General features: G+C 63.9%; 93 protein-coding genes and 1 tRNA gene. 48 read left to right on the plus strand and 46 right to left on the minus strand.

The genetic code is table 11. The features are described 5' to 3' along the window. The first annotated feature begins 171 nt into the window (after positions 1–171). A complete protein-coding gene (locus tag LB526_RS17155; protein WP_224628693.1) occupies positions 172–2,412 on the plus strand; it encodes an AGE family epimerase/isomerase in 2,241 nt (746 codons plus the stop codon). On the opposite strand, the gene betB is transcribed toward LB526_RS17155, so the two are convergent. From betB to betI, 5 genes are read right to left on the minus strand one after another with little or no spacing between them, the layout of a single operon-like run. Beyond that, positions 2,406–3,869 (minus strand): betaine-aldehyde dehydrogenase, encoded by a 1,464-nt coding sequence (gene betB, locus LB526_RS17160; RefSeq protein ID WP_224628696.1) that lies wholly within the window; start codon positions 3,867–3,869, stop codon positions 2,406–2,408. The two genes, LB526_RS17155 and betB, sit on opposite strands and share 7 nt — an antisense overlap. Before the next feature lie 49 nt (positions 3,870–3,918). Continuing rightward, positions 3,919–5,571, minus strand: coding sequence for a choline dehydrogenase (gene betA / locus LB526_RS17165; RefSeq protein WP_224529982.1), 1,653 nt, complete (start codon positions 5,569–5,571; stop codon positions 3,919–3,921). Further along, positions 5,564–6,565 carry a threonine/serine dehydratase gene (locus LB526_RS17170; RefSeq protein ID WP_224529978.1) on the minus strand — a complete coding sequence of 334 codons (1,002 nt, stop codon included), beginning with the start codon at positions 6,563–6,565 and terminating at the stop codon, positions 5,564–5,566. The genes betA and LB526_RS17170 overlap by 8 nt, the downstream gene beginning before the upstream one ends. Next, positions 6,565–8,094: a choline-sulfatase gene (gene betC, locus LB526_RS17175; RefSeq protein ID WP_224606482.1), complete on the minus strand. Its 1,530-nt coding sequence runs from the start codon at positions 8,092–8,094 to the stop codon at positions 6,565–6,567. Before betC ends, LB526_RS17170 begins: the two co-directional genes overlap by 1 nt. Then, a complete protein-coding gene (betI, locus tag LB526_RS17180; RefSeq protein WP_224628697.1) occupies positions 8,091–8,681 on the minus strand; it encodes a transcriptional regulator BetI in 591 nt (196 codons plus the stop codon). The genes betC and betI overlap by 4 nt, the downstream gene beginning before the upstream one ends. 187 nt (positions 8,682–8,868) lie before the next feature. Here betI and LB526_RS17185 point away from each other — a divergent pair, with 187 nt between their 5' ends. Together LB526_RS17185 and LB526_RS17190 are read left to right on the plus strand one after the other, a co-directional pair. Continuing rightward, complete coding sequence (locus LB526_RS17185; RefSeq protein ID WP_224628698.1) at positions 8,869–10,035, plus strand: acetyl-CoA acetyltransferase; 1,167 nt, start codon at positions 8,869–8,871, stop codon at positions 10,033–10,035. A 53-nt stretch (positions 10,036–10,088) separates the two neighbouring features. Beyond that, complete coding sequence (locus LB526_RS17190; RefSeq protein ID WP_224628700.1) at positions 10,089–11,090, plus strand: asparaginase; 1,002 nt, start codon at positions 10,089–10,091, stop codon at positions 11,088–11,090. Here LB526_RS17190 and LB526_RS17195 read toward each other — a convergent pair. After that, the gene (locus LB526_RS17195) at positions 11,083–11,562 is read right to left on the minus strand and encodes a GNAT family N-acetyltransferase (RefSeq protein ID WP_224545694.1); all 480 of its coding nucleotides are present in this window, start codon (positions 11,560–11,562) and stop codon (positions 11,083–11,085) included. The genes LB526_RS17190 and LB526_RS17195 overlap by 8 nt on opposite strands. Further along, positions 11,562–11,843 carry a DUF1778 domain-containing protein gene (locus tag LB526_RS17200; RefSeq protein WP_224545693.1) on the minus strand — a complete coding sequence of 94 codons (282 nt, stop codon included), beginning with the start codon at positions 11,841–11,843 and terminating at the stop codon, positions 11,562–11,564. Before LB526_RS17200 ends, LB526_RS17195 begins: the two co-directional genes overlap by 1 nt. Before the next feature lie 179 nt (positions 11,844–12,022). Here LB526_RS17200 and LB526_RS17205 point away from each other — a divergent pair, with 179 nt between their 5' ends. Next, positions 12,023–12,835 (plus strand): class I SAM-dependent methyltransferase, encoded by an 813-nt coding sequence (locus LB526_RS17205; RefSeq protein ID WP_224628703.1) that lies wholly within the window; start codon positions 12,023–12,025, stop codon positions 12,833–12,835. Here the strand turns inward: LB526_RS17205 and LB526_RS17210 are convergent. Further along, entirely contained in the window at positions 12,832–14,208 is a 1,377-nt protein-coding gene (locus tag LB526_RS17210; RefSeq protein ID WP_224628704.1) for a TIGR03808 family TAT-translocated repetitive protein, read from the minus strand. The genes LB526_RS17205 and LB526_RS17210 overlap by 4 nt on opposite strands. Positions 14,209–14,314: 106 nt before the next feature. Here LB526_RS17210 and greA point away from each other — a divergent pair, with 106 nt between their 5' ends. After that, entirely contained in the window at positions 14,315–14,797 is a 483-nt protein-coding gene (gene greA / locus LB526_RS17215; RefSeq protein ID WP_140845738.1) for a transcription elongation factor GreA, read from the plus strand. 304 nt (positions 14,798–15,101) lie between these two features. On the opposite strand, the gene scpA is transcribed toward greA, so the two are convergent. Beyond that, a complete protein-coding gene (gene scpA / locus LB526_RS17220; RefSeq protein WP_224628713.1) occupies positions 15,102–17,222 on the minus strand; it encodes a methylmalonyl-CoA mutase in 2,121 nt (706 codons plus the stop codon). Next, on the minus strand, positions 17,219–18,661 hold the full coding sequence (locus LB526_RS17225) for a methylmalonyl-CoA mutase subunit beta (protein WP_224628716.1): 1,443 nt from the start codon (positions 18,659–18,661) through the stop codon (positions 17,219–17,221). The genes scpA and LB526_RS17225 overlap by 4 nt, the downstream gene beginning before the upstream one ends. Before the next feature lie 248 nt (positions 18,662–18,909). Between LB526_RS17225 and LB526_RS17230 the strand changes: the two genes are divergently transcribed. The 7 genes from LB526_RS17230 to LB526_RS17260 all read left to right on the plus strand — a co-directional run bounded on the left by LB526_RS17230 (position 18,910) and on the right by LB526_RS17260 (position 28,272). After that, complete coding sequence (locus tag LB526_RS17230; protein WP_224529946.1) at positions 18,910–20,433, plus strand: helicase HerA-like C-terminal domain-containing protein; 1,524 nt, start codon at positions 18,910–18,912, stop codon at positions 20,431–20,433. 322 nt (positions 20,434–20,755) lie between these two features. After that, positions 20,756–21,256: a helix-turn-helix transcriptional regulator gene (locus tag LB526_RS17235; RefSeq protein ID WP_224529945.1), complete on the plus strand. Its 501-nt coding sequence runs from the start codon at positions 20,756–20,758 to the stop codon at positions 21,254–21,256. A gap of 181 nt (positions 21,257–21,437) precedes the next feature. Continuing rightward, complete coding sequence (locus tag LB526_RS17240) at positions 21,438–21,893, plus strand: hypothetical protein (RefSeq protein ID WP_224529943.1); 456 nt, start codon at positions 21,438–21,440, stop codon at positions 21,891–21,893. Continuing rightward, complete coding sequence (locus LB526_RS17245) at positions 21,890–26,368, plus strand: YadA-like family protein (protein WP_224628739.1); 4,479 nt, start codon at positions 21,890–21,892, stop codon at positions 26,366–26,368. Before LB526_RS17240 ends, LB526_RS17245 begins: the two co-directional genes overlap by 4 nt. Positions 26,369–26,468: 100 nt before the next feature. Further along, positions 26,469–27,008 (plus strand): invasion associated locus B family protein, encoded by a 540-nt coding sequence (locus tag LB526_RS17250; protein ID WP_224628741.1) that lies wholly within the window; start codon positions 26,469–26,471, stop codon positions 27,006–27,008. A 12-nt stretch (positions 27,009–27,020) separates the two neighbouring features. Further along, positions 27,021–27,746, plus strand: coding sequence for a hypothetical protein (locus tag LB526_RS17255; RefSeq protein WP_224628744.1), 726 nt, complete (start codon positions 27,021–27,023; stop codon positions 27,744–27,746). Between the two features lie 49 nt (positions 27,747–27,795). Continuing rightward, positions 27,796–28,272 carry a DUF4189 domain-containing protein gene (locus LB526_RS17260; RefSeq protein ID WP_095766862.1) on the plus strand — a complete coding sequence of 159 codons (477 nt, stop codon included), beginning with the start codon at positions 27,796–27,798 and terminating at the stop codon, positions 28,270–28,272. A 49-nt stretch (positions 28,273–28,321) separates the two neighbouring features. Here LB526_RS17260 and LB526_RS17265 read toward each other — a convergent pair whose 3' ends face one another. Further along, positions 28,322–28,945, minus strand: coding sequence for an FMN-binding negative transcriptional regulator (locus LB526_RS17265; protein WP_224628746.1), 624 nt, complete (start codon positions 28,943–28,945; stop codon positions 28,322–28,324). 76 nt (positions 28,946–29,021) lie between these two features. Between LB526_RS17265 and LB526_RS17270 the strand changes: the two genes are divergently transcribed. Beyond that, positions 29,022–30,449, plus strand: coding sequence for a PLP-dependent aminotransferase family protein (locus tag LB526_RS17270; protein WP_318013275.1), 1,428 nt, complete (start codon positions 29,022–29,024; stop codon positions 30,447–30,449). Between the two features lie 12 nt (positions 30,450–30,461). On the opposite strand, the gene LB526_RS17275 is transcribed toward LB526_RS17270, so the two are convergent. Further along, positions 30,462–31,283 carry a L,D-transpeptidase gene (locus LB526_RS17275; protein WP_095766864.1) on the minus strand — a complete coding sequence of 274 codons (822 nt, stop codon included), beginning with the start codon at positions 31,281–31,283 and terminating at the stop codon, positions 30,462–30,464. Between the two features lie 171 nt (positions 31,284–31,454). Further along, positions 31,455–32,117: a haloacid dehalogenase type II gene (locus LB526_RS17280; RefSeq protein ID WP_224628748.1), complete on the minus strand. Its 663-nt coding sequence runs from the start codon at positions 32,115–32,117 to the stop codon at positions 31,455–31,457. Between the two features lie 151 nt (positions 32,118–32,268). Between LB526_RS17280 and LB526_RS17285 the strand changes: the two genes are divergently transcribed. The 5 genes from LB526_RS17285 (at position 32,269) to LB526_RS17305 (ending at position 38,254) form a co-directional block, all read left to right on the plus strand. Continuing rightward, the gene (locus LB526_RS17285; RefSeq protein ID WP_095767170.1) at positions 32,269–33,147 is read left to right on the plus strand and encodes a branched-chain amino acid aminotransferase; all 879 of its coding nucleotides are present in this window, start codon (positions 32,269–32,271) and stop codon (positions 33,145–33,147) included. Positions 33,148–33,357: 210 nt separating this feature from the next. Beyond that, complete coding sequence (locus LB526_RS17290; RefSeq protein WP_224628750.1) at positions 33,358–33,960, plus strand: superoxide dismutase; 603 nt, start codon at positions 33,358–33,360, stop codon at positions 33,958–33,960. Between the two features lie 164 nt (positions 33,961–34,124). Next, entirely contained in the window at positions 34,125–34,562 is a 438-nt protein-coding gene (locus LB526_RS17295; protein WP_224628752.1) for a c-type cytochrome, read from the plus strand. A gap of 10 nt (positions 34,563–34,572) precedes the next feature. After that, positions 34,573–35,517 (plus strand): cytochrome c, encoded by a 945-nt coding sequence (locus LB526_RS17300; RefSeq protein WP_224628754.1) that lies wholly within the window; start codon positions 34,573–34,575, stop codon positions 35,515–35,517. A gap of 190 nt (positions 35,518–35,707) precedes the next feature. Continuing rightward, on the plus strand, positions 35,708–38,254 hold the full coding sequence (locus LB526_RS17305; protein ID WP_224628756.1) for an AMP-binding protein: 2,547 nt from the start codon (positions 35,708–35,710) through the stop codon (positions 38,252–38,254). 81 nt (positions 38,255–38,335) lie between these two features. On the opposite strand, the gene LB526_RS17310 is transcribed toward LB526_RS17305, so the two are convergent. Both LB526_RS17310 and LB526_RS17315 read right to left on the minus strand, forming a co-directional pair. Then, positions 38,336–38,725, minus strand: a complete 390-nt coding sequence (locus LB526_RS17310) for an SET domain-containing protein (RefSeq protein ID WP_224628757.1) — start codon at positions 38,723–38,725, stop codon at positions 38,336–38,338. Between the two features lie 102 nt (positions 38,726–38,827). Further along, positions 38,828–40,939 carry a S9 family peptidase gene (locus LB526_RS17315; protein WP_224628759.1) on the minus strand — a complete coding sequence of 704 codons (2,112 nt, stop codon included), beginning with the start codon at positions 40,937–40,939 and terminating at the stop codon, positions 38,828–38,830. 107 nt (positions 40,940–41,046) lie between these two features. On the opposite strand from LB526_RS17315, the gene LB526_RS17320 reads away from it, so the two are divergent. Both LB526_RS17320 and LB526_RS17325 read left to right on the plus strand, forming a co-directional pair. After that, a complete protein-coding gene (locus LB526_RS17320) occupies positions 41,047–41,415 on the plus strand; it encodes a hypothetical protein (protein ID WP_095766871.1) in 369 nt (122 codons plus the stop codon). A gap of 416 nt (positions 41,416–41,831) precedes the next feature. After that, positions 41,832–42,257 (plus strand): MucR family transcriptional regulator, encoded by a 426-nt coding sequence (locus LB526_RS17325; protein ID WP_040991330.1) that lies wholly within the window; start codon positions 41,832–41,834, stop codon positions 42,255–42,257. 80 nt (positions 42,258–42,337) lie between these two features. Here the strand turns inward: LB526_RS17325 and LB526_RS17330 are convergent, their stop codons facing one another. Beyond that, a complete protein-coding gene (locus LB526_RS17330; protein WP_224628761.1) occupies positions 42,338–42,766 on the minus strand; it encodes a SufE family protein in 429 nt (142 codons plus the stop codon). Between the two features lie 174 nt (positions 42,767–42,940). Next, positions 42,941–43,342 (minus strand): DUF5330 domain-containing protein, encoded by a 402-nt coding sequence (locus LB526_RS17335; RefSeq protein ID WP_224628762.1) that lies wholly within the window; start codon positions 43,340–43,342, stop codon positions 42,941–42,943. A 554-nt stretch (positions 43,343–43,896) separates the two neighbouring features. Between LB526_RS17335 and LB526_RS17340 the strand changes: the two genes are divergently transcribed. The 3 genes from LB526_RS17340 to LB526_RS17350 all read left to right on the plus strand — a co-directional run bounded on the left by LB526_RS17340 (position 43,897) and on the right by LB526_RS17350 (position 46,813). Beyond that, on the plus strand, positions 43,897–45,633 hold the full coding sequence (locus LB526_RS17340; protein WP_224628764.1) for a PAS domain-containing sensor histidine kinase: 1,737 nt from the start codon (positions 43,897–43,899) through the stop codon (positions 45,631–45,633). Beyond that, on the plus strand, positions 45,608–46,396 hold the full coding sequence (locus LB526_RS17345; protein ID WP_224628766.1) for a peptidoglycan-binding protein: 789 nt from the start codon (positions 45,608–45,610) through the stop codon (positions 46,394–46,396). The genes LB526_RS17340 and LB526_RS17345 overlap by 26 nt, the downstream gene beginning before the upstream one ends. Before the next feature lie 69 nt (positions 46,397–46,465). Next, complete coding sequence (locus LB526_RS17350) at positions 46,466–46,813, plus strand: DUF1491 family protein (protein ID WP_224545669.1); 348 nt, start codon at positions 46,466–46,468, stop codon at positions 46,811–46,813. A gap of 77 nt (positions 46,814–46,890) precedes the next feature. On the opposite strand, the gene LB526_RS17355 is transcribed toward LB526_RS17350, so the two are convergent. The 7 genes from LB526_RS17355 to LB526_RS17385 form a co-directional block, all read right to left on the minus strand. Next, positions 46,891–47,310 (minus strand): carboxymuconolactone decarboxylase family protein, encoded by a 420-nt coding sequence (locus tag LB526_RS17355; RefSeq protein WP_224606425.1) that lies wholly within the window; start codon positions 47,308–47,310, stop codon positions 46,891–46,893. Further along, positions 47,246–47,674 carry a MerR family transcriptional regulator gene (locus LB526_RS17360; protein ID WP_224628867.1) on the minus strand — a complete coding sequence of 143 codons (429 nt, stop codon included), beginning with the start codon at positions 47,672–47,674 and terminating at the stop codon, positions 47,246–47,248. The genes LB526_RS17355 and LB526_RS17360 overlap by 65 nt, the downstream gene beginning before the upstream one ends. Before the next feature lie 197 nt (positions 47,675–47,871). Continuing rightward, the gene (locus tag LB526_RS17365; protein WP_224628768.1) at positions 47,872–48,879 is read right to left on the minus strand and encodes a DUF2336 domain-containing protein; all 1,008 of its coding nucleotides are present in this window, start codon (positions 48,877–48,879) and stop codon (positions 47,872–47,874) included. A 396-nt stretch (positions 48,880–49,275) separates the two neighbouring features. Next, complete coding sequence (locus LB526_RS17370; protein WP_095766880.1) at positions 49,276–49,824, minus strand: DUF1254 domain-containing protein; 549 nt, start codon at positions 49,822–49,824, stop codon at positions 49,276–49,278. Beyond that, on the minus strand, positions 49,817–50,401 hold the full coding sequence (locus LB526_RS17375) for a DUF1214 domain-containing protein (RefSeq protein ID WP_224545666.1): 585 nt from the start codon (positions 50,399–50,401) through the stop codon (positions 49,817–49,819). The genes LB526_RS17370 and LB526_RS17375 overlap by 8 nt, the downstream gene beginning before the upstream one ends. An 80-nt stretch (positions 50,402–50,481) precedes the next feature. Then, the gene (locus tag LB526_RS17380) at positions 50,482–52,641 is read right to left on the minus strand and encodes a transglycosylase domain-containing protein (RefSeq protein ID WP_224628771.1); all 2,160 of its coding nucleotides are present in this window, start codon (positions 52,639–52,641) and stop codon (positions 50,482–50,484) included. A gap of 325 nt (positions 52,642–52,966) precedes the next feature. After that, positions 52,967–53,689 (minus strand): hypothetical protein, encoded by a 723-nt coding sequence (locus tag LB526_RS17385; RefSeq protein ID WP_224628774.1) that lies wholly within the window; start codon positions 53,687–53,689, stop codon positions 52,967–52,969. Between the two features lie 174 nt (positions 53,690–53,863). On the opposite strand from LB526_RS17385, the gene LB526_RS17390 reads away from it, so the two are divergent. The 3 genes from LB526_RS17390 (at position 53,864) to LB526_RS17400 (ending at position 56,143) form a co-directional block, all read left to right on the plus strand. After that, positions 53,864–54,028, plus strand: a complete 165-nt coding sequence (locus LB526_RS17390) for a hypothetical protein (protein WP_224628777.1) — start codon at positions 53,864–53,866, stop codon at positions 54,026–54,028. 12 nt (positions 54,029–54,040) lie between these two features. Beyond that, positions 54,041–55,594: a trimethylamine methyltransferase family protein gene (locus LB526_RS17395; RefSeq protein ID WP_224628779.1), complete on the plus strand. Its 1,554-nt coding sequence runs from the start codon at positions 54,041–54,043 to the stop codon at positions 55,592–55,594. Between the two features lie 141 nt (positions 55,595–55,735). Further along, positions 55,736–56,143, plus strand: a complete 408-nt coding sequence (locus LB526_RS17400) for a DUF3168 domain-containing protein (RefSeq protein WP_224544169.1) — start codon at positions 55,736–55,738, stop codon at positions 56,141–56,143. A gap of 230 nt (positions 56,144–56,373) precedes the next feature. Here the strand turns inward: LB526_RS17400 and LB526_RS17405 are convergent, their stop codons facing one another. Continuing rightward, positions 56,374–56,760 (minus strand): ester cyclase, encoded by a 387-nt coding sequence (locus LB526_RS17405; RefSeq protein WP_224606408.1) that lies wholly within the window; start codon positions 56,758–56,760, stop codon positions 56,374–56,376. A gap of 216 nt (positions 56,761–56,976) precedes the next feature. On the opposite strand from LB526_RS17405, the gene LB526_RS17410 reads away from it, so the two are divergent. The 14 genes from LB526_RS17410 (at position 56,977) to LB526_RS17475 (ending at position 71,876) form a co-directional block, all read left to right on the plus strand. Then, positions 56,977–57,276, plus strand: a complete 300-nt coding sequence (locus tag LB526_RS17410) for a hypothetical protein (protein WP_095766886.1) — start codon at positions 56,977–56,979, stop codon at positions 57,274–57,276. A 64-nt stretch (positions 57,277–57,340) separates the two neighbouring features. Beyond that, on the plus strand, positions 57,341–58,006 hold the full coding sequence (locus LB526_RS17415) for a response regulator transcription factor (protein WP_224628781.1): 666 nt from the start codon (positions 57,341–57,343) through the stop codon (positions 58,004–58,006). A gap of 22 nt (positions 58,007–58,028) precedes the next feature. Continuing rightward, the gene (locus LB526_RS17420; protein ID WP_224628784.1) at positions 58,029–59,417 is read left to right on the plus strand and encodes an ATP-binding protein; all 1,389 of its coding nucleotides are present in this window, start codon (positions 58,029–58,031) and stop codon (positions 59,415–59,417) included. After that, positions 59,414–59,557, plus strand: coding sequence for a hypothetical protein (locus LB526_RS17425; RefSeq protein WP_176476990.1), 144 nt, complete (start codon positions 59,414–59,416; stop codon positions 59,555–59,557). The genes LB526_RS17420 and LB526_RS17425 overlap by 4 nt, the downstream gene beginning before the upstream one ends. After that, entirely contained in the window at positions 59,554–59,991 is a 438-nt protein-coding gene (locus tag LB526_RS17430) for a hypothetical protein (protein ID WP_095766888.1), read from the plus strand. The genes LB526_RS17425 and LB526_RS17430 overlap by 4 nt, the downstream gene beginning before the upstream one ends. Before the next feature lie 129 nt (positions 59,992–60,120). Continuing rightward, complete coding sequence (gene ccmI, locus LB526_RS17435) at positions 60,121–61,257, plus strand: c-type cytochrome biogenesis protein CcmI (RefSeq protein WP_224628803.1); 1,137 nt, start codon at positions 60,121–60,123, stop codon at positions 61,255–61,257. A gap of 4 nt (positions 61,258–61,261) precedes the next feature. Next, positions 61,262–61,702 (plus strand): cytochrome c maturation protein CcmE, encoded by a 441-nt coding sequence (ccmE, locus tag LB526_RS17440; protein WP_140845772.1) that lies wholly within the window; start codon positions 61,262–61,264, stop codon positions 61,700–61,702. 65 nt (positions 61,703–61,767) lie between these two features. Beyond that, a complete protein-coding gene (locus LB526_RS17445; protein WP_224628806.1) occupies positions 61,768–63,753 on the plus strand; it encodes a heme lyase CcmF/NrfE family subunit in 1,986 nt (661 codons plus the stop codon). After that, positions 63,750–64,214: a cytochrome c-type biogenesis protein gene (locus LB526_RS17450; protein WP_224628809.1), complete on the plus strand. Its 465-nt coding sequence runs from the start codon at positions 63,750–63,752 to the stop codon at positions 64,212–64,214. The genes LB526_RS17445 and LB526_RS17450 overlap by 4 nt, the downstream gene beginning before the upstream one ends. A 277-nt stretch (positions 64,215–64,491) precedes the next feature. Further along, positions 64,492–66,042, plus strand: coding sequence for a Do family serine endopeptidase (locus tag LB526_RS17455; protein ID WP_095766893.1), 1,551 nt, complete (start codon positions 64,492–64,494; stop codon positions 66,040–66,042). 199 nt (positions 66,043–66,241) lie between these two features. Next, a complete protein-coding gene (locus LB526_RS17460) occupies positions 66,242–66,916 on the plus strand; it encodes a response regulator transcription factor (protein ID WP_040991372.1) in 675 nt (224 codons plus the stop codon). A gap of 8 nt (positions 66,917–66,924) precedes the next feature. Beyond that, positions 66,925–68,403 (plus strand): sensor histidine kinase, encoded by a 1,479-nt coding sequence (locus tag LB526_RS17465; protein WP_224628811.1) that lies wholly within the window; start codon positions 66,925–66,927, stop codon positions 68,401–68,403. Positions 68,404–68,415: 12 nt separating this feature from the next. After that, on the plus strand, positions 68,416–71,391 hold the full coding sequence (locus tag LB526_RS17470) for a bifunctional [glutamine synthetase] adenylyltransferase/[glutamine synthetase]-adenylyl-L-tyrosine phosphorylase (protein ID WP_224628815.1): 2,976 nt from the start codon (positions 68,416–68,418) through the stop codon (positions 71,389–71,391). A gap of 242 nt (positions 71,392–71,633) precedes the next feature. Continuing rightward, entirely contained in the window at positions 71,634–71,876 is a 243-nt protein-coding gene (locus LB526_RS17475) for a hypothetical protein (RefSeq protein ID WP_224628817.1), read from the plus strand. Positions 71,877–72,105: 229 nt separating this feature from the next. Here the strand turns inward: LB526_RS17475 and LB526_RS17480 are convergent, their stop codons facing one another. Both LB526_RS17480 and pepN read right to left on the minus strand, forming a co-directional pair. Continuing rightward, complete coding sequence (locus tag LB526_RS17480) at positions 72,106–74,427, minus strand: PAS domain-containing sensor histidine kinase (RefSeq protein WP_224628820.1); 2,322 nt, start codon at positions 74,425–74,427, stop codon at positions 72,106–72,108. 338 nt (positions 74,428–74,765) lie between these two features. After that, a complete protein-coding gene (pepN, locus tag LB526_RS17485) occupies positions 74,766–77,411 on the minus strand; it encodes an aminopeptidase N (RefSeq protein ID WP_224628823.1) in 2,646 nt (881 codons plus the stop codon). Positions 77,412–77,621: 210 nt separating this feature from the next. Between pepN and LB526_RS17490 the strand changes: the two genes are divergently transcribed. Continuing rightward, positions 77,622–78,569, plus strand: coding sequence for a DMT family transporter (locus LB526_RS17490; protein ID WP_224628826.1), 948 nt, complete (start codon positions 77,622–77,624; stop codon positions 78,567–78,569). Positions 78,570–78,661: 92 nt separating this feature from the next. On the opposite strand, the gene LB526_RS17495 is transcribed toward LB526_RS17490, so the two are convergent. The 3 genes from LB526_RS17495 to LB526_RS17505 form a co-directional block, all read right to left on the minus strand. Next, positions 78,662–79,471, minus strand: a complete 810-nt coding sequence (locus tag LB526_RS17495) for a helix-turn-helix domain-containing protein (RefSeq protein WP_224544183.1) — start codon at positions 79,469–79,471, stop codon at positions 78,662–78,664. Between the two features lie 207 nt (positions 79,472–79,678). Beyond that, positions 79,679–80,605, minus strand: coding sequence for a uracil-DNA glycosylase family protein (locus LB526_RS17500; protein ID WP_224628829.1), 927 nt, complete (start codon positions 80,603–80,605; stop codon positions 79,679–79,681). Positions 80,606–80,807: 202 nt separating this feature from the next. Next, positions 80,808–81,446, minus strand: coding sequence for a hypothetical protein (locus LB526_RS17505; RefSeq protein WP_224628832.1), 639 nt, complete (start codon positions 81,444–81,446; stop codon positions 80,808–80,810). A gap of 251 nt (positions 81,447–81,697) precedes the next feature. On the opposite strand from LB526_RS17505, the gene LB526_RS17510 reads away from it, so the two are divergent. Both LB526_RS17510 and LB526_RS17515 read left to right on the plus strand, forming a co-directional pair. After that, positions 81,698–83,377 (plus strand): electron transfer flavoprotein-ubiquinone oxidoreductase, encoded by a 1,680-nt coding sequence (locus LB526_RS17510; RefSeq protein ID WP_224628834.1) that lies wholly within the window; start codon positions 81,698–81,700, stop codon positions 83,375–83,377. Positions 83,378–83,511: 134 nt separating this feature from the next. Continuing rightward, positions 83,512–84,108 (plus strand): DUF922 domain-containing protein, encoded by a 597-nt coding sequence (locus tag LB526_RS17515; RefSeq protein WP_224628840.1) that lies wholly within the window; start codon positions 83,512–83,514, stop codon positions 84,106–84,108. Positions 84,109–84,139: 31 nt separating this feature from the next. On the opposite strand, the gene LB526_RS17520 is transcribed toward LB526_RS17515, so the two are convergent. The 5 genes from LB526_RS17520 to LB526_RS17535 form a co-directional block, all read right to left on the minus strand. Beyond that, a complete protein-coding gene (locus LB526_RS17520; RefSeq protein WP_224628849.1) occupies positions 84,140–85,177 on the minus strand; it encodes an endonuclease/exonuclease/phosphatase family protein in 1,038 nt (345 codons plus the stop codon). A 100-nt stretch (positions 85,178–85,277) separates the two neighbouring features. Then, complete coding sequence (locus tag LB526_RS17525; protein ID WP_224628869.1) at positions 85,278–86,738, minus strand: AMP nucleosidase; 1,461 nt, start codon at positions 86,736–86,738, stop codon at positions 85,278–85,280. 340 nt (positions 86,739–87,078) lie between these two features. Continuing rightward, positions 87,079–87,273 carry a hypothetical protein gene (locus tag LB526_RS17530; protein WP_095766908.1) on the minus strand — a complete coding sequence of 65 codons (195 nt, stop codon included), beginning with the start codon at positions 87,271–87,273 and terminating at the stop codon, positions 87,079–87,081. A gap of 56 nt (positions 87,274–87,329) precedes the next feature. Continuing rightward, positions 87,330–87,464, minus strand: coding sequence for a hypothetical protein (locus tag LB526_RS29635; RefSeq protein WP_263483293.1), 135 nt, complete (start codon positions 87,462–87,464; stop codon positions 87,330–87,332). 294 nt (positions 87,465–87,758) lie between these two features. Next, on the minus strand, positions 87,759–88,100 hold the full coding sequence (locus tag LB526_RS17535) for a DUF2147 domain-containing protein (RefSeq protein ID WP_224529817.1): 342 nt from the start codon (positions 88,098–88,100) through the stop codon (positions 87,759–87,761). A 436-nt stretch (positions 88,101–88,536) separates the two neighbouring features. On the opposite strand from LB526_RS17535, the gene LB526_RS17540 reads away from it, so the two are divergent. Together LB526_RS17540 and LB526_RS17545 are read left to right on the plus strand one after the other, a co-directional pair. Next, entirely contained in the window at positions 88,537–88,803 is a 267-nt protein-coding gene (locus tag LB526_RS17540) for a sel1 repeat family protein (RefSeq protein ID WP_027164869.1), read from the plus strand. A 366-nt stretch (positions 88,804–89,169) separates the two neighbouring features. Then, positions 89,170–90,291: an ABC transporter substrate-binding protein gene (locus LB526_RS17545; protein ID WP_224628850.1), complete on the plus strand. Its 1,122-nt coding sequence runs from the start codon at positions 89,170–89,172 to the stop codon at positions 90,289–90,291. A gap of 139 nt (positions 90,292–90,430) precedes the next feature. On the opposite strand, the gene LB526_RS17550 is transcribed toward LB526_RS17545, so the two are convergent. From LB526_RS17550 to LB526_RS17580, 7 genes are all read right to left on the minus strand, one after another. Next, the gene (locus tag LB526_RS17550; RefSeq protein WP_224529812.1) at positions 90,431–92,395 is read right to left on the minus strand and encodes an acetyl/propionyl/methylcrotonyl-CoA carboxylase subunit alpha; all 1,965 of its coding nucleotides are present in this window, start codon (positions 92,393–92,395) and stop codon (positions 90,431–90,433) included. A gap of 103 nt (positions 92,396–92,498) precedes the next feature. After that, positions 92,499–93,029 (minus strand): O-acetyl-ADP-ribose deacetylase, encoded by a 531-nt coding sequence (locus tag LB526_RS17555; RefSeq protein ID WP_224529809.1) that lies wholly within the window; start codon positions 93,027–93,029, stop codon positions 92,499–92,501. A 2-nt stretch (positions 93,030–93,031) separates the two neighbouring features. Continuing rightward, a complete protein-coding gene (locus tag LB526_RS17560) occupies positions 93,032–94,639 on the minus strand; it encodes a carboxyl transferase domain-containing protein (protein ID WP_224529807.1) in 1,608 nt (535 codons plus the stop codon). 1 nt (position 94,640) lies between these two features. Then, positions 94,641–95,804: an isovaleryl-CoA dehydrogenase gene (locus LB526_RS17565; protein WP_224529804.1), complete on the minus strand. Its 1,164-nt coding sequence runs from the start codon at positions 95,802–95,804 to the stop codon at positions 94,641–94,643. A gap of 42 nt (positions 95,805–95,846) precedes the next feature. After that, positions 95,847–96,494: a TetR/AcrR family transcriptional regulator gene (locus tag LB526_RS17570; RefSeq protein ID WP_224529803.1), complete on the minus strand. Its 648-nt coding sequence runs from the start codon at positions 96,492–96,494 to the stop codon at positions 95,847–95,849. A 119-nt stretch (positions 96,495–96,613) separates the two neighbouring features. Beyond that, a complete protein-coding gene (locus tag LB526_RS17575) occupies positions 96,614–96,895 on the minus strand; it encodes an acylphosphatase (protein WP_224529801.1) in 282 nt (93 codons plus the stop codon). 211 nt (positions 96,896–97,106) lie between these two features. Then, complete coding sequence (locus LB526_RS17580; protein ID WP_224628852.1) at positions 97,107–98,219, minus strand: pyridoxal phosphate-dependent aminotransferase; 1,113 nt, start codon at positions 98,217–98,219, stop codon at positions 97,107–97,109. 231 nt (positions 98,220–98,450) lie between these two features. Between LB526_RS17580 and LB526_RS17585 the strand changes: the two genes are divergently transcribed. Continuing rightward, the gene (locus LB526_RS17585; protein ID WP_224529790.1) at positions 98,451–100,127 is read left to right on the plus strand and encodes a tetratricopeptide repeat-containing sulfotransferase family protein; all 1,677 of its coding nucleotides are present in this window, start codon (positions 98,451–98,453) and stop codon (positions 100,125–100,127) included. Between the two features lie 194 nt (positions 100,128–100,321). Here the strand turns inward: LB526_RS17585 and LB526_RS17590 are convergent, their stop codons facing one another. From LB526_RS17590 to LB526_RS17600, 3 genes are all read right to left on the minus strand, one after another. Then, positions 100,322–101,515 carry a porin gene (locus LB526_RS17590; RefSeq protein WP_224529788.1) on the minus strand — a complete coding sequence of 398 codons (1,194 nt, stop codon included), beginning with the start codon at positions 101,513–101,515 and terminating at the stop codon, positions 100,322–100,324. A 99-nt stretch (positions 101,516–101,614) separates the two neighbouring features. Further along, positions 101,615–101,857, minus strand: a complete 243-nt coding sequence (locus LB526_RS17595) for a GIY-YIG nuclease family protein (protein ID WP_224530027.1) — start codon at positions 101,855–101,857, stop codon at positions 101,615–101,617. A 223-nt stretch (positions 101,858–102,080) separates the two neighbouring features. After that, positions 102,081–102,171: transfer RNA gene (locus tag LB526_RS17600), tRNA-Ser, on the minus strand. 443 nt (positions 102,172–102,614) lie between these two features. On the opposite strand from LB526_RS17600, the gene LB526_RS17605 reads away from it, so the two are divergent. Continuing rightward, entirely contained in the window at positions 102,615–103,781 is a 1,167-nt protein-coding gene (locus tag LB526_RS17605; protein ID WP_224529786.1) for a porin, read from the plus strand. 234 nt (positions 103,782–104,015) lie between these two features. Next, positions 104,016–105,089 carry a tyrosine-type recombinase/integrase gene (locus tag LB526_RS17610; protein ID WP_224529784.1) on the plus strand — a complete coding sequence of 358 codons (1,074 nt, stop codon included), beginning with the start codon at positions 104,016–104,018 and terminating at the stop codon, positions 105,087–105,089. Between the two features lie 71 nt (positions 105,090–105,160). Here the strand turns inward: LB526_RS17610 and LB526_RS17615 are convergent, their stop codons facing one another. Next, on the minus strand, positions 105,161–106,054 hold the full coding sequence (locus LB526_RS17615) for an alpha/beta fold hydrolase (RefSeq protein ID WP_224529781.1): 894 nt from the start codon (positions 106,052–106,054) through the stop codon (positions 105,161–105,163). Positions 106,055–106,342 lie beyond the last annotated feature (288 nt).

The following is a 106,342-nucleotide window of genomic DNA, read 5'->3' on the forward strand; positions in this document are numbered from 1 at the left end:
AGCTGCCACGTTCCGATCCTGCAAGCGGCAATGGCAGTCCTTCTGTCGCATTTCCTTTCTTTCGCGGAGCTTGCCCGAGTGGCATAGGATTTGGCTGTCGGGTAAAGGTGGGCTTAAAGGCTTTTGTCGTAAGTCCGACCCATGGGAGCCGGACTTTTGACAGGGTCGTTCATGAGCCAGCGCATCGTCAGTTTCGTCATGAGCGGCGGCGTCGGGTCGCGGCTGTGGCCGCTATCGCGCGAGGACAACCCCAAGCAGTTCCACGACTTCTCCGGCGATGGCTCGATGCTGGCCAAGACCGTGCGCCGGCTGGCGGCGCGCACGCAAGGCGAGACGCCGATTTTCCTGATCGCCTCGGAGCGTCACGCCGACCGCGTCCATGCCGACCTTGCCGGCATCGATCTGGCCGGCGGCGGACCGCTGTTCGAGCCGACGGGCCGTAACACGGCCGCCGCCGTGGCGCTGGCCAGCCTGCGCACGCTCTCCGACTATGGCGACGAATTGGTTCTGGTGGTGCCGTCCGATCATGAGATCTCGACGGCCGCTCAGTTCTGGCAGAGCATCGAGGCGGGCGCGGCCGCGGCAAATACCGGGCGGCTCGTGGTGTTCGGCCTGAAACCGACCCAGCCCGAGACCGGCTACGGCTATATCGAGGTCGGGACCGGCAGGGACGGCGTCTTCGACGTCTCGCGCTTCGTCGAGAAGCCCGATCTTGCCACCGCGCAGGCCTATGTCGACGCCGGCAGCTTCTACTGGAACACCGGCATCTTCCTGTTTCGCGCCGGCGCAATGCGCGACGCCTTCGCGGCCCATGAACCGAAAATCTGGCAGGCGACGGAGGCCGCCTACGAGGCTGCGACCAGCGATCTGTCCGGCCTCTATATGCCGCTGGACCTTTATTCCGCGATCCCGTCGACCTCGATCGACTACGCCATCATGGAGCAGGCGAAAGATATCGCCATGGTGCCCGCCGGCTTCCGCTGGAACGATCTCGGCTCCTGGCAGTCGCTGCTCGATGTCGGCCCGTCCGACAAGGGCGGCAACGTCATCGTTGGAGACGTCGTCGCCATCGATTGCGAGAATTCCTATATCCGCAGCGAGGGTCGGCTGCTGTCGGCCATCGGCATGAAGGACGTGGCGATCGTCTCCACGGCCGATGCGACGTTCGTCGCGCCGGTCAGCCACAGCCAGCACGTCAAGAAGATCGTCGAGCAACTGGAGAAATCCGGCCGGCTCGAAACAAGGTTCACGCCAGCGCATGACCGCGTCATCGAGAGCGGCGCCTGGCGGCGGCGCGTGCGCCACTGGCTGTTCGAGGAGACGCTGCCGCTATGGTCGACGCTCGGCGTCGACGAACGCCATGGCGGCTTCCACGAGGCGCTGGGCTTCGACGCCGCGCCGCTGATGAAACCCAAGCGCATGCGCACCCAGGCGCGTCAGGTCTATGCTTTCGCGGTCGCCAAGGAGCGCGGCTGGGAGGGCCCGGCCGACCGGCTGATCGCGCACGGCATCGGCTTCATGGCGGGGCAGGGCCGCACCGATCGCGGCGGCTGGGTGCGCACGCTCAACATCGACGGCTCAGTCGCCGATCCGGTCGAGGATGCCTACGACCATTCCTGCGTGCTTCTGGCGCTCGCCCACGCCCATATGTCGGGCCATCCCGACGCGTTGCGGCTCGCAGAGGAGACATTCGCCTTCCTCGACGCGCATCTGGAGGATGCCCGCCTGACCGGCTTTCTGGAAACCTCCGACGGCGCGGAGGAACGGCGCTCCAATCCGCACATGCATCTGCTCGAGGCCTTCCTCGCCTGGCACAAGGCGACGGGCGAGCGCGCCTATCTGCGCCGCGCGGCACGCATCATCGATCTTTTCCGCAGCCATTTCTTCGATGCCGAAAGCTGGACACTGGGTGAATATTTCGACGACGGCTGGAAGCCGGCGGCGGGCGAGAAGCGGAGCTGGACCGAGCCTGGCCATCACTTCGAATGGGCCTCGCTGCTGGTCGATTTCGCCGCTCGCAGCGGCCAGGGCGAACTCACCGCTTTCGCGCGCAAGCTCTATGCCTCGGCCGTTGCCAACGGCCTCAACCGCGCCACCGGCCTCGCCTATGGCGCCGTCTCGCGCCAGGGACTGCCGCTCGACACGGTCTCGCGAAGCTGGCCGCAGGCCGAGGCGATCAAAGCGGCAATCGCGCTCGACGGCTCGGGCGGGCCGGACCTCAAGCCCGAGATCGAGGCGCGCGTCGGCCGCCTGTTCCGCTGGCACATAGATCCGGCGCCGCTCGGCCTGTGGATCGACCGCATCGACGAACGCGGCCGTTCGCTGGCGACCGACGTGCCGGCCAGCATCTTCTACCACCTAGTCTGTGCGCTGACGCAGTATCTGGACGGAACGACGGAGAAGTCTCAGTAGGGCGCTGCCACGTCCCCCGTCTCGACATAAACCGCCTTCAGTTGCGAATAATGCGCCAGCGCCGCGAGTGAATTTTCACGACCAATTCCGGACTGCTTGGACCCGCCGAAGGGCATTTCCACCGGCGTGAGGTTGTAGGCGTTGATCCAGCAGGTGCCGGCCTGCAGCTCGGCGATGACGCGATGCGCGCGCGGCAGGTCGCGCGTGAACACGCCCGCCGCCAGCCCGAATTCGGTATCGTTGGCGCGCTCGATCACCTCGTCCTCGCTGCCGAATTTGAGCACGCTCATCACCGGTCCGAAAATCTCCTCGCGCGCGATCCGCATGCGATCGGTGACGCTGGTGAATACCGTCGGCTCGATGAAAAAACCGCCTTCGAAACCCTGCAGTGACGGCAAATTGCCGCCGCAGGCTAGGCTGGCGCCATCCTGCCTGCCGGCCGCGATGTAGGAAACGACCTTGTCCTGTTGCGCCTTGTTGACCAGCGGCCCCATCTGCGTTTCCGGATCGAGCGGATCGCCGATGCGGATTTTCTTGGTGCGCTCGATCAGCCGGTCGACGAAGCGGTCATGAATGCCCTTCTGCACGAAAACGCGCGTGCCGTTCGAGCAGATCTGGCCGGTGGAGTAGAAGTTGCCGAGCATGGCGCCGCCGATGGCGTTCTCGAGATCGGCGTCGTCGAAGACGATCAGCGGCGACTTGCCGCCGAGCTCCATCGTCGCGTGCTTCATTTTCGAGCCGGCAAGCGACAGCACCTTGCGGCCGGTCGGCACCGAGCCGGTCACCGAAACTTTCGCCACGACATCATGGCCGACGAGACCTGCGCCGACATCGCCGTAACCCTGCACGACGTTGAACAATCCGTCGGGCAGCCCCGCTTCGCTGTATATTTCGGCCAGCGCCAGCGCCGAAAGCGGCGTGTTCTCCGACGGTTTGAACACCATGGCATTGCCCATGGCCAAGGCCGGCGCCGACTTCCAGCCGGCGATCTGGATGGGATAGTTCCAGGCGCCGATGCCGACGCAGACGCCGAGCGGCTCGCGGCGCGTGTAGGCGAAGGGCCCGCCGAGATCGATCATCTCGCCATTGAAGGCGGCGACCGCTCCGGCGAAATATTCCAGGCAGTCGGCGGCCGAAGGTGTGTCGGCCACCAGCGTCTCTTGGATAGCCTTGCCGGTGTCCAGCGTCTCGATGCGGGCCAGATCGGCATTGCGTGCGCGCAGGATGTCGGCTGCGCGGCGCAGGATGCGGCCGCGCTCGACCGGCTTCAGCCGCGCCCAGGCCGGCTGCGCGGCGCGCGCGGCCTCGATGGCGAGCTCCAGAACGTTCGGCGTCGCTGAATGCAGCGTTGCGATGGTCTCGCCCGTCGCCGGATAGATCACCGGCAGCGGCGCACCGCCTTCGTCCTCGATGTAGCGGCCGTTGACGTAGTGCGATGCCGTCGGTTGGGCGCGCATGGCTTTCTCCAGAACTGTTGGCCGATCGGGCGGTCTGCCCGACAATGCCCTATCGGTCCGCCACCTGCCAGCGCGGATTGATCCACGGTTCCTGGTTGGATGGCGCCAGCGGCGTTCGGCCAAGGATGTGGTCGGACGCCTTCTCGCCGGTCATGATCGAGGGCGCGTTGAGGTTGCCGTTGGTCACCCGCGGGAAGATCGAGGAGTCGGCGACGCGCAGCCCCTCGACGCCGATCACCCGGCATTCCGGATCGACGACACTGGTCAGGTCGTCGGCGCGGCCCATCCTGCAGGTGCCGCAAGGATGGTAGGCGCTCTCGGCATGGTCGCGGATGAAGGCGTCGAGCTCGTCGTCCGACTGCACATGGCTGCCCGGTGAAATCTCTTTGCCGCGAAAGCCGTCGAAGGCTTTCTGGCCGAAAATCTCGCGCGTAAGCCGGATGCAGTGGCGGAACTCGCTCCAGTCGTCCGGATGCGACATATAGTTGAAGCGGATCACCGGCTTGGCCTTCGGATCGGGCGAGCGCAAGCTCACCGAGCCGCGGGACTTCGAGCGCATCGGGCCGACATGCGCCTGGAAGCCGTGCGACTTCGCCGCCGACTTGCCGTCATAGCGCACGGCCGCCGGGATGAAGTGGTACTGGATATCGGGATAGTCGATGCCGGCCTGCGAACGCACGAAGGCTGCCGCCTCGAAATGATTGGTGGCGCCAAGGCCGGTCTTGAAGAACAGCCATTGCGCGCCGATCAGCGCCTTGGAGAAGGGATTGAGCACCGAGTTCAGCGTGATCGGCTTGGTCGATTCCTGCTGGATATAAAGCTCCAGGTGGTCCTGCAGATTGGCGCCGACGCCCGGCCGGTCGGCAACCACCTGGATGCCGTTTTCCTGGAGATGCGCACCCGGGCCGATTCCTGACAGCATCAGGATCTTCGGCGAATTGATCGACGACGCCGCGACGATCACCTCACGGCGCGCCTTAACGACCTGAATCTTTTTGTCAGCTTCGATCTCGACGCCGATCGCGCGTTGATTCTCGATTACCACGCGCCGGGCGAAACCCTTGAGCAGCCTGACATTTCCGCGTCTGAGAGCCGGCTTGAGATAGGCGTTCGCCGCCGACCAGCGGCGGCCGCCCAGAATGGTCTGTTCCATCGGCCCGAAACCTTCCTGCTTGGAGCCGTTATAGTCGTCGGTCAGCTCGAACCCGGCCTGGCGGCCCGCCTCAACGAAGGCGCCGTAGAGCGGATTTTTCCGAGTGCCGCGCTGCACATGCAATGGTCCGCCTTTGCCTCGCCAGCCGTCCTCGCCGCCGTCGCAATCCTCCATGCGCTTGAAATAGGGAAGCACGTCGGCGAACGCCCAGCCTGCGGCGCCCTGTTCGGCCCAGTGGTCGAAGTCATGCGCATGTCCGCGCACATAGACCATGCCGTTGATCGAGGACGAGCCGCCGAGCACCTTGCCGCGTGGGGTGGCAAGCACGCGCCCGCCGAGATGCGGCTCCGGCTCGCTGGCGAAACCCCAGTCGTAAAGGCTCATATTGAGCGGGATCGACAGCGCCGACGGCATCTGGATCAGCGGCCCCATATCGGTGCCGCCGAACTCGATGACGATCACCGAGTGCTTGCCGTCTTCCGACAGCCGGTAGGCCATGGCCGAGCCGGCGGAGCCGGAGCCGATGATGACGAAATCCGCTTCAAGCATTGTTCATGTGCGCCATAAAGTCGGCGAGCGAGACATTGCCGCCGGTTGCAACCACAAGGACGGTCTTGTCCTTCACATCCACCTTGCCGCCGAGCAGCGCTGCGAGCGATGCCGCGCCCGAAGGTTCGAGCACCAGCTTCATCCGCTCGAACGCGATCTTCATCGCCCGCCGCACCGAGGCGTCGTCGACGGTGACACCGCGCACCCCGGCAGCGCTCACCGCCGCGAAGGGCGCGTCGCCGGGCTTGCGCGCCATCAGCCCGTCGCAGATCGATTTCGGCCCGATCGGCATCGTCTCGATCGCGCCATGCGCCAGCGACGAGCCCATGCCGTTGAAACCTTCCGGCTCGACGGCGATGATCTCGGTCTTGGGCGACAGATAGTGGAAGGCCAGCGAAACACCGCCGATCAGTCCGCCGCCGCCGACCGAGCAGAACACCAGATCGGCATGCGCCTTCTTCATTGCCAGCTGGTCGAGCGCTTCAAGTCCCGCGCCGGCCTGGCCGGCCACGATCTCAGGATCGTCGAAGGGATGCAGCAAGGTGAGGTGCTCGCTCTCGGCGATCTCGCGCGCTTTTGCAGCCGCAACTTCCTCGCGGGCGCGCTCGCCATGGTCGGTCAGCACCACGCGCGCGCCATAACCGGCGGTCGCGTCGCGCTTGGCGGCGGGCGCGTCGATCGGCATGACGATGGTGACGGGAATGCCCAGCGCCTGGCCGGCCGCCGCCAGCCCTTGCGCGAAATTGCCAGAGGAATAGGCGACGACCCCCTTTTTCGCTTCATCCGGCGAAAGCCGGTTCAACCGCCAATAGGCGCCGCGCACCTTGAAGGAGCCGGCCCATTGCAGCGACTCCGGCTTGACGAAGATCCGCGCTGCACCTGTCTCTTTTGCGAGCGCAACCGACTCCAGCAGCGGCGTCACCTGCGTGGCCGTCGAGGTGATGGCATAGGCCTGTTTCAGATGGTCGAGGGTGGGAACGAGAACGTCAGCCATTATTCGCCTCTCGGATAGCGTTTGCTCTCTTCGAGATTGTCGAGGTTCATGTGATTGCGCATGTAGCGTTCCGACGCCTTCTGCAGCGGCTGGAAATCCCACGGGTAGTAGGCGCCGTTGCGCAACGCCGGATAGACAACCCAGCGGCGCGCCTGGCTTTCGCGCACGGCGGCGTCGAAGGCAGCCATGTCCCAGCGGGCCCTGACCTTGTCCATGAACATCGCCACCAGGGCTGCGTTCGCCGGATCCTCGGCGAGGTTGTCACGCTCGAGCGGATCGGTATCGAGATCGAACAGTTGCGGCGCGTCGAGCTCGCAATGGACGAATTTGTATTTGCCGTCGCGCATCGCGACCAGCGGCGCGTAGGAGCCTTCGGCCGCATACTCCATCAGCACCGGCCCGCTTCGCGCCTTGCCGTCGAGCAGCGGCAGCAGCGACTGGCCGTCGGTCCACGGTTCGATCGCGGCGATGTCGATGCCGGCGAGGTCGCAGAGCGTCGGCGTCACGTCGAGATTGGAAACCGGTGCCTTGATCGGCCCGGCCGGAACGCCCTTGCCGGCAATCATCAGCGGCACGCGGGCAGATCCCTCGAAAAAGCTCATCTTGAACCACAGGCCGCGCTCGCCCAGCATGTCGCCGTGGTCCGAGCAGAACAGGACGGTGGTGTCGTCGAGCATGCGGGTACGCTTGAGGACGTCCAGAATCTCGCCCAGCTTGTCGTCGACATAGGAAATGTTGGCGAAATAGCCGCGCCGCGAGCGGCGCACCTGTTCCGGCGTGATCTCGAAGGCCTGATAGTCGCTGGCGCGATAGAGCCGTTGCGAATGCGTATCCTGCTCGTCATGCGGGATGAACGGCGTTTCAGGATCGAGCGCCTGGCAGTTCTCGTAGAGATCCCAATATTGCTTGCGCGCCACATAGGGGTCGTGCGGATGTGACAGCGAAACGGTAAGGCACCAGGGGCGGTGACCCGCATCGTCCTGCTCGCGCGACAGCTGATAGAGTTTTTGCGTGGCCAGGAACACGACCTCGTCGTCATACTCCATCTGATTGGTGATCTCGGCGACGCCGGCGCCGGTGACCGAACCCAGATTGTGATACCACCAGTCGATCCGCTCGCCGGGCTTGCGGTAGTCCGGCGTCCAACCGAAATCGGCGGGATAGATGTCGGTGGTCAGCCGCTCCTCGAAACCGTGCAACTGGTCGGGCCCGACGAAGTGCATCTTGCCGGACAGGCAGGTATAATAGCCGGCGGCGCGCAGATGGTGGGCGAAGGTCGGAATGGAAGACGTGAACTCGGCGGCGTTGTCATAGACCCCGGTGCGCGACGGCAATTGCCCGCTCATGAACGAAGCGCGGCCAGGCGCGCAGAGCGGCGAGGCAGTGTAATTGTTGGCAAAGCGCGCCGAGCGCGCGGCAAGCGCCTTCAGGTGCGGGGCATGCAGGAAGTCCGCCGGGCCGTCTGGAAAGAACGTGCCGTTGAGCTGATCGACCATGACGATCAGGAAATTGGGTCGCCGGGTGGTCAAGGCAGGCTCCGTCCGTTGAGCTTGGTTTCGAGATAGTCTTCCACGAGTGCGATCGCGGTCTGCGCGTCGGGCACGCCGTCCTTCAGCGCGCGGCGGATGTAGAGCCCGTCGATCAGTGCCGCGGTCGCTTCCGCCACGCGGTCGGCCTCGGTCCGAGGCAGGATGCCGGTCAGCCCGCTCATCAGGTTCGAATTGAGCCGCCGCGCATAGATGCGCAGCAGCCGCCGCAGCTCCATCGATTTCTGTGCCTCGACATAGAAGGCGAGCCAGGCGGCGATAATCTGAGGCTGGAACTGGTCGTCGGAAAAGCTGACGGCGACGACGGCCGAGACGCGCTGGCGCGGCGTCACGGCAAGGCCGAACGCGCGTCTGGTGTCGGTGTTGAGCTCGGCCAGGATGTGCCGCATCGTTGCGAAGAGCAGTTCGTCCTTGGCGCCGAAATAGTGATGCGCCAGCGCCGACGAGACACCGGCGCGGCCGGCGATCTCCGACATTGTCACGTCCAGCGATCCGCGCTCGCCGATCGCCGAGATCGTCGCGTCGATCAGCGCCTTGCGGCGCACTGGCTTCATTCCGATTTTCGGCATTTTGGGATCCGGTTCTGCGGTTAGATTATTTTTTATTGACGGATCAATCAATAAAAAATCGACATGGGATCAACCTTTCATTTCGATCTGGCCCATGCCCTGGGGCTGGAAACGGTTCATTATTGAACAATATTGAATCACGTGCCGCGCGCGATCGTGCTAGGCTGCGGCGCAAATGGAGGCTGCTATGACCGCATGCATCGTCGGCTGGGCGCATTCGCGCTTTGGCAAGCTCGAAGGCGAGACGCTGGAGGGCCTGATCACCAAGGTCGCCGTCGAAGCGCTCGACCACGCCGGCATCGGTCCGGACGATGTCGACGAGATCGTGCTTGGCCATTTCAACGCCGGCTTCTCGCCGCAGGATTTCACCGCGAGCCTCGTGCTCCAGGCCGATGACCGGCTGCGCTTCAAGCCGGCGACGCGCGTCGAGAACGCCTGCGCCACTGGCTCGGCCGCCGTCCGTCAAGGCATCCGCGCCATCGACGCCAACGCCGCCCGTGTCGTGCTGGTGGTCGGCGCCGAGCAGATGACGACCACGCCCGGACCCGAGATCGGCAAGAACCTGCTCAAGGCCTCCTACCTGCCGGAAGATGGCGACACGCCGGCAGGCTTTGCCGGCGTCTTCGGCAAGATCGCGCAGGCCTATTTTCAGCGCTATGGCGACCAATCGGACGCGCTGGCCATGATCGCCGCCAAGAACCACAAGAATGGCGTCGACAATCCCTACGCCCAGATGCGCAAGGATTTCGGCTATGAGTTCTGCCGCCAGGAAAGCGAGAAGAACCCGTTCGTCGCCGGTCCGCTGAAGCGCACCGATTGCTCGCTGGTCTCCGACGGCGCCGCGGCGCTCGTTCTCACCGACACGGCGACGGCGCTGAAGATGCGCCGCGCCGTGACTTTCCGCGCCAACGAGCATGTGCAGGACTTCCTCCCGATGTCGAAGCGCGGCATCCTCTCCTTCGAGGGTTGCGAGCGCGCCTGGGAGCAGGCGCTGAAGAAGTCCGGCGTGACGCTCGACGACCTCTCCTTCGTCGAGACGCATGACTGCTTCACCATCGCCGAGCTGATCGAATACGAAGCGATGGGGCTCGCCAAGCCAGGCGAGGGCGCCAGGCTGGCGCTGGATGGCACGACGGCAAAGGACGGTCGGCTGCCGGTCAACCCGTCCGGCGGCCTGAAGGCCAAGGGTCACCCGATCGGCGCTACCGGTGTCTCGATGCATGTGCTGACAGCCATGCAGCTCACCGGCGAAGCCGGCGGCATCCAGGTGCCGGGCGCAAAACTCGGCGGCATCTTCAACATGGGTGGCGCGGCGGTCGCCAACTACGTTTCCATCCTCGACCGGATCAGGTAGAAGCGGCCCGCATCAAAGCGCGCCCTCCTTGGGCGGCGTGTGCGGGAGGCAACATGACAAATCCGGTTCTGGTCGAAGTCACGCGCGGCGAGGTGGTCGAAAGCGCCCACCGCGGCGCGGTCTCTGTCTTCGACGCCGACGGCAAGGCCGTCTGGGAGATCGGCGATACGGACCGCCCGGTGTTCCCGCGCTCGGCGGTGAAAGCAATCCAGGCATTGCCGCTGGTCGAATCGGGTGCCGCCGATGCCTACGGCTTCGGCAACCGCGAGCTGGCGCTGGCCTGCGCCTCGCATTCGGGCGAGCCGGCCCATGTCGAATTGGCCAACGCGATGCTCGCCAGGGCAGGCCTCGACAGGACGGCGCTGGAATGCGGTGCGCACTGGCCCTCGAGCCACGACGCCACCATCGCGCTCGCTCGCGCCGGCAACGTGCCGAACGCCTTGCACAACAACTGCTCCGGCAAGCATTCCGGCTTCCTCTGCACCTGCGTGCATGCCGGCATTTCCCACGCCGGCTATGTCAAAGCCGGCCACGCTTTGCAGGAGATGGTCCGCGACGCCATGCAGTCCGTGACGGGCGCGGCGCATGACGTCGACCATTGCGGCATCGACGGCTGCTCGATCCCGACCTACGCCGTGCCGTTGAAGGATTTTGCTCAGGGCTTTGCCCGCATGGCGACGGGCAGCGGCTTTGCGCCCGAGCGCGCCAAGGCGGCGAAGCGGCTGTTTTCGGCCTGCATGGCCGAGCCTTTCCTGGTCGCGGGCACCGGCAGGGCCGACGTCGCGCTGATGCAGGCGGCACCCGGTCGCATCTTCGTCAAGACCGGCGCCGAAGGCGTCTATTGCGCGGCATTGCCAGAGCTTGGCCTCGGCATCGCCTTGAAATGCGATGACGGGGCCGGCAGAGCGGCGGAGGTGATGATCGCCGCCGTGCTGGCGAAGCTGCTGAACGGTGATGCGGTTGCGGCAAGGCTCATCGAACTTGCCCATCCCGCGGTCGAAAGCCGCATAGGTGCCAAGGTCGGCTTGCTGCGGCCGACAGCGGCGCTCAACTAGCTGTCTTCAGCGACAGCACCAAAGTCATCCGATTCTTTGGCGAAGCCTGAAAGCCATAGCGCTCATAAAACGTCTTGGCTTCATCCGATATGGCATGAACCAGCAGACCGCGAATGCCGAGAATGGCTGCCGCTTGGCCCGTCCGCAGCACCGCGTCCTGCAGCAGAGCAACGCCCAGACCCTTGCCTTGCCAGTTCGCATCGACGGCCAAACGGCCAAGCACAGCCATGGGCACGGGATCGGGCATATTGCGCCGGATCGAACCGGGCGCATCCGCCAGGTCAAGTCCGCCCGATGAAAGGCAGTAGTAACCGACGACGTGCGTACCTTCCGCAACCACATAGGTTCTGGACGCCCCGCTGACTTGATTGGCGCGCGCCCGCCGCCGAAGCCACTGATCCAGGCTGTCGGTCCCGCTTTGAAAAAGGTCGAGTTCGTGCGCATCGGCTAAAAGGGCTGGCGCCGAAAGCATCAGTCCCGCCAAGGCTTGGGCGCATTCATCAGGCGGGCGAATCCCTCGCCGCTCGGCGGCTGGTCGAGGATATCGAGATAATGCCGATAGCTTTCGGCATCGACCTTGACGAGCGTCTGGTCGAGCAGCGTGTCTTCGGCTGCACGGTAGGCGGCGTCGATCATGAAGTCGGAGCGGGTTTTTCCCCGTATCTTCGCGGCGCGGTCGATCAGGATGCGGATATCCTCGCGGATGCGCAGATTGACGGGCCTAGCGTGGGTGTCCTGGTTTTTGGTGGCCATGGCGATGTATCCTTCCATCGCCGATATAGCATTTTGCATACACAACGTGTATCTAAATCTGAGATTGCCAATTTCATCGCTGGCGACCTGGACGGCGTCGGTTCTACGCAAAACCGAACAGCAGCGAGTTCATGTTTCTGCTAGTCTCCCTTACCATCAATTGATGCTGGGCGCTGGCTATGCTGGAAGCGGACAAGGTGTTTGCCGGGTCAATCCCGGAAAATTACGATCGCCATATGGTGCCGTTGATTTTCGAGGGCTATGCCGCGGAGGCCGCGCAACGGGCGGCATCCTTCTCACCCTTGGCCATTTTGGAAACCGCCGCGGGCACCGGAGCCGTCACCCGTGCCTTGGCGCCGAAACTCTCTCCTGGTGCCAGCTACACCGTAACCGACCTCAACCAGCCGATGCTCGATTATGCGGCTTCGCGCCAGGGGCCTGACAGCCGCATTACCTGGCGCCAGGCGGATGCCCTGAAGCTGCCTTTCGAGGATGCGGCCTTCGACCTCGTCTGTTGTCAGTTCGGCGCCATGTTCTTTCCCGACCGTTCCGCTGCCTATCGCGAGGCAAAGCGGGTGCTGAAGCCCGGCGGACATTTCCTCTTCAGCGTCTGGGATCGCATCGAGGAGAATATATTCGCCGATGACGTGACGAATGCTCTCGCCAGGATATTTCCGCATGATCCGCCGCGCTTCCTGGCGCGCACGCCGCATGGCTATCACGACAAGGACCTGATCCGCAGCGACCTCGAAGCCGCGGGATTCTCTGATGTGACGATCGACACCAGGGCCGAGCAGAGCCGCGCATCCTCGCCACGCGTTCCCGCCATCGCCTACTGTCAGGGCACCGTGCTTCGCAATGAGATCGAGGCCAGGGAGGCCGGAAGATTGGAGTCGGCAACTGACTACGCCGAAGCCGCAATAGCCGACAGACATGGTAGCGGCGAAATTGCCGCCAAGATCCAGGCGCATATCATCGTGGCCGTGGCCTAACTCACCTTGTTGCGCTCCACGGTGAGATGCGCGTAGCCCGTATCGGTTGACTGCGTGAGGTCCCCGGTCATTGGATCGGCCCAGCGCTGGCCGACAATGGCGCCGTTTTTCGCGCCGTCGATGACATTGTCCGAGATAACGGCGCTGCCGGAACCTTCGACCACCGAAACGACGATGCCGGTGCCCGCCTTGCGGATGATGTTGCCTGTCGCCACGACATTGCGCAGATAAGGACCCCAGCCGAGCTGCATGCCATAGAGCGGCGCGTTCTCGACGACGTTGCCGGACACCGTCGTGTCGGCCTCGGCGCTGATGCCGACGCCGAAGCCGGGCGGGTCAGCGGTGTAGGGGCCGATGGTCGAGAGGTTGCGCACGATATTGTTCGAGCAGACGGCCATCCGCCCGCCTTCGTTGAAATTGACGATCGAGATGCCGTTGGCGGCGCCGTCGACCAGATTGTTGCTGATGATTGCGCCTTCGAAGGAGAATTCCGAATAGATCCCGGTTTCGCCCGAGCGCGAGCAGGTGTTGCCGGTGATCTGCAAATTGCTTGAGCTGTTGGCGCGGACCGCGGTGAAAGCACAGTCGGAGACGACGTTGCCGGAGATGATGACGTTGTCGGCGCGGAAGGCATTGATGCCGTTGCCGTTCTGCCCGGTGCCGCCGCTGCGCGCGCCGATCCTCTGCACGCGGTTGCAGCTGACGATGGTGCCGTCTTCCGCAGCCTGCCAGCGATGCACCAGTATGCCGCCATTAGCGCAGTCCGAAATGTTATTGCCCGAAATCTCCAGCCCGCCGGCCTCGACTGAATAGATGCCGGCATCTGCAGCACCCGAAATATCCGAGCGACCGACGCGACCGACGGCATGCTCGAGCGCCAGCCCGTTCTTGCCGCTGCCGGTCACCTGGCAATTGTCGATGACGAGATGGGCGACACGGCGCAGGTCGAGCAGCCCCTGCGTGTAGTCGGCTAGCCAGCGGTTGGCGCCGTCGAGCACCAGCCCGCTGAGCTCGATATGCTCGGCTTGTTCGGCCATCATCAGATGGCCGTTGCCGCCATAGACGATGCGAGTCGCGCCTGGCACACCCGACAGGCGCACGCGCGCGGGCAGCTTCAGGTTTGAGACGAGATAGCTGCCCGGCGGCAGGAATACCGGCTGGTCGCGGTCGCTGGCCTCGGCCAGCATCCTGGCAAAAACCTTGCTCTGGTCGTCGACCGCGCCCGGCTGCACGCCGATCTCCGTGGCGTTGATCGAGCCGCGCATCGCGGCCATCTCGATGCCCGGCAGCGACTTGGCCGATGCCTTGCCGGCAAAGACGCCGGCAACGGCGAAGCCGGCGGTCCGGGCAAGCAGCGTTCGTCTGTTCAACATCGGCACAGGTCCTGGCGTTTCGCCCTGTCTGTCGCAGGAATCGTGCCAAGGCGGGCTCATCGGCAAACCGCTTGTGCAGTCGCCTCGCCAAGCCTAAGTTCACCGCATGAGCAGAGCTTTCACGCGCGAAGAAGACAGCGAAAACGCCATTGCCGGCGTCGGCGAACGTCCGGTCAGCACGCACCGCAACCTGGTGACGGAGCGCGGCCTGGCGATGATCGAGGACAATCTCGCCGAGCTGCGCGACCTGATGGCCAAGGCTGAAAGGCGTGGCGACCGCGAGCGCCTCGCTGTCGTATCGCGCGACCTGCGCTACTGGACCGCGCGACGCGAAAGCGCGGAGCTTTCGGTGCCGGAGCCGGGCAGCGATGTGGTGCGCTTCGGCATGGGCGTCACCCTGGAAGGCGATGACGGCAGGAAGGTGCATTGGCGCATCGTCGGCGAGGACGAGGCCAATCCGTCGAAGGGCAGCATTTCCCATGTCTCGCCGATGGCCGTGGCTCTATTCGGCAAGAAGATCGGCGAGGTCGTGACCGTCAACGGCAAGGAATGGGAAATCGTCAAGCTCTCGGACAAGGTCGAGAACTAGCAGCCAAGCCTAATTGCCAGCTGCTGTAACAACCCAGCTTCGTATTTGTCCACGACATCGCGAGCAGCGTTCATTTCCCGTTTGTAGTTGTCGTGGCGGATTGGCCTTAGAATGACGCCGTCGTCGGTTTCGGCGATCTGGAGCTCATCGCCGACCTTGGAGGCTCAAGCTGTCAAGCATTTCGCGTGGCAGTAGCAAGGCCCCCGATCCGTCCTCAAGCCTCTGGACGACTGTCAGAACATCATCGCGCCATGGTTGCATCTATTTCCATAGAACAGCCTTTTGGCCAAATCAGCAGCCCTCGCTAGTCGACCAGCAACCGATCCATCAGCCGGTTGGCCGCTTCCGGGATGACGGTTCCCGGCGGGAAGATCTCCGCCGCGCCCGCCGCCAGCACCGCGTCGTAGTCTTGCGGCGGGATGACGCCGCCGGCGACGATCAGCATGTCGCCATGGCCGAGCTTTTTCAGCGCGTCCTTGAGCTCGGGGATCAGCGTCAGGTGCCCGGCGGCTAAGGAGGAGGCGCCGATGATGTCGACGTCGTGCTGCACCGCGAGCTTCGCGATCTCGTCCGGCGTCTGAAACATCGGTCCGACGGTGACATCGAATCCCAGATCGGCGAACGCGCTGGCGATCACCTTCTGGCCGCGGTCGTGCCCGTCTTGGCCCATCTTGGCGACCAGGATGCGCGGCTTGCCGCCGGATTTCTTTTCGAACGCTTCGATCTTCTCCTGCAGCCGCTCAAGCCCCGGGTTGTCGCCGAGCGCCTCGCGATAGACGCCGGAGATCGTCTGCACCGCCGCCGTGTGGCGGCCGAATACCTTTTCCAGCGCCAGCGAAATCTCGCCGACGGTAGCGTTGGCGCGCGCCGCGCGGATCGCGAATTCGAGCAGGTTCTCGTCGCCCTCGGCGGCACGGGTCAGCGCCGCCAGCGCATCCTCCAGCGCCGCGACGTCGCGTGTGCCTTTCAGCCGCTGCAGCTTCGCCAATTGCCTGGCCTTCACCTCGGCATTGTCGATCTTCAGCACATCGACGTCGATATCCGCTTCAGGCCGGTGCGCGTTGACACCGACCAGAATTTGCTCGCCGGAATCGATGCGCGCCTGGGTACGCGCCGCGGCTTCCTCGATGCGCAGCTTCGGAATGCCCTTTTCGATCGCCGCCGCCATGCCGCCGAGGTTTTCGACCTCCTCGATATGGGCAAGCGCGCGCGCCGCCAGATCATGCGTCAGCCGCTCGACATAGGCCGAGCCGCCCCATGGATCGATCATGCGCGTGGTGCCGGATTCCTTTTGCAGGATGAGCTGCGTGTTGCGCGCGATCCGCGCCGAATGGTCGGTCGGCAGCGCCATTGCTTCGTCGAAGGAATTGGTGTGCAGCGACTGGGTGTGCCCCTGCGTCGCCGCCATCGCCTCGATCATCGTGCGGGTGATGTTGTTGTAGGGATCCTGCGCCGTCAGCGACCAGCCCGAGGTCTGGCAATGGGTGCGCAGCGACAGCGAGCGCTCGTCCTTTGGCGCAAAATTCTTCTTCATCAGGTTCGACCACAGCAGCCTTGCGGCCCTGAGCTTGGCGACCTCCATGAAGAAGTTCATGCCGATCGCCCAGAAGAAGGACAGGCGCGGCGCGAAACGGTCGATGTCGAGGCCGGCGGCGACGCCGGCGCGGGCATATTCGATGCCGTCGGCGATGGTGTAGGCAAGCTCCAGATCGGCCGTCGCGCCGGCTTCCTGCATATGGTAGCCGGAAATCGAGATCGAGTTGAACTTCGGCATATGCCTGGAGGTGTAGGCGAAGATGTCCGACACGATCCGCATCGAAGGTTTCGGCGGATAGATGTAGGTGTTGCGGACCATGAACTCCTTCAGAATGTCGTTCTGAATGGTCCCGGCGAGATCGTTCTGGGCGACGCCCTGTTCCTCCGCCGCGACGATGTATAGCGCCATGATCGGCAGCACCGCGCCATTCATCGTCATCGACACCGTCATCTCGTTGAGCGGAATGCCATCGAACAGCTGCCGCATGTCGAGGATGGAATCGATCGCCACGCCCGCCATGCCGACATCGCCGGCGACGCGCGGATGGTCGCTGTCATAGCCGCGATGCGTGGCGAGATCGAAGGCGACCGACAGGCCTTTCTGGCCGGCCGCGAGGTTGCGCCGGTAGAAGGCGTTGGATTCCTCGGCTGTCGAGAAGCCGGCATATTGACGGATTGTCCAGGGCTGCTGGACATACATGGTGGGGTAGGGGCCGCGCATGAAGGGCGGCAGGCCTGGATAGGTGTCGAGATTGGCAAGCCCCTTGAGGTCGTCTTCCGTGTAGAGATGTTTTACGGCGATGCCTTCCGGCGTCATCCGCTGACCTCTGAGCTCGACCGGCGCGCGACGCGGCTCCGACCAGCCGATCTGGCTGAAATCCGGGATCATGATCCGGCTCCGATCGACTGATCGATGCGCACCGGAAACAGCGGCTCGCACGTTGCCACGCCTTCGGTCAGGGCTGGACGCCGTTCCCGCGGCAGCGTCTCGACCGGACGCTCCGCCGGCGCGCGGAAAAGCGTCGTGCCGACAATGCCGCGTTCGCCCGATCGGTAGGCGCCGTAGCGCTTGGCGGCGGCCGTCTGCACTCGGTTCTGGATATAGCCCTGCTGCAGGCTGGCGAGCACGCCGCCCTCGGCCTCGATGCGCTGGAATTCTTCCCAGGCCGCGGCGCAGAGATCGTTGGTCAGCGCCTCGACCGAACCGGAGCCGCAGGCCGGATCGGCGACACGGCCGATGTGGCTTTCCTCGGCCATGATCAGCTGCGCGTTGCGGGCGACGCGGCGGGCAAAGCCGGCCGGCAGCCCATGCGTGATGGTATGCGGCAGGATCGAGATCGAATCTGCGCCGCCGGTTGCCGCCGCGAAGGCCGCGATCGCCGTACGCAAGATGTTGGTCTCCGGGTCGGCCATCGTCATCATGCGATAGGAGGTCTCGGCATGGATGCTGGCGGTCGAGGCCGGGATCGAGCAGGCTTCCTGGACGCGCGCCCAGAGCTTGCGCAACGCCCGCACCTTGGCCATCGACAGGAACTGGTCCTGGTCCACGCTGAGCGCGAAGCCGATATAGGGCGCCGCATAGACCAGCGGCTGGCGCGCCTTCTCGAACATTCTGAGATAGGACACGACCGATGCCATCATCGTGCCAAGCTCCTGCGCCTCGGTGGCGCCGGCATTGTGGAAGACGCGGCCGTCGGCCTCGAGCAGCACGCCCGGCACGCCCATCGAGAAGAAATGCGCCAGCGACTGCGGCATCGATTCCTGCAGCGCCTCGATCGAGGTGCGCAGCCGCCCGGTTCCGGCGAAGATCGCTGCCGGGTCGATGCCGAAGGAAAGGTTGAGCTTGGCCGGATCGGAGCGGCGGCGGCTCAGGAAAGCCAGGAGCCAGTCGGCCACGGCGCGACTCCAGGGGTGCGCGTCGATGCGCACCTGAACGCGGTTGAGCGGCACGCCGTCGAGCACCCTTTCCAGCGCCTCCGCGGTGCGCGGCAAGCCGTAGCCGAAGGCATTCGGCGCACCTTCGAAGACAAGCGACAGGCCAGTGGCACCTTGGGCGATGTCTTCCAGGGCTTGCGCGCTGGCCCGGGCGACATCCGGGTCGTCGACGCGCTGACTGACGATCCAGGGCGCGGTCGGATTTGTACGCGGCAACGGCTCGGCGGTCGTCGAGCGTTGGCTGAGCGGCTCGATGCGGATGCCGTCATCGGTGTGGGAGACGAGCTTTTCCTCGAAGGAACCGCCGGCAAGCGCCTTTTCCGCCAGCGCCTGCCAACGCTTGGCGTCCGGGTTCGGAAGGTCGACATCCCTGGTCAAGGCGCCGGCGCCCATCGCTCTCCTCGCTTCTCGGTCGCATCAGCCGGTCAAGCCAGTCTAAGGTCAGGAACCGGATATCACAATGCATCATCCGGCCGGGTTCTCTCGGCCAGCCAATCGATTGCCAAACATGCACCGAATCCGCAAGCGCCAAAGGCCAAATTCGCTGCTCCCCAAAATCGAGACTGGGCATTGCCGCATGCGACCGGCGTTACTATACCTCGGGAGAGGCCTTTGAGCGGAACAGATTGCGGAGACCGGACATGGTTGACGAGACCAGTATCTTCATCGGCGCCAGCCGCAAGCCCGACGATTCCTATCAGCGCGCCGAAGAGCTGCTGCTGCGCTACGGCAACCGCCACGGCCTCGTTACCGGGGCCACGGGCACCGGCAAGACCGTCAGCCTGCAGGTCCTGGCCGAGGGCTTTTCCAACGCCGGCGTGCCTGTCTTCTGCGCCGATATCAAGGGCGACCTTTCCGGCATATCCATGATGGGCGAGGCCAAGGATTTCCTGGTCAAGCGCGCCGAGCAGGTGAAGCTCGATCCTTATCAATTCCAGGAATTCCCTGTCATCTTCTGGGATCTGTTCGGCGAGCAGGGCCATCCGATCCGCGCCACCATTTCGGAGATGGGCCCGCTGCTTTTGTCGCGGCTGATGAACCTCACGGAAGCTCAGGAAGGCGTCATGAACATCGCCTTCCGCATCGCCGACGAGGAAGGCCTGCTGCTGCTCGATCTCAAGGACCTGCAGGCGCTGCTCGCCAACATCGCCGAGCGCGCCGACGAACTCAGCGCACGCTACGGCAATGTCACCAAGCCGTCGGTCGGCGCCATCCAGCGCACGCTGCTGGTGCTGGAGAGCCAAGGTGCCGCCAACTTCTTCGGCGAGCCGGCGCTGCGCATCGCCGACATCATGCGCACCACCCGTGACGGGCGCGGCGCGATCAGCGTTCTGGCGGCCGACAAATTGATGATGAATCCCAGGCTCTACGCCACCTTCCTGCTTTGGCTGATGTCGGAGCTGTTCGAGGAATTGCCCGAAGTCGGTGATCTCGACCGGCCAAAGCTGGTGTTCTTCTTCGACGAGGCGCATCTTCTGTTCGAGGACGCGCCGAAGGTGCTGATCGACCGCGTCGAGCAGGTGGTGCGGCTGATCCGCTCCAAGGGCGTCGGCGTCTATTTCGTCACCCAGAACCCGCTGGACATTCCGGAAAAGGTGCTGGCCCAGCTCGGCAACCGCGTCCAGCATGCGCTGCGCGCCTATACGCCGCGCGAGCAGCAGGCGGTGCGCACCGCGGCCGAGACCTTCCGGCCCAATCCCGATTTCGACTGCGCCACCGCCATCACCCAGCTCGCCACCGGCGAGGCGCTGGTGTCGATGCTGGAGGACAAGGGCGTCCCGGCCATGGTCCAGCGCACGCTGATCCGGCCGCCGTCATCGCGGCTCGGACCGATCACGCCCGACGAGCGCCGCAAGATCATCGCCGAGAGCCCGGTCGCCGGCCAGTATGACGAGACCGTCGATCGCGAATCGGCCTTCGAAATGCTGCAGAAAAAGGCCAAGGAGGCGCAGGACGCCGAGGCTCAGGCACAGCAGCAGAACAGCGGCGGTTCGCGCTGGACCATTCCGGGCTTCGATGATGTCCTTGGGACAGGCAACCGGCGGTCTTCCAACCGCCAGACCGTTGCCGAAGCCGCCATCAAGTCGGTGGTGCGCTCGGTCGGCTCGTCCGTCGGCCGCGCTATCGTGCGCGGGATTTTGGGCAGCCTGGCGCGAGGCCGCTGAAGCAAAGAGACGGTACCGCGCGGAGCGCGACGCGAATCACGCCTGTAAGCTTTGACGTCGGGCGAAACCCGCTTGCCGTCGCGCGAATCCGTCGCGGAAATGCGCCGCCCCGGAAAGCTGCCCTCGTTACCTCGCGACGATCAAATCTTACCTGCCGACGGGTAAGCCGCATCAGCGGCAGCTAAAACTTTTCGCAAGGGAACTTTTCCCAGCAGAACCGCAATTTCATGAAATACCGGACGCGCCAAATCATGGCCTTTGACGTGCTGTTGCCGGGGGGCAAACTGGATAGCGCCGACAGCACGTGCGATCACGAATTATTGTGGCCAGGGAACCGAAAGCGCCCGCTAAGGTTGGGCCAAGACTGCGGAGGGCTGAGCATCAGGAGTCCAAGTTGCGGCGCGATGACGATCTGCAAGCTTGGTATTCGGAAATCCCTCCTGAAAGGCGGCCGCTGCTGAACGCGAAAGGTGGGCTGTCGCTCGGCCACGCTCGCCTCGTGGCGCAATTCCTGAGCGAAAACTTTTCGCGCAAGCTTTCGCTCGCCGAAATGGCCGCTGTGTGCGGGCTGTCGCCTTACCATTTCGCCCGTGCTTTCTCCAAGACGTTCGGCGTGACGCCGCATCAATATGTTCTTGCCCTTCGCCTTGACTTTGCCGAGAAGCTGCTGGCCGACAGGCGCATGTCGATCACGGACATCGCCTATCTGAGCGGCTTCTCGAGCCAGAGCCATCTCACCACCACGATGAAGAAATACCGCGACGTAACTCCAATGCAGGTGCGAGAGAGGCTGGTTCAATCGGGGGCCGGCAGGCAGGGCTAATTCCCGCGCAGTTATCTATGGATCGGCTTATAAAAGGTATTACTAAAGTAATTTTGCGTTAACCCATGGAAGACCTACGGTATATTTTCAGATAAACAGCAATTTGTTGGAATACGAGCCCCGGAAAACCTGTCTTTCTGCAGCAAATCCGGTATTCGGATTCTAAGCTGGCCGAGGGGACATGAGCGACGACACGGCGGTTCGCCGGAGCCTTTCCGAGGAGATCGGTTACTGGCTGGAGTCGGCATCGAGGACGCTTGAGAAGCGCTATGGAGATGGCGTGCCCCTGGCCAAGCAGGACATGCTGCTGGCCCATTATCTCTACGGCCTCACGACCGTCGTTCACGCGCATGACGCACCTGCCGTCCATCTGGCGGCGGTGCGGTCCTATCTCGAGCGGCTGATCCCGCCGGAGCGGGTTGCCGCGGCGCTTCAGGCTGTGCCCGAGGCGGGTGACGCCTGGCTTGAAAACACGCTCGATCGCGTCGAGGCGATCGGGGAAAAACAGGGCCACGCGCTGCTCGCGCGCGGCGCCGATGTGATCATCCCATTTTCGAGCAGACACGCTTTGGCGGCAGGGTCGGCGGAACCTGCCGTTATCGAGCGCGACCCACCAAAGGAGGCATTCTCGCAATGAACTTCAGGCAAGAACGTATCGCTCGGCGCGGGTCGGCCCGATTTGCTGGAAACTGGGTCTCCGGCGCTCCCGAGAGCCGTTCGCTGCGCCGCCGCCTGATGGCGACGCTGCGCAACGCGCATCGCGTGCTCGGCATGCGACGCAAGGGACGTGGGCTCGGCAAGCTCGGCGTCGGCGCAAGCCTTGGGTATATTGCATCGGCCGCCGCTTTGTTCCTGTTCGCGGCGCCGGCGCAAGCGCAATATGCCGCAGGCGGCGGGTCCGCGACCGCTCCCGAGACCATAGCGATCGGAAATGGCTCAACCGCCAGCCTCAACTGGGCCATAGCGCTCGGCTTCCAGGCTCAATCGACAGCGCAATACTCTGTCGCTATCGGCCGAACCGCGTCGGCCACCGGCCCCGGCGGCGCGGTGGCGCTGGGCTCCGGCACAATTTCGAACAACGTCAATACGGTAGCGATCGGCGTCAGCTCCAGTGCAACCGCCGCGGGCGCCAGCGCCCTGGGAACCTTCTCCGTTGCTTCGGGTGGCAACGCCACAGCCGTCGGCGTCAGTTCCTTGGCCAGCGGCGCCACCTCCTTCGCCGGCGGCTGGGGGACCCAAGCCACCGGGCTGCGCAGTACCGCGATTGGCAATTCATCTGTTGCGTCGGGAATAGATGCCTTTGCTCAAGGTACTTCCGCCACCGCAAGCAACCAGAATGCCATCGCGATCGGCTTCCAGTCGGTCGCTACACAGATCAACTCCATCAATATCGGCGGGCGCACTCTTGCGGGAGCGGGCGCTACTGCGCAGGGCGCCATCGCTCTTGGCACCGATGTGACGGCGTCTCAGCAAAACACCGTTGCCATAGGCATCCTGACCAAGGCAACGGGAACGAGCGCCACGGCTATGGGCAACACAGCCAGCGCCTGGGGCAACCAGTCCATCGCGCTCGGCTTGGGAGCGCAGGCGGGCGTTCAGGCCAATACGGCCCTGCCCAACAGCATCGCGATCGGCACCAATTCGCTCTCTTCGGGCGCTTTCGCCACGGCCATGGGTGCTACTTCAATTGCGAGCGGCTCCGCCAGCACGGCGGTTGGCAACACGGCCGTTGCCAGCGGCCAAAACGCGTCCTCGTTTGGGTCCGGAGCGAATGCGACGGGAGACAATTCGCTTGCTGCCGGCGTGAGCGCCAACGCGGCCGGCGCACAGTCCGTGGCACTCGGCATCGGGACCGTAGCCAGCGCCGACAATTCCACCGCCGTCGGACGTGACACCCGCGCCACTGGACTCAACAGTACCGCGCTCGGCCGCGGCGCCCAAAGCAGCGCCGTGAACTCCATCTCTCTCGGCGCAGGGACGAGGGCGTCCGGGATAGGCGCCGTCTATGTCGGCTCGAGCACTTTTGCAACGAGCGCCAGTGGAGACAACGCCATCGGCATCGGCACGGACGTGACGGCATCTGCGGGCGACGCCCTTGCGATGGGACGCGAGAGCCAGGCGACTGCAGCCAACGCCGTCGCGGTCGGTCTGCAGTCCGCTGCGCTCTCCGCCGACTCCATCGCCATCGGAACGGGCGCGACTACCGATGGCGGCAAGGCCGTGGCCATCGGCGCCGGCAACACCGCCTATGGCGACGGCGCGGTGGCCATCGGCGATCCGAGCTACGCCAGCGGTACCGGCGCCTTCACCGGCGGCGCCAACAACATCGCCAACAGCGACGGCACGGCGACCGCTACCGCCGCCAATATGGCCAACGGCGCCGTTGCCATCGGCAACAGCAACAAGGCGATCGGGCAAGGCTCCGTGGCGCTGGGCAACGGCTCTACCGCAGGCGCCGCCGGTCTCGCCGGCAATGTCGCCCTCGGCGACGGTGCGACCGCGGCGGCAAGCTCCGGCGACGTCGCCCTGGGCTCCGGCTCGGTGACCGCCGCAGCGGTCGGCACCAGCGGCACGACGATCGGCGGGACGGCCTACAGCTTCGCCGGAACGGCTCCGACATCGACCGTCAGCATTGGCGCGCCGGGCGCGGAGCGGACCGTCACCAATCTCGCCGCGGGCCGGCTCAGCAACGCCTCGACCGACGCCATCAACGGTTCGCAGCTTTTCGCCACCAATCAGCAGGTGACGCAGAATACGACCGATATCGCCAACATCGGGAATACGATCACCAACATCAACACCGGTGCCGGCATCAAGTATTTCCACGCCAATTCGACCCTGCCCGACTCCCAGGCTCTGGGGACGGATTCGGTCGCGATCGGCCCCAATGCCGTGGCCAACAACGCCGGCGACGTGGCAATCGGCCTGAACTCCGTATCCGGCACCACGACGGTTGTCGGCGGCACGACGATCGGCGGTGTGAACTACGCCTTCGCCGGGGGAACCCCGGCGGGCGCATTTTCGGTCGGCTCGGTGGGCGCGGAGCGCCAGATCCAGAACGTCGCGGCCGGGCGGTTGAGCAACTCCTCGACCGACGCGGTCAATGGCTCGCAGCTCTTCGCCACCAACCAGCAGGTGACGCAGAACACCACCGACATCGCCGCCAACACCGCCGACATCACCACTCTCGGCAACACGATCAACAACATCAACACCGGCGGCGGCATCAAATATTTCCATGCCAATTCGACGCTTGCCGATTCCCAGGCTCTTGGGACCGATTCCGTCGCGATTGGCCCGAATGCCGTCGCCAACAATGCCGGCGACGTGGCGATCGGCCTGAATTCGGTGTCCGGCGCCACGACCAATGTCGGCGGCACGACGATCGGCGGCGTAAACTACACCTTCGCCGGCGGAACCCCGGCGGGCGCGTTCTCGGTCGGCTCGGTCGGCGCGGAGCGCCAGATCCAGAACGTCGCGGCCGGGCAGCTGAGCAACTCCTCCACCGATGCCGTCAACGGCTCGCAGCTCTTCGCGACCAACCAGCAGGTGACGCAGAACACCACCGACATCGCCGCCAATACCGCCGATATCACCACGCTCGGCAACACGATCAACAATTTTGCCGGCGACACCTCGACTGCATACACGGACGCCAATGGCGACGGCATCCGCTACGTGCGCACCAACGACTCGACGCTGCCGATTACCGACGCCTTTGCGCAAGGGGTTGGCTCCTCGGCGCTCGGCTACCAGGCAACCGCATCCGCCGCCAATTCGCTGGCTCTCGGCCGCGGCACAGCGGTCACCATCGCCGACGGCGTGGCGCTGGGCTCCGGCTCGGTTTCGGATCGCGCGGTCGCGCCCACGTCGGGATCGATCCTCTCCGGCACCGGCCTCATTCCCTATAACACCGCGGATATGAGCCTGCTCGGCGCCGTCTCGGTGGGAACCTCCACCGCTTATCGCCAGATCATCAACGTGGCCGACGGCACGCAGGACCAGGATGCGGTCACGCTTCGCCAGTTGAAGGGCGCGCTGAGCTCCTTCGCTGTGACGGGGAGCATGTACTTCCACGCCAATTCGACCGCGCCGGACTCGCTGGCGGTCGGCACCGATTCGGTCGCGATCGGCCCGCGCACCACTGTCAACGGCGACAACGGCATTGGCATGGGCAACGGCGCCATCGTCCAGCAGACGGCACCGGGCGGCATCGCGATCGGCCAGAACGCGACCTCCAACCAGGCCGACAGCATCGCCTTCGGCACCAACTCGACCGCCAACGGCGCCCAGTCCATGGCGCTCGGCGCCGGCGCCACGGCCAACGAGCCGGGCAGCGTCGCGCTCGGCGCCGGCTCGACGACCGCCGCGGCGGTCGCCACCACCGGCACGACGATCAACGGCGTCAACTATACCTTCGCCGGAACCGCTCCGACGAGCACGGTGAGCGTCGGCAGCGTCGGCAACGAGCGCACCGTCACCAATGTGGCGGCGGGGCGGATCAGTGCCTCCTCCACCGACGCCATCAACGGCAGCCAGCTCTTCGCGACCAATCAGGCTGTCGAAGCAGTGCAGGGAAGTGTCGGCAATCTGAATGAGTTCGCCGTCCAGTATGACAAGAACCCGGATGGCACCAAGTCCAATTCGCTGACGCTTGTCGGCGGCGACGTGAATGCGCCCGTCGTCATTCACAATGTCGGCGCCGGCACGGCCGATACCGATGCAGTCAACGTGCTACAGTTCAACAACGGGCTGGCGACAACGTTCGACAACTCCAAGGCCTACACCAACCAGGTGGCGGCAACCACGTTGCAGCAGGCCAATGCCTACACCGACTCCAAGCTCAGCCAGCTCAACATGGATATGGGCGAGGCTCGGGGCGAGGCGCGCCAGGCCGCCGCGATCGGCCTTGCGGCCGCCTCGCTGCGCTACGACGACCGTCCGGGCAAGCTGAGCGTGGCGGCCGGCGGCGGCTACTGGCGCGGCGAAGGCGCCGTGGCGTTCGGCGCCGGTTACACCAGCGAGGACGGCCGGGCGAGAGCGAACGTCTCGGGCACGACGGCGGGCGGGCACTGGGGTGTCGGCGCGGGTGTCAGCTTTACCCTGAACTAGAGCGTGATCACCAAAAGTGCGTAGCGGTTCTGCGAATGATCATGCTCAGGCAAGCAGCCCATCCACGGTCGGGCGAGCCGTCTCTGCCGTGGCACTTTGCATGGTTTGCCTGCTCCTGTCCGGCCCGCGCGCGGCCGGGCAGGAGGCGGCCCAGCCCGCCTATCGGATAAAGCCTTCCGACGTCGCGGTGCCCGCGGGCGTGAAGCTTGGCGACTATCAGCGCACCACTCGTCCGTTCGAGAACTGGACGCTGATCTGCGACGAGAACCTGCAGGCCAGGAAGAAGGTCTGCAACATCGGCCAGTCTTTCATCGATCAAAGCCAGGCGTTGGTCTTCAGCTGGTCGCTCGCGGCCGACGAGAAAGGCAAACCCTTCATGATATTGCGGACTCCGAGCGCGGCAGGTAAGGGCAGCAAGCTTTCGCTGAGACTTGCCGGCCGCAAACAGCCGGTCGACGTTCAACTGCAGGGTTGCGATGCGTCGGTCTGCGTCGGCTATGTGCCCGTCGGCCCGGTGCTGCGCGAGCAGATCGCCAAGGAGACCACGGTCCAGGTTTCCTATTCCCTGCCGTCGGGGGCGACCGTCAACCTTGATGCCCCGTTCAAGGGACTCAAGACCGCGCTGTCGGCCATCAACTAGAAAGACTTCGAGATGACACGCCAATCCATCGAGGACAGAATCCTGACGCACTCCCAGCCGGTTGCGCTGCCGGAGCCGCCGGCAAATCCACCGCCACAGCGTTCGCCAGGCTGGCGCCTGGCACGAAACACGGCGCTGCTCGGCGCGTTCGCGGTCTTGGTCGCGGCGGCGGTGGTCTTGTCGTTCCGTCTCTATCCCGCGCTTGGGACATTCGTCGCTGGCACGGCCTCCGCGCAGGCGCAGGCGCCCATCCAGGGCAAGCCGGCGGAAGCCGTGCCCGCGCCGACCGACGCCTCGGCAAACAAGAATCCGTTTCAGGCGCATGTCGCGCAGGCAGGTGTCCGCACCTGCGCCAATCTCTTTGCCACGATGGGGCAGGCTCTGACTGCCGGGTCGACCTATGCGATCCAGACGCAATGGGACAACACTTCGCCCGACACCCACGCCGTGCAGGCCGTCGCCGGGATGAGCTACAACCTGCCGAACTACAAGACACAAGCCGCGGGCGTCGTTTTTGCCTCGCCTCTCGGCCAGAGCTGCGAGGGCGGCTTCGTGCGCGTGGCGCCGTTCACGCGCTCTTGCCAGGAAGTCGCCGGAACGCTCCCGAAGGGCAGCCTGCTGGCGGACAATCTTTCGAACTCGATGCTTTTCAACCTGGCCGACAATGCCGGCCAGGCGCTGCTGGTCCCGACCGGCAACACTTGCATCGTCGTCTCGGTCGCGCGCATGGGCGGCTAGAGCCGGGCATGACAGTCGACTGCTGAATAGCTGCAACTGGAGCACGAAGATGCTGATCAATCCCCGCCTTTCGATCCCGCTGCTTGCGGCGCTCGCCGGGCTTACGATTGCGAGCAACGCGGCTGACCTGATCGCCCCGTCACCGCCGGCGCAGACCGGCGAGGAAAAAGGCATCTGGGGCGCGATCGCCTATTCGCCGGGCGACGGCCGTCACGGCTTTTTCTGGGGCGCCGACAAGCGGCAAGAGGCGGAGGACATCGCGCTCAAGCATTGCGAGAATGCAGATGGCAAGGGCTGCCGGGTGGTCGAAGTGTTCCGCAACCATCGCCATTGGGACGATGATGACGGCACCGGCTTTCCCTATGAGCACTGCGCGGCGCTTTCGGTAGGCAAGAGCCGTGGCGAGGCGACGCCGTTCTGGAGTGCAGCATCAGCCGCGACCCGCCGCGAAGCCGAGGAGAAGGCGACAGCCCAGTGCGGAGGCGAGAGCAAGGAGTGCAAGATCCGCGAGTGGGTCTGCACCTGACTTGCTGCGGAATTCAAGCAGCCGCGGCGGTTGGCCGATATCGCGCCGTTCACACTGGAATGAGCGGCGCGACCTCGCGGTCTGAAGGCCGGTCGCTGGATGAGAGGCCGGACACGACACCGGCGCGATCGGCGGCGTTGCGGTTCTGGCTCATCTTGCGCTTGCCTTCGAGCTTTGTAATCGGCATGCGCAGGCCGACAATGCCCTTCAGCTGCGATTGGATGAAATCCGCCGGCGCGTCCGACACCGCCCAGGGCGCGGCGCGCTCGCCTTCATGCAGGTTGGTCAGGCGGGTCACGACCTCGAGCAGCCTGTCGGCATCCTCGAAGAATTCGATCGGCCCATGGGCGTGGACGGCGACATAGTTCCAGGTCGGGACGACCTTCCCGGTCTCCTGCTTGGTCTGGTACCAGGCCGGCGTCACATAGGCATCCGGGCCCATGAATATCGCCAGGCCGTTGCCCAGCGGCGGCACGCGCCACTGCGGGTTTGCCTTTGCGACGTGCCCGTAGATCACCCCATGCTCACCCTCGTTCTCGTCGAGCAAAAGCGGCAACGGCGTCGCCAACGGACCTTCCGCCGTGGCGGTGATCAGCGTCGCCAGACGCGCCGCGCGGATCGTAGCCATTAGGCTCTCTTGATCGTCGTCGCGGAAGGCAGGCGGGATGTACATGATGAAACTCCTTGCGTTGCACAGCAAGATGCCGGAAAGCTGGCTTGCTTGGAACATCCAGTTTTAAAGGTTTTTAGTGGTCCAGTTGGAGCAGGACGGCGTCGCGCGCAGCATCATCGCGGCCATCAAGGCGCGGATCCACAGCGGCGCCTACAGGCCCGGTGATCGCTTGCCGTCGACGCGGGCCTTTGCCGCCGAATGGGGCGCGTCGCGGACCACGGTGACCGCCGCCTACAGCCAGCTCGATGCCGAGGGCTACCTGATCATCCGGCAAGGGGCGCGCGCGATCGTTGCGCCGGGACTGGAGAAAGCGCCGGGCGAAGCGCCCGTCGCGGCCGCTTCGCCACGGCACCTGTCGGCATTCGCGCGACGGTTGCTGACCCTACCTCCAGCGGCGTTGGCGCAGCCGGCCAAGATTGCGGATTTTCGCTATGGCGACCTGTCCGGAGCGGACTTTCCGGTGCTGGCTTGGCGGCGGGCGTCGAACAAGGCAATCGTCAACCGCGCCGCGCGGCTGCGCTATGGCGACCCGCAGGGCTCTTCCGGTCTGCGTAATGCGCTTCAGGCTTATCTCTGGCGGGCTCGCGGCATCAATTGCACGCCGGACCAGATCGTCATCGTCAACGGCTCGCAGCAGGGGCTCGACCTCTGCGCGCGACTGCTGCTCGACCCCGGTGACCCCTTTGTGATCGAGAACCCGGGCTATCTGCTGGCACGCCACGCCTTCGTGGCGGCGGGAGGCATTGCCGTGCCCGTTCCTGTCGATGCCGATGGGCTACGGACGGAAAAGCTGCCGCCGGCCCGTCTCGCCTATGTGACGCCCTCGCACCAGTTTCCGCTTGGCGGCGTGCTTTCGGCGACGCGGCGGCGTTCGCTGCTGGCCTGGGCCGCCGGCACAGGGGCCTATATTGTGGAAGACGATTATGACGGCGAATACCGTCACGACATCAGCCCCATTCCGCCGCTGCAGGCGCTGGACGCGGACTCGGTCATCTATGTCGGCACGCTGTCCAAGACGCTCTCGCCGACCTTGAGGCTCGGCTATCTCGTCGTTCCCCCGAGCCTTCGCCGGGCATTCGGCGAGGCCAAGCGCCTGACCGACCGGCATGCTCCGATGCTGGAGCAGGACGTGTTGGCCGAGCTGCTGGCGAGCGGCGCCTATGAGCGCCACGTGCGCAGCATCCGCAGGAAGAACGCCGAACGCAGACAGGTCCTGCTGAAGGCTTTGACTGACCATCTGGGGCCGCGGGTCACTGTCGCCGGAGCCGATACCGGCCTGCATGTCGTCGCCTGGATGAACGGCATCGATGCAGGACGCGAACCGGCGATCATCGCCGCGTCGCGCGCGGCCGGCATCGGCCTCTATCCCGTGTCGCCCCTTTATGATCCGAGCGAACCAAGGCCGGAAACGGCCGGCTTCATCCTGGGCTACGCCGGGCTCGAGGCGGAGGCATTGCGACGCGGCGTCGCGGTGCTGGCCGTCATTTTGGCCGAGCACCGCTGACCGATTGGGGTCTTAGAAAATCTCGTTGGTGAGGCGCTTCACCGGGCCGAGCAGGATCGAGCCCGTCGGCACGCCATTGTCGATCGGGATCGCCTTGCGCTCCGGCATGTCCTCTTCAGGCGCGCCGATATTGGCCGTCACGATGACCGGCGTCTTGGTCGGCACGCGGTCGTAGAGGTCGATGATGTCTTGGTTGATCAGACGCACGCACCCCGACGACACCGACTTGCCGATCGACCACCATTCGGGCGAGCCGTGCAGGCGATAGAGCGTGTCCTGATTGCCCTGGAAGAGATAGAGCGCGCGCGCCCCGAGCGGGTTCTTCAGGCCGCCTGGCATGCCGCCATTCTTGGCGCTGAATTGCGTCAGTTCCGGCTGGCGGGCCACCATCTCGTCCGGCGGCGTCCATTTCGGCCATTTCTGCTTCCACTGCACGACCGCGTCACCCGACCATTCGAAGCCGGCGCGGCCGAGGCCGACGCCGTAGCGGATCGCCTGGCCGCCCTCGCGCACCAGATAGAGGAAGTGACCGGTGGTATCGACGACGATGGTGCCCGGACGCTGTCCGGTCGGATCGGGGACGATCTGGCGCAAGAATCTGTGATCGATCTTGTTGACCGGGATGGCCGGCAGGTCGAAGCCATTGTCCGACATCGCGCCATACATCGTCTCATAATCGCCGAGCGGCGGCTCGACATAGGCGGGCGGCGGCGGCTGGACGGGGGCTGGTGCAGGACCGGTGGTGGTGCAGGCGGACACGGCGGCCGAGGCAGCGCCGAGGGCTGTGAAATTGAGGAAGCCACGGCGGCTGATGCGGAAGGAAGCGTCTGACATGGTTGCCTTTTCTAGGTCTTAATTCGCAAGAAAGCATGAACCCGCAGGCACGGCGCGGCGGCATTCATAACAGTCGGCGGCGATAGGCGGTTCCAATTCTGGCCTGAGGGTGGACAGAAAAAGGCGAAGCTGTGACCGCGCCACAGCTGTTGCCCTGCAGCAACAGCGGCGTCAGATCTCTGCCAGGAGACCTTCGAGCGAAGGCAAGATCAGCCCCGGCGGGAGGTCGCGATACTCGTCCGGCTGGTTGGTCCGGTTGATCCAGACCGTGCGAAAACCGAATCTCGTCGCGCCGGCGATGTCCCAACGGTTCGACGACTGGAACGAGACCGCGCCGGGGTAAAGCCGCCAGCCGGTGACCACCATGTCGTACACCGACGGGTCGGTCTTGAAGCGTTTGATCTGGTCGACCGAAAACACGTCGTCGAGGATCTGGTCGAGCGCCGCGGATTTAACCGCCGCGTCGAGCATTTCAGGCGAGCCGTTGGATAAAATAGCGAGCTTCGCGCCCGACGCCTTGAGCGCTTTCAGCACTGCCGGCACTTCCGGATAGCAGTCGAGCCGCCAATAGGCTTCGAGCAGTTTCGTCCGCAGCGCCGGATCGGCCGAGGGCACCTTGCGCAAAGCGAAATCCAGCGCCTGTTCGGTCAGTTGCCAGAAGTCGGCGTATGATCCCATCAGCGTCCGCACCCAGGAATATTCGAGCTGCTTGGCGCGCCAGATTTCGGAGAGAAGCTGGCCGTCCGGGCCGATCTCGCCGGCGTGGCGACGCACGGCGGCGTGCACGTCGAACAACGTGCCATAGGCGTCGAAGACATAAGCCGCATGATGCATGTCTCAAGTTTTGCGGCGCGCAGGCTTGCCGCGCAAGCATTGATTGCGGCCAAGTGCCTCTGGCCTCAACGATTTTTCCCGATGTCAATTGACGCCAGCCGTCAAAGCATCGTCCTATGGCGGACTGAAATCACTCAATTGGACGGCGACCATGACACTGGCGGCGGCGGCGCAAACCGCGACTTGGACCTATGTGGACGGCGACTGGTACGAGGGCAACGTCGCCATTCTCGGGCCGCGCAGCCACGCCATGTGGCTCGGCACCAGCGTCTTTGACGGCGGCCGCTGGTTCGAGGGCGTCGCGCCCGATCTCGAGCTGCACTCCGCTCGCGTCAACGCCTCCGCGATCGCGCTTGGCCTGAAGCCTTCAATGACGACGGAAGAGATCGTCGGCCTGACTTGGGATGGCCTGAAGAAATTCGACGGCAAGACGGCGGTCTATATAAGGCCGATGTATTGGGCCGAGCATGGCGGCTATATGGGCGTGCCGGCCGACCCGGCCTCGACCCGGTTCTGCCTCTGCCTCTATGAATCGCCGATGATCCCGCCATCCGGCTTTTCGATCGGCGTCTCGCCGTTCCGGCGCCCGACCATCGAGACCATGCCCACCAACGCCAAGGCCGGCTGCCTCTACCCCAACAATGGCCGTGCCATTCTGGAGGCCAAGAACCGCGGCTTCGACAATGCTTTGGTGCTCGACATGCTGGGCAATGTCGCCGAGACCGGGACCTCCAACATCTTCCTAGTCAAGGACGGTCATGTGATGACTCCGGCCCCGAACGGCACGTTTCTGTCGGGCATCACCCGCTCGCGCACCATCAGCCTGCTCGGCGACTACGGTTTCAGGACCACCGAGAAGACGCTGTCGGTCCGCGATTTCCTCGAAGCCGACGAGATATTCTCGACCGGCAACCACTCGAAAGTGGTGCCCGTCACGCGCATCGAAAACCGCGATCTGCAGCCCGGTCCGGTGGCCAAGAAGGCGCGCGAGCTCTATTGGGAATGGGCGCATTCGACGTCCGCCGCCTGACCCGCTGGAGCGTTTCACCGTTTCAGGGAAACGGCGACACGCTCCATCTTCCTGTTTTGCGCAATTCCGCACGGAAAACCGCTTCGCACTTTTCCTGGAATTGCTCTAAAAAGTCGCTCGGCGCTCCATTCCGGAGTTGCCCCGATCCATTGCAGACCTATCTTAGCCCGGTAGTATCACCGGACTTTTTTCCTCGAGGGAGTACCATCCATGGCTTTTGAGTTGCCCGCCTTGCCCTATGACTACGAGGCCTTGCAGCCTTACATGTCGAAGGAGACGCTGGAGTATCACCACGACAAGCACCACAAGGCCTATGTCGACAACGGCAACAAGCTGGCGGCCGAGGCCGGAATGGGCGACCTGTCAGTCGAAGAGGCCGTGAAGCAGTCCTTCGGCAAGAATGCCGGGCTCTTCAACAACGCCGCCCAGCACTACAACCACATCCATTTCTGGAAATGGATGAAGAAGGGCGGCGGCGGCAACAAGCTGCCGGGCGCGCTGCAGAAGGCCTTCGACAGCGACCTCGGCGGCTACGACAAGTTCAAGGCGGATTTCATCGCCGCCGGCACCACCCAGTTCGGCTCCGGCTGGGCCTGGGTCTCGGTCAAGAACGGCAAGCTGGAAATCTCCAAGACCCCGAACGGCGAGAACCCGCTGGTCCATGGCGGCTCGCCGATCCTCGGCGTCGACGTATGGGAGCACTCCTATTACATCGACTACCGCAACGCGCGGCCGAAATACCTCGAGGCCTTTGTCGACAGCCTGATCAACTGGGACTACGTCCTGGAGCTGTATGAAAAGGCTAAAGGCTAACGATTTCTAGCGAAAAGCCCCGGCATGCCGGGGCTTTTCTTTTTCGGGCAGTGGAAACGGCAAGCCAGCCGGCAAAATCGTCACGGCGAAGGGGAATAATCCCGTTGTGACGTCCGTTAACGTTCAGTCGCGTACCCTCTTTCCTCACCATGGAGCCAAATTGAATGAGAAAGCTTGTTCTCGCCATCTCTATGCTCGCTTTTGCCGGTTCGGTCGCCTTTGCCGATCCGATAAAGGATCGCCAGGCCTTGATGAAGGAGCGCGGCAAGCTTGCCGGTCAATTGTCTAAAGTCGTCAAGGGGGAGGAGGATTTCGACGCCGCCGCTGTGCTGACGACGCTGAAGGCCCTGCAGGCCAATGCTGAGAAATGGGATTCCGAGAAACTGTTCCCAGCCGGCAGCGACAAGGGCGACACCACGGCGGCGCCGAAGATCTGGGAAGACAAGGCCGGCTTCAATGCGGCAGAAGACAAGCTGCTGGCCGATGTCAAGGCCGCGGTGGCTTCGCCGCCGGCCGACGTCGACGCGCTGAAGGCGCAACTCAACACGATCGGCGGCGATTGCGGCACCTGCCACCAGACCTACCGGATCAAGAAGAGCTGATCGCCCGGCGATGGCCTGGCTGAGGAAGCTTGTCGGCGCCGCCGTCGTGCTTGGCGGCGCCGCGGCCGCTGCCGGCTGGGTCCTGTCGGCGCCCGCCAGGCTGGACGCCGGCACCGTCGCGCAACTCGGCCCCGGTGACGCCGCCAAAGGCAAGCGCATCTTCTATGCGGGGGGCTGCACCTCCTGCCATGCGAAACCGGGCGCGCAGGGCGACGCCCGGCTGCAATTGGTCGGCGGTTTGGAACTCAAGACGCCGTTCGGCACCTTCGTCCCACCCAACATCTCGCAAGACCGGAAGGACGGCATCGGCGCCTGGAGCGAGGCGGACTTCGCCAATGCCATGCTGAAAGGCGTCTCTCCTTCCGGCGAGCATTTCTATCCGGCCTTTCCCTATGCCTCCTACGCGCGCATGAAGCCGGCCGACATCGCCGATCTCTATGCCTTCATGAAGACGCTGCCGGCGATTGCCGGCAAGGCGCCGGATCACAGGCTTTCCTTCCCCTTCACCATCCGTCGCGGCATTGGCCTCTGGAAGCTTGTCTATCTCAGCCCCGAACCGGTGATCGCGCTGCCAGAGGGCGCGCCGGACAAGGTTCTCGCCGGCCGCTATCTGGTCGAGGGTCCGGGCCATTGCGGCGAATGCCACACGCCGCGCGATTTCGCCGGCGGCGTCAAGAAGGCCGAGTGGCTGGCGGGCGCCGTGGCCGCCGAAGGCTCGGGCGTTGTGCCCAATATCACCCCGCAGGGCGGCACCAAGGACTGGTCCGAGGCCGACATCGCCAATTACCTCGAAACCGGCTTCACACCCGATTTCGATTCGGTCGGCGGCTCCATGGTCGACGTGCAGCGCAACATCGCGCAACTGACCGCCGACGACCGCGCGGCGATTGCCGCCTACCTCAAGGCCGTCCCGCCGCACCCCAACGGCTATCCGGCGCGCAAGCCGGCGAGTTAACCTGCGCACGCGGCGTCAAACCCGCGACCATACATGATGGCGTAAAGCGGTTTGGCATGCCAATCGGTGGCGAATTAGTTGACTTGAATACTCATGTATTATAGGCGCTTCGGGCCAATTCCCCGAGGACCGAAGCTTGCCCACGCCCTCCATCGACCTTGTGTCCGAATTCACCCATGACGAGCAGCGCGTGGCGCTTGTCCTCGCCGGGGGACGCATGCTGTCTTACAGGGAACTCGGCGATCTCGCGCTAGACTTTGCGTCGCAGTTGGGACGAAGACAAAAGCGGCTCGTGGCAATTGCGGCGGAAGCTTCCGAGCACGCAGTCGCCGCCTATATCGGAGCCCTGCAGGCTGGGCACGCAGCGGCCATGCTGCCGCCGTGCGACAATAGGCTTTGGGACGATTTCCAGGCAGCCTTCCAGCCGGATTTCACCTACAGGCCAATTGACGGCCGCTGGCGTCTCGTTGAGGAAGCTCGATCCGCTGGAGATGCGGAGCCGCTGCATCCCGATCTCGCGCTGCTGCTGATGACGTCCGGCAGCTCGGGCGCCGCCAAGGCGGTCAGGCTTTCCTACGGCAATCTCGAATCCAATGCACGCTCGATCGCGGCCTATCTCGAGCTCTCTTCCTTCGACCGTGCCGCTCTCGTGCTGCCTCTCCACTATTCCTATGGGCTGTCGGTCCTCAATTCGCATCTGATTGCGGGCGCTAGCGTCCTCTTCACCGGCATGTCGGTCATGGACAGCGACTTCGTCAGCACGATAGACCACGGCGGCTGCACGAATCTGTCTGGTGTCCCGTATTCTTACGAGCTTCTGGAACGGGTGCGTTTCCGCGACGCTGAGCTCAAGACGTTGCGCATGATGACGGTGGCGGGCGGAGCGCTTGGCCCGGACCTCATCGGTCTTTATCGGAACCACATGGTCGCCAGGGGCGGCCGCTTCTTCGTCATGTATGGCCAGACCGAGGCGACGGCACGCATGGCTTTCGTGCCGCCGGAGAGCCTTTCCGACAAGGAGGATCGGATCGGCGTGGCGATTCCGGGCGGCAGCCTCGGTATCGTCGACGCTGCAGGCGAGCCGATCAGCCAACCAGGCATTCCCGGAGAGCTCGTCTATCGCGGTCCGAACGTAATGATGGGTTACGGCACGCGGCGCCTCGACCTCGCGCGCGGCGCAGAGCTCGAGACCCTGAACACTGGCGACATTGCCGTACGGGACCAACATGGTTTCTTCCGCATCGTCGGGCGCAGAAGCCGCTTCGCCAAGATCGCAGGCCTCAGGATCGGCTTCGATACGATAGAGCAGGCGCTGGAGCGCGCCGGCATTGCCGCCGCGGTGGTTGGCGACGATCGGGGATTGCAGGCCTACGTGATAGGCGCCGACCCTACCGGGAGAGCACGGCGCATTCTTGCCGAGATCAGCCACCTGCCAGCCAATCTGGTTCGGGTTGCGACGCGCGAGGACTTTCCCAGACTTGCCTCTGGCAAGATCGACTATGCCTGCCTCCAGCAGGAGATGTCAGAAGGGCGAACGGAAATCCGCTGTGAGCGGGGCGGTCTGCTCGGTGCCTACGCCCGCGTATTCTATCCCCTGGCCGTCGGCCGCAATGACAGCTTCGTCTCTCTTGGCGGGGACTCCCTTCGCTTCCTGCAATTGGCTCTGGAACTCGAGCGTCTCGGCATGAACCTGCCGGACGGATGGGAACGCTTGAGCATTGCCGAGCTGGCAAACCGCGAGGCGGCGGGACTTCCCGAACACCGGCACGCAAGCGAGATGCCGACCGATTTAGTGCTGAGGGTTATCGGGATCCTGCTGGTGGTCGTGCATCACGAAACGCTATGGCCCATCCCCGGCGGCTCCGGCGTCATGATGCTGCTGGCCGGCTACAGCCTTGCTCGTTTCCAGTCGGCCCATTTCCTTGCCGGTCGAATTGGGCACGCGCTCAAACCTGCGATCGACGTCCTGATCCCGTATTTTCTCATTGTCGCCGCTTACGCTGTAGCCTGGCGGACGATCCCCTGGGCTTCGATGACGCTTACTGGGAATTTCGGCTATGCCGAACCGGAGCGTCACGAGATGATTCCGTACCTTTACTGGTTCATCGAGGCCTATTCGCAGACGCTCCTGCTCTTCGCTCTGATCTTTGCCATTCCTGCAGTCCGCAAGCTTGCCCGGGCTCACCCCTTCGTTTTCGGGCTCGGCCTTTTGGGGGTTGCCGCTGTCGCGCGCTTTTCGTCCCCATCGCTCGTCGACCTAGGCAACCGCCAGATATTCACGATCTATTGGGTTTTCCATTTGGCCGTATGCGGTTGGTGTGCCTGTTTCGCCGATACTCCGGCGAGAAAGCTGACTCTGACCGCGCTTGCCGCCGCTATGCTGGGGTATTTGGCCTTCTGGGAGTCGGTCTGGTTCGGGACGACGGTCAAATATCTGATGATCTTCGCGGCGCTTTTGGTCCTTCTTTACCTGCCGCGCGTTCGCCTGCCGGCCGGGATAGGGCGGCTGGTTGCGCAGGTTGCCGTCGCGGCGTTTCCGATCTACCTTTTCCACCGTTTCGTCCCGGAAATATTGATGGCGCCCGCCGCGGGCAAGCTGCCGGTCCCGATCTTCCAGCTGCTCGCGATCGTCGGTGGCATTGCCTTAGGCATCGTTTCCGGCAAGGCCTTGGCAGGCATCCGAAACCTGCGTGGCAGATTGATCCTGGGACGCCAGCCGGAATTGCTCTCCGCCTGATCCACGCTCGTGCCGCTCTAAATCAAAGTGATGGAGCATGACGTCGTCCGAAAACCGCTCCACACTTTTCGGCATCATGCTCTACGGGTGGCGGTCGCCCAGGAAGTCGAAGCCGTTCTCGAAAAAGTTGTTGTAGTCGCAGGTCAGTTCCTCGCCGGGCGCGATGTCGCGCAACGCATAGGCCTCTTCCGGAGAGGAGATATCGCAGTTCGGGTCGTCCGCGTGGTTCATATAGCGGGCGTCGTCCGCCTCGAAGACGATGAAGTTGGGATCGCGCCGGTCCGGATAGGAATAGCGGTCGAGATAGGACTTCACCGGGCCGGATTCGCCCTCATAGGTCTCCACGGGAATGCGTCGATCGAACCTTGGATCGAGCTTCCAGATCAATGTGCCCCGCGCAATGCGGTGTTTGGCGAAGACGCCGATGCCCTGGATGGGCGATTTGTCGAGATAGACGTCGACGAGCAGCATAGCGAACCTTGCGAATGTATCTGGACGCGGCCCCGAAATGGCCACAACCGAAAACGACGGCGCATTGCCTAGCGCGCGAGCCGTGCGATTGCGAGTAGAAAATCAAGCCTTGCCTGTCACTTTCAAGGCAAAGGCGTAAATATAGGCGATCTCCTCCAGCCGCGAGAAGCGACCCGAGGCGCCGGCATGGCCGGACTCCATGTTAATCTTGAACAGGACCGGGTCGCCGCCTGCCTTGCGTTCGCGGAGCCGCGCCACCCATTTCGCCGGCTCCCAATAGGTGACGCGCGGATCGGTCAGGCCCGCCAGCGCCAGGATCGGCGGGTAGTCGAGCGCCGCCACATTGTCATAGGGCGAATAGGCCGCGATCGTCTGGTAGTCGGCGGCGGACGCGATCGGATTGCCCCATTCCGGCCATTCCGGCGGCGTCAGCGGCAAGCTGGCGTCGAGCATGGTGGTGAGCACGTCTACGAACGGCACCTCGGCCACGATGCCGCCGAAGCTTTCCGGGGCCAGGTTGGCGATCGCCCCCATCAGCATGCCGCCGGCGGAGCCTCCCTGCGCCACGATGCGGTCGTGCTGTGTGTAGCGCTCGGAAACGAGATGGCGGGCGCAGGCGATGAAATCGGTGAAGGTGTTCATCTTCCTTGCCCGCTTGCCGTCCTCGTACCAACCGTACCCCTTGTCCTTGCCGCCGCGCACATGCGCGATGGCATAGACAAAGCCGCGGTCGACCAGCGACAGGCAATTGGTGTTGAAAGCGGAAGGAACGGTGATGCCATAGGAGCCGTAGCCGTAAAGTAGGCAGGGCGCCGAACCGTCGAGGGGCGTGTCGCGATGATATAGCAGCGAGATCGGCACCAACTCGCCGTCGTCTGCCGGCGCCATCAGCCGGCGCGTGACATAGTGCGCAGGATCGTGGCCGGAGGGCACTTCCTGCGTCTTCAAAAGCACGCGTTCGCGGCTGCGCATATTGTAGTCGAACACCTGCGCCGGCGTCGTCATCGACGAATAGGTGAAGCGCATCACTTCGGTGTCGTATTCGTAGGAGCCGGAGAGACCGAGCGAAACAGCTTCCTCGTCGAAAGAGATGAAATGCTCCTCGCCGCTGGCGCGCTCGCGCACGACGATGCGCGGCAGGCCTTCCTTGCGCTCGAGCCGGACCATGTGATGCTTGAAGCCGAGCACCGACAGGATCAGCCGGCCGGGCTCGTGCGGCACCAGTTCCTGCCAGTTGGCGCGCCCGGGATTGTCGACCGGCGCGGTCATGATCTTGAAGTCCTTGGCGCCGTCGGCATTGGTGAGGACGAAGAAGACGTCGCCGCCTTCTTCCAAATCGTATTGCAGGCCGGTCTCGCGCACCGCCACAAGCTTCGGCTCTGCGGTTGGATCATTGGCGGGCAGCAGGCGGTATTCCGACGTTTCGTGATCGTTGATGCCGATCATGATCCAGTCGTTGGCGCGCGTGCCGCCGACATCCATGAAGAAGCCCGGATCGGTCTCCTCATAGATCAACCGGTCGTTTTCGGACCTGTCGCCCAGCGCGTGGAAGAACACTTTCGACGGACGATGGTTGTCGTCGAGACGAGTATAGAAGAAGCCGCCGTCGCCGGCGTCCCAGACCCCGCCGCCGCCCGTATCCGGGATCTGGTCGGCAAGTTCTTTGCCGCTCGCAAGATCGCGCACGCGCAGCGTGAAGAACTCCGAACCCTTGTCGTCGAAGCCCCACAGCAGCTTCCCGTGGTCGGCCGAATGGTCGACGCCGCCAAGCCGGAAATAGGGCTTGCCCTCGGCTTCCGCGTCGCCGTCGAGCAGGATCTCCTCAGTGCCGCCGTCGCGCGGCGTGCGGAAATAGCGCGGCTGCTCGCCGCCCTGCCGGAACGACGATCCGTAGGCATAGCGGCCGTCCTTCATGGGCACCGTCGAGTCATCCTCCTTGATGCGCCCCTTCATCTCGGCAAACAGCCTGGCGCGCAGGTCCGCGGTGCCGGCCATGAGCGCGGCCTGATAGGCGTTCTCGGCATTGAGATGGGCGCGGATGCGGCCGTCGAGCAGGGAAGGGTCGCGGAACACGGCCTGCCAGTTGTCGGCCCGCATCCAGGCATAATCGTCGCTGCGGGTGATGCCGTGATGCGTGTCCGAAACCGGGTGTTTCTCAGGGGTCGGCGGGCTGGAGGCCGGGAAGGCGGAAGTCAAGGCGGAAGCTCTGGTCATTACGTCTCGCTGCGGAATTTGCTTGAATGACGAATGAACACACCGCTCAGCGGCGGTTCAACGGGCGCGGTTCAAGGTGGTACAGAAGCTAAGTCGAAGGGGGAAAGATGAAATCCTGTGTTTCTACTGCAATGTCAGTTGCCGTCGTAGCGGCAGGTCTGGCTTTTTCCAGCCAGTCTCATGCAACCGTCTTTGCCGCCTGGCAAGTGGCGGGCGTGCCGTTCGGTGATACGCTCAATGCTCGAAAATATCCGTCCAATACATCGCAGAAACAGGCCGCCTATCCGAACGGCACCGTGCTGCAGATGACTGGCCGCTGCACCGGCGGTGTAAACCTGCTCGATATCGGCCGGCAGCCACAATGGAAGCAGCGCCAGGCGATCCGCTATCGCTGGTGCGAGATCTGGCACGATCCGGCGCAGAATGGTCATTTCGTCACCGGCTGGGTCTACGGGAAACATATCGCGCCTTACTGATGGATCTGTCGCGTCGCCTTGTCGGTCCAGCCGCCAAGGCGGTATCCTTGCGCTTCGCTGTGCCGCAGGATTCGTTGTGCAGGCGAAAGGGCACCCAAGCATTAGCCAAGCATTGAACGTGGTGTCGAGTGGCGATCGGATGTCTAACATGCGGATGACGCAACGTCATGCCATGCTGGTCTGACCAGAAAAATCTCGCGAAGTTACACGGCGCACGAATTTTTGAAGCTGAATCGGCAATAGTTGATGAATATCGACCAATATAAGTCAATATGCGAATTGACTTACTTTCAATGCGGCGTCATTAAGATAACCGACGCGAATCTCAGAGCCTTTCCTGAACGAAATCCGCGCGATGCCCGATCCACAAAAAAGGGCGCAGTTTTAGAAACAACTCTCGTTGGGGCCTTAGCACTATGGAAATCGTCGAAACACCTTCGAAAAACGGTGACGCGCTGATCGAGCTGACCGCCGATGTCGTCGCCGCCTATGTCAGCAACAATCCGGTGCCTGTTGGGGAACTGCCGAACCTTATCGCCGACGTCCATGCCGCGTTGGGCCGCGTCGGGGGCTCGTCGGAGCAGCCGTCGGCTGAGAAGCAGAAGCCGGCCGTCAATCCGAAGCGCTCGGTCCATGACGACTACATCGTCTGTCTCGAGGACGGCAAGAAGTTCAAGTCGCTGAAGCGGCATCTGATGACCCACTACAATCTCACGCCGGAAGAGTATCGTGAGAAGTGGGGCCTGGACGCCAACTATCCGATGGTCGCCCCCAATTACGCTGCCGCCCGCTCGCAGCTCGCCAAGAAGATGGGTCTGGGCCGCAAGCGCAAGGGCCGTTGATAGGTCCCAGCTCGTCAAGCAGTTCGACGGCGCCCTTACGGCGCCGTTTTGCTTTCCTGACGGGAGCGATATCGGCCGGATCAGGCCGTCTGCTTCAGCGCCGCTTCCGCATCGCGCTTGATGCGCTTGACCATCGAACGCAGGCCGTTGGCGCGCTGCGGCGACAGATGCTCGTCAAGGCCGAGCTCCTTCAGGGTCGCTTCGGCGTCCGTGTTCTGGATTTCGCTTGCCCGCCGGCCAGAAAACAGCGCCAGCATGATGGCGACGAGGCCGCGCACGATATGGGCGTCCGAATCGCCCTGGAAGCCGATCACCGGATCGGCGCCCGCTCCCTGCTTGGTGGTGAGCCACACCTGGCTCACACAGCCAGGCACCTTGTTCGCAGCCGTGCGCTCCTCATCAGGGAAAGGCGGCAGGCTCTCGCCGAGCTCGATCACATAGCGATAACGGTCCTCCCACTCGTCGAGCAGGGAAAAGTCGTCGCGGATGGTCTGAATCGAGGTGGCCATTGCCCGCATATAGTGGCCCGACACGGCCGCGTCACGGAAAAAGAAAGACGCCGCGGGCGTCGAGAGGTCGGACGGGGCCCACGGCGTTAGAGCAATTCTGGGAAACGTGCGTAGGCGGTTTTGCGCCAGGAATTGCGCTAAAATTAAAGTGCCGAGCGAACAGCCGGAAAGAACTCAGTTCTTGGCCGTCAACTTCACCGGAATGTTGACCTTGGTCGGCAACACGATGTCCTCGGCGACGCTGCCGGTGGTCGTGACGGAGCCATCCGCGACCTTCGTTTCGGGCGTGCCTACCTGCCCGGACTGCCCGGACTGCTTGTCGTCGATCATGGCCGCGGCGATCTTGGCCGTTTCCTTGGCGCGAACGGTGATGGTGTACATGGCCGATTTGCCGGTCTCGCAGACATCGGGCTTGCGCTCGCAGAGCCCTGCAATGTCGCCGACCGCCTCGCGCGCCGCAAACAGCGCCTGGATCGGTCCGACGCTCTGCTGGCCGTTCTCGCCCGGGCCGACGCCGAGCGGCAGCGCCAGCAGCACCAGCGAAAACCAGAAAGCCATCCTGATCAGAAAGCCCATCTTACTTGCCTCTCATCGGGGATGGAATGATGCATCCATCCGTGACGGATCACGCATCCATCGGCATGACCTCTTTTATGGCACAATAGTGGCATGGTCACGCAAAGGACGGCTTGCATCGAAGCCGCGAATTTTCCTCAAATTTTAGGCAAATTCGAAAGGATCGGTTTTGACATGGGCTTGTGTCGAATCTCATCCATACCGTTAACTTTATGATAACCATATATCGCGTTGTTATCAAACAACTTTATTCCAGGCAGAACTTAGCCGGTTCAAGTTTCGGCCCGTTTTGGCACAGGCCTTGCGGCTAACCCGCCGTTTACCATGGCGCCAACTCGGCATGCTTTGCCGGGCTGGCATCACAATATTTGCCTTGGCGCGGTCGCCGGCTTCGCCAGCCTTATCCATTCCTTAAACGCTGGATGCGAGTTTCAAGCCAATTGATGAGTCACCTGCCAGGCAGGCGTTTTTCACGACCGGGTACGCGTGCGTTGAGTTCTATTTCAGCCAGATACGTTCAATTGCCTGGCGCGGTTTCCGCCGGCTGCGAACGCATGGTTCACCCGACCGTGACGGGTGAGGCGGAACGCCTGCGCCAGCGCCGCTTCATCGGCGTCATGCTCGCCGCGCCTTTCCTTGCCGCGGGCGCCGCGGTCACGCTGGTCACTTCAAGTCTCGGCGCTGCCGTCACGATAGCCGCGATCTTTGCCGCTTTCGGCCTGTGCTGGTTCGCGGCGCTTCTGGTGGCGGCCACCGGCCATGTGGCGCTTGCCGGCCGCATGGCGGTCGTGTTGGGTGGGCTTGCCCTAGCCGGCGCTATCGCTGCGGCGGGCGGATTGGCCTCGCCGGCGGCACTCCTTGCTGTCGCATTGCCGGTTGAAAGCTGGTGGGTCTCAGGATCGCGGCGCGCCGCGCTGACGGGCGCGCTGGCGGCGCTTGCCGCTATCGTGCTGCAGCCCTTTGCTGGGCAGTTGCTGCCGTTCGGCGAGATCGCCACCTGGCATTGGCTGCTGCCGCTCGCCTGGGCGCTGACGCTGTTGCCGCGCGCCGCCGCCTTCGCCAGCCCGGCCGGCTTGCGGTCGGCGGAGCCTGCCGGCGATCGTCTCGAGGACGTCATCGACGCCGTCGTGCTCCGCCTCGGGCGCCAGGGCGAAGTGGTCGACGCGTCCGCCAAGACGCGTTCGATCCTGAAATTGGCGCCCGAGCTTCTGCTCGGCACCGGCCTGTTCGACCGCATCCATCTTTCCGACCGCGTCGCTTATCTCACCGCTCTGGCCGACATGCGCGAGGGTGCGCCGAAGCGCCGGCTTGATCTGCGCATCCGCTTGCCGCGCGAGGGATCTGGCGCGGTCGACAATTTCCGACCGTTCAGCCTCGAGCTGCTGCGCGGCGCGGTCGACCGCGACGTCTTCACCCTGGTTCTGCGCGAAAATGACGATGTCGCAGCACTTCGCGAGGAGCTTGCGCAGGCGAGGGAAGCCGCTGCGGCTGCCGAAGTGGCCAAGGGCCGCTTTCTGGCGGTGGTCAGCCACGAGCTGCGCACGCCGCTCAATGCGATCCTCGGCTTTTCCGACATGCTCCTGCATGAGATGTTCGGGTCCTTCAAGGATCCGCGTCAGAAGGAATATGTCGGCCTGGTCAGGGAGTCCGGCCAGCATCTGCTGTCCGTCGTCACCTCGATCCTCGATGTTTCGCGCATCGAGGCGGGCGCCTATGCGACCGAGCTGGAGCCGTTCCGCTTTGTCGAGGCCGTCGACATGTGCCGCTCGATGATGCGACCGCTGGCCGACGCCAAGAGCATAGTTCTTGCCACGCAGATTGCCCCGGATGCGGGCGAGATCAATGCCGACCGCCGGGCGGTCCAGCAGATTCTGATCAATCTCGCCTCGAACGCGGTGAAGTTCACGCCCGATGGCGGCAGCGTGGTGATCGGCGCCAAGCGCGTCGGCTCGCACCTGCATTTCTGGGTGAGCGATACCGGTATCGGCATTGCCGAGGAGGACATGGCCAATCTCGGCAAGCCGTTCATGCAGATCCAGAACGATTACACGCGCCGTTTCGAGGGAACCGGACTCGGCCTGTCGCTGGTCAAGGGCCTAGTGGCGCTGCACGAGGGTACGATGTCGATCGAGAGCGCGCCGGGTGAGGGCACCACGGTGACGATCGGCCTGCCGGTGAACGGGCCGAAGCGGCGATCCGGTGCGCCATCCGGCGTGCTGGCCATGCCGGCGGCCAAGCCGAAGGGGGACGCAAATGGGGAGAGGAATGGCTCGCTCCGCAAAACGGCCTAAGGTGGTCGAATCCGAGCGCGGCGTTCTTGCCGAGGGCGCGGTTGCCGTCGGTCAACTGATCGCCAGCAATCCGGTTCTGGTCGGCGGCTCGACCGCTTTCCTGGTGACGCTGTTCTACGTCTCGGCCAACGCGCTCTGGTATCAGCCTTTTCCGCATACCGGAGCCTTCTTCGCCACCCGAAGCATCGAGAACTTCCCGCATACCGTCTCCGACGAACCGGAGACCACCATCAACATCGTGCGCCAGGCGCCGGCGCAGCCGACGGTCAAGCCGGACCCGGTCGTCCAGCAGGTGCAGGGCATCCTGAAGGACCTCAACTTCTACGACGGCACGGTCGACGGCCTCACCGGACCGGCCACGCGCAAGGCCATTCAGGCCTACCAGCTGAAGGTCGGGCTGCCGGGGTCGGGCGAGATCGACACGGCGCTGCTCGATCAGCTTGGCGCCCGCCAGACGACGGCGGCCATTCCCCATCCGGCGCCGCGGCCGGCCGATGGTGCAGGCGCCGCGTCTGCCAAACCGCAGGTGATCCAGGTCTCCGCTCCGGCCGATGGCGCCACGCAGCCGCCCGACGCCCGCATCGTCAAGATCCAGGCCGGCCTCAAGGCGTTCGGCAATGGCGACATGCAGCTCGACGGCAAGGTCGGCGCCCGCACCAAGGCCGCGATCAAGGAATTCCAGGCCTTGTTCGGACTGCCCGAGACCGGCGAGCCGGACGAGGCCGTCTATGTCAAAATGCGCGAGATCGGCCTGACGAACTGAGCGGCAGCGATCGTTTCGGTTCTTTCATCCTTGCTGTAAGAAACCGCGCATGACATCCAGGACCTTCCCATGCGCGTGACCACCGATCTCTGGGTCTCGGCCCTTATGCGCCGCGTGTTCGGCGCCGGCGGCTTCGCCGCTGTTGTCAAGCGCGGCGCGACCGAGGCTGGCGCCGTCTTCGTGTTGTCGCGCGGGCGTCTGGGGGAGGTGACCTTCTACGGGCCGGCGCCGCAGACCAGCTACGATTCGGCCAAGCCCGATGAGCGCTTTTTCGCCGTGCTCGGCACGAGCGACGACAGCTCGGCCTTCGATGCGCGGCTGGAGCGGGAGAAAAAATTCGATCCCGACATCTGGGTGGTCGAGATCGAGGGCGGGACCGTTCCCGTCGAAGAGCTTCTTTCGGTGAAGGCCGACTAGGGCGTTTTACCGTTTCATGAGTCGGGAATCGCCATGACAGCAAGAGCGCCGACCGCAGCCGAGGAAGCGCAGAAAGTTCACGCCGCTTCCCCGTTCTGGGCGGGAAACCGGGCGGCGAAAACTTCTTTGGCCGCAAACAGCCCGTTGAGCGCCGCGGGAAAGCCGGCATAGACCGTCATCTGGATGATGGTTTCGACGATTTCGTCCTTGGTCAGCCCGACATTGAGCCCTGCCTCGATATGGACTTTCAGTTGCGGGGTCGCGGTTCCCATCGCTGTCAGCGCCGCGATGGTCGCGATCTCACGGGCGCGCAGATCGAGACCGGGGCGGCTGTAGATGTCGCCAAACGAGAACTCGAACACGTAGTTCGCGAAGTCGGGGGCAATGTCAGCCAGGGCGGCAATGACTTTGTGGCCGGCTTCGCCGTCGATTTCAGCGAGCGCCCGCTTGCCGCGTTCCAGCCGGCTTTCGCCGATGTTCGTGGATTGATGCGTCATAGTCCTTCATCCTCTGTTTCACGCCGGCATATCCGGCGATCTTGGTGTCGAGGACGAGAAGGCAGGCTTGCAGTTTGGCCACATGCGCACGGACACGCTCACGGTGCTGCTTGAGCAGCGCGCCGCGCTCCGCTTCGGTGTCGGCGCCGCGCTCCCGCAAGGCCGCGTAACGCAGCATTTCCCGAATAGGCATCCCGGTCGTTTTGAGCCGGTCGAGAAATTCTATCCAGGTCAGGATTGATGCGTCGTAGTCACGTTGGCCCGATTGGTCCCTGTCGGCATGGGGAAGCAGCCCGATCCGCTCATAGTAACGGATTGTGTAGGCAGACAGTCCCGAACGCTTCGCCAGCTCGCCAATCTTCATCAATGCCATTCTTTCGTCACGACGCCCAGAAAGCTACGAGTTAGAGCGCACTCTAAGTCAAGAGGCGTTGTCACTTTGTCGTGTCGCGGAAATGCCCGGTCTCGCGACGAACATCGGCTCGTTGATTTTAAAATAAAAAACAAACGCTTAAAGCGCGTCGCCACCGGGTTCCTTCAGCGCGAGGCGCTTTAAACCGATCAGGATGCCTTGACGCTGGCATTCGCCGCGTCGCTGTTCGAGGCTGCGCGGCTCTCGATATCAACCGCATCGGAAGCACTGCCGCGGATCGCCCGCGAAAGCGTCTCGGCCTTCCAGGCACGTACCTTGTCCAGCGCCGTCTCGCGGTGCAGCAGCCGATAGCTGTCGAGGAACAGGCGGATCGCCTGCGGATGCGGGAACTCGCCGGGATAGACCGCGACTGCGATCAGGAAGGCCCTGTCTTCGCTGAGGTCGAGGGCACGCAGCGCCGCAAGCAGCGCGACATAGCCCGATTGCCCGGTCACCGAGCGGGCCGTCGCGAAGTCGATCTCCAGCGCATCGGCCAGCGCGGTCTGGAAGAATGCCAGGTTCCCCGTCAGCGCCGTCTCGCGCAACTTCACATAGGTCGGCTGGCCAAGGAAGGTGTTGACGTCGGCAGCGTCGCCGGTCGGGCGCATCATCGCCCGCAGGCGGCGCCGCGCGTGCTCCGCGGCTTCGCCTAGCGCGGGACGGTCGGTATCCGCCTTGGCCACGGGCTCGGGTTTCGGCGCAAGCCTGGTGACCGTCTCGGGCGGCCGTGCCTTGACCAGCGTCGGCCTTTCCAGCACGCGGATCAGGTCGGCGATCGTCGGGTTGAGCTCCTTGCGGCGCGCAATGGCGCGCGCATGCGGCAGGCCGTGCCGGCCGATCAGCGCGATGAGGTCGATGTCGCTCAGCGCGTTGGAGCGGGTGAGCAAGGGGGCTGCGATCTCGACCGGCTCTTCAGCCAGCCGCCGCACCAATGCCGTCGGTGCGTAGTCGCATTCGGAAAGGGCGGCAGCGACGTAGCGGCGCGACTCGACCGAAACTTCGTCGAACAGCGGCAGCGTCAGGTCTTCGAGCTGGGCGATCTCTCGGCGCGAGGGACGCGTCAGCGAGCAGAAGGCCGACACGGCGGCGCGGAACAGCCTTTCGGCCTTTCCCGCTTCGGTCCGGATAGCGATTTGCCTGAAATCGGAAGATGACACGGAGGATACGCCCGATACTCGACACAATCCCGAACCGCGCAATCCGGCCGGGCCGGTTTCGCACCTTCAGGAAAACAAACGTCAAATTAGCCGCGATCCGTTAGCGCTCCGTTAACCCTCTACGCCCCTTAATCAACTTTGGAGGCGTTGCGTTGTGCTCCGGTCAAACCGAGAGGAATGCGCGAACCATGGGCATGGTCCTGTCTTTTGTGCCGCGAGCGGCACCAGTAAATCGAGCAAGTCACGACACCACGACGGCGGCGGCGGTCATCATTTTCCCCGGCGTCCGTTACGAGTTGCATCCGCAGGCCGGTGAGGCACGGCCCGGCGACAGCAGCTCCGATAGGCCGGGCTCTCCGCCTCCTGCCAAGCCGCATCACTGATTGGGCGCCTTTCTCAGTAGTCCTGCAATTCGCAGGCGCCCTGCTCGAGGAAGCGTGACACAATCGGCTTCCAGCTCCCGTCCGGCACGAAGGCGCGGACGACGAAAATGCCTTCCTCGATCGGCGCCTCGACGAAGATCGCGCCCTGCAGATCCTCCGGAAGGTCGCGCCGCACGTCGATCATCTGCGCCGGCGTCAACACCACCGCGTCGAGCTTCTCGCCATTGGCGTTGTGGTCGTTGAAGGAATAGATGTTGTGGCCGTTGCGGTCGTAGACCGAGGCCGACCAGAACGGCACGTCGCCCGGTGCCCTGATCCTGACCAGCCCGTCGGCAAGGTTGAAGCGGCAGGCGGCCGCATAAAACAATGGATCCACCGATTTCACCACCGGCGCGCCGCCGGCCTCAGCGTCTAGCCGCGTCATCTTGTAGAAGTCGGATGCCATCGCCAGGCGCGACCAGGCATCGCGTTCGGAAAATTCCGGCACCAGGAACAGCACAACGATGTGCACGATGCCGGCGCCGAGCAGGCCGAGGATCAGGGCATGCAGCAGTCTACGCATTGCAGCCCGCCTTCAGGATGCGCGGCAGTGTCACGTCCGAGAGGCCGGTGCTCGAGGCGATCGGCGTGTCGTAGAAGGTCAGCACGAAATACATCTTGCCGGAGCCGCCGGTCAGCAGCCAGTTTCCGGGCGCCGGGCGGCTGCCGACGGAGATGACGACGGAATTGTCGGGCTGGCGCAGCACTTCGTAGGATTGCAGCGCCGACTGCCTCGGCTTGCCTGTGTCGATCACGCCAAGCGACTGGTCGGCGGCATAGAGCGTCCAGAAGCGGGCGGTCGGATAACCGCCTTCGATCGTATAGGTGCATTCGCGTTTCAGCGGCTCGCCGGCATCGTCGCGCTCGGCAACGAAGGCAAGTCCCTCGGCCTGGCCGAGCGCCAGCACGCCCTCGCGTGCAACGCGCGCCTTGGAATAAGGGTCGGCGGCCAGTGTCCCGACTTCCGGGAAAGCGGTCCATTGGCCGATGCGGATCGCGCCCACGCCGTCCTGCGCGTTGAGCGCATACCAGACGCTGTAGCCGCCAAGCCCGATGGCTATGGCAAGCGAAAGCAGCGTCAGGATGGCGTTCTTGAGCATGAGAGCCGCAAACAGAGGAGGTTGCCCGGGATATCGCGGCGCGGGGTGCCGTGGCAAGCCGGCTTCACGCGACGGCCGCCCTAAAGCGCCGAAAGCGTCTCCGGCATGGTGGGCGCAACGAGCGCCGGCGCGGCCTGGAACGCCCTGGTCATGTCCCGTAACGTTTGGCTGGTGCGGCTGGAAAGCACCGGCGGGCGCTCGGCCTCGGCTTGCGCCGCCGCTGCGTCGGCTTCCTTCTTGGCCGCTTCCTCGGCCTTGGCCGCGACCTCCGGATCGACCCAAGGATTGTCGAGACCGGGGATCGGCTTCAGATCGATGTTCTGATGCGCGTAGACCATCAGCCGCTGCCAGACCATCGCCGGCAGGGAGCCGCCTGTCATCTTGTTGGTCGCCGTGAAGTCGTCATTGCCGAGCCAGACGGCGGCTGTGTAATTGCCGGTGAAGCCGACGAACCAGGCGTCGCGGTAGGATTGCGTCGTCCCGGTTTTGCCGGCAACGACGATGTTCGGAAGCTGGGCGCGTCTCGCGGTGCCGATAACCGGCACCGCCGCCAGCATGGTGTTCATGTATTTCAGCGCCTTTTCCGACAGCACGCGGTGCGGTGGCGGCGCGTCCTTGGCCCAGTCATAGACCACGTCGCCGGTGCGGGTGACGAGCTGGGTGATGCCGTGGCGCGAGCCGACGAAACCGTTCTGCGCAAAGACGCTGTAGCCCGTCGCCTGGTCCATCACCGTCATGCCGGATGTGCCGAGCACCATGGTCTTGTGCGCTTCCAGTGGCGATTCCACGCCCATCGATTCGGCCATCGCCTTGATCGGGCCGATGCCGAGGTAATCCTTGGCGAGCCGCACCGGCACCGTGTTGATCGACTTGGCGATCGCCGTGAGCAGCGTCACGTTGCCGGCCGATCCGCCGCTGTAATTGTGCGGCGACCAGCTGCCCCAGCTGATCGCGCCGCCGGAAACCACCGAGTCCGGCGTGAACCCGTGCTCCATCGCTGTGGCGTAGACATAAGGTTTGAAGGATGAACCGGTCTGGCGCAGAGCCTTGGTGGCGCGGTTGAACTGGCTGGTGCCATAATCCCGTCCGCCGACGATGGCGCGCACCGCGCCGTTGGTCTCGATCACCACCACCGCGCCTTCGGTGACATTGTATTCCTTGCCGAACTGGCGAAGATGGAACTCGACCGACTCCTCGGCCGCCTTCTGGATGTTGGCGTCGAAAGTGGTGTGGGCGACCAGCGAGTGCTGGCCGGGCTTGGCGATCTTCTTGACCTCGTCGAAGGCCCAGTCGAGGAAATAATCCGGGCTCTTCTGCTCGCCGCGATCGACGACGTCGGCCGGATGCAGGCGCGCCTGCAGCACCTGGCCCTCGGTCATGAAACCGGCATCGACCAGGTTTGACAGCACCACATTGGCGCGGGCACGGGCCGCCGGCAGGTTGATGTGCGGGGCGTATTTGGTCGGCGCCTTGAACAGGCCGGCCAGCATCGCCGCTTCGGCGAGGCTCAGATCCTTGACGCTCTTGCCGAAATAGAAATCCGCCGCCGCCTCGATGCCGAACGTGCCGCCGCCCATATAGGCGCGGTCGAGATAGAGCTGCAGGATCTCTTTCTTGGACAGGTTTGCTTCCAGCCATAGCGACAGGAAGGCTTCCTTGATCTTGCGCTCCAATGTGCGCTCGTTGGAGAGAAACAGGTTCTTGGCGAGCTGCTGCGTGATGCTGGAGCCGCCCTGGACCACGGAGTTGGCGCGCACATTCTCGAAGATCGCGCGCGACAGGCCGAGGACATCGATGCCGTAATGGTCGAAGAAACGCCGGTCCTCGGTCGCCAGCACCGCCTTGATCACGATGTCGGGCATCTCGTCGACCGGCACGGAATCGCGCTGGATGATACCGCGCTGGCCGATCTCGTTGCCGTAGCGATCCAGGAAGGTCACGGCGAAGTCGCCCTGGCTGCGCCAGTCGCCGGTGGTGATGTCGAAGGCGGGCATGGCGAGCGCGAGCAGCACCACGAAGCCGCCGGCGCCCATGGTGAACCCTTCGCTCAGCACCTCGATGACCGTGCGGCGCCAGCCATGCACCCGGAAACGGCGGGAAAAGATGGTCGCCGCTTCCCAGAATTCGCGGGCCTTGAAGCCGATCTCGTAGAGCGAGCTATCGAACCAAGCGTCGACGCCGAGCAGCGCCGAAGCGATGCGGCCTCTTCTCCTCTTGCGTGGTTTCGAAGGACTTGCCATTCCGACTTCCGCCCCAACGCCCTTTCGCCCGAAAACAGCATGCGGGCAGTTTCAGGGTGGCACCCTGTCAAACTATTCGACCATTTTATCACCGCTCACAAGGGCAGCGAAGCCACAGCACCAGCTTTGTTGATCGGAGGTGTGCTGGCCGTCAACGGCCGATCGAAATCACCGCGCTGCGATGAATCGCATACGATGCACCGCATCCGCCTCGGTCGGTTCCTGGCCGATGAAGGAGCGCAGATAGGCGGCGAGATGGCTGACGCGCGCCTTGCCGCATCGAGGCGTCTGTCACGCGAGGTTGGCCCATTCTTGCCGCGCAAATTCATAGACTTGCACGATTATGTTCCGGCGTGCTCTCGACCCGTTCATCTGAACGGCCGGCGCCACGGGAGGCAGCTGTGGTGCTTGGGAACCGCACGTCCAGCATATGTTCGACAGCATTCCATCTAGCGTCTTGGTATCGACGAAGGGCGAAGACGCTGACGGCGAATACCAACATGCCAATTCCGGTTGCCGGAACGATACCCAGGACTGCGACGGCTTTCGCCAGCACGCCGGCGAAGACACCTGCAATGACACTGGCGACGACGCTCACCATCCCCGCTGTGCTCATGAATGACTGCCAGTGTGAGGAATGAAGGGCTTTGCTGACGAGCAATGCCTCGTCGTCGTCGTGACGGGAGTGGATCAAGTATTTCTCCACGCCTGGAGCCGTCTCCACGAAATAGTGCCGGATGCGAGCCATGCCACGTGCGAGGACCATGTCCTCGATTGCGACTTGGACCGCCCGAACGAAGGTGACGATGCCGATGAAATACAGGCAGGGAAGCAGGATCAGACTGAAAAAAACGAATGGCTGCCCCATGCGCGTCACTTGAGCGACGAATGCCAGCGCGACGGTCGCGCTGGAAACGGCGGTCAGGAAAAGGTCTGCGCGCGAATTGGCTTCCTGGATGGTGGCCGACCGCGCCGTCTGCAACACGAAATGTTCGGTCGTGAGGCATTGCAGGGTTTTATCACTGGTTTTGTCCTCGCCCGTCGCCATTGGATGCCGTCAACTCGCTGCCTTGAAATGACGCGGCTTTGTGATGCACCTTGAACTGAAACAATCTTTAATTGTTCCAAAATGCATCCAATTCTTCGTTTCGTAACGTCGCGAGACGTGGGTGTCCGACGATCGTCGGGTTGAACGAACAGATAGAACCTCAGAGCCGGCAGGATGCGTTGCTGCACGGTCGCTAAGAGCGTCGCCCTGGCGTTGCTCGATGACGGTTTAGCCGGGGAGGGGACCGAGCTTTCCGTACACATTGTCGGGGTCGAACGGCCGGCGCGCGCCATCGGCGCCTCGCCCTGCGACGTCGAAGGCAAGGCGATGCGGCAATGAGGAGGAACCGCCATGATTGAGGAAGCCGCACGCGATCTCAGGCGCGAGCGCCGCCGGGGACGCACCGGGGAGGCCGGCAGCGAGTCGAGCCGCCATCCGAATTACTGGTCGCTGAAGAATCCGTTCCTGCCGCAGCCGATCTTTTCCGACGACCAGGTCGCGGCCATCCACGCTACCGCGCTGCGCGTGCTGGAGGAGCTAGGCATCAAGGTCCTGCTACCCGAGGCGCGGACGATCTACGGCAGGGCCGGTGCATTGGTCGACGAAGACGGCCAGATGGTCAGGATCGGTCGCGACATGGTCGAAGCCGCGCTCGCCTCGGCGCCGCGCACGATTCCGGCACTCGGCGGCGACCGCTCCCGCGACCTGACGCTCGAGCTCGGCTCGATGACCTTCCTTGCCGGCTCCGGAGCCCCTAATGTCACCGATCTCGAGCGCGGCCGCCGGCCGGGCACGCTCACTGCCTTCGAGGAATTCATCAAGCTGGTCCAGCATTTCGACGTGCTGCATATGCTCGGGCCTTGCGTCGAGCCACAGGAACTCGACAATCGCTTCCGCCATTATGCCGTCAACCGGGCGCAGCTGACGCTGTCGGACAAGTTCCCCTTCGTCTTCGCGCGCGGCACGCCGCAGGTGGAGGACGGCTTCGAGATGATCCGCCTGGCGCGCGGCCTCTCGCAGGACGAGTTCCGCGCCGGTGCCTATTGCTACACCGTCATCAACACCAACTCGCCGCGCCAGCTGGATGTCCCGATGGCGCAAGGCATCGTCGACTTCGCCAAGGCCGGCCAGGTGCTGGTCATCACGCCTTTCTGCCTGGCGGGCGCGATGGCGCCGATCACGGTCGCCGGCGCGCTGACCTTGCAGCATGCCGAGGCGCTCGCCGGATTGACGCTGGCCCAGATCGTGCGGCCTGGCGCGCCGGTGGTCTATGGCTCCTTCTCGTCCAATGTCGATATGAAGTCCGGCGCTCCGGCCTTCGGCACGCCGGAGCACGTCAAGGCGACGCTTGGGGCGGGGCAGCTAGCTCGCCACATCGGCCTGCCCTGGCGCTCCGGCGGCGGCAGCGCCGCCAATGTCTCCGATGCGCAGGCCGCGCACGAGACCCAGTTCGCGCTGTGGGGCTCGGTGCTGGCCGGCGCCACCGTCTGCATCCACGCCGCCGGCTGGCTGGAAGGCGGTCTCAGCGTCTCGCTGGAGAAGCTGATCACCGACGTCGAGGCGCTGCAGACGGTCGCCGAGCTTTGCGCCACGACGCCGGGCGACGAGGATGCAATTGGCTTCGAAGCGATTGCCGAAGTGCAGCCCGGAGGTCATTTCTTCTCGGCCACCCACACCATGACGCGCTACCGCAGCGCCTTCTACGAGCCGCTGGTGGCCGACTGGTCGAACTTCGGCAATTGGACGCAAGCCGGCGGCAAGAGAGCCACGGAGCGCGCGACCGGCATCTGGAAGCGGATTGTCGCCGACTTCCAGCCGCCGGCCACCGCTGCCGCCGCCGCGGGAGTGCTCGACGAGTTCATTGCCAGGCGCACCGAAGAAGGCGGTGCGGCTCCGGTCTCATGATTTGACTAAAACATAATAAATTCTAGACCTTCGCCCTTCACGCTATACTCAAATCGATTTGCGATCTGGCATCGGATCGCGAGCGCGGCTACGCTGCCGGAATTGGCTGCGGCGCGGAGACATGTTGGCGATGGACTGTAGATGACGGCGCCTGGCGATTTGATGCAGGCCTTGTTCCTGAGGCTGAAGACCGATGAGTCGCTGTCGGCGCTGCTTGGCGGCGCGGGCCTGCTCGAGCAGGCGAGCGACAAGGCCGCCTTTCCGCACGTCACATACGGCCGCACCAGCGCCTTCGACCTCGAGACCGGCGTCGACAACGACAATGACCAGCTGGTCACCTTGCACGTCTGGTCGAAAGCCCAGGGCGAGGCCGAGACACGCCTCATCATGGACAGCATCAAGGCGAGCCTCGATGGCGCGGCGCTGTCCATTGGCCCGCGCGGCCAGACGCGCCTGTCCCTGGAATTCGCGGAGGCGCGCTATGACGAGGATCTTGCAGTCTATCATGGATTGCTGCGCTTCCGCGCGCTGACCCAGGAAAGTGCATAAGGTGTGTTGAGATTCAGGTCAGGCCGAGTCGGAGTCGAAGACGGGCGCGAAGCGACCAAACTGGGTGGCTTCCGAGAACCGGCCTACGCCGGCCGTAGCCTTCATAGAGCGCATACACTTATGAGGGCTTCGGCCGGCGAAGGCCGGCGCGGAGCGTACTTAAAGTACGTGAGCACCGGAGCGCAGGAAGCCGGCATTTGCAGGCAGCCTCACCTGAACATCAACACACCCTAAAGCTGCGCCTGGATCGCGGCCTTGTCGATGACCGACCAGACCTCCCTTATGCGGCTGTCGTGGAATTCGTAGAACACGTTCTCGGCGAAAGAAACCCGCCTGCCGTGGACCGGCAGGCCGAACAGCACGCCTTTGGGATGGCAGTCGAAATGCAGGCGCGCCGCCACGCGCGGCGGCTCCGAGATAAGAAGCTCGATGTTGAAACGCAGGTCGGGAATGGCCTCGAAATCGCCTTCCAGCATGCGCCGATACCCCGACAGCCCGATCGTCTCGCCATTATACTGCACCTCCTCGCCGACGAACCGGCCGAGATTGCCCCAGTCCTGCTCGTTAAGGCAGGCGATGTAGCCCCGGTAGAGATGGGCAATATCCTCACGCGTCATCGCATCCTCCCATGGCCGTCCGGCGTTTCTACACTAGGTAGCGCGGGGCACGGAATCGGCAGGCCGAAAAGCGTAGCGGACCGACTTATTTTCCGGCTATGAATTTGCACCCGGGCTTGAGGGAGCGTTGGCGTCCATAGGGGGCATGGCGGGCATGGATTTTCGATCGTTCACCGTTCATTTCACGTTCAGCCCATATGCGTTAGAACCGTGATCATGAAAAAGTTTGGCCCTCATCTCCGCAAAGCAGTGCTGGCGCTTGCCGCAGCCGGCCTCTTTGCGTCGCAGGCGATTGCCCTGCCGGTCACCGAGCCGTCGGTCGATCGGCCGGTGGTGCTCGCCGCCAGCGATTGCTACGCCATCGGCCAGCAGGTCGCCGCGCAGAATGGCGGCACGCTGGCCAAGGCCTCGCAGGCGACGCGGGGCGGCCAGCAGGTCTGCGTGATTGTCGTTCTGGTTCCCGGCAAGGAAGGCCAGCGTCCGCGCCGCTCGGAAATCGTCGTTCCGATGGGCTGACCCTGTCGTTTCCCAGGCTGGCGGAATCGGCCTATAGGTCTACCCAACAACAGGCTTCAATCCCATGCGCGTGCTCGTCGTCGAGGATGACAAGGATCTCAACCGGCAACTGGCCGACGCGCTGGTCGATGCCGGCTATGTGGTCGACCGCGCTTATGACGGCGAGGAGGGGCACTTCCTCGGCGACACTGAGCCTTACGATGCCGTCGTCCTCGATATTGGCCTGCCGCAGATGGACGGCATCAGCGTCGTCGAGCGCTGGCGCCGCGGCGGCCGCAAGATGCCGGTGCTGATCCTGACCGCGCGCGACCGCTGGAGCGACAAGGTGGCCGGCATCGACGCCGGCGCCGATGATTATGTGACCAAACCCTTCCACATCGAGGAGGTGCTGGCGCGGGTGCGGGCGCTGATCCGCCGCGCGGCCGGCCATGCCTCGTCGGAACTCACCTGCGGGCCGTTGCGCCTGGACACCAAGGCGTCCAAGGCCGACGTCAACGGCGTGCCGCTCAAGCTCACCTCGCACGAGTTCCGGCTGCTCGCCTATCTGATGCACCATATGGGCGAGGTGGTGTCGCGCACCGAGCTGGTCGAGCATCTCTACGATCAGGATTTCGATCGCGATTCCAACACGATAGAAGTGTTTGTCGCCCGGCTTCGCAAGAAGATGGGCATCGACATGATCGAAACCGTGCGTGGCATGGGCTATCGCATGCGTGAGCCGGAGGCGTGACGCGGAACCGCTGAAGCCAACCATGGAAACGCGGCTTTCGAAGCTGCGGCTCTGGCCGCGCTCGCTGACCTTCCGCGTCATCGCCTTTTCCACCATCTGGGCGATCCTGACTCTGGTCGTCATCTTCACCCTCATCACCACGCTTTACCGCCAGGCCAGCGAGCGCGGCTTCGACAGCCTGCTTTCGGCGCATTTGTTCAACCTGATCGGCTCCGTCGGCATTTCCGACAACGGCGCGCTGACCGGCTCGCCTGACCTCGGCGACCTGCGCTTTTCCGAGCCGAATTCCGGCTGGTACTGGTCGGTGGAGCCTGCCTCCGAAGGCGTGCATGGCGAAATCCATTCCTCCTCGATGACGACCTCGCTCCTGTCGCCGAGCGTCGCGGAGGTCCCGTTCAATGCGAACTTCCAGCGCAGCTACTCGATGGAGGGCATCAAGGGCGAGCGGCTCGAAGTGTTCGAGAGCGAGTTCGTGCTCGACGCCAAGAACCGCGCCGCGCGTTTCCGTGTCATGGGCAACCACAGCGAGCTCGAGCAGGAGATTGCGAGCTTCCAGCGTCGCCTGCTCACCTATCTCTCGCTGTTCGGCGTCGGCATGATCGCCATCAATGCCATCGCCATCCTGCTGGGTCTCCAGCCTTTGCGCCGGGTCCGCAATGCGCTCGCCATGGTGCGCGAGGGCACCGCGCAGCGGCTCGACGGCAGCTTCCCGGCCGAGATCGAGCCGCTGGCCAGCGAGACCAATGCGCTGATCGAGAACAACAGGCGCATCGTCGAGCGCTCGCGCACCCAGGTCGGCAACCTTGCCCATTCGCTGAAGACGCCCTTAGCCGTGCTGATCAATGAGGGCCGCGCGCTCGGCGGCGCCAAGGGCCAGTTGATCGCCGAGCAGGCCGCCTCCATGCAGAAGCAGGTCGACCACTATCTGCAGCGCGCCCGCGTCGCCGCGCAGCGCGACAGCGTCGTTTTCCGCACGCCGGTTTCGCCGCTGGTCGAGCGCATGGTGCGCGTGTTGCGGAAACTCAATCCGCAAACCAGGCTGACGCTGTCGCTGCCGCCGGCGGAGATCGTCTTTGCCGGCGAGCGCGAGGATCTGGAGGAATTGCTCGGCAACCTGCTCGACAATGCGATGAAATGGGCAAAGAGCGCCGTTGCCGTTTCGGTTGCGCTTGCACCGGGAATGAGCAACGTGTTCGAAATCGTTATAGAGGATGATGGCCCGGGCATTCCCGAGGACAGCGCGCGGGAAGTTTTGAAACGTGGCAAGAGACTCGACGAGACGAAGCCGGGAACAGGGCTCGGGCTGGCCATTGTCGCCGACCTCGTCAACGAGTATGGAGGCTCGCTGGCGCTGGAACGGTCCGGCATGGGCGGCTTGAGGGCGGTGGTGGGATTGCGGAGCCTTCAATGATGTTTTTTATCGATTTGCGAGCAGCGGCCGACGGCCAAATTTCCGACAAATATCAACACTATGGCGATGAAAACGTCCTGATGGCGCGCCCCCAGTCCATCCAGTTCCATCCCGCTGAAGAGAACCGGTTGTCGGCATGAAGATTCGCGTCGCGCTCGTTTCCGCCCTGCTCGCCGTTTCCGGCTGCACGACTCTGGGCAAGGGTGGTCCGACGTCTCCCGTCACGCCTGTTTCCACGCCGCCGACCGGCGGCAAGGTGTCGACCGGCATCGTTTCGGCCATGAATGGCGGGCTTATCGGCGGGTCGATCGGTTCGGGCCTCAGCGATGCCGAAAAGCGCAAGGGCCTGGAAGCGGAATACAAGGCGCTGGAATACAACACCAGCGGCCAGAAGGTGACGTGGAAGAGCGACAACTCCTCGCATTATGGCGAGGTCGTCGCCGCCCAGCCTTACAGGGTCGGCTCGCAGGATTGCCGCCAGTACACCCACACCATCTATACGAGCGGCGCGGGTGTCACCGCACGCGGCACCGCCTGCCGCAATGCCGACGGCAGCTGGACGCCGCTGACCTAGAAAGAAACCCGGCCGGCCCCGTTATTCGGTCGGATTGACCTCGATCAAGGTCGGACGGCCCGTCTGCCGTCAAAGCGTCGCAGTACGTCCGTGTTGGCAGGGCAGGGCTCTGCCTTTATTGGAAGGGCCATGCTGTTCTGGGTCATAGCCGCAATCCTCACCCTGGGCGCCAGCCTGGCCGTGCTGTTGCCGCTTACCGGCGGCATGAAAGTCGCGTCGTCGGCCGGCGATCACGATCTCGAAGTCTATCGCGACCAGCTTTCCGAGCTCGACCGCGACATGGCGCGCGGCCTGATCCAGCCCGGGGAGGCCGACGAGGCGCGTGCCGAGATCGGCCGCCGCATCCTGCGTCTGGGCGCGGCCGTGCAGCCGGACGCGGCAATACTCAAGCCTGCGCGCAGCGCCAAGTGGGTCGCCAGCATAGCCGTGCTTGCGGTTCCCCTGCTGAGCTGGGGGCTCTACGGAATGCTCGGCTCTCCCGATCTGCCTTCGCAGCCGCTGGCCGAACGTCTGGCCAAGAACCCGGCCGATGCCTCGGTCGACGAGCTGGTCGCCCGCGCCGAAGCCCATCTCGCCGCCAATCCGTCGGACGGCAAGGGCTGGGACGTGCTGGCTCCGATCTATCTTCGACTGCAGCGCTTTCCCGACGCCGTGACCGCCTATCGCAACGCCATACGCCTCGACGGCGACAGCGCCGTGCGCCAGTCGGGTCTCGGCGAAGCGATCGCGAGCGCTGCCGGCGGCATTGTTTCGGCAGACGCCCAAAAAGCCTTCGAGGCGGCCCTGAAGCTCGATCCGGCCAACGCCAAGGCGAATTTCTATCTGGCGGTGGGCCTGGCACAGGAAGGCAAGAAGGCCGATGCCGTTGCCGCCTGGCAAAAGATGCTCGGCCAGCTCGCGCCTGATTCGCCCTGGCGCAGCGCCGTCCGGCAGGCGCTTGCCGATGCGGGCGGCCCGGCTGTTGCCGATGCAGCGCCGGCCAACGGCCCGGACGCGCAACAGGCGGAAGCCGCGCAGCAGATGTCGCCGCAGGACCGGCAGGCGATGATCGAGACCATGGTCGCCGGTCTCGACGACAAATTGAAGCAGAATCCCCGCGACGAGGAAGGATGGATGCGGCTCATCCGTTCCTATGTCGTGCTTGGCAAGGCCGACCAGGCGCGCGACGCGCTCGGCCGCGCTGTCGCCGCCTTTGGTGCCGACAGTGAACAGGCCAAGAAATTCACCGCCTTCGCCGCGTCGCTCGGCGTGACGGCGACGGAGTAAGGCAATGACGCGCAAGCAGAAGCGGATGTCGGTGATCCTGGCGGGGCTGGCCTTCCTCGGCGCCGCCGCCGGCCTCACCTTCTATGCGCTGGGACAGAAGGCCTCCTATTTCTACATGCCGGCCGATCTCGCCACGGCAAGCGTGCCGCCCGGCCAGCGCATCCGGCTCGGCGGTCTCGTCGAGAAGGGCACCATCATGCGCGGGCAGGGCGCCACCGTCGCCTTCTCGGTCACCGACAAGCAGAAATCAGTCAAGGTCACCTATACCGGCATCCTGCCCGATCTGTTCCGCGAGGAGCAGGGCGTCATCACCGAGGGCGCTTTCGGCCCGGACGGCGTCTTCGTTGCCGACAGCGTCTTGGCCAAGCATGACGAGCGCTACATGCCCAAGGAAGTCGCCGACGGCCTGAAGGCCAAGGGCGTTTGGCAGGAAAGCACGAACTGATGAGCAGGTTCCGTAAAAGTGCCATGCGGTTTTGCGATCAGAACCTGCGAGAGAACAGGTAACCAATGGTCGAGACCGGACATTTCGCGCTTGTGCTCGCCTTCGCGCTGTCCCTGGTGCAGATGCTGGTGCCGCTGGTCGGCGCCCGCACCGGCAGCCAGCGGCTGATGGCGGTGGGTGGTCCGGTCACGGTCACCGGCTTCGCATTGACCGCGCTGTCCTTCGCCGCTCTTGCAAGCGCCTATGCCGGCTCGGACTTCTCGGTGGCGAGCGTGTGGGAGAACTCCCATTCGCTGCAGCCGATGATCTACAAGATCACCGGCACCTGGGGAAACCACGAAGGCTCGATGCTGCTTTGGGTGCTGATCTTGACCTTCTTCGGAGCGCTCGTCGCCGTCTTCGGCAACAATCTGCCGTCAACGCTCAAGGCCAATGTGCTGGCCGTGCAAGGCATGATTGGCGCCGCATTCTTCCTGTTCATCCTGGCGACGTCCAACCCGTTCATCCGCCTCAATCCGGCGCCGATCGAGGGCCGCGACCTCAATCCGATCCTGCAGGACCTCGGCCTCGCCATCCACCCGCCGATGCTTTACCTCGGCTATGTCGGCTTCTCGATCTGCTTCTCTTTCTCGGTCGCGGCGCTGATCGAGGGGCGCATCGACGCCTCCTGGGCACGCTGGGTGCGGCCTTGGACGCTTGTCGCCTGGATGTTTTTGACCGGCGGCATCGCCATGGGTTCCTACTGGGCTTATTACGAGCTCGGCTGGGGTGGCTTCTGGTTCTGGGACCCGGTCGAGAACGCTTCCTTCATGCCTTGGCTCGCCGGCACCGCTCTGCTCCATTCGGCCATCGTCATGGAAAAGCGTTCGGCGCTGAAGATCTGGACACTGCTCTTGGCCATCCTGACCTTCTCGCTGTCGCTGCTCGGCACTTTCCTGGTGCGTTCCGGCGTGCTGACCTCTGTGCACGCCTTCGCCACCGATCCGGCGCGCGGCGTCTTCATCCTGTGCATCCTGACGCTGTTCATCGGCGGTTCGCTGGCGCTGTTTGCGCTGCGCGCCTCGCGGCTGACGGCGGGCGGTTTGTTCCATCCGATCTCGCGTGAGGGCGCGCTGGTGCTGAACAATCTCTTTCTCACCACCGCCACGGCAACGGTGCTGGTCGGCACTCTCTACCCGCTGGCGCTGGAGGCGCTGACCGGCGGCAAGATCTCGGTCGGCGCGCCGTTCTTCGACCTGACCTTTGGCCCGCTGATGCTGCCGCTATTGGTGATCGTGCCGTTCGGCCCCTTGCTCGCCTGGAAGCGTGGCGACATCATCGCCGCCTCGCAGCGGCTGATGGCGGCCTTCGCTTTGGCGATCGCCGCGATGCTGGTAACCGGCCTCTTCATCGACGGCGCCTCGGTCTTTGCCGCCCTCGGCACCGGCCTCGCCGTCTGGCTGGTCGGCGGCGCGCTGACCGACCTTGCAGTCAAATCCGGCTTCGGCTCCGTGGCGCCGGCAATCATGCTTCGCCGCTTCGCCGGCCTGCCGCGCTCCGTCTTCGGCACGGCATTGGCCCATCTCGGCCTCGGGCTGACCTTGCTCGGCATCGTCGGCACGCTCTGCTTCGGCACGGAGAAAATCCTCAGCATGCATCCCGGCGAGACGGTGGAACTCTCCGGCCACACGCTGCGCTTCGAAGGGCTCTCCCCGCGGAAAGGTCCGAACTTCACCGAGGATCGCGGCCGCTTCCTGCTGATGGGCGCCGACGGCAACGCCGATGGCATGATTACCTCCGCAAAACGCTTCTATCCGGTGCGCCAGACGGTGACGACGGAGTCCGGCATCAGGACGATCGGCTTGAGCCAACTTTATCTGTCGCTCGGCGACGAGAACAATGACGGCTCCGTCGTCGTGCGCCTCTGGTGGAAGCCGCTGGTCACACTGATCTGGGGCGGCGGGCTGGTGATGATGGCGGGCGCAGCCATATCGCTGCTCGACCGTCGCCTGCGCATCGGCGCGCCGGCAAAGCGGCGCAAGCCTGCGATAGCGGCAGCGGCCTCGCCATGAACGCAAGATTTTCGCTCGCCTCGCTGGCCCTGCTGCTGGCGCTGTTCTTCGCCGGCGCAGCTCAGGCGGTAAAGCCTGACGAGGTGCTGCAGGATCCCGCATTGGAGGTGAGGGCGCGGGCGCTGTCCGAAGGCCTGCGCTGCATGGTCTGCCAGAACCAGTCGATCGACGAATCCGACGCCGATCTTGCTCGCGACCTGCGCATCCTCGTGCGCCAGCGCCTCGTCGCCGGCGACACCGACCAGCAGGTGATGGACTATATCGTCTCGCGCTATGGCGAGTTCGTGCTCTTGAAGCCGCGCTTCAGCCTGCGCAACGCGCTTTTGTGGGGCACCCCGGTGTTTCTGCTTCTGGCCGGCGGACTGTTCATCGTGCTCAGCGCCCGCTCGCGCCGAACTGTGCCGGACAGCACCCTGAGCGCCGAGGAACAGGCGGCGCTGGATAAGATGCTGCGCGAGTAGCGCCATCGCCGTGCTTGGCGATTGACCGCAACCGCCCTTGGCTATCCCGCGCTTGATGTCTTCAATCATCTTGGTTTCCCAATCGACTGATACTCGAGTTCGGTTGCTGTGGCCTGTGGTCATTTGAAACCTCGTGATCGCATGCATCGTCGCCAATCCCCAACATTACAAAACTTTCATGTACCGGAAATGGCGCCGTAATGTGCGGCTCTCTAATCCTCTTGGCCGAGGATGCTTCGCCTGAGCGCATCCACGTCGATAGAGGATAGGAAACCCCATGAATAATGCCCCCAATTCATTTGCCTCCACCCGCAAGCGCCTGATGGCGGCTGCAGCGTCCCTGGCCGTTATCGGTGCGGTCGGCGCGGGCGCGCTTGCCACCGGCACCGCCCCCGTGCTGGCCGATGCCGTGCGCGTCGAAGCCCCGCAGGTGCCGAGCTTCGCCGATGTCGTTGAGCATGTCTCGCCGGCGGTCGTCAGCGTCAAGGTCAAGGCCAAGATCCAGCCGACGGCCGATGATGGTTCCGACGACCAGGACGGTTTCGACAACCTGCCCGACAATCCGCAGCTGCGCCGCTTCTTCAAGGAATTCCGTGGCTTCGGTGACCAGGGTGGCCAGTTCGGCATGCGCCGCTTCGACCACCGCGACCATGGCAATGGCCAGCCGCGTCCGATCGCTCAGGGCTCGGGCTTCTTCATCTCCGAGGACGGCTATCTCGTCACCAACAACCACGTCGTGTCGGAAGGCTCGGATTTCAGCGTCGTCACCAATGACGGCAAGGAGCTCGACGCCAAGCTGATCGGCACCGATCCGCGCACCGATCTCGCCGTGCTCAAGGTCGATGGCGGCGGCAACAAGTTCACCTATGTCGACTTCGCCGACGATTCCAAGGTCCGCATCGGCGACTGGGTGGTCGCCGTCGGCAATCCGTTCGGCCTGGGCGGCACTGTCACCGCGGGCATCGTCTCGGCCCGCGGCCGCGACATCGGCGCCGGCCCTTATGACGACTTCATCCAGATCGACGCTTCGGTCAACCGCGGCAATTCGGGCGGTCCGACCTTCAACCTCAACGGCCAGGTGATCGGCATCAACACCGCCATCTTCTCGCCGTCGGGCGGCAGCGTCGGCATTGCCTTCGATATCCCGGCCTCGACCGCCAAGCAGGTGGTCCAGGACCTGATGAAGAGCGGCTCGGTCCAGCGCGGCTGGCTCGGCGTCGAGATCCAGCCGGTCACCTCCGATATCGCCGAGTCGCTCGGCCTGAAGTCGGACAAGGGCGCGCTGGTCTCGAGCGCCCAGGACGGCGGGCCGGGCAAGAAGGCGGGTATCGTCGCGGGCGACGTGATCACCAAGGTCGACGGCAAGGATGTCGCCTCGCCGAAGGAGCTCGCCCGCATGATCGGTGCATTCGCGCCGGGCAAACCGGTCGATGTCACCGTCTGGCGCAACGGCAAGGACGAGACGGTCAAGGTCGATCTCGGCACGCTGCCGGCAAGCGACAAGCAGGCCTCGAACGACGACAGCAACAAGCAGTCGGCGCCGGCGGCCAAGGCCGACACGCTTGCCGATCTCGGCTTGACCGTCACCAAGGCGGAAAAAGGCAAGGGCCTCGTGGTCACCGACGTCGACCCCGACAGCGATGCGGCCGACCGCGGCATCCAGCCCGGCGACGTCATCACCTCGATCAATTCGAACGACGTGAACACCACCGACGATGTTTCCAAGGCGATGACGGATGCCGCCAAGGCCGGCCGCAAGGCCGTGCTGATGCAGATCACCCGCGACGACTCGAATCGCTTCGTGGCGCTGCCGGTCGGCAAGGGCTGACATCGACTTTCAGCTTCCCCATGGCGGTATCAACACCCCCGAGCCGCCGTGGGGAAACATGGGGCCGAGCACGTAAGTCAGTCGCCGTGTTTCGCTCCTGGCGGCAGCGGGTTTCCCATCACCCGCTGCCGTTTTAACTTGAAGGCAAGACGATATGACTGCCCCTCAACCTTCCAATGAAATCGCGTATAACGGCTCCATGAAGATTCTCGTCATGGAAGACGATCGCGAGGCGGCGGACTACTTGCAAAAAGCCTTCGCCGAGGCGGGCCACACCGCCCATGTCGCCGGCGACGGCGAGACCGGCTTCGCGCTCGCCGATGCCGGCGACTATGACGTGATGGTGGTCGACCGCCTGATGCCGCGCCGTGACGGCCTGTCGGTGATCGCCGCGCTTCGCTCGCGCGGCAACACCACGCCGGTGCTGATCCTTTCGGCGCTGGGCGAGGTCGACGACCGGGTCACCGGATTGCGCGCCGGCGGCGACGATTACCTCACCAAGCCCTACGCCTTTTCCGAATTGCTCGCCCGCGTCGAGGTGCTGAACCGCCGCGCCAGCGCGCGCGAGTCCGAGACGGTCTACCGCGTTGGCGATCTCGAGCTCGACCGGCTGTCGCATTCGGTCAAGCGCGCCGGCCGCGAGATCACGCTGCAGCCGCGCGAGTTCCGCCTGCTCGAATATCTGATGCGCCATGCCGGCCAGGTGGTGACGCGCACCATGCTTCTGGAAAATGTCTGGGACTATCATTTCGACCCGCAGACCAACGTCATCGATGTCCACGTCTCGCGCCTTCGCGGCAAGATCGAAAAAGGCTTCGACAAGCCGATCCTGCACACGATCCGCGGCGCCGGCTACATGCTGAAAGGCGGCTAGAACCCGTTATGGCATTGTCCCTGCCGGCCATCATGAAGACGACGGCGGCCCGGCTTTCGGCGCTTTATCTTCTGCTTTTCGCGCTCTGCGCGGTGCTGCTCGTCCTCTACATGACGTCGCTGTCGGCGCGCATGCTGACCGCGCAGACGCAGGAGACCATCAACGACGAGGTGCTGGGCCTGGCCCGCGCCTATCAGCGCGGCGGCCTGCCGGTGCTGGTGCGCGTCGTCGAGGCCCGCTCGCGCCAGCCCGGCGCCAATCTCTATCTGATCGCCGACGCCAACGGCCAGATCTTGACCGGCAATGTGCAGAGCCTGGAGCCCGGGGTCATCGAGACCGAGGGCTGGACGATGGACCCGTTTTCCTACCAGCGCTTCGGCGAGGGCGAGCTCGATCGGCTGCGCAGCGGCGGTTCGGACCAGGCCACGCCTCCGGCCAACGACGGCAACACTCCACAATCGACAGGTGAGAAGGGTCACAACGCCATCGCGCTGGTGCTGAGACTGCCCAACCAGATGATCATGCTGGTCGGCCGCGACCTCGGCGAGCCCGAGCGCTTCCGCGCCGTCATCAGCCGTGCGCTGACGCTGGCGCTTGGCATGATGGGTTTGGGCGGCATCCTGATCTGGTTTTTTGTCGGGCGCGCCGCGCTGAAGCGCATCGACAGCGTCTCGGACGCCAGCCGCCGCATCATGGGCGGCGATTTGTCCGGACGTCTGCCGGTCACCGGCGCCGGCGACGAATTCGACCGCCTGTCCGAAAACCTCAATTCGATGCTGGCCAGGATCGCCATGTTGAACGAGGGGCTGAAGCAGGTCTCCGACAACATCGCCCATGATCTGAAGACGCCGCTGACCAGGCTGCGCAACCGCGCCGAGGCGACGCTCGCCGGCAGGCACAAGACGGAGGAGTACCGCCAGGCGCTTGAAGGCACGATCGCGGAGTCCGACCAGCTCATCAAGACGTTCAACGCCATCCTGATGATCTCGCGCCTGGAGGCCGGCTACTCCTCGGAACAGACCGGTCCCGTCGATCTCGCCGCCACGGTGAGCGATGTCGTCGAGCTCTATGAGCCGGTGGCGGAGGAGGCGGGGGTTGCGCTGGAAACGACCGTGTCCGAGGCCTTCACGATCAACGGCAATCGCGAGCTGATCGGCCAGGCGTTGTCCAACATCGTCGACAACGCCATCAAATACTCGACCGACGCTGCCGAGGCGCCGAAAGTACGGGTGGTGCTGGAGCGCGCCGGCAACGAGATCAAGCTTGCCGTCACCGACAATGGCCACGGCATTCCCGACGACGCCGATCGCGCCCGCGCCACCGAGCGCTTCGTGCGCCTGGAAAAGAGCCGCTCGCAACCGGGCTCGGGCCTCGGCCTCAGCCTCGCCAAGGCAATCATGACTTTCCACAACGGAAGGCTTGATCTTTTGCCCGCCAATCCGGGATTGTCCGTGGTCATGAGTTTCCCGTTGCGGGAGACGCATTGACAGCGCGGACAAATGGCGAAGAAGAAAATCGAATCCGAGTTCCGGCTTAGCCCGACAGTGGCGCTCCGCCCCCTTGATGCGGAGCATGCCCGGCGTGAATTGTCGGAAATCGCCGATGCCGCCGAGGAAGAGGGGCTTTCGCGCCTCGCCGCATTCCTGGCGGGCGAGGGGCCGCTGCAGGACCTGCTGGCGGCCGTCTTCGACCTCTCGCCCTTCCTGCGCGATGTGGCGCGCCGCCGGCCATCCGTTCTCGACACGCTGTTCGACCGGACGATCGAAGCGCGACTCGGCGCCATCGGCGAGGCGATCGGCGGCGCGGCCAAGGTGGATGACGCCTCGGAATCGGGCCTGATGATGGCGCTCAGGCAGTGGAAGACGGAGGCGCATTTCCTGATCGCGCTGGCCGACCTTTCGGGCGAGGCGGAGACCTCGGTGACGGTGCGCCGTCTCAGCGATCTCGCGGATGCCTGCACAAAAGCCGCTGTCGATTTCCTGCTGCTCGACGCGCAACGGCAAGGCAAGCTCAAGCTGCCGGATCGGGCGGAACCGGCGAAGGATTCGGGCTGGATCCTGCTCGGCATGGGCAAGCTCGGCGCGCATGAGCTGAATTTTTCCTCCGACATCGATCTCGTCGTCTTCTTCGATCCGGAGGCGCCGGCCGTCATCGATCCGCTCGACGCCACCGAGCTGTTCTCACGCCTCACCCGCCGGCTCGTGCGCATCCTGCAGGACCGTACCGAGCACGGCTATGTGTTTCGCACCGATCTGAGGCTCCGCCCTGATCCCGGCTCGACGCCGCTGGCGATCCCCGTCGAGGCCGCACTTCGCTATTACGAGGCGCGCGGCCAGAACTGGGAGCGGGCGGCCATGATCAAGGCGCGGCCGGTTGCCGGCGACCTTGCCGCGGGCGCGGCCTTCCTCAAGGAATTGCAGCCCTATGTCTGGCGCAAATACATGGACTATGCGGCGATCGCCGACGTCCATTCGATCAAGCGCCAGATCCATGCCCACAAGGGCCATGGCGAGATCGCGGTGAAGGGCCACAACGTCAAGCTCGGCCGCGGCGGCATCCGCGAGATCGAGTTCTTCGTCCAGACCCAGCAACTCATCGCTGGCGGCCGCTTCCCGGAGCTGCGCGGCCGCGAAACCGTACCGATGCTCGCAGCGCTCGCCGCGCGCGGCTGGATCACCGCCGACGCACGCGACGCGCTCGCGCGACAATACTGGTTCCTGCGCCGCGTCGAGCATGCCATCCAGATGGTGGCGGACGAGCAGACGCATATCCTGCCGGAAGAAGACGAGGAGCTGAAGCGCATCGCGCTGATGCTGGGTTTTGCCGGCGAGGCGGAATTCACCCAGGCCTTCCGCGCCTCGCTGCAGCAGGTCGAGCGCCATTATGCGGCGTTGTTCGAAACTGCTCCCGAGCTTTCGGCCGGCGTCGGCAATCTGGTCTTCACCGGCGATGTCGACGATCCCGACACGCTGCAGACGCTCGATCGCCTGGGCTTCCAGCGGCCTAGTGACATCTGCCGTGTCATCCGCGGCTGGCATTTCGGCCGCTACCGCGTCACCCAGTCGGCCGAGGCCCGCGAGCGGCTGACCGAATTGACGCCGGCGCTGCTCAAAGCCTTCGGCCAGACGCGGCGCGCCGACGAGGCGCTGATGCGCTTCGACGAGTTCCTCGCCGGCCTGCCGGCCGGTATCCAGCTCTTCTCGCTGCTGCAGTCGAACCCGGCGCTGCTCAAGCTGATGGCGACCATCATGGGCGCCGCGCCTCGGCTGGCGGCCATCATCACGCGTCGTCCGCATGTCTTCGACGGACTGCTCGATCCGGCATTGCTTACCGAACTGCCGGATCGCGCCTATCTCTCGGCCCGGCTTGCCGCCTTTATCGAAGGCGACCGCGCCTATGAGGATGTGCTCGACCGGCTGCGCATCTTCGCTTCCGAGCAGAAATTCCTGATCGGCGTTCGCCTGCTTGCCGGCTCTATCGATCCGGCGCGGGCGGGGCGCGCCTTCTCGGATCTCGCCGATCTCACCATCGAGGCGGCGCTCGACGCCGTGATCGCCGAATTCGCGCTGCGCCACGGCAGCATCGCGGGCGGCAGGGTGGCGCTGCTCGGCATGGGCAAGCTGGGCAGCCGCGAGCTCACGGCGGGTTCGGATGTCGATCTCATCCTGCTCTATGACCACGACACCGACGCCGAGGACTCCGACGGCGAGAAGCCGCTGGCGCCTTCGCATTACTATACCCGCATGACGCAGCGCCTGATCGCGGCCGTCTCGGCGCCGACGGCCGAAGGTGTGCTCTACGAGCTGGATCTGCGCCTGCGCCCCTCCGGCAACAAGGGGCCGGTCGCCACCCATATCGACGCGTTCAAGAAATATCAGCGCCAGGACGCCTGGACCTGGGAGCACATGGCGCTGGCACGGGCCCGCGCCGTCGGCGGCGATGCCGAGCTCCGCGCCGGGCTCGATACGGAAGTGGCGGTGGTACTGGCGCAGCCGCGCGATGCGGCCAAGGTCAAAGCCGAGGCCTCGGACATGCGTGCGCTGATCGAGAAGGAGAAGGCGCCGCGCGATCTCTGGGACATCAAGCTGATCCCGGGCGGGCTCATCGACCTGGAATTCATCGCCCAGGTCGCGGTCATTACCGGCGCGATCGAACCTGGCCGCCGGGTCACGGCGACTGCCGACATTCTGGCCCGGCTTTCTCCGGACTTCGCCGCAGCCGATATGCGTGAAGAGCTTGGCGAGGCCTATCGGCTCTATCTGGCGCTGACCCAGATGATCAGGCTTTGCCTCACCGGCGAGTTCCAGCGCGACGATGTCCCGCCGGGACTATCGGATCTGCTGCTCGCGGTCACCGACCTGCCGGATTTCGGTGTGCTGGAAGCACATCTCAAGGAGATGTCGCGGAAGGTCAGGAGAGATTTCGACCGTCTGCTTCGTGCGGGAGCGTCGCCATCAACCGCATCGTTGCCATGAGATTCCCCGGGTGGCACATTAGCCACAGTTAATATTAATCGGCGATCCGGTCTTGCGCCATTGGCAGAGGTGTCCCGTAATGGGTCAATAGGTCTGGCACCGCAATTGCACTATCAGCAATGCCGGGGTCAACCATCACCCCGACGATGGGGGGCCCCGCCGCTTCGCAAATGGAGCGGCGGGTTCTTAACGGCTGATTTGAAAGCCGCCTAAATCGCCATGCATTGGGGCGCTGGGCAATTATGGATCTTCCGAAATTTTTGGTAGGCATGTTCACGACGTCATTCATCGTGGCGATCTGGGCTTACAACGAAACTGGTTCTGTCTGGGCAGTGCTTGGATGGGCAATCCTGGCCATGATCATTCTGCAGGTCGGATATATCGGTCTGGTCATCAGCTTGATCTATAGACGGGCGTCGAAAGGCGCCGATGCAAGTCCGGCATCTACAGCAGCAAATGATTTAAACCTTACCGGTCCAGTTTAGCGACCCGACAGTCCGTTGGGTTTGACTGACTGCCGCCCTGACCGGCCCGGGGCAAGCCGGAAGTGAGATGTCCAGCAGGAAGGAGGGGGCGCTGTCCGCCGGAGCCTTTGGAAATTCCGCATTCCGAACTAGAGCAATTCCAGGAAAAGTGTGTGCGGTTTTCCGTTCGGAATTGCGTAAAAACAAAGAACTAGAGCGGTTCGCCGTTTTCATGAAACGGTGAAACGCTCTAAGCCGCCGCCTTCACCGCGGACGGCGCTTTCTTCAGCGGAATGCGTACCGACACGATCGTGCCGACACCCTCGGTCGAACGGATCTTCAGCGCGCCGCCCTGCAATTCGGCCAGCGAGCGCGAGATGGCGAGCCCGAGGCCCGAGCCTGTGTGGTTCTTGGAGAACTGGTTCTGCACCTGCTCGAACGGCCGGCCGAGCTTGCTCAGCGCCTGCTTGGGGATACCGCAGCCATTGTCCTCGATGGTGAGCAGCAGCGCGCCCGACGTGTTGCGCGCTCTGACCGTGATCTTGCCGCCCTGTCCGGTGAATTTCACCGCGTTGGAAAGAAGGTTGATGGCGATCTGCTTGATCGCGCGGCGGTCGGCATAGAGCCGCATCGTATCGGCGATGCGCGTCTCGACATTGATCGACTTCTCCGCTGCCTGCAGCGAGATCACCCGCACCGTTTCCTTGATCAGCGGGCAGAGGTCGATCTCCTCGTGGTCGAGCGAGAACTGGCCCGCTTCGATCTTCGACATATCGAGGATGTCGTTGATGACGCCGAGCAGGTATTTGCCGCTGCCGTTGATGTCGGTCGCGTATTCCTCATAGCGCTCCGAGCCGAGCGGTCCGAACAGGCCCTGCTGCATCAATTCGGAGAAGCCGATGATGGCGTTGAGCGGCGTGCGCAATTCATGCGACATGTTGGCGAGGAATTCCGACTTGGCGCGATTGGCCGCCTCGGCGCGCTCGGTTTCCTTCATGTATTTGCGGTTGAGCTCGACCAGTTCGCTGGCGCGTTCCTCCTCGGCGCGCCGCGCGAGGCTGAGATCGTGGATCGTCGCCATCAGCCGGCGCTCGCTGTCGACCAGCTTTTCCTGATGCAGCTTGATCTGGGTGATGTCGGAGCCGACCGAGACGACGCCGCCGTCGCGGGTCCTGAGCTCGTTGACCTGCAGCCAGCGGCCGTCGGCGAGCTGGCGCTCGAGCGTGATGCCGCCATGCGGCCCGTTGGCATTGGCCAACCTGCGCTCCGAGGCGAAGGCCAGCATGCGCTGCTCCAGCATATCGCGGGTCGCGCCCGGCACCACGTCGCGATCCGACAGCCCATTGTCCTTCTGGAACTTCGAATTGCACATGATCAGCCGTTCGGCGGCATCCCACAGCACGAAGGATTCGTTGATGTTCTCGATCGCTGTCCTGAGCCGCATGTCGGCCGCTTCCGAACGCAGCGCTAGATGCCGCTGCTCGGTGACGTCGACGGCGATGCCGATCAGCTGGATCTCCGGCGCCTCCGGGTCGATCACCTGGGCGCGGGCTCGCATCCATACCCATTGTCCGTCGGCGTGGCGCATGCGAAAGACCTGGTCGATATGGTCAATCTCGCGTTCGATGATGCGGTTGGCGAGCTCGAACAGGTCGCCGTCTTCCGGGTGGACGATCTCGTCGACCTCGCCGAAGGAGAGCATCGTGTCGCAGGGCTCATAGCCCAGCATGTCGTACATCGAGCGCGACCAGTACATCTTGCCGCGCACCATGTCCCAGTCCCACAACCCGCAGCGGCCGCGCACCAGCGCCATGTCGATGCGCTGATGCGCTTCGAGATAGATGCGGTCCGCCGCCTGGGCGCGCGCCGCCTGGCCGAAATAGGCGTAGAGGATGACGATCAGCACGCCCGCCGTCAGCACGAACAGCGTGACGTTGAGCGACATAGACTTGCGCCAGCTGTCGAACACCGCTTCCTGCGGCACCAGCACTGCGGCCGCGTGTTTGCGGTTGCCGCTGAGGCTGACAGCGGCAAACCAGTCCTGTCCGCCGGTGCTGACATCCATCACGCCGGCGCGGTCGCCGAACATGAAAAGCGGCTGGCCGCCCAGGATCAAACTGTCGAGCGTGCGGCCCTGCCAGCCCGTCGACAGCGGCGAAACGGCGATGACCTTGAAGTTGGCGTCGGTGATGGCGAGCACATGGGCGCGGCTCATGGCGCCCTGGCGGCTGATGTTCTCCAGGAGGCTTGTGGCATTGACGCCGGCCGCGCTGGGGTCCGCAGTGATCGCCTGCGCCATCTGGCCGGCGGCGAGCGCCAGCACTGCCTTGGCGTCGCGCTCGATCTCGTCATGCTCGTTCATCAGCGACAGGAAGCGCAATGCCGCGATGACGATGAGAAAAACGACGATCAGCGCCGGGATCGACCGGCGCAGCAGCGGCTCGGCGGCCAAGAGCCGCTGATAGGTGGGTTCGGCGATCAGGCGCGCATTGCCGGCAAGTCCGTCGCTCCTTGCCTTGCGACGCGCAAAAGCCTTCCCTCCGGGCGCGCCCCACGCGTCCGCCTTGGCCATAAATGGCACTCCCCGATTTGCCGCATACTTGGATGATCCGGCTACGCCGCACGCCCCGAATCGCCATTAAAGAATCAAAGCCGATTCGCCTTGTCCAGAGGCGCGGGCGAAAAAGATTAAAAGTTGATTGAAATTCTTCGCAACTGCTGATCTCCCCCCTCGTGGGGGAGATGGCCGGCAGGCCAGAGGGGGGCGCTGTCCCCGCCAGCCCTCCCAACCGTTCAATGGCCTCAACATAAGGTAGCTTTTGGACCCATTGGTAAAGAGCAGACGTTGCGATCCTTCGCGCCCCCCTCTGCCCTGCCGGGCATCTCCCCCACGAGGGGGGAGATTGCTAATCACGCCAGCGTCCGCTCGACGATATCGCGCAGATCCGCCGACAGGTTCTCAACCTTCGCCATGTCGAGCAGCGCCTGCCTGGCCTTGGCTTGACGTACAGGCTCCAGCGAGCGCCAGGAGCGTAGCGCCGTGGCCAGCCGCGCCGCCACTTGCGGGTTGCGCTTCTCCAGTTCCAGCACCGTCTCGGCGAAGAAACGGTAACCTTCGCCGTCGGGGCGGTGGAAGCCGGTCTGGTTGGCACTGGAGAAGGTGCCGATCAGAGAACGCACCCGGTTCGGGTTGGCGATCGAGAAAGCCGGATGCTGCGTGAGCTCGCGCACTTTCTCGACGGTCCTCGCTCCGGGCACGCCAGCCTGGATCTGGAACCATTTGTCGAGCACCAGCGCGTCGCCGCGATAGCGGACCTCGAAAGCGGCCAGCGCTTCTTCGGCCTCGACCGTGCCTGAATGGCGATGCGCCAGCACGGCGAGCGCCGCGGCGCGGTCGGTCATATTGGTGGCGGCGGTGAAGTGTCGCGCGGCGAGGCCCGCGCCGCCCGGCAGCAGCGACAGATAGTCGAGCAGGGTGTTGCGCAGGGCCCGGCGTCCGGCGCTCGCCGCGTCCGGACTGAAAGGCCCGTTGTCGGCAAGCCGGTCATGGAGCGCCGCGAAGGTCTCGCCGTTTGCCTCGGCGATCGCCCGCGCCAGCGCCTCGCGCGCGGCGAAGATGGCGTCTGGATCGATGCCCTTGCCGATGTCGCGGGCGATGTCGGCTTCGCCGGGCAGCGACAGCGCCAGTGCCCGGTAGGCCGGCTCCAGCGCCTCGTCGCCGGCGATCCTGCCGGCAAGCTCGGCGAGCCGTGCCGCGAAGGCCGGCTCTCTGCCGCCGAGGATCTGGCGGAAGGCGACGATCAGCGCGTCGGTCAGCAGCGTGTTGAATGCCTGCCAGCGCGCGAAGGCATCGCTGTCATGCGCCGCGAGGAAGAACTGGTCGTCGGCCTTCTGCTGCACGGAAAGCGTGATCGGCGCCGAGAAGCCGCGGTTGAGTGACACCGAAGGCCGTTGCGAAATACCCGAGAAGCGCACCGTGTGCCGGCGCTTGCGGATATGGATGACACCGTCATCCACCGTTGCGCCCTCGACGGCCGTCCAGGTGACGGGCTTGCCATTGGCGCCGACCAGGCCGAAGGCCAAAGGGATATGCATCAGCCGCTTGCGGCTTTCCGACGGCGTCGGCGGCACCGACTGCTCGATCTCCAGGGTGAACTCCTTCGCCGCCGCATTGTGCGTGGAACTCACCGTCAGGTTCGGGGTGCCGGCCTGGTGGTACCAGAGCGCGAATTGCGCAAGGTCTCTGCCCGAGACGTCCTCGAACACTTTGAGGAAATCCTCGATGGTCGCCGCCTCGCCGTCATGCCGCTCGAAATAGAGGTCCATGCCGGCACGGAAGGTCTCCGCGCCGAGGATGGTGCGGATCATGCGCACCACTTCCGAGCCCTTCTCGTAGACGGTCGCCGTGTAGAAGTTGTTGATCTCGCGGTAGCGGCGCGGCCTGACCGGATGCGCGAGCGGCCCCTGGTCTTCCGGGAACTGGTGCGCGCGCAGCGTGCGCACCTCGGCGATGCGCTTCACCGCCCGCGAGCGCTGGTCGGCGGAGAATTCGTGGTCGCGGTAGACCGTCAGCCCTTCCTTCAGGCAGAGCTGGAACCAGTCGCGGCAAGTGATTCTGTTGCCCGTCCAATTGTGGAAATACTCATGCGCGATGATCGCCTCGATATTGGCGAAGTCGGCATCAGTCGCAGTCTCCTCGTCGGCCAGCACATATTTGTCGTTGAAGACGTTGAGGCCCTTGTTCTCCATGGCGCCCATGTTGAAGTCGGATACGGCGACGATGTTGAAGACGTCGAGGTCGTATTCGCGGCCGAAGGCTTCCTCGTCCCATTTCATCGAGCGTTTCAGCGCGTCCATCGCGTAGCCGGCAAGCCGTTCCTTGCCGGGTTCGACATAGATGCCGAGCTCGACCTCGCGGCCGGACATGGTGGTGAAGCTGCCAGCCACCTTGCCAAGCGCGCCCGCCACCAGTGCAAAAAGGTAGGAGGGTTTGGGGAAGGGGTCGTGCCAGACCGCATAATGGCGTCCGTCGGCGAGCGCGCCGCGTTCGACGGGATTGCCGTTTGAAAGCAAAAGCGGCGCCTCGTTGTGCGGCGCTTCGATGCGCACAGTGTAGACCGACAGGATATCGGGACGGTCGAGAAAATAGGTGATGCGGCGAAAGCCTTCGGCCTCGCATTGCGTGCAATAGACGTTGCTGGAACGGTACAAGCCCATAAGCGCCTCGTTGCGCGAAGGCGCGATCTCCGTCTCCAGGCGGAGCTCGAAACGCTGCGCCGCCGGCGGCTTCAGAATCGTCAGCCTGTCCGGCGTCGCCTCATAGTCGCCGGCTGCGAGCGCGTGCCCATCGATGGCGACGCCGAGCAGCGTCAGCCCGTCGCCGTCGAGCACCAGCGGCGCCGAGGCGGTGACCCCCTCGCGTCGCTCGATGGTGAGCAGCGCGGTGACATGGGTCGCGTCCGGCGACAGGCGGAAGTCCAGGCTGGTCGCAGGGATCAGATAGTCGCTGGGGCGATAGTCTTCGAGCCTGAAGACATGGCCGGTATCGGTGCGCATTCCTTGAGCTTTTCCTGTCGAGGCGGCCAGCCGGCCTGGCTGGTCCAAGAATTTTGAGGGTGCGCGCTCTTTACACGAAACGGCCACTCGACAAAACTGCGGCATAGCTTGTGTTTCGCAATTCCGGACGGAAAACCGTTACACACTTTTCCTGGAATTGCTCTTGGCCTATTTCGCGGCTTCGTTTCCCGACCATCAATACGAGGCAAGATGACCGTCGATCATGCCGTCGGCCACAACACGTTGCGCGGCATCACGCTGAAGATCGTCTCGGTGACGGTCTTCGTTGGCATGCAGACCTGCATCAAGGCGGCCGGCGACGTGCCCGCCGGACAGATCGTCTTCTTCCGCTCCTTCTTCGCCATCTTCCCGATCGTCGCTTTCCTGGCCTTCAAGGGTGAGCTCGCCACCGCGTTCACGACCAGGCGGCCGTTCAACCATATCGCGCGTGGCGTCGTCGGCGTCGGTGCCATGGGGCTCGGCTTCTTCGCGCTGACCAGGCTGCCGCTGCCGGAGGCCATCACGCTAAACTACGCCCAGCCGCTGCTGGTCGTGGTGTTCTCCTCTGTCTTCCTCGGCGAGACGATCCGCGTCTACCGCTGGAGCGCGGTGGCGGTCGGTCTTGCCGGCGTGCTGATCATCTCCTGGCCCGAGCTGACGCTGCTCAATTCCGGTGAAGGCCTCGACGACCAGGAGCTGCTGGGCGTCATGGCCGCGCTGATCGCCGCCGCGATTTCGGCGGTCGCCATGCTTCTGGTGCGCAATCTCGTGCAGACGGAGAAGACGGCGACCATCGTGCTGTGGTTCTCCTCGACGGCTTCGGTGTTGTCGCTCTCCACGCTGCCCTTCGGCTGGCAGGCCCTGACGCCGATGCAAGCGGCACTGCTCGTTTTTGCCGGCTTCTGCGGCGGGCTCGGCCAGATCCTGATGACGGCGGCCTACCGCCACGCCGAAGCCTCGGTCGTGGCGCCGTTCGAATACACCTCGATGATCCTCGGCGTCGTCGTCGGCTATTTCGTCTTCGGCGACGTCACCTCGCTCAACACGCTAATCGGCGGCGTGATCGTGGTCGCCGCCGGCATCTTCATCATATGGCGCGAGCGGCAGCTCGGCCTGGAGCGTACGCGCACCAGGACGGCCGCGCCGCCGCAGGGATAGTTCCGCTGGGTGAATCTCATGCGCCGAGTTCCTTCACACCCCCCTCTTGCCGGCAGGACAGAGGCGGGTGCTGTCCCGCCAGCATTGCCGGTTTAGTCCGCACCCCGCTCCTTCGCCAGCCGCACCAGCACCGCCCGGGTCTGCTCATCCGCAGGGAAGAAGGACTCGATCGCCAGCTCCGACAGCGTGACGTCGAGCGGCGTGCCGAAGACTGTGATCGTGCTGATGAAGGACAGCACGGCGTCGCCATGCGCGAGCTTGAGCGGATGGACGATGCCACTCGGCTCGACCGGTGCGGGCCGGCTGCTTCTCAGGCCCGACGGATAGGCGCGCAACTCTCGCTCCAGCTCAATCAGCACCGGGTCGCCGGTGGCGTCGTTCTGGTGCTTGAGCCGCTCCAGCAGATGCGCGCGCCACTCCGCCAGGTTGACGATGCGCGGTGCCACGCCGTCCGGGTGCAGGCTGAGCCTCAGCACGTTGACCGGCGGCGTAAGCAGGGACGGTTCGGAAATATCAGCAAGGAACGGGGCGATCGCGCCATTGGCGGAAATAAGGTTCCAGTGCCGGTCCACCGCCAGTGCCGGAAAGGGCTCGTGGCCCTTGAGCACGGTCTCGACGGCGGCAAGCGCCGGCGCCAGCGTCGCATCGGTCAGCGGCTTTTCGCTGAAGCTCGGCGCGAAGCCGGCGGCAAGCAACAGTTGATTGCGTTGGCGCAGTGGAATCGACAGCTGCTCGGCCAGATGCAGAACCATGTCGCGCGACGGCTGGGCCCGGCCGCTTTCGACGAAGGAGAGATGCCGCTGCGAGATATCGGCCTCCATGGCGAGGTCGAGCTGGCTCATGCGCCGCCGCATGCGCCATTCGCGGATCAGGCTGCCGGCGGAAGGTTCGGATGTGGTCATGGGAGAGGAGTAGGGCGGCGAGGGACGCAGTTCAATTACCTTTGAGGTCATAGCCCCGCCTTCTCCCCTTGTGGGAGAAGGTGGATCGGCGCGCAGCGCCGAGACGGATGAGGGGTGTTCCAGCGGACTGAGACGCTGGCATTCCCTGGAGCACCCCTCATCCGCCCTTCGGGCACCTTCTCCCACAAGGGGAGAAGGAAAAAGTGCTCACGCCAACCCCCTCAACTTCGCCTTGACCTCGAGAAAATCCCGCCACGCCAGTTTCTTGTGCGCCGGCGTCCTGAGCAGATAGGCCGGGTGCAGCGTCGGCATCGCCGGGATGGCAACCCCGGAAGCGGTCGTGTGCACACGCCAATTGCCACGCAGGCGCAGGATGCCCTCGGTCGTGTTGAGCAGCGTCTTGGCTGACGGGCCGCCGAGATTGATCAGCACCTTGGGATTGACCAGTTCGATCTGCCTTTCGATGAAGGGCCGGCAGATTTCGGTCTCGTGCGGCGTCGGCGTGCGGTTGCCCGGCGGCCGCCACGGAATGACGTTGGCGATATAGGCCGAGTTGCGGTCGAGGCCGATCGCGGCGAGCATGCGGTCGAGCAGCCGGCCGGAGCGGCCGACAAAGGGCAGGCCTTCAAGATCCTCGTCTCTGCCCGGCGCTTCGCCGACCAGCATCAGGTCGGCGTTCGGATTGCCGTCGGCGAAGACCAGGTTCTTGGCCGTGAATTTGAGATTGCAGCCGTCGAAGGCAGCCATGTGCTGGCGCAGTTCCTCGAGCGTCGAGGCGCTTGCGGCCAGTTGCCGGGCAAGCAGCGCCTGCGCCTCGTCGGGGACGGTGGCGGCCGGTATGCGCGCTGGAGCGTCCGGAATATTGCGCGCGTCGAGACCGGATGATGGCGTTGCCGGCACGGACGCCTGGGGCCGCTCCGGGACCTGCCCGGATGCCGGGCGGCTCTCGGGTCTTGCGTCGCGAGGCGGTGCGGCTGGCGCCCGCTCGGCAGGCCTGCGTTCGGCCGACTTCGCCGCCGCTTCGGCAAATCGGTTGATCGGCGCGTCTTCCAGCGCGTCGTCGACGCCGGCGCTGGCATAGAAGGCGAGCAGTTCGGCGATCTCGGCAGGTGTGCTGGGGGAGGCGGCAGTCATGGCGCCACCATTGTCCGCGCGGCGCCGATTTGCAAGGTTAAGCCACGTTCGCCTGTATTGGAGCATGTCGAGATTCAGGTCAGGCCGAGTCGAAAATGGTGGTTTCCGAGAACCGGAGCGGAGCGTACTTTTCGTACGTGAGCACCGGAAGCGCAGGAAACCGCCATTTGCAGGCCGGCATCACCTGAATATCGATATGCTTTCACCCAGTGGGTATGCGGGGATCCTGCACGATGTAAAACGTCCAGCGCGGCGTATAATCGGTGACCAGGAAATCGAAGGTCGCCGTCTTCAGCGGGTCGATCTTGCCGTTGCGGAACAGCAGCCGGTCATAGGGTTCGAACCGGCGGTCGAAATCGGCGAAATTGCTCGACCAGATGTTGTCGGGCGTCTTGTTGCGCTGGTCGAAGGACAGGCCGTCGCCGAACACGCTCGGCTGGTCGAGGATTTCCTGCAGCTCGAACTGGAACTCCACCCAGGGCAGCGCGCTGTTGTTGAGCACGTCGATGCGCATGTACATCACGCCGTTGGCGACCTCGCCGGCCTTGCCGAAGGGCTCGATCGGCTTGGTCGCACGGATCGTCAGCGTTACCGGCGTCGCCGTGTTCAATTCCTCCCTGATGACCAGCGGGTCTTCCTTGGTGCCGATGCCAGACGCCCCCGTGATGCGGAAGCCACCCAGCTCGTCGGAGAAGGAATAGGCGCCGGTCGCCCAGACCTTCACCGGATCGGCTTCCGCCGGAAGGGTCAAAAAGAGGAGCGGAAGAACCGCGCGCCAGGCCATGCCTGGCGTGAAGAGTAAGCGCTTCGATGAAAAGCCGGCTGGCTCTGGACTGCGCATGACGCGAAGTATCGCCGATAACCAAGCCGTCGAACAATTAAAAACATGCCGTCGCCGCCTGGCCTGTCAACCAAGTGGCGCTGGCCTATGCTTGGCCATGGTCTCCGCTGCTGCCTTTTCGTAGGGAAAACCGCGACTTTTTGTCGAAATCGGCATTGTCACGTCAGCGCCGGTTTCGCGTCGCGAATTGATGCGCTATGCAGCGCATGAGCCAGCACAATGCGAGAACATGGCGAGCCAGTGAGGGGCCGATGAGCGAAATCGAACGCGAGAGCATGGAATTCGACGTGGTGATCGTCGGCGCTGGTCCCGCCGGCCTTGCCGCCGCGATCCGTCTGAAGCAGCTCAACCCGGACCTTTCCGTCGTCGTCCTGGAGAAGGGCGGCGAGGTTGGCGCCCATATCCTCTCCGGCGCCGTCGTCGACCCGATCGGCATCGACCGGCTGCTGCCCGGCTGGCGCGAAGAGGAGGGCCATCCGTTCAAAACACCGGTGACGGACGACCATTTCCTGGTGCTCGGGCCCGCCGGTTCCTTCCGCCTGCCGAACTTCCTGATGCCGCCGCTGATGAACAACCACGGCAATTACATCGTCTCGCTGGGCAATGTCTGCCGCTGGCTCGCGACCAAGGCCGAGGCGCTGGGCGTCGAGATCTATCCGGGTTTTGCCGCGGCAAGCCTCGTCTACAACGAGGCCGGCGCCGTCACCGGCGTCATCACCGGCGACATGGGCGTCGAGAAGGACGGCACGCATGGCCCGGCCTACGCGCCAGGCATGGCGCTGATGGGCAAATATGTGCTGATCGGCGAAGGTGCGCGGGGCTCTTTGGCCAAGCAGCTCATCGCCAAATACAAGCTTTCCGAAGGCCGCGAGCCCGGCAAATATGGCATCGGCCTCAAGGAGCTGTGGCAGGTCAAGCCCGAGAACCACAAGCCTGGTCTCGTACAGCATTCCTTCGGCTGGCCGCTCGACATGAAGACCGGCGGCGGCTCCTTCCTCTACCATCTCGAGGACAACCAGGTGGCGGTCGGCTTCGTCGTCCACCTGAACTACAAGAACCCGTATCTGTCGCCCTTCGAGGAATTCCAGCGGTTCAAGACCCATCCGGCGATCGCCGGCACCTTCGAGGGGGCCAAGCGCATCGGCTACGGCGCACGCGCCATCACCGAGGGCGGCTGGCAGTCGGTGCCGAAGCTTTCCTTCCCCGGCGGCGTGCTGATGGGTTGCGCGGCAGGCTTCGTCAACGTGCCGCGCATCAAGGGCTCGCACAATGCGGTGCTCTCCGGCATGCTGGCGGCCGAGCATGTGGCCGGGGCGATTGCCGGCGGCCGCGCCAATGACGAGCTCGCTTCCTACGAGGAAGCCTGGCGCGGCACCGATATCGGCAAGGACCTGAAGAAGGTGCGCAACGTCAAGCCGCTCTGGTCGCGCTTCGGCACCGTTGTCGGCGTCGGCATCGGCGGTCTCGACATGTGGCTGAACACGCTGTTCGGCTTCTCGCCTTTCGGTACGCTGAAGCATGGCAAGGCCGACTATGCGACGCTCGAACCGGCGGCGAAGCATCAGAAGATCGCCTATCCCAAGCCGGATGGCGTCTTGACCTTCGACCGGCTCTCCTCGGTGTTCCTGTCGAATACCAACCACGAGGAAAACGAGCCGGTGCACCTGATCGTCGGCGACATGGCGCTGCAGCAGCGTTCCGAGCACGATGTCTTTGCCGGTCCCTCGACCCGCTATTGCCCGGCCGGCGTTTATGAGTGGGTGGACAAGGACGGCAACGCCGCAGCTGACCCGTCGGCCAAGGATGTGCGCTTCGTCATCAACGCGCAGAACTGCGTGCACTGCAAGACCTGCGACATCAAGGATCCGAACCGGAACATCAACTGGGTGCCGCCACAAGGCGGCGAAGGCCCGGTTTACCAGGGCATGTGAGCCGCTCCGACCGGGCCGTCTCGACCGCCGCTCCAACAGGCCCGGCGAAGGTCGGATAGCCGCGCCTTATCGGCAGAGACCGTTGAAGCCGGGCGCCGAGTATGGTCTGCTTCGCGTCAAACGAGGAGGCGGACATGCGGCGCATCAGCCTGGCGATTTTAGCTGCTGCCGGCATGCTTTTTTGCGGGACGGCCTCGGCTGGCACCAAGCTGACCGTGCATGTGCGCAGCTATGACGTCACCGGCAGGACCGGGGCTGAACTGATCGAGGCGATGGATGGCCTCGGGCCGCGGCACGGCCATGCCACGCGCGCCATCGCCGAGACCGGCTATACCGTGCATTGGAACCTCGACGTGAAACGGGACAACGGCATCTGCCGGCTGCGTCAGGCCACCGGCACCATCGACCTGACCTACACCTTTCCGCGCCTCACATCGCCGTCCGGCCCGGTCCTGCGCAAGCGCTGGGACCGTTTCATTGCCGGCGTGCGCCAGCATGAGCATACCCACGGCCGCATCGCCAAGCAGATGATGCGGGCAACCGAGACGGCGCTTGCCGGGCTCGAGCGGCAGGACAACTGGTTCTGCACCGGTCTTCGCTGGGACGCCAGGCATCGCATCGACACGATCTATGCCGACTACGAGGCCAGGCAGAATGCCTTCGACGCGCGCGAGCACCGCGACGGCGGCCATGTCGAGAAACTGGTCAATGCATTGATGGGGAAGAACTGAAGCTCCAGCCCGTTCGCCTACCAAGCGGACGTCAGCTGCGCGGCTTGTCCGGCGCGTCGTTCGCCGCCAGCGCCGATTTGTGCTCGTCCTCGGGCGCGTTGCTGTCGGTCGGCAGCGTGAATTCGACCAGCACCGGCAGATGGTCGGAGCCGATGTCCTCCATCCGGGCCGACGAAAGGATCGTCACCCCGCCCTTGCTGAACACCTGGTCGATCGGCAGGCCCGCATAGCGGCGCAGAACGTCGGGCAGCGTCCGGTGGATCCAGGTCGGACCGGCCGACGGCATCAGCGTCATGCCGCTCATTCGCGCCACCCGTCGCACCGCCGCGCTCCACGGCACGGCATTGCAGTCGCCCGCCATGATGGCGGTCTCGCCGAGCGCGGCCAGCGGTTGCGCCAGTTCGCCGATCTGCCAGGATTGCTCCTTCGGCCACGGCCAGCTGAGATGGATCGCGGCGACATTGACCGGAATGCCGCCGAAATCGATCATGGCGGTAGCCATCGCGCCGCGCGGCTCGCAACGCGGGGCGATGCCGGCGGCAAAGGGACGGCGCGAGAGCAGCGCGACGCCGAAAATGCCGTTGGGGTAGTCGCACAGGATACGATAGGGGTAGGCGCCGGCGATATAGCTGAGCTCCTTCGCCCACATGCCGGACACTTCGTCGAGCGTGATGACGTCCGGGTTGGTCCTGCCGATCAGCGACAGCACCTTCTTCGGCGTCGGGTTGTTGAAGCGCAGGTTCATCTGCAACAGGCTGTAGGTGATGCGGTCGGCCGGCTTTGCGACCGCCTGCTGCGCCGACAATCTGGGCAGTGCGCCCGTCGTCGTAGCGAAGCAGGCGATGGCGAAGACCAGCACGGCGACGGCCTGCAGCCGGTAGGGACCAGCCAGCAGGGCCAGCGCGAGCAAGGCCGTCAGCAGGCTCAGATGCATGCGGAAATGAGAGAAGGAATCGAAGGCCGGATGCAGCGCGCCGAAGAACCCGGCCAAGAGCGCAGCCGAGCATGCCATCATCGCCAGGACTATCAGCTGAGCCATCATGCTCAAGCGCGCACCGCCCGTTGTCATTTTCTCCGAAGCCCCAGTCTTCCGTTCGGACCGGTTATCGGCCAAATTGCGGCCCAAGCAAGACGACCGATTGCCTCGCCGGTCGCTGGCAGGCGTTCGGTTATTGGAATGCCGTTTCGGAAAAGCTTCTGAGCTTGCGCGAATGCAGCCGCTCCATCGGCATTTCGGCCAGCTTCTCCATCGCCTTGATGCCGATGGTCAGATGCTGCGCCACCTGCCGCTTGTAGAACTCGGTCGCCATGCCGGGCAGCTTCAGTTCGCCATGCAGCGGCTTGTCGGAAACGCACAGAAGCGTCCCGTAAGGCACCCGGAAGCGGAAGCCGTTGGCGGCGATGGTGGCCGATTCCATGTCGAGCGCGATGGCCCGGGACTGCGACAGGCGCTGCACCGGTCCACGCTGGTCGCGCAGCTCCCAGTTGCGGTTGTCGATGGTGGCGACGGTGCCGGTGCGCATGATGCGCTTGAGGTCGTAGCCCGACAGGCCGGTCACTTCGGCGACCGCCTCCTGCAGCGCCACCTGGATTTCGGCCAGCGGCGGGATCGGCACCCAGACCGGCAGGTCGTCGTCGAGCACATGGTCCTCGCGCACATAGGCATGCGCCAGCACATAGTCGCCCAACGCCTGCGTGTTGCGCAGCCCGGCGCAGTGGCCAAGCATCACCCAGGCATGCGGCCTCAGCACCGCTATATGGTCGGTGATGGTCTTGGCGTTGGACGGGCCGACGCCGATATTGACCATGGTGATGCCGCCATGGCCCGGCTTCTTCAGGTGGTAGGCCGGCATCTGGGGCAGGCGGTGCGGCGGCGTTCCTTCGCTCGGCGAGCCGGCCCCCGCCTTGGTCAGGACATTGCCCGGTTCGACGAATTCACTGTAGCCGCCTCCACCACTCTCCATCAGTTCGCGAGCCCGCGCCACGAATTCGTCGATGTAGAACTGGTAATTGGTGAACAGCACGAAATTCTGGAAATGCTGCGGGCTGGTCGCCGTGTAATGCGTCATGCGGTGGAGCGAATAATCGATGCGCTGCGCGGTGAACGGCGCCAGCGGCCTTGGCTCGCCGAACGCCACCTCGAAAGTGCCGTTGGCGATCTGGTCGTCGGTGCCGTCGAGATCGGGCACGTCGAACAGGTCGCGGATCGGTCGTTTGATGCGCTCGGCGGCGGCGCCGTCGACATAGGTGCCTTCCAGGAAGGCGAAATGCAGCGGGATGGGTGTCGTCGATTCCGAGACCGTCACCGTCACGCCGTGATTGCGCATGATGAGCCGAAGCTGCTCGACGAGATAGTTCTCGAACAGTTGCGGCTGCGTGATCGTGGTGGCGAAATGGCCGGGCGTCGGCATATGGCCATAGGCCTGGCGCGAGTCGACCTGGCTGAATGAGGTCGTGGTGACGCCGATCTGCGGATAGAAGGCCCGGTAGCGCTTGCTTTCATCTCCGCCCGCGGCAAGGGCTGAGAAAGAATCGCGCAGGAATTTGGTGTTGCGGTCGTACAGCGCCTGCAGCGCTGCGACGGCCTTTCTGGCGTCGTGGAAGTCCTGCTTGCCGAAGGGCTCCGGCATGACGACCGAGTCGATGGCTTGGGGATAGATTCGCTTTTCCATGGCCCAATATAGAGATTTGGAAGAGCGGTTGGGAGGGGTGAGCGGACAGGAACCGCAACCCAGCTGGAGATTTTTTGTTATCGCTCCGATTCAGGGTGGGACGCGATTCAGGTCAGGCCGAGTCGAGAAAGGTGGATTCCGAGAACCGGCCTACGCCGGCCGTAGCTTTCATAGGACGGAGACATTTATGAGGGCTTCGGCCGGCGAAGGCCGGAGCGGAGCGTACTTAAGGTACGTGAGCACCGGAAGCGCAGGAAGGCGCGTTTCGCAGGCCGGCCTCACCTGAATATCGTCACACCTACCCCCGCTGCAGGCTGATCAGCAGCACGAAGCCTACGCTGGTGTTCTTGTGCGGCGGCGCCTCGATCCTATGGCTTGTATCGGCCCGCATCATCGGCACCGCCAGCACCGGGGCTGCCAGCAGCATCAGGATAAGCATCGCCCGCGGCAGCAGCCGGAGGATCTTCGTTGCATTGTCGGCGATGCGGTTCATTTTGGTGGTATCCCGGTTTCTAGCTTAAGCTTTGTCGTTTCAGCGCTCGATTTGGTTCACGAGGCCGACAATGCGGGCACCGGCCGTTCCCAAGGGCGGGCCGAATGATCGGCCTCCGCCACCAGGATGGCGAAGAGCATGCCGAACAGGCTCATCAGCAGGCAGACGATGGTGAAGCGACGGGCAAGCATTTCTCTCTCCTTCAATGCGGGAGAAAATGCCTGACGGCCTCTGAACCGGTTCTGAGACCGGTATTCATCTGCGGTTCAAATTGATTGACGAGAGTCTTGCACCGTGCCGGTGCCACAGCGCGGCGGAGCGCTGTCGCTCCGAAAGAAAACGGGGGCCGCGCGTAGAGCAATTCCAGGAAAAGTGTGAGCGGTTTTCCGTCCGGGATTGCGTCAAACAAAGAAACAGGGCGTTTCACCGTTCCGCAAAAACGGTGAAACGCCCTTGGCCGTCTCATATGGTCTGGAGTTTGGCGCTCAGAGCTTGTGCCAGGTCTGGCTCTTGCAGATCAGGCCGCCGAGCACGCAGCCGCTCATCTTGAGCGCGGTGCCCGAGAGCGTCGCCTTGCCGGAATAGGTCTTGTCGTTTGCCGGGTCGGTGATGCTGCCGGCATATTTGTTGTCGCCGGCCGCCTTCAGCGAGCCGATCGTCTTGCCGGCGTATTTGCCGGTCTTGAGCGTGATCGAGAAAGAACCGCTCCCGCCGATCGCCGCGGTGTCGCCGGCCTGCGTCTTCCAGTTGCCTTCGATCGGGTCGGCGCATGCGGCGCCCGCCATGATCAAGGTGGCCGCCAGGGCCACAGTCAGCTTTCGAAACATCGTGTCCACCTCCCTATGGGGCTGCGGCGGGCTCCAGTCCGCCTTCCTGCCCCTTACGCAAAGGTAAAGCTAATCCAGCCGCCGCCAAAACGAAAGCGGTGCCGCGACGGAAGGTTGCAAGGATTTTCGCCGCGCAGCCGACTGAAAACAAACGCGATCGAAAAACGCTTCGGTTTCCGTGGTTAGCGAAGTCTTGATTCCGCCGCCGACTATTTTCATCGAATTTGACGCAAAATGGCTGAAACGCTGGATTCCCATGCTTAACGGTTTTCCGCGTTTACCTCTTGTTTTAGCTTTGTTTTCCTCAAATTAAGCAAGCCATTTAACGACGGATTCAAGGCCAGCCGTCATCCTCGAAAGCATCGAAAGAGCGGCTCGCCCCGAGGGACACCAAGGGAAAAGGAGGCAGCTCTCGGGAGCCTGACAGGGGATTGAAATGGCACGCTTTGAAATGCTTGAAGACGGCTTCGGCGCCATGGGGGCAACTGCCCAGGCCGACATTCTTTTCGAACTGGGCATGATGTATGCGACGGGCCGCGATTGCGAGACCGATGTCGTTGCCGCCCACAAATGGTTCAACATCGCCGCGATCAAGGGCTCGGCCCGCGCCGCCGAGCTGCGCTCGGAACTGTCGGCCACTATGTCGAAAGTCGAGATCGCCACGGCGCTGCGCGAAGCCCGCGAATGGATGACGATGCACTGATCCTCAGCGCGTAGCGCTCAGAGCTCATCGGGACAAGGCCGCGAAAAGACGGCCGGTCAAGAAGAACGAGAACGTGGCGGGTTGAGACAACCGAAGCCACGCAAAAACAGGGAAGCGAGCGGGTTTCAGGCGCGGGGGCGTCTGGGGAGCTCGACTGCAAAAGCCGTGACCGACCGAAACAAGGTCGGCGCGGCTTTTTGCATTACGCCTGGCAATCAGGCGCGTGGCCCAAGAAATCCTCGTCGGAATGAACCAAAGCCGGCCTCACTGTCCTCTCGACAGTTTCGGCGAAGGGTGAAATTGTCCCGGCTCTGTGGAAGAAGCGCGGCCGGATCGGCACGCGCAAGTGGAGGAGTTCTTATAGTTATGAAAACATTGGGTATTTTGAGCGCGGCCGCTTTTGGCCTGATGATGAGCACCCCGGTTGCCTTCGCCGACGACATCACCATTTCGGTGGTGGGCCCCATGACCGGCCAGCTCGCCACCATCGGTGACCAGTTCAAGCAGGGCGCGCAGGCCGCCGCCGATGCTATCAATGCGGCTGGCGGCGTCAACGGCTCCCAGATAAAGCTCGACATCGAGGACGACCAGTGCGATCCCAAGCAGGCGGTCTCGGTCGCCAACCGCATCGTCGCCAACGGCGTCAAATTCGTCGACGGCCATGCCTGCTCGGGCTCCAGCATTCCGGCCTCGGCCGTCTATGCCGAAGCCGGCACGCTGATGATGAGCCCCGCCTCGTCCAACCCGGTGCTGACCGACGCCGCCGCCAAGGCCGGCTGGCCGACCATCATGCGCCTCTACACGCGTGACGACGCGCAGGGCGCCTTCATCGGCCCCTGGATCGCCAAGAAATACGCCGGCAAGAACGTTGTCGTCCTGCACGACAAGAGCGCCTACGGCCAGGGCGTTGCCGACGCCGTGAAGGCGACGATGAATGCCGGCGGTCTCAAGGAAGTCGACTACGAAGGCATCAATGCCGGCGAGAAGGACTATTCGGCCCTCGTCACCAAGCTGAAGGAACTGAAGGCCGACGTCGTCTATTTCGGCGGCTATCACCCCGAGGCGGGTCTGATCCTGCGCCAGGCGGCCGAGCAGAACGTCAAGTTCCAGCTGATCATGCCGGACTCGATCGCTTCGCCGGAATTCTGGCAGGTTGCCGGCCCGGCCGGTGAAGGCACCATGTTCGTCTTCCCGTCGGACCCGCAGGCCAAGCCTGAAGCGAAGGACGCGGTCGCCAAGATCAAGGCCGGCGGCTTCACGCCCGAGGGCTTCACGCTGTTCTCCTATGCCGTGATCCAGGCTGTGGCCGAAGGCGTCAAGCGCGCCGGCACCGACGATCCGGCCAAGGTCGCGGAGGCGCTCAAGGACGGCAAACCGATCAGCACCGTGGTCGGCGACGTCATCTTCGACGAGAAGGGCGATCTGAAGAACGCCAGCTACGACATCAACCAATGGCACGACGGCAAATACGCGCCGATCAAGCCGTAATCGGTTCTGCAAGAATCAAGGAAATGGCCGGGACGAGCCCGGCCATTTCCGTTTGTGCTGCGGCATTGACGTGCAGGGGAGGCTGTCCCGCCATATCTAATTATTTTGTCTCGTTAACGAGACAACTCGAACAGCCGCTTCAGCCCTGCCCATTCTCCGCGAACCGCACCAGCACAGTGCCGTCGCTGACCTGAGCGCCCTCGGCCGCGATCTCGGCGATCACGCCGTCATGCGGGGCGGCGATCATGTGCTCCATCTTCATCGCTTCGAGGATCAGAAGCGGCTGGCCCTTGATCACGGCATCGCCCGTTGCGGCGCGCACCAGCTTGACCAGCCCCGGCATCGGCGCGCGCAGGCTGCCTGAGGCAGCTCCCGCCTCGTCGGCCTTGGCGAGCGGATCGGGGACCGTGAACGTATAGCCGACCGCGCCCTCGAAGACGGTGACATGGCCTGGCCAGCGGGCCGCATGCGGCATGGTCCTCAAATCATGCGTGTTCACCGCATCGTGCGGTGCCTCCAGCGCCACCTGGAAGCGGCCGTCCGAGCGTGCCGAAACCCGCGCCAGGATGTTCTCCTCGCCATAGCGCAAGCGGGTGCGGCGCGAGAGCGGGTGGAAATGGGCATAGCTGGAAAGCGTGGACCAGGGATCGGCGGCGGAAGCGGGCACGGCGGTATCCGCCGCCGCCAGCGCCGCGGCTGCGATCGTCTCGTCGCTCGGCGGGGGAATGGCGGTGAGCGCCGCCTGGTGCCGGCCGATCAGCCCGGTATCGAGATCGCCGGCAGCGAAATCGGCGTCGGCAGCGAGCGCCGCCAGGAAGGCGGTGTTGACGGTCGAGCCGGCCACTTCCGTCCGCGCCAGCATCTCGCGCAGCGTGCCGAGCGCCGACGCCCGATCCTTGCCGTGCGCTACCAGCTTCGCGATCATCGGATCATAGAAGGGAGAGATCGCATCCCCGGCGCGCACGCCGGTCTCGATGCGTATCGCGGCACCTTCCGGCGCCGCGTCGGGGAATTTGAGATGATGCAGCGTGCCGGTCGCCGGCAGGAACCCTCTCGCGGCGTCCTCGGCATAGAGGCGGGCCTCGAAAGCGTGGCCGGACAAAGCGATCTCATTCTGCATCTTCGGCAGCGTTTCGCCGGACGCGACGCGAAGCTGCCATTCGACGAGATCGACGCCGGTGACCATCTCGGTGACGGGATGCTCGACCTGCAGTCGGGTATTCATCTCCATGAACCAGAAGCGGTCGGCCTTGAGCCCCTGGGAGGCATCGACGATGAACTCGATCGTGCCGGCGCCCGAATAATTGATCGCCTTGGCAGCCTTCATGGCCGCCTCCGTCATTGCCTTGCGCAGCGCCGGCGTCATGCCGGGGGCGGGCGCCTCCTCGATCACCTTCTGATGGCGGCGTTGCGCCGAGCAATCGCGTTCGAAAAGATGCACGGCGTTGCCGAAATTATCGCCGAACACCTGCACTTCGATGTGACGCGGCTTGTCGACATATTTTTCCACCAGCACGCGATCGTCGCCGAACGCCGCCTTCGCCTCGCGACGCGCGCTGGAAAGCGCCTCCGAGAAATCGTCGGGGTGCTCGACGCGCCGCATGCCCTTGCCGCCGCCGCCGGCGCGCGCCTTGATCAGCACCGGGTAGCCGATCTCGCGCGCCTTGGACGCAAGCAGCACAATTTCCTGCGCTTCGCCGTGATAACCCGGCACCACCGGCACGCCGGCCTTTTCCATCAGCCGCTTGGCGGCGTCCTTCAATCCCATGGCGCGGATCGAGGCGGCGGAAGGACCGATGAAGACAAGGCCTGCCGCCGTCGCCTGATCGACGAAATCGGGGTTTTCCGACAGGAAGCCGTAGCCGGGATGGATGGCCTCGGCGCCGGTGGCGAGCGCCGCCGCCACGATCCTGTCGCCGCGCAGATAGCTTTCGCCGACGGGCGAGGGGCCGATATGCACGGCCTCGTCGGCCATCTCGACATGGAGCGCGCGGGCATCCGCGTCCGAATAGACGGCGACGGTGCGCACACCGAGCCTGCGGGCGGTTCGGATGACGCGGCAGGCGATCTCGCCGCGATTGGCGATCAGGATCTTGCCGAACATGGAACCTCCGCAGCCAGGGTGTGTCTCGGGCGACGACGGCATACCTTCGCGCCCCTCCAGCTGATCATCTGAATTTGCCTGTACTGAGCCTTTTGCTCCAAGATCAGCTCTCCCCAATGGCCGCAACGGCCTGCCGATATAACTCCGCCGTCTGCTCGTCGAAGCAGCAGAAAGTAACCGTATCCGGCAGCGCATTTTGCCTCAGGAAGGCGCTTACGGCACCAACAGCGATCTCCGTCGCCTGGTCTTTCGGATAGCCATAGATGCCGGTCGAGATCGCCGGGAAAGCGATGGTTCGACAATCATGGCCGAGCGCGATTTCGAGCGAGCGCCGGTAGCAGGAGGCGAGCAGCTCGGCTTCGCCCTGGCCGCCGCCTCGCCAGACCGGACCGACCGTGTGGATGACATAGCGCGCCGGCAGCCGATAGCCCTTGGTCAGCTTGGCGTCGCCGGTCTTGCAGCCGTGAAGCGTGCGGCACTCGGCAAGCAGCTCCGGCCCGGCCGCGCGATGGATGGCGCCGTCGACGCCGCCGCCGCCCAGCAGCGAGGAATTGGCGGCATTGACGATCGCGTCGACCGCGAGCATGGTTATGTCGCCGGTGTGGATACGGATCCTGTCGCCGAGAGCGCTCATCGTCACATCCTGAACACGCCGAATTTCGTCGCCTCTGTCTCCGCATTGAGCGCTGCCGAGAGGCTCAGCGCCAGCACGTCGCGGGTCTTGGCCGGATCGATGATACCGTCGTCCCAGAGCCTGGCCGAGGAATAGAGCGGATGACCCTCATGCTCGTATTTCATCAGGATCGGCTTCCTGAACTTCGCCTCCTCCTCGGCGCTCCATTCACCGCCCTTGCGCTCGATGCCCTCGCGCTTGACCATGGCAAGCACCGTCGCCGCCTGCTCGCCACCCATCACCGAGATGCGCGCGTTCGGCCACATCCATAGGAAGCGAGGCGAATAGGCGCGGCCGCACATGCCGTAATTGCCGGCGCCGAACGAGCCGCCGATGATCACCGTGAGCTTCGGCACCTTTGCGGTGGCGACCGCCATCACCAGCTTGGCGCCGTCCTTGGCGATGCCGCCGGCCTCGTATTTTCGCCCGACCATGAAGCCGGTGATGTTCTGCAGGAAGACCAACGGAATGCCGCGCTGGCAGCAAAGCTCGATGAAATGCGCCCCCTTCAGCGCGCTTTCGGAAAACAGCACGCCGTTGTTGCCGATGATGCCGACCAGCATGCCGTGCAGATGGGCAAAACCAGTAACCAACGTGGTGCCATAGTTTTGCTTGAACTCGTCGAACTCCGAGCCGTCAACGAGTCGGGCAATCACCTCGCGCACGTCATAAGGCTGGCGCAGGTCCGTCGGCACGATGCCGTAAAGTTCGCTCGGGTCATGACGCGGCGGCACCGGTTTCTGCAGATTGAGCTTTAGAGCCTTGTTCCGATTCAGGTTCTTGACGATGCGCCGGCAAATGGCCAAGGCGTGTTCATCGTCCATCGCATAGTGGTCGGCCACCCCGGAGAGCCTGGTGTGGACATCGGCGCCGCCGAGCTCCTCGGCGCTGACATCTTCTCCGGTGGCGGCCTTCACCAGCGGCGGGCCGCCGAGAAAAATGGTCGCCTGGTTGCGCACCATGATCGTCTCGTCCGACATCGCCGGCACATAGGCGCCGCCCGCCGTGCAGGAACCCATGACGCAGGCGATCTGCGGGATGCCGGCGGCCGACATGTTGGCTTGGTTGTAGAAGATGCGGCCGAAATGCTCGCGGTCGGGAAACACCTCGTCCTGGTTGGGCAGGTTGGCGCCGCCGCTGTCGACCAGATAGACGCAAGGCAGGTTGTTCTGCAGCGCGATCTCCTGCGCCCTGAGATGCTTCTTCACCGTCAGCGGATAATAGGTGCCGCCCTTCACAGTGGCGTCGTTGACGACGACCATGACTTCGGTGCCCTCGACGCGGCCGACGCCGGTGATGATGCCGGCCGAGGAAATGTCCTCGCCATACATCGACCATGCCGCGAACTGCCCGACCTCGAGGAAGGGCGAGCCGGTGTCGAGCAGTTGCGCCAGCCGCTCGCGCGGCAACAGCTTGCCGCGTGAGACGTGGCGTTCGCGGGCTTCGTCCGAGCCGCCGCGCTCGACGCTTGCCGCCTTCTCGGCGATGTCGGCGACCAGTGCGCGCATGCGCTCCGCATTGGCGCGAAACGTGTCGGAGGAGGGGGAAATTTGAGTTTGCAGTGTGGCCACGTTAAACCCCCTCCGCCATGATCTCGCGACCGATTAGCCAGCGGCGGATCTCGCTGGTGCCGGCGCCGATCTCGTAGAGCTTGGCGTCGCGCAGCAGCCGGCCCGTCGGATAGTCGTTAATGTAGCCGTTGCCGCCGAGCAGCTGGATAGCGTCGAGCGCCATCTGCGTCGCTTTCTCGGCGGCGAACAGCACGCAGCCGGCGGCGTCCTTGCGCGAGGTCTCGCCGCGGTCGCAGGCGGCCGCCACCGCGTACACGTAGGCCCGCGCGGCGTTCATCGTCGAGTACATGTCGGCAAGCTTGCCCTGCACCAGCTGGAACGTGCCGATCGGCTGGCCGAACTGCTTGCGCTCATGCACGTAAGGCACAGCGACGTCGAGGCAGGCCGCCATCAGCCCGATCGGGCCCCCGGACAGCACCGCGCGCTCGTAGTCGAGCCCCGACATCAGCACCTCGACGCCGCGCCCTTCCTCATGCAGCACGTTCTCGAACGGCACCTCGACATCCTCGAACACGAGCTCGCCGGTGTTGGAACCGCGCATGCCGAGCTTGTCGAGTTTTTGCGCCACCGAAAAGCCGGCCATCGTCTTCTCGACGATGAAAGCCGTGATGCCGCGCGCATGGCGTTCCGGATCGGTCTTGGCATAGACCACCATCGTCCCGGCGTCAGGACCGTTGGTGATCCACATTTTCGAGCCGTTGAGCACGTAGCGGTCGTTGCGCTTTTCGGCGCGCAACCGGAGCGACACCACGTCCGAGCCGGCGCCTGGTTCCGACATCGCCAGCGCGCCCACAGTTTCGCCCGAGCAAAGGGCAGGCAGGTACTTCTCTTTCTGCGCCGGGGTGGCCCAGCGGTTGATCTGGTTGACGCAGAGGTTCGAGTGCGCGCCGTAGGAGAGGCCGACCGAGGCGGACGCGCGCGAAATCTCCTCCATCGCGACGACATGCGCGAGATAGCCCATGCCGCTGCCGCCGAAGTCCGGATCGGCGGTGATGCCGAGCAGGCCGAGCGCGCCGAGCTCGCCCCAAAGATGCGCGGGAAATTCGTTGCAACGGTCGATCTCGGCCGCGATCGGCGCGATCCTGTCCTGGGCGAAGCGCCTCACCGTGTCGCGCAGCGCCTCGATGTCGGGATCCAGTCCGAAGTTCAGCGTATTCGTGTACATGCCGTTCCTCCCTGCGCGGGTCTTCGCGGAGATCGCGCCGTATCAGAGTGCCACGGCGTCCCTGGCGCGCGCCGAGGGACGCGCGGTGCCATGGCTGATTGTCGCGCCGACCAGGCGCATTGTCATCGAAAGATATGATGCCGTGACTTCGGCGATCGACAGCCGCTCGCCCGGCCGGAACCAGACGATGACGCCGGTCATCATCTGGATCAGCGCCATGGCAGTGAGCCCGGTGTCGTCGACCTGAAAGACACCAACCTCGGCGCCGTCGCGCAGGATCGTGCGCAGTTCCTTCTCATAGGCCGTGCGCATTTTGAGGATCTGCGTCAGCCTTTCATGCGAAAGGCTGCGCAATTCCATGTTGGAGACATGGGTGGCGTGACGCCGCCCGATGTGGAAAGCGATGTGGTTTTCGACATAGGCGGTGAGCCGGTCCACCGGATCGACGCTCGCCGGTCGCGCCGCTTCCCAAGCCTCGAGCAGGCCTTCCATATGCTCTCGCATCAAGGTGAAAAGCAGATCTTCCTTGGTCGGGAAGTAGCGATAGAGCGCTGCCGCCTGCACGCCGACCTCGGCCGCCAGCTGCCGCATCGACATCGCCTCGTAGCCGAGACGCGCGATCAGGCTGACCGCCGCCTCGCGAACGGCCGCTTCGGTTTTCTCCCCGTCGGAACCTGTGGTGCGTGCCATATTTGCCTCTGGCAGCAATAATAAAACGAACGTTCAATTAATTCAAGCCTTTCCCTTCGAGGGTACGGCTGTCCAAAGCCATATGCGATTGCCCTTCCCTTCAGGGGAAGCTACCTGGCCTACTCGATGATTCTGAAATCGACGGGCGCCGCTTCGGCCGCCTCCTCGACCTCGACATTCGAGACGAGCGCGCCCCGCGGCCCTTGCCACAGGCGTTCGATCATCGCCGTGACAGCACCATCGTCGCCGGCGATCAGCGCGCTGACCGAGCCGTCACGCTCGTTGCGCACCCAACCCGTCAGCCCGAGACGTATTGCTTCTGCGCGCGCCCAGACGCGGTAACTCACACCTTGAACCGTACCGGAAACGCGCGCCCGAACGATTCTATGTTCGCCTTGCATTGCCTGTGCTCCGCGTTGCGCTTGGCGGAATCTGGCACAGCAAAGGGCAAAGGCAACAGGGGTTTGGGCTAGGGTGTGTTGAGATTCAGGTCAGGCCAAGCCGAAAATGGTGGCTTTCGAGAACCGGAGCGGAGCGGACTCGGGTCCGTGAGCACCGGAAGCGCAGAAAACCAGCATTTGCAGGCTGGCATCACCTGAATATCAACACATCCTAGTTCCCTCGCGCCGACGCCAAGGCGCCCGGCAATTCCTCGGCGAAGATGTCGAGCTCATGGTCGAGGCCGACGCTGACCCGGATGCAGCGGTCGAGCACTGGCGCCATCGGCTTGCGGATGAACACGTCGCGCGACAAAAGGTTCTGCATCACCTTCAGCGCGAAGGCGCCATCGCGGCCGCAGTCGATGGTGACGAAATTGGTCGCAGACGGCAACGGCTTCAGGCCGTTCTGCCTGGCAATGGCTGAAATACGCTCACGGCCTGCCGCCACCCGCGTCACGACCGAGCGCAGGTAATGCTGGTCGACAAGCGCCTCGAGGCCGGCGACCTGCGCCATGCGGCTGACGCCATAATGGTTGCGGATCTTCTCGAAGTCGCGGATCACCTCCGCCTCCGCCACCGCGTAGCCGCAGCGTATGCCGGCCAGGCCGTAAGCCTTGGAGAAAGTGCGCATGCGAATGACGTTCGGCCGTGCGACATCGATCGCCGGCAGCGCCGAGGCCGGTCCCAGCTCGCCATAGGCCTCGTCGAGCACCAGCATGGTGGTTTCCGGCAGCGCTTCGATGAAGCGCACGACATCCGGCGCCTCCCACCAGCTTCCCATCGGATTGTCGGGGTTCGAAAGATAGACCAGCGGCGCCTTTTCGCTCGCGACCTTGGCGAGAAGACCATCCAGGTCCTCCTTGTCATTGGCATAGGGGACCGTGACCAAGCGGCCGCCGACCCCGGCGATATGAAAATTGAAGGTCGGGTAGGCGCCAAGCGAGGTGACCACCGCATCGCCGGGGCCGACATACATGCGCGCCACCACGCCGAGCAGGCCGTCGATGCCTTCGCCCACGACCACGTTTTCGATCGCCACGCCGTGATGCGCGGCGGCCGCCACCTTCAGCTCGTAATTGTCGGGGTCGCAATACATCCACTGGTCGCGGGCAACGCTCTCCATGCGGGCTATGACGCGCGGCGAAGGCCCGAAGCTGCTTTCATTGGCGCCGATGCGGGCCCGGAACGGCCGCCCCCGCTCGCGCTCCTGCGCCTCCGGGCCAACGAACGGCACCGTTGTGGGAAGCGCGCCGATGATTGGCGTGAGGGAAGGGCGACGAAGCATGGCACAGGCTCGCGTGGAAATGGCGTTCTTGCTAGCGTGAGCGGGGGAAGGGTGCAAGTTGGATGGCAAGCTGAAATTGACTGGCTTGACCGGCAGCCGGCGTCAGCTCTTGCGAGGTTTGCCGCTTGCATGGGGCTGGTGGACGCAGCGGCAGGCGCTGCTGTTGGCCTCGAGTTCGATGCGGACGACGTCTCGCTGGATTCTGCCTGCCGCTTTTGCTAGCGAGGCAGGATGAGCAACCGATTGCCGCCCGCTTGGGCAAAGCATCTCAAGACGCAACCCTCGGCTAAAGCGCTGCCGCCGAACGCTGCGCTGCCGAAAGCCAAGACGCAGGCCGGTCCATCGCGAGCGCATGCGGACGATATGCTGTTGCGGCGGGCGCTAGAGCTGCAAAAAGCCGAGCAATTGCCGGAGGCCGAGGAACTCTGTCTCAAGGTTCTGGCAAGAACGCCAAACCATCCGCTGGCATTCTATATCCTGGGAACTCTCGGACTCGGATACGATAACGAGAAGGCCTTGCGGTATTTCGCGCGGGCGGTCGCAGAGGAGCCACGAAATCCCTACTACCACCTTAGCCTTGGCGAAACCTATCTGAAGCTCAGCGAATTTACGCCGGCAATCAGGCACATTCAGCAGGCCTTGGCGTTGAAGCCTGACCTTGTGGAAGCTCTTTGCGCCTTGGGCGATGCCTACAACTCATTTGACAAGGGAGAAATGGCGCTGCCGCTGTTTGAGAAGGCACTCAAGATCGACCGGGATCATCCTCTGGCCCGGTTGGGGTTGCCCCGCGCGCTCGCAAGCCTCGGCCGTATGGACGAAGCCGCGGTTCATTTGAAAGAGGCGATAGAGCGGCGGATCGCGGTACCGGCTGCCTACAGTGCATTGGTGCAGACGCGTAAATTCACGGAAGAGCCGCCGGAGCTCGCGGCAATTCTAGCGGAGCTTCGAGACCCGGCCCATGGAGCGGAAGGAGCGGCGGCACTCCATCACGCTGCAGGGAAGCTGCTTAACGACCTCCGTCGCTACAGGGAGGCGATGGATCACTTCAAGAAGGGAAATCAAGCCGGGGGCCATAAATTCGATCTGGAAAACTACCGTCGCTGGGTCGATGTCATGATCGAAACCTTCACACCGGAGCTGGTGGCTTCAATGGCCGCTCATGGCAATCCCTCGGAGGTGCCTGTATTCGTTGTCGGCATGCCTCGCTCGGGTACGACGCTGACCGAGCAGATCTGTGCCAGCCATCCTGGTGTTCACGGTGCCGGCGAGCTCAGCAAGCTCAGCAGAATGGCCAATGGGATCGGTCTCAAAGGCAACTCCGACACAGACCTCGGCAAATCGATCGCGACGATTACCCCCGAACTGACCGAGACGCTAGCAGCAGAGCATCTTGCCTATCTGCGCGAGCGGGCTCCCGATTCGCTTCGAATCGTCGACAAGATGCCCCACAATTTCGAACTGATCGGGCTGATCGGCATCCTCTTTCCGAACGCGCGCATCATTCATTGCCGGCGCGATGCCATCGACAATTGCGTCTCATGCTTTGTCCTGCAGTTCAATGAAGCGCACAACTACAGCGCTGATCTTCGGACATTAGGACTTTACTACAGAGAGTATGACCGCCTGATGCGGCATTGGAACAAGGTTTTTCCGGGTCGCATATTCGAGAACCGTTACGAGACTTTGATTGAAAACCAAGAGGCGCAGTCGCGACGCCTCATCGATTATCTCGGGCTGCCTTGGGACGATGCCTGCCTGCGCTTTTTTGACAAGGATCGCTCGGTAAATACTTACAGCCTTTGGCAGGTTCGCCAGCCGATTTATAAGTCATCCGTCAAGCGATGGAAGAACTACGAGAGCGAGATCCAGCCGCTGATCGACGCGTTGGGAGATCTAGCTGAGGTTTGATCAGTAGCAATTCGCGTCGAGCCATAGCACTCCATCCGCTGATTGCTCGGGCCTAAGCCTCCTAATAGCGTGTGCAATTCCGGCGATCGCGCCGAATGCAGCGCTTTGTGCAAACGGTGCCGGGGTGCTGGAAGGGAGAAAGAAAAACCCGGCGGTTGCCCGCCGGGTTATCGATTTCGATCAGGCAATGCCTGTTAGAACGAACGCTGGAAGCGGAGCAGGCCGCCGACGCTGTTCTTCTTGTCCGCACCGGTGAAGTTGACGGTCGAGGTGGGATCGGCGTTCCACTGGTCAAACTTGCCAAAGTGATCGTAGTCGACTTCGGCGGTGACCGTGAAGCCGGGAACGATGTCGTAGGCGACGTTCGCCGCCACGCCGTAGTTCTTGTCCTCGTCACCCGACACCTGGAGGTTGAACGAGGTCTTCTCGTTGAACTTGTAGGTGCCGCCGGCCCAGAATGCCCAGTTGCCGCCCCAGATCTTGTAGAAGCCGCGACCGCGGGCGTCGATGACATTGGTCGGGTCGCTCAGATTGTTGTCGCTGCCGTAGCCGAACATGCCGAACAGCGACAGTTCATTGGTGACGTTGACGTCCAAGCGGACCTTGCCGGCGACTTCCTCGTAGTTGCTGTCGTAGGCCACGACGCCGGTGATGGCGCCCCAGCCCTGCGTCCACTTCACACCGCCGACGACATGCGGAACATAGCTGTCAATGGTCCCGACAGTGCCTTCCCCTTCTTCGAGCGAGACCACGGCCGAGAAGCCGTTGCCGGCGTCGAAGTAATACTGGACGACGTTGGTGTCGAAGTCGCCATAGGGGACCAGCGTATCCTGGATGACATTGCCGGCATAGCCGATGAACGTGTCGAAGGCCGATTCGTCCTTACCGACGCGCAGACCACCGAGCTGGATCCAGGCGAAGTTCAGCGTGACGCCTTTGTTGCCCGCAGGATTGTCGGTGAAGCCGGTGATGGCGCCACCACCGGTGCGTGAAACGGAGGCGCCGCGATTGTTGTTGCCGAAGTTGAAGCGGGTCTCGGTGTAGGTCTTCAACGTGCCGAGCTCGGTCTCCTGGCCCGTCCACGTCTTCAGCGTGAAGCGGGTGTTCTTGTACCAGGTGCTGTGGATGTCGCCGTCCTGGTGGTCGACGTTCTTCGCTCCGTCGAACGAGCCGACGTCTCCGAGGCCGATGTCGTAACGGACATAGCCGCCGATGCGCAGGCAGGTCTCGGTGCCGGGGATATAGAAGTAGCCCGAGCCGTACACGTCGCAGATCTTGACGTATTCAGCCGGTTCCGGCTCGGCGACGGTCACCGCGTCGGCGGCGCGGGCGCCCGAAACTGCGATCAGGGCCGCAGCTGAGCCGAGAAGAAGGCTCTTGATGTTCATTTTCTGACCTCCAGTCAGAATCGAACGGAAGAGTCGACTTCATTCGACCGCCATCAACGCCAGTGCTTTGTTATTGCTACTTTTTTGCTCTGGTGAATTCTACCAAAGGCGTTTGCTGGCGAACGCGTGGCCGGATCCGGATTTGAGATAGCGCTCGAATGAAGCCGCCTTCGCCTGGCTCGAAAAGGCCAAGTAGGTCACGATTCGCCACGGGAGAAACTTGGAAGTGTGACTGGACTTCCCAGCATTGTGCTCGGCCATCCGTCGCTTCAGGTCGGATGTCACGCCGATATAGCGCTCGCCTTCCGAAGCCTCGCTTTCCAGAAGATACACGTACCACAGAGCTCGGCCCCTTTCGCTGCGGCTTCGGAGGACATCCTGCTTCGCGCCTGGGGTACTGCCAATCCTATATTTGCGCGGGATTCGTTGGATGGTGCGTAGCGCGTAGCGCATGCCGAACGAACCGGCCCTCCTACGCCAAGGCTTCGGAGGGCATCCTCTCCGCCATCCTGCTTCGCGCGAACTGTTGGGGCTTGTCCTGCGAAGCGCGTAGCGCGAAGCAGGATGGCGGAGAGGATGGGATTCGAACCCACGAGAAGCTTTTGACCTCTACTCCCTTAGCAGGGGAGCGCCTTCGACCACTCGGCCACCTCTCCGTCGCGCCGCTGGATAAAGAAAAGCGCCGGCACAATCAACAAGCCGGCGCCATAATCGCCGAAAATTCGGCATGGTGCAGCTCGGCGGGCGGAGCCATGCGGCGATTCCATGGCGATTCCCTGCCCGGCGACTCGGGACTGGCACCGCAATTTCGGCCGTCCATCGCCGGATTCGACCGGCTGCAAGGCCTTATTGGTTAATGAGAACTTTCGGAGTGAGGCCAAATCGTGTCATTTGTGCAACAACGTCCGGGGATAGAGTCCGGATAGGGCTTTCGCCGATACGATCGTGGTTGAACCCCGCCGCCGCCTGGGTAAAGGTCACGTTCGAAGGAGCGGCGCGGTGCGCATCTTTTTCGGTAAGTGGGGATGGGGCAGGGAACGCTGTCCTTCAGCAAAAAATACCCAGACCCGTTTTTTAACTTTTGACTGGAGGTCAGAAAATGAACATCAAGAGCCTTCTTCTCGGCTCAGCTGCGGCCCTGATCGCAGTTTCGGGCGCCCGCGCCGCCGACGCGGTGACCGTCGCCGAGCCGGAACCGGCTGAATACGTCAAGATCTGCGACGTGTACGGCTCGGGCTACTTCTACATCCCCGGCACCGAAACCTGCCTGCGCATCGGCGGCTATGTCCGTTACGACATCGGCATCGGCGACGTCGGCTCGTTCGACGGCGCGAAGGCGTTCGATCATGAGGATGGCGACCAGCAGGACACGTTCTACAAGCAGGCCCGCTTCACGCTGAAGACCTGGACGGGCCAGGAGACCGAGCTCGGCACGTTGAAGACCTACACCGAGACCCGCTTCAACTTCGGCAATCACAACGACTACGGCTACCGCACCAATGGGGACACCAATTTCGCCCACAATAAGGGCGTTTCGCTGAACTTCGCCTGGATCCAGCTCGGTGGTCTCCGCGTCGGTAAGGACGAATCGGCCTTCAACACGTTCATCGGCTATGCCGGCAACGTCATCCAGGATACGCTCGTTCCCTACGGCGATTTCGACACCAACGTCGTCCAGTACTACTTCGACGCCGGCAACGGCTTCTCGGCGGTGGTCTCGCTGGAAGAAGGCCAGGGCCTCGTCGGCACCATCGACAGCTATGTTCCGCACGTCGTCGGCGGCGTGAAGTGGACGCAGGGCTGGGGCGCCATCACCGGCGTCGTGGCCTACGACAGCAACTACGAGGAAGTGGCCGGCAAGGTTCGCTTGGACGTGAACGCCACCGACGCGCTCTCGCTGTTCATCATGGCTGGCTACGGCACCGATGACAACCTCAGCGACGCGACCTGGGCAATCCCGGCCGGTGGCCGCGGCTTCTACAAGCAGTGGGGCGGCAACTGGGCAGTCTGGGGCGGCGGCACCTACAAGTTCAACGAGAAGACCTCGTTCAACCTTCAGGCGTCGTATGACGAGTGGAAGAATCTCGGTATCGCCGCGAACGTCGCTTACGACATCGTGCCCGGCCTGACGATTACGGCCGAAGTCGACTACTTGCACGCTGGCAGGTTCGACGATTTCGGCACCGGTACCGACAGACTCAACTGGACCAACGCTGACAAGAAGAACAGCGTCGGCGGCATGCTTCGCTTCCAGCGCTCCTTCTAAGGGCTGGACTGCTACAAGGGAAATCCGGCCCGAGCGTACGCTCGGGCCGTTTTGTTTTCGCGATAGGCCAAACGAAAGGATGGGGGTGAAAACGGTAAGCTGATCGGGTCTGTGGAGCGACTTTGTGGGATCCGCCACTGGCGGATGTGGTCGGCCGCGAGATTCGAAAACTCTTGAAAGGACATCTCCGAACGGTTAGGGCTGAAAGCTTAACCACAGGGGGTGTGGCTAAAAATGTCGAACGAAGCGATTCAAGAGGGGGAGCCCTCTGGTCAATTTGCGGTATTTTCTTCTCAGAATTCGAAGTTTAGGTACACCTACAACAAGATCCGGGAAGTAAAATCGTACAGGATCGGGGAACTCTTTGCAGCATACCGGGATATACTCTGGGATGATGGGCGGCATAAATACAATGTCAGCTCGTTCATCGGTGAAATAGACGAGATCCTTCTCGGAGAACGTTTCAGCACCTTCGACCAGAACACCTTGGACAATCTTATCGGTACCTTGCGCCAGCGCGGGAACAGCAACGCAACCATCAATCGCAAGATGGCTGCACTCAGCAAGCTGCTGCGCAAGGCTCATAAGATGGGAGATATCCACAGCCTGCCCGAGTTTCGCCGCCAGAAGGAGCGTGCGGGACGGATTCGTTTCCTCGAGAGGGACGAAGAAGCGAGGCTGTTCGCGGCGATCAGAAGCCGCAGCGAGGACGCCTACAGGCTCTCCGTCTTTCTGGTCGATACCGGCTGCCGCCTCGGCGAGGCGCTCGGCCTGATCTGGAACGACATTCAGGAGCACCGCGTTTCCTTCTGGATCACCAAATCGGGCCGCAGCCGCACCATTCCGATGACCGAGCGGGTCAAGGAGGTGATCAAGCTGCCGCCAAACACGGAAGGGCGCCGGCCGAAAGGTCCCTTCACCAAACTGACGCAGGCGCAGTACCGCGCCATCTGGAACGAAGCGAAAGCGGAAGTCGGTCTTGGCGCCGATGAACAGGTGGTGCCGCATATCCTGCGCCACACCTGCGCCTCCCGCCTCGTTCAGGGCGGCATCGATATAAGGCGCGTGCAGATGTGGCTCGGCCACCAGACGCTGTCGATGACCATGCGTTACGCGCATCTCGCCACCAACGACCTCGATGGCTGCGTCGTCGTTCTGGAGAAGCCGCGTACCGACGAGGCCCCGCGCCCGGCGGAGAGCTCGGTTTTTGCGTCTCCGTTGACCGCGCCGTCACCCGTCAAGACGGCTCGGAAGCAGAGCGGATCGGAACCGGCGAAGGCGCGCCGCAAGAGCTCGAAGGGCAAATAGGCGAGCGGCGCGCGTCGGCGAATCTATATTTTATCGACAAGCCCGAGATTGAGTTAGTCTCGGGCTTTACTTTATTTTGATTTGCGCTCTGCCCGATCAAGGAAATCCGCAATCTCCCGCGGCAGAGTGCCGGTTTCCAGAAAGGGCGCGTGTCCCTGACCTTCGACGGTGATCGTTTCCATGCCGGGATGCCGCCTTCCCATCTCCTCGACGGTCGCAGCGGATAATAGTTTTGAATTGCCGCCGCGAATGGCAAGCAGCGGCACGGTGGCTAAAGCGTCGAACTGCGGCCACAGATCCGGCAACGGCTTGCTGAAATCGACGCCGGCCAGTGTCCCGACCAGCGCCGGATCGAAATCCGGCAGCCAGCCGGCCTCCGTCTCGCGGCAGATTGCCCGGACCATCCGCAGCCAGTCGGCGTCGGTGAGCGCCGGGAAATCGGCGCCATGCACGCTGCGCTGAGCATCCACCGCCTCGGCGAATGTCTTCGGTCTCGGCGCCGGGTCGAGATAGGAGCGGATATGAGCCAGGCCCGCTGCCTCGATTACCGGGCCGATGTCGTTGAGCACGATGGCTTTCAGCACGGCGGGCTTCAATGCGCCGAGCACATGGATGATCAGGCCGCCCCGCGACGTGCCGACGAAGGCGGCCTGCTCGATGCCGAGCGCCGACAATCCGGCAAGGACATCGCCGGCTTCGACGCCGACATTATAGTGGCCGATATCCGGGTCGTGGTCGGATTGTCCGCGCCCGCGATAGTCAAAGGCGAGGACTTTTCGCGGCCTTTCCGCCTTGCTTGAGAGGTGGAGTGCCAGTTCGTGGAAATCGCGGGCGTTACGGGTGAGTCCGGGCAGGCAGACGACCGGCCAGCTGCCGGCATTCGCTTCGCCATAAATCTGGGCGTGGAGTTTCAGGCCGTCTGGCGCGGCGTAGAAGAAGTCGGAGAAACCTTCGCCGCTCGCCATCGCAATGCCGCTCCTCGCTAGGGGTGATCGACAGCTACAGGCGAGGGCAGGGATCGTCAAATGGGAGTTCTTCCTTCTCCCCTTGTGGGGGAAGGTGGCCTCGCGAAGCGAGGTCGGATGAGGGGTGTTCCAGGGAACACCGACGCCTCACTCCGCTGGAACACCCCTCATCCGTCTCGGCGCGACGCGCCGATCCACCTTCTCCCACAAGAAGGGCTTTGCACAGAATCGGATCGGTGATTCCATGCGGATATCCGGCGAGGAGGGATTCGCGATGGTCGATCGAGT

Source organism: Mesorhizobium sp. CA6 (assembly GCF_020165035.1).
Taxonomy (GTDB): domain Bacteria; phylum Pseudomonadota; class Alphaproteobacteria; order Rhizobiales; family Rhizobiaceae; genus Mesorhizobium.

Excerpts from the sequence above, each read along its gene's own strand:
- ccmI (WP_224628803.1), top strand. The coding sequence starts at position 60,121 with ATGCTGTTCTGGGTCATAGCCGCAATCCTCACCCTGGGCGCCAGCCTG.
- LB526_RS17420 (WP_224628784.1), top strand. The coding sequence starts at position 58,029 with ATGGAAACGCGGCTTTCGAAGCTGCGGCTCTGGCCGCGCTCGCTGACC.
- LB526_RS17385 (WP_224628774.1), bottom strand. The coding sequence starts at position 53,689 with ATGGCGACGGGCGAGGACAAAACCAGTGATAAAACCCTGCAATGCCTC.
- LB526_RS17495 (WP_224544183.1), bottom strand. The coding sequence starts at position 79,471 with ATGACCACATCCGAACCTTCCGCCGGCAGCCTGATCCGCGAATGGCGC.
- LB526_RS17535 (WP_224529817.1), bottom strand. The coding sequence starts at position 88,100 with ATGTTTCGAAAGCTGACTGTGGCCCTGGCGGCCACCTTGATCATGGCG.
- LB526_RS17330 (WP_224628761.1), bottom strand. The coding sequence starts at position 42,766 with ATGGCCACCTCGATTCAGACCATCCGCGACGACTTTTCCCTGCTCGAC.
- LB526_RS17360 (WP_224628867.1), bottom strand. The coding sequence starts at position 47,674 with ATGAAGATTGGCGAGCTGGCGAAGCGTTCGGGACTGTCTGCCTACACA.
- LB526_RS17575 (WP_224529801.1), bottom strand. The coding sequence starts at position 96,895 with ATGCAAGGCGAACATAGAATCGTTCGGGCGCGCGTTTCCGGTACGGTT.
- LB526_RS17455 (WP_095766893.1), top strand. The coding sequence starts at position 64,492 with ATGAATAATGCCCCCAATTCATTTGCCTCCACCCGCAAGCGCCTGATG.
- LB526_RS17545 (WP_224628850.1), top strand. The coding sequence starts at position 89,170 with ATGAAAACATTGGGTATTTTGAGCGCGGCCGCTTTTGGCCTGATGATG.
- LB526_RS17445 (WP_224628806.1), top strand. The coding sequence starts at position 61,768 with ATGGTCGAGACCGGACATTTCGCGCTTGTGCTCGCCTTCGCGCTGTCC.
- LB526_RS29635 (WP_263483293.1), bottom strand. The coding sequence starts at position 87,464 with ATGCTTGCCCGTCGCTTCACCATCGTCTGCCTGCTGATGAGCCTGTTC.
- LB526_RS17225 (WP_224628716.1), bottom strand. The coding sequence starts at position 18,661 with ATGGGCGCCGGCGCCTTGACCAGGGATGTCGACCTTCCGAACCCGGAC.
- LB526_RS17475 (WP_224628817.1), top strand. The coding sequence starts at position 71,634 with ATGGATCTTCCGAAATTTTTGGTAGGCATGTTCACGACGTCATTCATC.
- LB526_RS17265 (WP_224628746.1), bottom strand. The coding sequence starts at position 28,945 with ATGTACATCCCGCCTGCCTTCCGCGACGACGATCAAGAGAGCCTAATG.
- LB526_RS17300 (WP_224628754.1), top strand. The coding sequence starts at position 34,573 with ATGGCCTGGCTGAGGAAGCTTGTCGGCGCCGCCGTCGTGCTTGGCGGC.
- LB526_RS17525 (WP_224628869.1), bottom strand. The coding sequence starts at position 86,738 with ATGCCGGAGCCCTTCGGCAAGCAGGACTTCCACGACGCCAGAAAGGCC.
- betB (WP_224628696.1), bottom strand. The coding sequence starts at position 3,869 with ATGCGCGCCCAACCGACGGCATCGCACTACGTCAACGGCCGCTACATC.
- LB526_RS17295 (WP_224628752.1), top strand. The coding sequence starts at position 34,125 with ATGAGAAAGCTTGTTCTCGCCATCTCTATGCTCGCTTTTGCCGGTTCG.
- LB526_RS17325 (WP_040991330.1), top strand. The coding sequence starts at position 41,832 with ATGGAAATCGTCGAAACACCTTCGAAAAACGGTGACGCGCTGATCGAG.
- LB526_RS17405 (WP_224606408.1), bottom strand. The coding sequence starts at position 56,760 with ATGACGCGTGAGGATATTGCCCATCTCTACCGGGGCTACATCGCCTGC.
- LB526_RS17375 (WP_224545666.1), bottom strand. The coding sequence starts at position 50,401 with ATGCTCAAGAACGCCATCCTGACGCTGCTTTCGCTTGCCATAGCCATC.
- LB526_RS17340 (WP_224628764.1), top strand. The coding sequence starts at position 43,897 with ATGGTTCACCCGACCGTGACGGGTGAGGCGGAACGCCTGCGCCAGCGC.
- LB526_RS17400 (WP_224544169.1), top strand. The coding sequence starts at position 55,736 with ATGACGGCGCCTGGCGATTTGATGCAGGCCTTGTTCCTGAGGCTGAAG.
- LB526_RS17155 (WP_224628693.1), top strand. The coding sequence starts at position 172 with ATGAGCCAGCGCATCGTCAGTTTCGTCATGAGCGGCGGCGTCGGGTCG.
- LB526_RS17605 (WP_224529786.1), top strand. The coding sequence starts at position 102,615 with ATGAACATCAAGAGCCTTCTTCTCGGCTCAGCTGCGGCCCTGATCGCA.
- LB526_RS17250 (WP_224628741.1), top strand. The coding sequence starts at position 26,469 with ATGGTTTGCCTGCTCCTGTCCGGCCCGCGCGCGGCCGGGCAGGAGGCG.
- LB526_RS17190 (WP_224628700.1), top strand. The coding sequence starts at position 10,089 with ATGACAAATCCGGTTCTGGTCGAAGTCACGCGCGGCGAGGTGGTCGAA.
- betA (WP_224529982.1), bottom strand. The coding sequence starts at position 5,571 with ATGCTTGAAGCGGATTTCGTCATCATCGGCTCCGGCTCCGCCGGCTCG.
- LB526_RS17230 (WP_224529946.1), top strand. The coding sequence starts at position 18,910 with ATGGTTGACGAGACCAGTATCTTCATCGGCGCCAGCCGCAAGCCCGAC.
- greA (WP_140845738.1), top strand. The coding sequence starts at position 14,315 with ATGAGCAGAGCTTTCACGCGCGAAGAAGACAGCGAAAACGCCATTGCC.
- LB526_RS17205 (WP_224628703.1), top strand. The coding sequence starts at position 12,023 with ATGCTGGAAGCGGACAAGGTGTTTGCCGGGTCAATCCCGGAAAATTAC.
- LB526_RS17345 (WP_224628766.1), top strand. The coding sequence starts at position 45,608 with ATGGCTCGCTCCGCAAAACGGCCTAAGGTGGTCGAATCCGAGCGCGGC.
- LB526_RS17310 (WP_224628757.1), bottom strand. The coding sequence starts at position 38,725 with ATGCTGCTCGTCGACGTCTATCTCGACAAATCGCCCATCCAGGGCATC.
- LB526_RS17335 (WP_224628762.1), bottom strand. The coding sequence starts at position 43,342 with ATGGGCTTTCTGATCAGGATGGCTTTCTGGTTTTCGCTGGTGCTGCTG.
- ccmE (WP_140845772.1), top strand. The coding sequence starts at position 61,262 with ATGACGCGCAAGCAGAAGCGGATGTCGGTGATCCTGGCGGGGCTGGCC.
- LB526_RS17195 (WP_224545694.1), bottom strand. The coding sequence starts at position 11,562 with ATGCTTTCGGCGCCAGCCCTTTTAGCCGATGCGCACGAACTCGACCTT.
- LB526_RS17210 (WP_224628704.1), bottom strand. The coding sequence starts at position 14,208 with ATGTTGAACAGACGAACGCTGCTTGCCCGGACCGCCGGCTTCGCCGTT.
- LB526_RS17460 (WP_040991372.1), top strand. The coding sequence starts at position 66,242 with ATGAAGATTCTCGTCATGGAAGACGATCGCGAGGCGGCGGACTACTTG.
- LB526_RS17470 (WP_224628815.1), top strand. The coding sequence starts at position 68,416 with ATGGCGAAGAAGAAAATCGAATCCGAGTTCCGGCTTAGCCCGACAGTG.
- LB526_RS17355 (WP_224606425.1), bottom strand. The coding sequence starts at position 47,310 with ATGACGCATCAATCCACGAACATCGGCGAAAGCCGGCTGGAACGCGGC.
- LB526_RS17555 (WP_224529809.1), bottom strand. The coding sequence starts at position 93,029 with ATGAGCGCTCTCGGCGACAGGATCCGTATCCACACCGGCGACATAACC.
- LB526_RS17285 (WP_095767170.1), top strand. The coding sequence starts at position 32,269 with ATGACACTGGCGGCGGCGGCGCAAACCGCGACTTGGACCTATGTGGAC.
- LB526_RS17390 (WP_224628777.1), top strand. The coding sequence starts at position 53,864 with ATGCGTTGCTGCACGGTCGCTAAGAGCGTCGCCCTGGCGTTGCTCGAT.
- LB526_RS17500 (WP_224628829.1), bottom strand. The coding sequence starts at position 80,605 with ATGACTGCCGCCTCCCCCAGCACACCTGCCGAGATCGCCGAACTGCTC.
- LB526_RS17275 (WP_095766864.1), bottom strand. The coding sequence starts at position 31,283 with ATGTCAGACGCTTCCTTCCGCATCAGCCGCCGTGGCTTCCTCAATTTC.
- betI (WP_224628697.1), bottom strand. The coding sequence starts at position 8,681 with ATGCCGAAAATCGGAATGAAGCCAGTGCGCCGCAAGGCGCTGATCGAC.
- LB526_RS17200 (WP_224545693.1), bottom strand. The coding sequence starts at position 11,843 with ATGGCCACCAAAAACCAGGACACCCACGCTAGGCCCGTCAATCTGCGC.
- LB526_RS17450 (WP_224628809.1), top strand. The coding sequence starts at position 63,750 with ATGAACGCAAGATTTTCGCTCGCCTCGCTGGCCCTGCTGCTGGCGCTG.
- LB526_RS17580 (WP_224628852.1), bottom strand. The coding sequence starts at position 98,219 with ATGCTTCGTCGCCCTTCCCTCACGCCAATCATCGGCGCGCTTCCCACA.
- pepN (WP_224628823.1), bottom strand. The coding sequence starts at position 77,411 with ATGCGCACCGATACCGGCCATGTCTTCAGGCTCGAAGACTATCGCCCC.
- LB526_RS17315 (WP_224628759.1), bottom strand. The coding sequence starts at position 40,939 with ATGACCAGAGCTTCCGCCTTGACTTCCGCCTTCCCGGCCTCCAGCCCG.
- LB526_RS17320 (WP_095766871.1), top strand. The coding sequence starts at position 41,047 with ATGAAATCCTGTGTTTCTACTGCAATGTCAGTTGCCGTCGTAGCGGCA.
- LB526_RS17610 (WP_224529784.1), top strand. The coding sequence starts at position 104,016 with ATGTCGAACGAAGCGATTCAAGAGGGGGAGCCCTCTGGTCAATTTGCG.
- LB526_RS17240 (WP_224529943.1), top strand. The coding sequence starts at position 21,438 with ATGAGCGACGACACGGCGGTTCGCCGGAGCCTTTCCGAGGAGATCGGT.
- LB526_RS17505 (WP_224628832.1), bottom strand. The coding sequence starts at position 81,446 with ATGCGCAGTCCAGAGCCAGCCGGCTTTTCATCGAAGCGCTTACTCTTC.
- LB526_RS17465 (WP_224628811.1), top strand. The coding sequence starts at position 66,925 with ATGGCATTGTCCCTGCCGGCCATCATGAAGACGACGGCGGCCCGGCTT.
- LB526_RS17425 (WP_176476990.1), top strand. The coding sequence starts at position 59,414 with ATGATGTTTTTTATCGATTTGCGAGCAGCGGCCGACGGCCAAATTTCC.
- LB526_RS17380 (WP_224628771.1), bottom strand. The coding sequence starts at position 52,641 with ATGGCAAGTCCTTCGAAACCACGCAAGAGGAGAAGAGGCCGCATCGCT.
- LB526_RS17415 (WP_224628781.1), top strand. The coding sequence starts at position 57,341 with ATGCGCGTGCTCGTCGTCGAGGATGACAAGGATCTCAACCGGCAACTG.
- LB526_RS17615 (WP_224529781.1), bottom strand. The coding sequence starts at position 106,054 with ATGGCGAGCGGCGAAGGTTTCTCCGACTTCTTCTACGCCGCGCCAGAC.
- LB526_RS17510 (WP_224628834.1), top strand. The coding sequence starts at position 81,698 with ATGAGCGAAATCGAACGCGAGAGCATGGAATTCGACGTGGTGATCGTC.
- LB526_RS17185 (WP_224628698.1), top strand. The coding sequence starts at position 8,869 with ATGACCGCATGCATCGTCGGCTGGGCGCATTCGCGCTTTGGCAAGCTC.
- LB526_RS17430 (WP_095766888.1), top strand. The coding sequence starts at position 59,554 with ATGAAGATTCGCGTCGCGCTCGTTTCCGCCCTGCTCGCCGTTTCCGGC.
- LB526_RS17260 (WP_095766862.1), top strand. The coding sequence starts at position 27,796 with ATGCTGATCAATCCCCGCCTTTCGATCCCGCTGCTTGCGGCGCTCGCC.
- LB526_RS17290 (WP_224628750.1), top strand. The coding sequence starts at position 33,358 with ATGGCTTTTGAGTTGCCCGCCTTGCCCTATGACTACGAGGCCTTGCAG.
- LB526_RS17585 (WP_224529790.1), top strand. The coding sequence starts at position 98,451 with ATGAGCAACCGATTGCCGCCCGCTTGGGCAAAGCATCTCAAGACGCAA.
- LB526_RS17480 (WP_224628820.1), bottom strand. The coding sequence starts at position 74,427 with ATGGCCAAGGCGGACGCGTGGGGCGCGCCCGGAGGGAAGGCTTTTGCG.
- LB526_RS17570 (WP_224529803.1), bottom strand. The coding sequence starts at position 96,494 with ATGGCACGCACCACAGGTTCCGACGGGGAGAAAACCGAAGCGGCCGTT.
- LB526_RS17370 (WP_095766880.1), bottom strand. The coding sequence starts at position 49,824 with ATGCGTAGACTGCTGCATGCCCTGATCCTCGGCCTGCTCGGCGCCGGC.
- LB526_RS17515 (WP_224628840.1), top strand. The coding sequence starts at position 83,512 with ATGCGGCGCATCAGCCTGGCGATTTTAGCTGCTGCCGGCATGCTTTTT.
- LB526_RS17530 (WP_095766908.1), bottom strand. The coding sequence starts at position 87,273 with ATGAACCGCATCGCCGACAATGCAACGAAGATCCTCCGGCTGCTGCCG.
- LB526_RS17170 (WP_224529978.1), bottom strand. The coding sequence starts at position 6,565 with ATGGCTGACGTTCTCGTTCCCACCCTCGACCATCTGAAACAGGCCTAT.
- LB526_RS17255 (WP_224628744.1), top strand. The coding sequence starts at position 27,021 with ATGACACGCCAATCCATCGAGGACAGAATCCTGACGCACTCCCAGCCG.
- LB526_RS17350 (WP_224545669.1), top strand. The coding sequence starts at position 46,466 with ATGCGCGTGACCACCGATCTCTGGGTCTCGGCCCTTATGCGCCGCGTG.
- LB526_RS17590 (WP_224529788.1), bottom strand. The coding sequence starts at position 101,515 with ATGAACATCAAGAGCCTTCTTCTCGGCTCAGCTGCGGCCCTGATCGCA.
- scpA (WP_224628713.1), bottom strand. The coding sequence starts at position 17,222 with ATGATCCCGGATTTCAGCCAGATCGGCTGGTCGGAGCCGCGTCGCGCG.
- LB526_RS17565 (WP_224529804.1), bottom strand. The coding sequence starts at position 95,804 with ATGTACACGAATACGCTGAACTTCGGACTGGATCCCGACATCGAGGCG.
- LB526_RS17410 (WP_095766886.1), top strand. The coding sequence starts at position 56,977 with ATGAAAAAGTTTGGCCCTCATCTCCGCAAAGCAGTGCTGGCGCTTGCC.
- LB526_RS17245 (WP_224628739.1), top strand. The coding sequence starts at position 21,890 with ATGAACTTCAGGCAAGAACGTATCGCTCGGCGCGGGTCGGCCCGATTT.
- LB526_RS17280 (WP_224628748.1), bottom strand. The coding sequence starts at position 32,117 with ATGCATCATGCGGCTTATGTCTTCGACGCCTATGGCACGTTGTTCGAC.
- LB526_RS17540 (WP_027164869.1), top strand. The coding sequence starts at position 88,537 with ATGGCACGCTTTGAAATGCTTGAAGACGGCTTCGGCGCCATGGGGGCA.
- LB526_RS17550 (WP_224529812.1), bottom strand. The coding sequence starts at position 92,395 with ATGTTCGGCAAGATCCTGATCGCCAATCGCGGCGAGATCGCCTGCCGC.
- LB526_RS17520 (WP_224628849.1), bottom strand. The coding sequence starts at position 85,177 with ATGACAACGGGCGGTGCGCGCTTGAGCATGATGGCTCAGCTGATAGTC.
- LB526_RS17395 (WP_224628779.1), top strand. The coding sequence starts at position 54,041 with ATGATTGAGGAAGCCGCACGCGATCTCAGGCGCGAGCGCCGCCGGGGA.
- LB526_RS17490 (WP_224628826.1), top strand. The coding sequence starts at position 77,622 with ATGACCGTCGATCATGCCGTCGGCCACAACACGTTGCGCGGCATCACG.